At 70.2% G+C, this 112882-nt stretch carries 109 protein-coding genes, 1 tRNA gene and 4 pseudogenes (1 of these 114 cut by a window edge); 41 read left to right on the top strand and 73 right to left on the bottom strand.

What is annotated here, in order from left to right; all coding sequences use genetic code 11:
* The 6 genes from ABZS51_RS08680 to ABZS51_RS08655 form a co-directional block, all read right to left on the bottom strand.
* Positions 1-278, bottom strand: the start of a protein-coding gene (locus ABZS51_RS08680; RefSeq protein WP_355437837.1) for a DUF6596 domain-containing protein. 868 nt of this gene lie to the left of the window's left edge; 278 of the gene's 1146 nt are visible here — the first part of the coding sequence; its start codon is at positions 276-278; the stop codon falls past the left edge of the window.
* 6 nt (positions 279-284) lie between these two features.
* Entirely contained in the window at positions 285-692 is a 408-nt protein-coding gene (locus tag ABZS51_RS08675; RefSeq protein WP_355437835.1) for a YciI family protein, read from the bottom strand.
* A 122-nt stretch (positions 693-814) separates the two neighbouring features.
* Complete coding sequence (locus tag ABZS51_RS08670) at positions 815-1312, bottom strand: pyridoxamine 5'-phosphate oxidase family protein (protein ID WP_355437833.1); 498 nt, start codon at positions 1310-1312, stop codon at positions 815-817.
* Positions 1313-1474: 162 nt separating this feature from the next.
* Positions 1475-2212 (bottom strand): UMP kinase, encoded by a 738-nt coding sequence (pyrH, locus tag ABZS51_RS08665; protein ID WP_355437831.1) that lies wholly within the window; start codon positions 2210-2212, stop codon positions 1475-1477.
* Positions 2213-2417: 205 nt separating this feature from the next.
* A complete protein-coding gene (locus tag ABZS51_RS08660) occupies positions 2418-3188 on the bottom strand; it encodes an NAD(P)H-binding protein (RefSeq protein WP_355437829.1) in 771 nt (256 codons plus the stop codon).
* A gap of 84 nt (positions 3189-3272) precedes the next feature.
* Positions 3273-3905 carry a LysE family translocator gene (locus ABZS51_RS08655; RefSeq protein WP_310707096.1) on the bottom strand — a complete coding sequence of 211 codons (633 nt, stop codon included), beginning with the start codon at positions 3903-3905 and terminating at the stop codon, positions 3273-3275.
* Positions 3906-3957: 52 nt separating this feature from the next.
* On the opposite strand from ABZS51_RS08655, the gene ABZS51_RS08650 reads away from it, so the two are divergent.
* The gene (locus ABZS51_RS08650) at positions 3958-4656 is read left to right on the top strand and encodes a class I SAM-dependent methyltransferase (RefSeq protein ID WP_355437827.1); all 699 of its coding nucleotides are present in this window, start codon (positions 3958-3960) and stop codon (positions 4654-4656) included.
* Positions 4657-4800: 144 nt separating this feature from the next.
* On the opposite strand, the gene ABZS51_RS08645 is transcribed toward ABZS51_RS08650, so the two are convergent.
* The 5 genes from ABZS51_RS08645 to ABZS51_RS08625 all read right to left on the bottom strand — a co-directional run bounded on the left by ABZS51_RS08645 (position 4801) and on the right by ABZS51_RS08625 (position 9347).
* A complete protein-coding gene (locus tag ABZS51_RS08645) occupies positions 4801-5166 on the bottom strand; it encodes a hypothetical protein (protein ID WP_355437825.1) in 366 nt (121 codons plus the stop codon).
* A 388-nt stretch (positions 5167-5554) separates the two neighbouring features.
* Positions 5555-6340 (bottom strand): ABC transporter ATP-binding protein, encoded by a 786-nt coding sequence (locus ABZS51_RS08640; protein WP_355437823.1) that lies wholly within the window; start codon positions 6338-6340, stop codon positions 5555-5557.
* Entirely contained in the window at positions 6330-7427 is a 1098-nt protein-coding gene (locus tag ABZS51_RS08635) for an iron ABC transporter permease (RefSeq protein ID WP_355437821.1), read from the bottom strand. The genes ABZS51_RS08640 and ABZS51_RS08635 overlap by 11 nt, the downstream gene beginning before the upstream one ends.
* Positions 7420-8466 carry an ABC transporter substrate-binding protein gene (locus ABZS51_RS08630; RefSeq protein WP_355437819.1) on the bottom strand — a complete coding sequence of 349 codons (1047 nt, stop codon included), beginning with the start codon at positions 8464-8466 and terminating at the stop codon, positions 7420-7422. Before ABZS51_RS08630 ends, ABZS51_RS08635 begins: the two co-directional genes overlap by 8 nt.
* 281 nt (positions 8467-8747) lie before the next feature.
* Complete coding sequence (locus ABZS51_RS08625) at positions 8748-9347, bottom strand: hypothetical protein (protein ID WP_355437817.1); 600 nt, start codon at positions 9345-9347, stop codon at positions 8748-8750.
* A gap of 227 nt (positions 9348-9574) precedes the next feature.
* Between ABZS51_RS08625 and ABZS51_RS08620 the strand changes: the two genes are divergently transcribed.
* From ABZS51_RS08620 to ABZS51_RS08595, 6 genes and pseudogenes are all read left to right on the top strand, one after another.
* Positions 9575-10114: a hypothetical protein gene (locus ABZS51_RS08620; RefSeq protein WP_355437815.1), complete on the top strand. Its 540-nt coding sequence runs from the start codon at positions 9575-9577 to the stop codon at positions 10112-10114.
* A gap of 153 nt (positions 10115-10267) precedes the next feature.
* On the top strand, positions 10268-11674 hold the full coding sequence (locus ABZS51_RS08615) for a PepSY domain-containing protein (protein WP_355437813.1): 1407 nt from the start codon (positions 10268-10270) through the stop codon (positions 11672-11674).
* A gap of 42 nt (positions 11675-11716) precedes the next feature.
* Entirely contained in the window at positions 11717-12289 is a 573-nt protein-coding gene (locus ABZS51_RS08610; protein ID WP_355437811.1) for an MFS transporter, read from the top strand.
* Between the two features lie 70 nt (positions 12290-12359).
* On the top strand, positions 12360-12989 hold the full coding sequence (locus tag ABZS51_RS08605) for a copper resistance protein CopC (RefSeq protein WP_355437809.1): 630 nt from the start codon (positions 12360-12362) through the stop codon (positions 12987-12989).
* Between the two features lie 101 nt (positions 12990-13090).
* Entirely contained in the window at positions 13091-13504 is a 414-nt protein-coding gene (locus tag ABZS51_RS08600) for a hypothetical protein (protein WP_355437807.1), read from the top strand.
* Positions 13465-13833 (top strand): annotated as a pseudogene (locus ABZS51_RS08595) (hypothetical protein); the annotation flags it as partial. The gene ABZS51_RS08600 and the pseudogene ABZS51_RS08595, both read left to right, overlap by 40 nt.
* Here ABZS51_RS08595 and ABZS51_RS08590 read toward each other — a convergent pair.
* Entirely contained in the window at positions 13830-14285 is a 456-nt protein-coding gene (locus tag ABZS51_RS08590) for a hypothetical protein (protein WP_355437805.1), read from the bottom strand. The pseudogene ABZS51_RS08595 and the gene ABZS51_RS08590 overlap by 4 nt on opposite strands.
* A 298-nt stretch (positions 14286-14583) precedes the next feature.
* On the opposite strand from ABZS51_RS08590, the gene ABZS51_RS08585 reads away from it, so the two are divergent.
* Positions 14584-15186, top strand: a complete 603-nt coding sequence (locus tag ABZS51_RS08585; RefSeq protein WP_310707119.1) for a superoxide dismutase — start codon at positions 14584-14586, stop codon at positions 15184-15186.
* 228 nt (positions 15187-15414) lie between these two features.
* Here the strand turns inward: ABZS51_RS08585 and ABZS51_RS08580 are convergent, their stop codons facing one another.
* Positions 15415-15561, bottom strand: a complete 147-nt coding sequence (locus ABZS51_RS08580; RefSeq protein ID WP_355437803.1) for a hypothetical protein — start codon at positions 15559-15561, stop codon at positions 15415-15417.
* Positions 15562-15761: 200 nt separating this feature from the next.
* Here ABZS51_RS08580 and ABZS51_RS08575 point away from each other — a divergent pair, with 200 nt between their 5' ends.
* From ABZS51_RS08575 to ABZS51_RS08560, 4 genes are all read left to right on the top strand, one after another.
* Entirely contained in the window at positions 15762-17531 is a 1770-nt protein-coding gene (locus ABZS51_RS08575; protein ID WP_355437801.1) for a cytochrome c oxidase assembly protein, read from the top strand.
* 162 nt (positions 17532-17693) lie between these two features.
* Positions 17694-18695, top strand: a complete 1002-nt coding sequence (locus ABZS51_RS08570; protein WP_355437799.1) for an ABC transporter substrate-binding protein — start codon at positions 17694-17696, stop codon at positions 18693-18695.
* The gene (locus ABZS51_RS08565) at positions 18692-19789 is read left to right on the top strand and encodes an iron ABC transporter permease (protein ID WP_355437797.1); all 1098 of its coding nucleotides are present in this window, start codon (positions 18692-18694) and stop codon (positions 19787-19789) included. The genes ABZS51_RS08570 and ABZS51_RS08565 overlap by 4 nt, the downstream gene beginning before the upstream one ends.
* Positions 19786-20529 (top strand): ABC transporter ATP-binding protein, encoded by a 744-nt coding sequence (locus ABZS51_RS08560; RefSeq protein ID WP_355437795.1) that lies wholly within the window; start codon positions 19786-19788, stop codon positions 20527-20529. Before ABZS51_RS08565 ends, ABZS51_RS08560 begins: the two co-directional genes overlap by 4 nt.
* A gap of 490 nt (positions 20530-21019) precedes the next feature.
* On the opposite strand, the gene ABZS51_RS08555 is transcribed toward ABZS51_RS08560, so the two are convergent.
* Entirely contained in the window at positions 21020-21574 is a 555-nt protein-coding gene (locus ABZS51_RS08555) for a helix-turn-helix domain-containing protein (RefSeq protein WP_355437793.1), read from the bottom strand.
* A 152-nt stretch (positions 21575-21726) separates the two neighbouring features.
* On the opposite strand from ABZS51_RS08555, the gene ABZS51_RS08550 reads away from it, so the two are divergent.
* A complete protein-coding gene (locus tag ABZS51_RS08550; RefSeq protein ID WP_355437791.1) occupies positions 21727-22911 on the top strand; it encodes a hypothetical protein in 1185 nt (394 codons plus the stop codon).
* Here ABZS51_RS08550 and ABZS51_RS08545 read toward each other — a convergent pair.
* On the bottom strand, positions 22901-23239 hold the full coding sequence (locus tag ABZS51_RS08545) for a hypothetical protein (RefSeq protein WP_355437789.1): 339 nt from the start codon (positions 23237-23239) through the stop codon (positions 22901-22903). The genes ABZS51_RS08550 and ABZS51_RS08545 overlap by 11 nt on opposite strands.
* Positions 23240-23580: 341 nt before the next feature.
* Complete coding sequence (locus tag ABZS51_RS08540; RefSeq protein ID WP_355437787.1) at positions 23581-24726, bottom strand: FAD-dependent monooxygenase; 1146 nt, start codon at positions 24724-24726, stop codon at positions 23581-23583.
* Positions 24727-24784: 58 nt separating this feature from the next.
* Here ABZS51_RS08540 and ABZS51_RS08535 point away from each other — a divergent pair, with 58 nt between their 5' ends.
* Entirely contained in the window at positions 24785-25363 is a 579-nt protein-coding gene (locus ABZS51_RS08535; RefSeq protein WP_355437785.1) for a TetR family transcriptional regulator, read from the top strand.
* A gap of 250 nt (positions 25364-25613) precedes the next feature.
* Here the strand turns inward: ABZS51_RS08535 and ABZS51_RS08530 are convergent, their stop codons facing one another.
* The 5 genes and pseudogenes from ABZS51_RS08530 to ABZS51_RS08510 form a co-directional block, all read right to left on the bottom strand.
* Positions 25614-26285 carry a hypothetical protein gene (locus tag ABZS51_RS08530; protein WP_355437863.1) on the bottom strand — a complete coding sequence of 224 codons (672 nt, stop codon included), beginning with the start codon at positions 26283-26285 and terminating at the stop codon, positions 25614-25616.
* Between the two features lie 39 nt (positions 26286-26324).
* Positions 26325-26444, bottom strand: a pseudogene (locus tag ABZS51_RS08525) (DUF4132 domain-containing protein); the annotation flags it as partial.
* A 112-nt stretch (positions 26445-26556) separates the two neighbouring features.
* Positions 26557-26784 (bottom strand): annotated as a pseudogene (locus ABZS51_RS08520) (DUF4132 domain-containing protein); the annotation flags it as partial.
* 1568 nt (positions 26785-28352) lie between these two features.
* Positions 28353-28742, bottom strand: a complete 390-nt coding sequence (locus ABZS51_RS08515) for a nuclear transport factor 2 family protein (protein ID WP_310707129.1) — start codon at positions 28740-28742, stop codon at positions 28353-28355.
* Positions 28743-28821: 79 nt separating this feature from the next.
* Positions 28822-29436, bottom strand: a complete 615-nt coding sequence (locus tag ABZS51_RS08510; protein WP_355437783.1) for a transposase — start codon at positions 29434-29436, stop codon at positions 28822-28824.
* 32 nt (positions 29437-29468) lie between these two features.
* Here ABZS51_RS08510 and ABZS51_RS08505 point away from each other — a divergent pair, with 32 nt between their 5' ends.
* From ABZS51_RS08505 to ABZS51_RS08490, 4 genes are all read left to right on the top strand, one after another.
* The gene (locus ABZS51_RS08505; RefSeq protein WP_355437781.1) at positions 29469-29723 is read left to right on the top strand and encodes a hypothetical protein; all 255 of its coding nucleotides are present in this window, start codon (positions 29469-29471) and stop codon (positions 29721-29723) included.
* The gene (locus ABZS51_RS08500; protein ID WP_355437779.1) at positions 29717-30049 is read left to right on the top strand and encodes a hypothetical protein; all 333 of its coding nucleotides are present in this window, start codon (positions 29717-29719) and stop codon (positions 30047-30049) included. The genes ABZS51_RS08505 and ABZS51_RS08500 overlap by 7 nt, the downstream gene beginning before the upstream one ends.
* Positions 30050-30607: 558 nt before the next feature.
* On the top strand, positions 30608-31135 hold the full coding sequence (locus ABZS51_RS08495) for a ricin-type beta-trefoil lectin domain protein (protein ID WP_355437777.1): 528 nt from the start codon (positions 30608-30610) through the stop codon (positions 31133-31135).
* A gap of 160 nt (positions 31136-31295) precedes the next feature.
* Positions 31296-31541: a hypothetical protein gene (locus tag ABZS51_RS08490; RefSeq protein ID WP_355437775.1), complete on the top strand. Its 246-nt coding sequence runs from the start codon at positions 31296-31298 to the stop codon at positions 31539-31541.
* 296 nt (positions 31542-31837) lie between these two features.
* Here the strand turns inward: ABZS51_RS08490 and ABZS51_RS08485 are convergent, their stop codons facing one another.
* The 9 genes and pseudogenes from ABZS51_RS08485 to ABZS51_RS08445 all read right to left on the bottom strand — a co-directional run bounded on the left by ABZS51_RS08485 (position 31838) and on the right by ABZS51_RS08445 (position 45063).
* A complete protein-coding gene (locus tag ABZS51_RS08485; protein ID WP_355437773.1) occupies positions 31838-32449 on the bottom strand; it encodes a hypothetical protein in 612 nt (203 codons plus the stop codon).
* 157 nt (positions 32450-32606) lie between these two features.
* Positions 32607-33152 (bottom strand): hypothetical protein, encoded by a 546-nt coding sequence (locus ABZS51_RS08480; protein WP_355437771.1) that lies wholly within the window; start codon positions 33150-33152, stop codon positions 32607-32609.
* Between the two features lie 75 nt (positions 33153-33227).
* Positions 33228-34083, bottom strand: a pseudogene (locus ABZS51_RS08475) (DNA translocase FtsK); the annotation flags it as partial.
* Between the two features lie 80 nt (positions 34084-34163).
* On the bottom strand, positions 34164-34529 hold the full coding sequence (locus ABZS51_RS08470; protein ID WP_355437769.1) for a DUF2809 domain-containing protein: 366 nt from the start codon (positions 34527-34529) through the stop codon (positions 34164-34166).
* A gap of 954 nt (positions 34530-35483) precedes the next feature.
* The gene (locus tag ABZS51_RS08465; RefSeq protein WP_355437767.1) at positions 35484-36365 is read right to left on the bottom strand and encodes a hypothetical protein; all 882 of its coding nucleotides are present in this window, start codon (positions 36363-36365) and stop codon (positions 35484-35486) included.
* An 890-nt stretch (positions 36366-37255) separates the two neighbouring features.
* On the bottom strand, positions 37256-37648 hold the full coding sequence (locus ABZS51_RS08460; RefSeq protein ID WP_355437765.1) for a hypothetical protein: 393 nt from the start codon (positions 37646-37648) through the stop codon (positions 37256-37258).
* A gap of 95 nt (positions 37649-37743) precedes the next feature.
* Positions 37744-43836 (bottom strand): RHS repeat-associated core domain-containing protein, encoded by a 6093-nt coding sequence (locus tag ABZS51_RS08455; protein WP_355437763.1) that lies wholly within the window; start codon positions 43834-43836, stop codon positions 37744-37746.
* 639 nt (positions 43837-44475) lie between these two features.
* Complete coding sequence (locus ABZS51_RS08450) at positions 44476-44703, bottom strand: hypothetical protein (protein ID WP_355437761.1); 228 nt, start codon at positions 44701-44703, stop codon at positions 44476-44478.
* A gap of 102 nt (positions 44704-44805) precedes the next feature.
* Entirely contained in the window at positions 44806-45063 is a 258-nt protein-coding gene (locus ABZS51_RS08445) for a winged helix-turn-helix domain-containing protein (RefSeq protein ID WP_355437759.1), read from the bottom strand.
* 1132 nt (positions 45064-46195) lie between these two features.
* On the opposite strand from ABZS51_RS08445, the gene ABZS51_RS08440 reads away from it, so the two are divergent.
* Positions 46196-46972, top strand: a complete 777-nt coding sequence (locus ABZS51_RS08440) for a phage Gp37/Gp68 family protein (protein WP_355437757.1) — start codon at positions 46196-46198, stop codon at positions 46970-46972.
* Here the strand turns inward: ABZS51_RS08440 and tcmP are convergent.
* The 4 genes from tcmP to ABZS51_RS08420 all read right to left on the bottom strand — a co-directional run bounded on the left by tcmP (position 46950) and on the right by ABZS51_RS08420 (position 50877).
* A complete protein-coding gene (tcmP, locus tag ABZS51_RS08435; RefSeq protein ID WP_355437755.1) occupies positions 46950-48161 on the bottom strand; it encodes a three-Cys-motif partner protein TcmP in 1212 nt (403 codons plus the stop codon). The two genes, ABZS51_RS08440 and tcmP, sit on opposite strands and share 23 nt — an antisense overlap.
* 674 nt (positions 48162-48835) lie before the next feature.
* Entirely contained in the window at positions 48836-49345 is a 510-nt protein-coding gene (locus ABZS51_RS08430; protein WP_355437753.1) for a hypothetical protein, read from the bottom strand.
* Positions 49346-49354: 9 nt separating this feature from the next.
* Complete coding sequence (locus tag ABZS51_RS08425) at positions 49355-50038, bottom strand: HAD family hydrolase (protein WP_355437751.1); 684 nt, start codon at positions 50036-50038, stop codon at positions 49355-49357.
* A complete protein-coding gene (locus tag ABZS51_RS08420; RefSeq protein WP_355437749.1) occupies positions 50035-50877 on the bottom strand; it encodes a GntR family transcriptional regulator in 843 nt (280 codons plus the stop codon). Before ABZS51_RS08420 ends, ABZS51_RS08425 begins: the two co-directional genes overlap by 4 nt.
* A 137-nt stretch (positions 50878-51014) precedes the next feature.
* On the opposite strand from ABZS51_RS08420, the gene ABZS51_RS08415 reads away from it, so the two are divergent.
* From ABZS51_RS08415 to ABZS51_RS08375, 9 genes are all read left to right on the top strand, one after another.
* On the top strand, positions 51015-51344 hold the full coding sequence (locus ABZS51_RS08415; RefSeq protein ID WP_355437747.1) for a hypothetical protein: 330 nt from the start codon (positions 51015-51017) through the stop codon (positions 51342-51344).
* A gap of 104 nt (positions 51345-51448) precedes the next feature.
* Positions 51449-52822 (top strand): FtsK/SpoIIIE domain-containing protein, encoded by a 1374-nt coding sequence (locus tag ABZS51_RS08410; protein ID WP_355437745.1) that lies wholly within the window; start codon positions 51449-51451, stop codon positions 52820-52822.
* An 84-nt stretch (positions 52823-52906) separates the two neighbouring features.
* A complete protein-coding gene (locus ABZS51_RS08405) occupies positions 52907-53551 on the top strand; it encodes a DUF2637 domain-containing protein (RefSeq protein WP_355437743.1) in 645 nt (214 codons plus the stop codon).
* A 13-nt stretch (positions 53552-53564) separates the two neighbouring features.
* Positions 53565-53966 carry a hypothetical protein gene (locus ABZS51_RS08400; protein ID WP_355437741.1) on the top strand — a complete coding sequence of 134 codons (402 nt, stop codon included), beginning with the start codon at positions 53565-53567 and terminating at the stop codon, positions 53964-53966.
* Positions 53963-54109, top strand: a complete 147-nt coding sequence (locus tag ABZS51_RS08395) for a hypothetical protein (protein ID WP_355437739.1) — start codon at positions 53963-53965, stop codon at positions 54107-54109. The genes ABZS51_RS08400 and ABZS51_RS08395 overlap by 4 nt, the downstream gene beginning before the upstream one ends.
* A complete protein-coding gene (locus ABZS51_RS08390) occupies positions 54106-54231 on the top strand; it encodes a hypothetical protein (protein WP_355437737.1) in 126 nt (41 codons plus the stop codon). The genes ABZS51_RS08395 and ABZS51_RS08390 overlap by 4 nt, the downstream gene beginning before the upstream one ends.
* Before the next feature lie 143 nt (positions 54232-54374).
* The gene (locus ABZS51_RS08385; RefSeq protein ID WP_355437735.1) at positions 54375-55766 is read left to right on the top strand and encodes a replication initiator; all 1392 of its coding nucleotides are present in this window, start codon (positions 54375-54377) and stop codon (positions 55764-55766) included.
* Complete coding sequence (locus ABZS51_RS08380; RefSeq protein ID WP_355437733.1) at positions 55759-55980, top strand: helix-turn-helix domain-containing protein; 222 nt, start codon at positions 55759-55761, stop codon at positions 55978-55980. Before ABZS51_RS08385 ends, ABZS51_RS08380 begins: the two co-directional genes overlap by 8 nt.
* Positions 55977-57356 (top strand): tyrosine-type recombinase/integrase, encoded by a 1380-nt coding sequence (locus tag ABZS51_RS08375; protein ID WP_355437731.1) that lies wholly within the window; start codon positions 55977-55979, stop codon positions 57354-57356. Before ABZS51_RS08380 ends, ABZS51_RS08375 begins: the two co-directional genes overlap by 4 nt.
* Before the next feature lie 120 nt (positions 57357-57476).
* Here the strand turns inward: ABZS51_RS08375 and ABZS51_RS08370 are convergent.
* Positions 57477-57558 (bottom strand) — tRNA-Tyr (locus tag ABZS51_RS08370).
* A 263-nt stretch (positions 57559-57821) separates the two neighbouring features.
* Here ABZS51_RS08370 and ABZS51_RS08365 point away from each other — a divergent pair.
* Positions 57822-58322: a YajQ family cyclic di-GMP-binding protein gene (locus tag ABZS51_RS08365; protein WP_310707134.1), complete on the top strand. Its 501-nt coding sequence runs from the start codon at positions 57822-57824 to the stop codon at positions 58320-58322.
* A 39-nt stretch (positions 58323-58361) separates the two neighbouring features.
* Here the strand turns inward: ABZS51_RS08365 and ABZS51_RS08360 are convergent, their stop codons facing one another.
* Complete coding sequence (locus ABZS51_RS08360; protein WP_355437859.1) at positions 58362-58655, bottom strand: tyrosine-type recombinase/integrase; 294 nt, start codon at positions 58653-58655, stop codon at positions 58362-58364.
* Positions 58656-58882: 227 nt separating this feature from the next.
* Complete coding sequence (locus ABZS51_RS08355; RefSeq protein WP_355437728.1) at positions 58883-59629, bottom strand: DUF429 domain-containing protein; 747 nt, start codon at positions 59627-59629, stop codon at positions 58883-58885.
* Between the two features lie 120 nt (positions 59630-59749).
* On the opposite strand from ABZS51_RS08355, the gene ABZS51_RS08350 reads away from it, so the two are divergent.
* Entirely contained in the window at positions 59750-60232 is a 483-nt protein-coding gene (locus ABZS51_RS08350; RefSeq protein WP_355437726.1) for an NUDIX domain-containing protein, read from the top strand.
* Here the strand turns inward: ABZS51_RS08350 and ABZS51_RS08345 are convergent.
* From ABZS51_RS08345 to ABZS51_RS08310, 8 genes are all read right to left on the bottom strand, one after another.
* Positions 60207-61694, bottom strand: a complete 1488-nt coding sequence (locus tag ABZS51_RS08345) for a hypothetical protein (protein ID WP_355437724.1) — start codon at positions 61692-61694, stop codon at positions 60207-60209. The two genes, ABZS51_RS08350 and ABZS51_RS08345, sit on opposite strands and share 26 nt — an antisense overlap.
* A gap of 184 nt (positions 61695-61878) precedes the next feature.
* Positions 61879-62730 carry a zinc metalloprotease HtpX gene (htpX, locus tag ABZS51_RS08340; protein WP_355437722.1) on the bottom strand — a complete coding sequence of 284 codons (852 nt, stop codon included), beginning with the start codon at positions 62728-62730 and terminating at the stop codon, positions 61879-61881.
* A gap of 244 nt (positions 62731-62974) precedes the next feature.
* Positions 62975-64888 (bottom strand): NADH-quinone oxidoreductase subunit N, encoded by a 1914-nt coding sequence (locus ABZS51_RS08335; RefSeq protein WP_355437720.1) that lies wholly within the window; start codon positions 64886-64888, stop codon positions 62975-62977.
* Entirely contained in the window at positions 64885-66636 is a 1752-nt protein-coding gene (locus ABZS51_RS08330; RefSeq protein ID WP_355437718.1) for an NADH-quinone oxidoreductase subunit M, read from the bottom strand. Before ABZS51_RS08330 ends, ABZS51_RS08335 begins: the two co-directional genes overlap by 4 nt.
* Entirely contained in the window at positions 66633-68552 is a 1920-nt protein-coding gene (locus tag ABZS51_RS08325; RefSeq protein ID WP_355437716.1) for an NADH-quinone oxidoreductase subunit L, read from the bottom strand. Before ABZS51_RS08325 ends, ABZS51_RS08330 begins: the two co-directional genes overlap by 4 nt.
* Entirely contained in the window at positions 68549-68965 is a 417-nt protein-coding gene (gene nuoK / locus ABZS51_RS08320; protein ID WP_355437714.1) for an NADH-quinone oxidoreductase subunit NuoK, read from the bottom strand. The genes ABZS51_RS08325 and nuoK overlap by 4 nt, the downstream gene beginning before the upstream one ends.
* Positions 68965-69654 (bottom strand): NADH-quinone oxidoreductase subunit J, encoded by a 690-nt coding sequence (locus tag ABZS51_RS08315; protein WP_355437712.1) that lies wholly within the window; start codon positions 69652-69654, stop codon positions 68965-68967. The genes nuoK and ABZS51_RS08315 overlap by 1 nt, the downstream gene beginning before the upstream one ends.
* Positions 69654-71126, bottom strand: coding sequence for a 4Fe-4S binding protein (locus ABZS51_RS08310; RefSeq protein ID WP_355437710.1), 1473 nt, complete (start codon positions 71124-71126; stop codon positions 69654-69656). The genes ABZS51_RS08315 and ABZS51_RS08310 overlap by 1 nt, the downstream gene beginning before the upstream one ends.
* Before the next feature lie 208 nt (positions 71127-71334).
* Here ABZS51_RS08310 and ABZS51_RS08305 point away from each other — a divergent pair, with 208 nt between their 5' ends.
* Entirely contained in the window at positions 71335-72525 is a 1191-nt protein-coding gene (locus tag ABZS51_RS08305; RefSeq protein ID WP_355437708.1) for a serine/threonine-protein kinase, read from the top strand.
* A 98-nt stretch (positions 72526-72623) separates the two neighbouring features.
* Here the strand turns inward: ABZS51_RS08305 and ABZS51_RS08300 are convergent, their stop codons facing one another.
* The 6 genes from ABZS51_RS08300 to ndhC form a co-directional block, all read right to left on the bottom strand.
* Positions 72624-73607, bottom strand: coding sequence for a GNAT family N-acetyltransferase (locus ABZS51_RS08300; RefSeq protein WP_355437706.1), 984 nt, complete (start codon positions 73605-73607; stop codon positions 72624-72626).
* 68 nt (positions 73608-73675) lie between these two features.
* Positions 73676-74683 carry a hypothetical protein gene (locus tag ABZS51_RS08295; RefSeq protein WP_355437704.1) on the bottom strand — a complete coding sequence of 336 codons (1008 nt, stop codon included), beginning with the start codon at positions 74681-74683 and terminating at the stop codon, positions 73676-73678.
* 91 nt (positions 74684-74774) lie between these two features.
* Positions 74775-75716 (bottom strand): NADH-quinone oxidoreductase subunit NuoH, encoded by a 942-nt coding sequence (gene nuoH, locus ABZS51_RS08290; protein WP_355437702.1) that lies wholly within the window; start codon positions 75714-75716, stop codon positions 74775-74777.
* Positions 75709-76263 carry an NADH-quinone oxidoreductase subunit C gene (locus tag ABZS51_RS08285; RefSeq protein WP_355437700.1) on the bottom strand — a complete coding sequence of 185 codons (555 nt, stop codon included), beginning with the start codon at positions 76261-76263 and terminating at the stop codon, positions 75709-75711. The genes nuoH and ABZS51_RS08285 overlap by 8 nt, the downstream gene beginning before the upstream one ends.
* Complete coding sequence (locus ABZS51_RS08280) at positions 76260-76736, bottom strand: NADH-quinone oxidoreductase subunit B family protein (RefSeq protein ID WP_355437857.1); 477 nt, start codon at positions 76734-76736, stop codon at positions 76260-76262. The genes ABZS51_RS08285 and ABZS51_RS08280 overlap by 4 nt, the downstream gene beginning before the upstream one ends.
* Positions 76737-76874: 138 nt before the next feature.
* Positions 76875-77246, bottom strand: coding sequence for an NADH-quinone oxidoreductase subunit A (gene ndhC / locus ABZS51_RS08275; RefSeq protein ID WP_355437698.1), 372 nt, complete (start codon positions 77244-77246; stop codon positions 76875-76877).
* A gap of 85 nt (positions 77247-77331) precedes the next feature.
* Between ndhC and ABZS51_RS08270 the strand changes: the two genes are divergently transcribed.
* From ABZS51_RS08270 to ABZS51_RS08250, 5 genes are all read left to right on the top strand, one after another.
* Positions 77332-78975, top strand: a complete 1644-nt coding sequence (locus ABZS51_RS08270) for a polysaccharide deacetylase family protein (protein WP_355437696.1) — start codon at positions 77332-77334, stop codon at positions 78973-78975.
* A 38-nt stretch (positions 78976-79013) separates the two neighbouring features.
* Positions 79014-79088, top strand: a complete 75-nt coding sequence (locus ABZS51_RS08265; RefSeq protein ID WP_355437855.1) for a putative leader peptide — start codon at positions 79014-79016, stop codon at positions 79086-79088.
* A 144-nt stretch (positions 79089-79232) separates the two neighbouring features.
* Complete coding sequence (locus ABZS51_RS08260) at positions 79233-81077, top strand: 2-oxoacid:acceptor oxidoreductase subunit alpha (RefSeq protein WP_355437694.1); 1845 nt, start codon at positions 79233-79235, stop codon at positions 81075-81077.
* Positions 81070-82116 carry a 2-oxoacid:ferredoxin oxidoreductase subunit beta gene (locus ABZS51_RS08255; RefSeq protein WP_310707152.1) on the top strand — a complete coding sequence of 349 codons (1047 nt, stop codon included), beginning with the start codon at positions 81070-81072 and terminating at the stop codon, positions 82114-82116. Before ABZS51_RS08260 ends, ABZS51_RS08255 begins: the two co-directional genes overlap by 8 nt.
* Before the next feature lie 64 nt (positions 82117-82180).
* Positions 82181-83077, top strand: coding sequence for an NAD-dependent epimerase/dehydratase family protein (locus ABZS51_RS08250; RefSeq protein ID WP_355437692.1), 897 nt, complete (start codon positions 82181-82183; stop codon positions 83075-83077).
* Here the strand turns inward: ABZS51_RS08250 and ABZS51_RS08245 are convergent.
* From ABZS51_RS08245 to ABZS51_RS08235, 3 genes are read right to left on the bottom strand one after another with little or no spacing between them, the layout of a single operon-like run.
* A complete protein-coding gene (locus ABZS51_RS08245) occupies positions 83059-84387 on the bottom strand; it encodes a hypothetical protein (RefSeq protein ID WP_355437690.1) in 1329 nt (442 codons plus the stop codon). The two genes, ABZS51_RS08250 and ABZS51_RS08245, sit on opposite strands and share 19 nt — an antisense overlap.
* Positions 84387-86429, bottom strand: a complete 2043-nt coding sequence (locus ABZS51_RS08240; protein WP_355437688.1) for a glycosyltransferase — start codon at positions 86427-86429, stop codon at positions 84387-84389. The genes ABZS51_RS08245 and ABZS51_RS08240 overlap by 1 nt, the downstream gene beginning before the upstream one ends.
* 42 nt (positions 86430-86471) lie before the next feature.
* The gene (locus ABZS51_RS08235) at positions 86472-87224 is read right to left on the bottom strand and encodes a WecB/TagA/CpsF family glycosyltransferase (protein WP_355437686.1); all 753 of its coding nucleotides are present in this window, start codon (positions 87222-87224) and stop codon (positions 86472-86474) included.
* Positions 87225-87452: 228 nt separating this feature from the next.
* On the opposite strand from ABZS51_RS08235, the gene ABZS51_RS08230 reads away from it, so the two are divergent.
* Positions 87453-88001 (top strand): dTDP-4-dehydrorhamnose 3,5-epimerase family protein, encoded by a 549-nt coding sequence (locus ABZS51_RS08230; RefSeq protein WP_310707157.1) that lies wholly within the window; start codon positions 87453-87455, stop codon positions 87999-88001.
* Here ABZS51_RS08230 and ABZS51_RS08225 read toward each other — a convergent pair.
* Entirely contained in the window at positions 87940-89370 is a 1431-nt protein-coding gene (locus tag ABZS51_RS08225; RefSeq protein ID WP_355437684.1) for an O-antigen ligase family protein, read from the bottom strand. The two genes, ABZS51_RS08230 and ABZS51_RS08225, sit on opposite strands and share 62 nt — an antisense overlap.
* Positions 89367-90029, bottom strand: a complete 663-nt coding sequence (locus ABZS51_RS08220) for a hypothetical protein (RefSeq protein WP_355437682.1) — start codon at positions 90027-90029, stop codon at positions 89367-89369. Before ABZS51_RS08220 ends, ABZS51_RS08225 begins: the two co-directional genes overlap by 4 nt.
* A 156-nt stretch (positions 90030-90185) precedes the next feature.
* On the opposite strand from ABZS51_RS08220, the gene ABZS51_RS08215 reads away from it, so the two are divergent.
* Positions 90186-90989: a 2OG-Fe(II) oxygenase gene (locus ABZS51_RS08215; protein ID WP_355437680.1), complete on the top strand. Its 804-nt coding sequence runs from the start codon at positions 90186-90188 to the stop codon at positions 90987-90989.
* 18 nt (positions 90990-91007) lie between these two features.
* Here the strand turns inward: ABZS51_RS08215 and ABZS51_RS08210 are convergent, their stop codons facing one another.
* Entirely contained in the window at positions 91008-91802 is a 795-nt protein-coding gene (locus tag ABZS51_RS08210) for a hypothetical protein (protein ID WP_355437678.1), read from the bottom strand.
* Between the two features lie 172 nt (positions 91803-91974).
* Here ABZS51_RS08210 and ABZS51_RS08205 point away from each other — a divergent pair, with 172 nt between their 5' ends.
* Positions 91975-93141, top strand: a complete 1167-nt coding sequence (locus ABZS51_RS08205) for an acyltransferase (protein ID WP_355437676.1) — start codon at positions 91975-91977, stop codon at positions 93139-93141.
* A 6-nt stretch (positions 93142-93147) separates the two neighbouring features.
* Here the strand turns inward: ABZS51_RS08205 and ABZS51_RS08200 are convergent, their stop codons facing one another.
* The 9 genes from ABZS51_RS08200 to ABZS51_RS08160 are packed head-to-tail and all read right to left on the bottom strand — an operon-like array spanning position 93148 to position 102313.
* Positions 93148-94038, bottom strand: a complete 891-nt coding sequence (locus ABZS51_RS08200; RefSeq protein ID WP_310707163.1) for a glycosyltransferase family 2 protein — start codon at positions 94036-94038, stop codon at positions 93148-93150.
* Complete coding sequence (locus tag ABZS51_RS08195; RefSeq protein WP_310707164.1) at positions 94038-95486, bottom strand: oligosaccharide flippase family protein; 1449 nt, start codon at positions 95484-95486, stop codon at positions 94038-94040. Before ABZS51_RS08195 ends, ABZS51_RS08200 begins: the two co-directional genes overlap by 1 nt.
* 24 nt (positions 95487-95510) lie before the next feature.
* A complete protein-coding gene (locus ABZS51_RS08190; protein WP_355437673.1) occupies positions 95511-96476 on the bottom strand; it encodes a hypothetical protein in 966 nt (321 codons plus the stop codon).
* Positions 96473-97744, bottom strand: coding sequence for a DUF4910 domain-containing protein (locus ABZS51_RS08185; RefSeq protein ID WP_355437671.1), 1272 nt, complete (start codon positions 97742-97744; stop codon positions 96473-96475). The genes ABZS51_RS08190 and ABZS51_RS08185 overlap by 4 nt, the downstream gene beginning before the upstream one ends.
* A complete protein-coding gene (locus ABZS51_RS08180) occupies positions 97741-98760 on the bottom strand; it encodes an SDR family oxidoreductase (protein WP_355437669.1) in 1020 nt (339 codons plus the stop codon). The genes ABZS51_RS08185 and ABZS51_RS08180 overlap by 4 nt, the downstream gene beginning before the upstream one ends.
* 2 nt (positions 98761-98762) lie before the next feature.
* Entirely contained in the window at positions 98763-99419 is a 657-nt protein-coding gene (locus tag ABZS51_RS08175; protein WP_355437667.1) for a PIG-L deacetylase family protein, read from the bottom strand.
* Complete coding sequence (locus ABZS51_RS08170) at positions 99416-100192, bottom strand: glucose-1-phosphate cytidylyltransferase (protein WP_310707169.1); 777 nt, start codon at positions 100190-100192, stop codon at positions 99416-99418. The genes ABZS51_RS08175 and ABZS51_RS08170 overlap by 4 nt, the downstream gene beginning before the upstream one ends.
* Positions 100189-101403, bottom strand: a complete 1215-nt coding sequence (locus ABZS51_RS08165; RefSeq protein ID WP_355437665.1) for a class I SAM-dependent methyltransferase — start codon at positions 101401-101403, stop codon at positions 100189-100191. The genes ABZS51_RS08170 and ABZS51_RS08165 overlap by 4 nt, the downstream gene beginning before the upstream one ends.
* 1 nt (position 101404) lies before the next feature.
* The gene (locus ABZS51_RS08160) at positions 101405-102313 is read right to left on the bottom strand and encodes a hypothetical protein (protein ID WP_355437663.1); all 909 of its coding nucleotides are present in this window, start codon (positions 102311-102313) and stop codon (positions 101405-101407) included.
* A 59-nt stretch (positions 102314-102372) separates the two neighbouring features.
* Here ABZS51_RS08160 and rfbC point away from each other — a divergent pair, with 59 nt between their 5' ends.
* Positions 102373-102951 carry a dTDP-4-dehydrorhamnose 3,5-epimerase gene (gene rfbC / locus ABZS51_RS08155; protein WP_355437661.1) on the top strand — a complete coding sequence of 193 codons (579 nt, stop codon included), beginning with the start codon at positions 102373-102375 and terminating at the stop codon, positions 102949-102951.
* Here the strand turns inward: rfbC and rfbD are convergent.
* The 4 genes from rfbD to ABZS51_RS08135 are packed head-to-tail and all read right to left on the bottom strand — an operon-like array spanning position 102933 to position 107279.
* Complete coding sequence (rfbD, locus tag ABZS51_RS08150; RefSeq protein WP_355437659.1) at positions 102933-103817, bottom strand: dTDP-4-dehydrorhamnose reductase; 885 nt, start codon at positions 103815-103817, stop codon at positions 102933-102935. The genes rfbC and rfbD overlap by 19 nt on opposite strands.
* Positions 103814-104758 carry a dTDP-glucose 4,6-dehydratase gene (rfbB, locus tag ABZS51_RS08145; protein ID WP_355437657.1) on the bottom strand — a complete coding sequence of 315 codons (945 nt, stop codon included), beginning with the start codon at positions 104756-104758 and terminating at the stop codon, positions 103814-103816. The genes rfbD and rfbB overlap by 4 nt, the downstream gene beginning before the upstream one ends.
* Positions 104755-105822 (bottom strand): glucose-1-phosphate thymidylyltransferase, encoded by a 1068-nt coding sequence (locus tag ABZS51_RS08140; RefSeq protein ID WP_355437655.1) that lies wholly within the window; start codon positions 105820-105822, stop codon positions 104755-104757. Before ABZS51_RS08140 ends, rfbB begins: the two co-directional genes overlap by 4 nt.
* A 2-nt stretch (positions 105823-105824) precedes the next feature.
* Positions 105825-107279, bottom strand: a complete 1455-nt coding sequence (locus ABZS51_RS08135) for a sugar transferase (protein WP_355437653.1) — start codon at positions 107277-107279, stop codon at positions 105825-105827.
* A 347-nt stretch (positions 107280-107626) separates the two neighbouring features.
* Between ABZS51_RS08135 and ABZS51_RS08130 the strand changes: the two genes are divergently transcribed.
* On the top strand, positions 107627-111169 hold the full coding sequence (locus tag ABZS51_RS08130; RefSeq protein WP_355437651.1) for a protein kinase: 3543 nt from the start codon (positions 107627-107629) through the stop codon (positions 111167-111169).
* On the opposite strand, the gene ABZS51_RS08125 is transcribed toward ABZS51_RS08130, so the two are convergent.
* Genes ABZS51_RS08125 through ABZS51_RS08115 form a run of 3 tightly spaced genes read right to left on the bottom strand, consistent with a single transcriptional unit; the run spans position 111166 to position 112800 of the window.
* A complete protein-coding gene (locus ABZS51_RS08125; protein WP_355437649.1) occupies positions 111166-111516 on the bottom strand; it encodes a hypothetical protein in 351 nt (116 codons plus the stop codon). The genes ABZS51_RS08130 and ABZS51_RS08125 overlap by 4 nt on opposite strands.
* Positions 111517-111569: 53 nt before the next feature.
* Entirely contained in the window at positions 111570-112220 is a 651-nt protein-coding gene (locus ABZS51_RS08120; RefSeq protein ID WP_355437647.1) for a GntR family transcriptional regulator, read from the bottom strand.
* 10 nt (positions 112221-112230) lie between these two features.
* Complete coding sequence (locus tag ABZS51_RS08115; protein ID WP_355437645.1) at positions 112231-112800, bottom strand: EamA family transporter; 570 nt, start codon at positions 112798-112800, stop codon at positions 112231-112233.
* Between the last annotated feature and the right edge of the window lie 82 nt (positions 112801-112882).

Genomic DNA, 112882 nt, shown 5'->3' with positions numbered 1-112882 from the left:
TCGTCCGCCATCTCGCCCTGGCCGGGCACGGGCTCGGCCTCGACGAAGACCTCGCGGTGCCGCCGGGAGGTGTCGGCGCGGGCCGCGTCGAGGAACTTGCGCCACGCCACGGTGACCATCCAGCCCTTGGGGTCGCGCGGCGGGTCGTCCCGCCACACGCGTACGGCCTCGATCAGGGCGTCCTGCACGGCGTCCTCGGCCGCCGCGAAGCCGGCTCCGCGACGGACGAGGACGCTGATCACCGTGGGGGTGAGCGTCCGCAGCAGGGACTCGTCCACCGTTCGTCACTCCGTGATGGTCGGGGGCTCGGACAGGAACGGACGCACCTCGAGCCACTCGTGGATCGGCCGGCCACCCGCGCCCGGGGCCGCGGACAGCTCGGCGGCCAGTTCGAGCGCCCGCTCGTAGCTCTCGACGTCGATCATCATCCAGCCGGCGATCAGGTCCTTGGTCTCCGCGAACGGGCCGTCGGTGACCGGCGGACGCCCCTCACCGTCGTAGCGGACGAACGTGCCCTCCGGGGAGAGCGCCTGGCTGTCCACGAACTCGCCGGTGCTCTCGAGCCGGGCGGCGAAGTCCCGCATGTACTGCACGTGGGCCGTGACCTCCTCCGGCGTCCACTGGTCCATCGGCACGTCGTTGACCGCTGCCGGCGCGCCCCGGTAGTGCTTGAGGAGCAGGTACTTGGCCATCGTGTTCTCCCTTGAGCGGTACGGCCATTGTGGCCGGTGTTCAGTGCGGGGACGGAGTCGCGCGCGGGTTCTCGACATCCCGCCGTGAATCTTTTTCCGGCGGCTGTGTGCGCGGGTCCCGCTCAGGCGCTCCGGCGTTCTTCGCGCGCCCGGACGAGCTCCTCGACCGCGCTCGGCAGGGTCGTCTCGAAGTCGATCAGCTTGGCCCACGTCGGGGTGACCACGATCCGCACCATGCCGTCGTAGAGCGAGCGCACCTCCGCCTCCCACTCGACCCGCTGCTCGGGCGTCATCTGGTAGCTGCCGTTCATCTGGAGGTACTCGTCCGGGATGCCGTCGACGACGTCCAGCTCGGCCCGGCCGCGGATCAGCAGGATCTTGGGCGGGTGCTCCTCGGTGTCGATCGTCAGGGCGACCGCCGGGTTCGCGCGCAGGGCCGGGAGCTTCGGGGCGTTCTTCGTCGTGCACATGACGATCTCCGAGCCGTTCCAGGTGAACGCGATCGGGACGTTGCGGGGGGTGCCGTCCTTGGCGATGTAGGCGAGGCGGGTCAGGTCGCGGGCGAGCAGCTCCTGGCTGATCGGCCGGTTCAGGATCTCGGCGATCTCGTGCGGGATCATGGTGGCTCTCCTCCGTCCGCGGCGGCCCGTAGTGGCCGCTGATGTCCCTGGGACGGAGCCAGGAGAGCATTCTCGACATCCTCAGCGTGCCGAATTTCCTGCCTGGTTCGTCTCCGGAAGGACGCCCAGGGCCTGGCGAATGCACATGGCGGTCACCCGGTACTAGGCGGGCGGCGCCGGGTCGTCGGTGGTGATGCGGGTGCCGATGTCCTCGCCCTCGCAGATCGCCCGCATGACGCCCCGCGCGGCGACGTCGAAGACGTGCATGCGCAGGCCCTGCTCGTTGGCGAGCACGAACGCGCTCTCGTCCATGACCCGCACCCCGGCGGCCAGCGCCTCCCGGTAGGTGAGGCTGGTGAAGCGTTCGGCGTCCGGGCTGAGGTTCGGGTCGCTGTCGTAGACGCCGTCCACACCTCGCTTGGCCACCAGCAGGGCGTCGGCGTCGAGTTCGAGGGCTCGCTGCACGGCGGGATAGTCGGTGGTGACGTACGGCTGGCCGATGCCGCCGGCGAGCAGCACGATCAGGTCGCGACGCAGGTGCCGGTCGGCGCGCAGCCGGATGAACGGCTCGGCCACGCTCTGCATGGGCACGGCCGTCATGACCCGGACGTCCGTCTCCGAGCGGGCGGTCAGCACGCCGCGCAGCATCAACGCGTTCATGACGGTGCCGAGCATGCCGATGTTGTCGGCCTCGGCCCTGCCGATGCCCCAGCCCTCGGCCATGCGGCCGCGGAAGTAGTTGCCGCCGCCGATCACCACGGCGATCTGCACGCCGAGGTCGTGGACCGAGAGGATCTCGTCGGCGAGCTGGGCCAGGCTCGCCGGGTCGGTGCCCCAGCCGGCCTCTCCCGAGAGTGCCTCGCCGCTGAGCTTGACCACGACACGTGAGTAACGCCGCATGCCCGCGATCCCTTCTGCGGTCGCGCGCTCGGCGACCCGATCAAGAGTACGCGCACACCGTCACACGGCCGGTACGCCGACCGCTTGGTCGCCGCTCGTCTCCCCCATGAGCTCGCACCCGAGCCTGCGGCAGAACCCCTCGGGCGCGCCGTCCGCGGGTGCACGGATGCCTCGGCCGGCGACTTCACCACCGACGTGACACAGGTCAGGCGTCATGTACGGACCCCGCGAGAAGGCGGGAGACGACCGTCTCGGCGGGCCTGCCGAGCACGGCCTCCAGATCGGGGGTCTGCCGCTCCAGCTCCCCCGCCCGGATCCGGCCGTTGATCCAGCTCATCGGGCCGGGGCCGGTGTCCGGCACCTCGCGGTAGGCGACGCCCAGGGCCTCGGCCACCTCGGGGTGGCTCCAGAGCGGACCGGTGAAGTCGTAGGCGCGGCCGAGGTGGGCCCGGCTCTCCAGCACGTTCGCGGCGGCCTCGGCCAGGTCGGAGCGGAACGCGGTGTTCAGACCGCGGCCGGCGGTGCTGCTCCTGAGCTCTCCGCCGGTGACCCGCGGCAGGAACGCGTCGCTGTAGAAGGGGTGGCGCAGGAACGTGTACGGCAGGCCGGTGGCGAGGATGGCCTGCTCCGTCGCGTGATAGGCCTCGGTGAGGCCGGTGGCTGCGGTGTCGGCGCCCAGGAAGCTGGTGAAGGCGATGGCGCCGACGCCGGCGTCCGCGGCGGCGGTCACGGCGGCCAGGTGCTGGGCGATCCTGCGGGGGGTGTCGAGCTCCGGGGAGGAGATCAGCAGCAGGCGCTCGACCCCCTCGAAGGCGGCGCGCAGGCTCGCCGGGTCGTCGTAGTCGCCGCGCCGTACCGGGACGCCCGCCGGGGCGCGTACGGGATCGCGGACCACCGCCACCACCTCCACCCGCGCGCGCAGACGGTCGATGACGAGGCGGCCGAGCGCGCCGGAGGCGGCCGAGACGGCGATCACTGTGAGCAGACTCCCTCGGGAAACGGTCGCTCCAGTGCACTCCCACCGGCGGCCCCGCCGCCACTCATTTTCCGCGCGCCGCCATCACCGCTCCAGCGCCAGCTTCACGCCCAGCCCGACGAAGATGCCGCCCGTGGCGACGTCGATGCGGCGGCGGGCGGCGCGGCGGTGGCGGAGCCAGCCGCCGATGCGGCCGGCGAGGACGCCGACCGCGCCGTCCACGAGGAACTCCAGCGCGATGAGAATGACCCCGAGAATCGCGAACTGCAGCCACACCTGGCCCAGGCCCGGGTTGATGAACTGCGGGAGGAAGGCGATGGTGAAGGTCACCATCTTCGGGTTCAGCAGGTTGGTCATCAGCCCGCTCAGGTACGCCCGCCGCCCCGTGATGCTGCCGCCGCCCACCGCCACATCCATGGGGCTGTCGTCGCGCTTGCGGATGGCCTGGACACCCAGGTGGATCAGGTACGCGGCGCCCGCGATGCGCACCACGGTGAACGCGACCGGCACCGCCTCGAACAGCGCCGCCAGGCCCGCGGCCGCCACGGCGACGTGGATGGCCTCGCTGGTCGCCACGCCCGCGGTGGCGAGCAGGCCGGCCCGCGGGCCGCCGCGCATCCCGCATCCCAGCACGAACAGCATGTCCGGCCCCGGTGTGATCATCGCGATGATCGTGGTGACGCTGAAGAGTGCGAGAAGGTGGGGGTCGATAGGCATAGTCGAATTCTCCCATGGTGTCGAAAAGTGCGACTGTTCGGAGGAAAAGGGCATGACATCTACCTGGGACGAGGCGTTCGCGCATCGATATGCGGAATGGTCGGGCCACATGGCGGCCGACATCGCCTTCTACGTCGCCCTCGCCAGGGAGGCGGACGGGCCGCTCGTCGAGCTGGCGATCGGGAACGGGCGGGTCGCCGTTCCCGTCGCGCGGGCGACCGGGCGGCGGGTCATCGGCGTCGACCTCTCACCCGCGATGCTCGAACAGGCCCGCGCGCACGCCGCCGAGCAGGGCGTCCGGCTCGACCTGCGCGAGGGCGACATGCGCGAGCTCACCCTGGAGGAGCCGGCGGCGCTGGTCTACTGCCCGTTCCGGTCGCTGCAGCACCTGCCCACCTGGGCCGACCGCCGCCGCGTCTTCGAGCGGGTGGCCGCGGCGCTGCGCCCGGGGGGCCGCTTCGCCTGGAACGCCCTCGCCTTCGACCACCACATCGCCGCCCGCTTCGACGGGACGCGGCAGTCGGAGCCGGTGCCGCACACGACTCGCTTCGCCGTGGGCGACAACCGGATCGATCTCGTGCTGGACGACGGGTCGACGAGCTCGTCCTGGTGGGCGACGAAGAACGAGTGGCTCGGGCTGATCGACGTGGCGGGGCTGGAGGTGGAGGCGCTGTACGGGGGGTTCGCCGGCGAGCCGTTCACCGAGGACAGCCGCGAGTACGTGTTCGTCACCCGCAGGCCCGCCCGGTAACGCCTTCACCGCGCATCGCGGAGAACGCCATCGGCCGTCCGGCTCGCATCGGACGGGCGTTGAGCGACCTGCAGGTCTTGCAGGCGTGGTGCCCGCCCGCCGACCGCTCCCCGGGCGCCTGCGACTGATCCCCGGTCCGGCCGGTCAGTTCGGATCCGGGACTCCATCCCGGGGAGCGACAGGCCGCGCCGGCAGGCAGCTCGTCGCCAGTTCGCGTCCGCGCGCGGTGACGTATGGTGCGACGAGCCGGTACGGCTCGTGCAGGATGTACGGCGGAGCAAGATCGTGCGGATAGGTCTCGGCCCGCTGCTGAGCGATCTCCAAAGCGCGACTGAACGGCTCGATGCCCTCGTAGGACCTGAGCAGTACGAGATCGACCGGCGTGAAGTAGACCTCAACCGCGTCGTTGGCCGCAGGCTGCACGATCACTCGCCCATCTCCTGGGAAGAACGCGGGTGCAGCGGCGATGGCGTAGAGGGCGAAAAGGATAAAGATCAATCTTAATCGCATGTGCGAAGAGTGTATGGGACAAAGTCCAGCTCTTTCGGCCCGCGACACGGGCCGGGTCGAGCGCCTGCCCCTCGCCCCCAGCTCAGACGAGGCGAGGCCTGGTTCTGATCTCGCGTGGTCCTTACCCGCACGAATTCGCCCTGTCCTGCGGGTGATGTGCGATTACGCTTTCGTTCGCTGTCATCGCTTGCCAATGATTTCCAGGGCCATGTGCCCTCAGGCTGCCCCCGCCGTGACGAATCCCTGGACAGACGCTACTGATTCGATGGGCGGGCTCGACCCCGACGGCTGTACCAGATCATCGATATCCCAGCCCGATGATCCGGAGTTCCGGGCCGGGGCCGTGCGGATCGTCAGAGACCGGCAAGCCTGTCGCGCATGTGCATGCTCACCTCTCTTGGTCGATGACGCTCGGCGACGCCACGGCGATGTGCGGGCGCCCGGTGATGGGGTGGGGGCCGACGTGGGCGCGGACGCCGAAGACCTCCTCGATGAAGGCGGGGGTCAGCACCTCCAGGGGCGGCCCGTGCCCGGCGACCCTGCCGTCGCGCAGGACGACGACCCGGTCGGCGTAGGCGGCGGCCTGGTCGAGGTCGTGCAGCGCGGCCAGCAGGGTCAGGCCGAGGGAGCGAATGAGGTCCAGCAGGAGGAGCTGCGACCCCACGTCCAGGTGGTTGGTGGGTTCGTCGAGCACCAGGAGCGGGGCCTCCTGCGCCAGCGCGCGGGCGAGCAGGACGCGTTGCCGCTCGCCGCCCGACAGGGTGGTCATCAGGCGATCGGCCGCGCCGTCCATGCCGACTCGTCGCAGCGCGGTGACGACCATGGCCCGGTCGGTGTCGTTGTCCCGTTCGAGCGGCCCTTTGCGGCTGTGGCGGCCGGTGGCGACCACCTCTGCGACAGACAGCCCCTCGGCGATCTGGCTGTGCTGCGGCAGCACGGCGCGGTGGAGCGCGGCCTGGCGGGGCCGCATCCGCCACAGGTCCTCCCCGTCGAGCCGCACCACGCCGCCGGACGGCCGCAGCGACCGGTAGACCGTCCGCAACAGCGTGGACTTGCCGCTGCCGTTCGGCCCGACCAGCGCGACGAACTCCCCCGGCCCGGCCGTCAGGTCGACGCCGTCGACGATGGGACGGGCGTCGATGTTGGCGCTGACGCCCTCGAGGTCAAGCCGCATCGGTGCCTCCACGCGCCCGGCGGCGCAACAGCCACAGGAAGAACGGCACACCGAGCCCGGTGGTGAAGATCCCCACCGGCAGCTCGTTGGGCCGGTCGGCGATCCGCGCCGCCAGGTCCACCAGCACCAGGAACAGCGCCCCCGCCAGGAGCGACACCGGCAGCACCCGGCGGTGGTCGGCGCCGACGAGGAACCTGATCATGTGCGGGATCATCAGCCCGATGAAGCCGATCCCCCCGACGACGCTGACCACGGTGGCCGTCAGCAGCGACCCGGCCACCAGCAGCCCGATGCGCAGGACGGCCACCGGCACCCCGATGGCGATGGCGGCCTCCTCGCCGGCCAGCAGGGCGTTGAGCGCGCGGGCCTGCAGCGACAGCCACGCCATGCAGGCGACGATGAGCAGGGCGGGCACGCCCAGGTCGCCCCAGGAGGCGCCGGCGACACTCCCCATGAGCCAGAACATCATGCCCTGCAGCTCCGTCGGGTTGAGCTGGAGCTGCACGAACGTGGTGGCCGCCGTGCACAGGTAGCCGACGGCGACCCCGGTCAGCACCAGCCACGAGTCCAGCAATCGTCCTGAGCGCTGGGCCAGCAGGTAGACCAGCAGCGCCGACAGCATCGCGGCGGCGAACGAGGCGCCGGTGACACCGAAGGCGCCGGCCATGGCCGTGCTGCCGACGACCGGGACCAGCACGGCTCCGAGCGACGCCGCCGAGGACACACCGAGGACGTAGGGGTCCGCGAGCGGGTTGCGCACCAGGGCCTGCAGGGCGACCCCGGCCACCGACAGCCCGGCTCCGGAGAGCGCGGCCAGCAGCGCCCGGGGGGTGCGGATGTCCCAGACGACCTGGCTGAGCAGCGGGTCGGCCTGCGCGCCCCGCCCGGTCAGGTGGTCCCGGACCACTCCCCAGACCTGGCCGAGGGGAAGGTTGACCGAGCCGACGGAGATGCCGACGACCAGCGCCGCGACGAGCCCGGCCATCAGGCCGGTCAGCAGCAGCCCGGTCGCGGGTCCGGAGATGAGGTGCGGGCGCCGGGACGGCAGGGCTCTGGTCTCCGGCGCGGCGGTAAGGGTGTCAGTCACCGGGGTGGACCACCTTGGAGATCTTCTCCACCGCCAAGGCGTTGAGTGGGCCGAGGTAGACGCCGTCGGAGACCAGTGTGTAGGTCCTGGCCTTGGACGCGGCCCAGTGCGGGTAGGCGGCCATCAGCTTGGCCGCCTCCTCCTCCTCCTTCTCCTGCGGCGTGAACAGGCCGACCACCAGCACGTCCACCTGCGCGGTGGCGAGCTGCTCCTTGTTGAGGGTGCGGGTGGCGTCGGCGGTCTGGCCGGCGAAGGCGTTGACGCCTCCCGCGGCCTTGATCACGTCGTCGTAGATGCCGCCGGTCATCACGGCGGGCAGCCCGTTGGCGTTCATCATGGACATGCCGGGATAGGCGATGAGGACCTTCTTGGCGGGCCGGCCCGCCACCCGGTCCCGTACGGCCTGCACGCGGGCGCGCAGCTTGCCGATCAGGTCGAACGCGCGCGGCTGGACGTCGAACACCCGGCCGAGCAGGCCGATGAACTCCAGCGAGGAGTTGATCGACTGGTTGCTGTAGGCGCGCTTCTCCTCCTCCGTCGCCTCGGGCTTGCCCATCGCGCAGTTGACCGGGTTGACCAGTGACGTGATGCCGGCCGCCGCGAGCTGCTCGCGGGTGGCGAAGCCCTGCTTGGCGTCGAACCCGCCGGACCAGGTGGACACCACGAGGTCGGGCTTGAGCTTGAGCACCTGCTCGGCGGGGACGTCGAAGTTCTTGTTCATGGTCAGGCCGCCGGTCGGCAGGGCCCTGATTTTTCCGATCATGGACGGGTCGTCGGAGACGCCGTAGCTCTGGGCGTTGGCCAGGATGTTCTTCTCCAGGCCGAGCAGGATGAAGCTCTCCACCTCGCCCACGCTGGTGCCGTTGAGGATCAGCACGCGCTGGGGCGGCTTGGCGAAGGTCACCCGCGTGCCGCAGTTGTCGAAGCTCAGGGGGTAGGTGGTCCGGCCGCCGGAAGCGGTGACGGTCTCCGCCGGCGCGGCGGAGACCACCTCGGGGGCGCCGCAACCGGCGGCGGTGAGGGCCACTAGCGCGGCCACGGCGGCGATGGAGGAACGACACAAATTCATGGGGTTCAGGGCTCTCCGTGGATCGAGTCTGGGCAGACGCATGCCACCGCCGTCCATGCCGGCGACCGGCGCGGCGGCGCCCGGCTCAGGGCCGGGGAACCCACAGATGGCGACAGGAGGATCACGGCCGGGACCACGTCCCCGGGCAGCTGTCTGCTTCCGGGCACGCTGACGTCCAGGCATGGCGGACCGCGCGTGCGGCGCCCTACGGCACGCTCAAGGACACAAGCTGCCGTCGAAGGATCACCAGGTCACAAAGCCATTGCGGGCGTGGCCGGCCCTCCAGGCGGTCCACGCAGCACGAGGACATGCCTGAGGTACACCCGGATACGCGCGTTCTCGTCCCCGAACGCATGAGTGACCACCCGCGGCCCGGCGGAGACCCAACCGGCCGCCATGAGGAACAGGACCACGAGGGGGCGCAGCACCCAGCCGGCGAGCTGGCGTGCCAGGGCGCACAGACCCTCCTCCAGCCACCGCAGCCAGACAGAAGTGAGGACCACACTCGCCGCGTGCACGAGCAGCATCCCGAAGCTCGGCGAACCAGCGTGCGACCCGTGGGCCATCCCGGCCATGTCCGCGCAGTGTTGCGCCGGCCGCTGGCCGGCGCTCTGGGCGAGCAGAGTGTGCAGGACGACCTGCGACGCGGCCGTCGCGGGCAGGATGGAGGCCAGAGTGCGCTCGCGCCCGGTCACGGCCAGCGCGGGCAGCAGCATGAGCAGGAAGCCGCCCATCGCCGCCGCGGGGTCGAAGAAGCCCCCACCGGCCAGGTGCCCGAGCGTGGCCAAGGCGGCGCACGTGGCGGCGAAGCTCGCCGCGCGCACCCACCTCACCGCCGAGAACGGACCCATAGTGGGCAGATCCTTTCACACCACTGCCGCGCCCTACCCGCCGCCGGATCAAGCCGACGCCTGTAGACGGTGATACGCGGCACGTAGTCGCCCGGTTCAGCGCGGCGCCCCCAGCCGGCGGCGGCCGCAAGCACCCTTCTCTGACGTGCGCGGGTCCTCGGCCGCAGGTCGGGGACGTCGCGTGGGAGGATTACCCGATGCATGCCGGTCAGCCACTCTTGCGCGTGATGCGGGCCGCGGTGTTCGCGGTCGTGTGCGTGCTGGTGTCGGCTTTTCTGCACGGGCTGGCCGGAGGAGCCCCCGTACGGCCCGGCACCCTGGCCGGTGCGCTGGCGCTGACCTGGGCGGGCGCGTTCCTGCTCGGTGCCCGCCCGCGCGGCATGGGGGTGCTGCTCGGCGCCTGCTTCGCCGCGCAGTACGGCATGCACCATCTGTTCAGCGCGAGCGGCGATTCCGCGGTGTCCGCCCTTCCCGCGCACCAGCACGGCACGGGGCTGGGCATGCTGCTGGTTCACGCCGTGGTGGCGGCCGGCTCGGCCTGGCGGCTGGAGCGGGGCGAGTCGGCGCTGGCCATGATGGCGCATCTGGCCGTCACGTCCCTGGCCTGGCTGTGGGACGTCCTGCGCGCCCTGGCGCCGGTCCTGGGCGAGGTCGAGACCGGTCCACGCCTTGGGCGGTGGACTCGCGTCCGCGCTCGGCGCTGGTCCCGCCTGTTCACCACGGCCGTCGCCCGGCGCGGTCCGCCGGCGTTCCTCTCCCTCACCTGATCGGGCTGTCGCCCGGATCGCGGGCCGCGGCTCGTCATGCCGTGCGCCCGACGCCGTGCTGGGCCGCGTGGACGCGGCTCACCGGCTGAACCCTCTTCTGGTTGGACGCGTACCTGTCGACGTGCGCGTCCCCTGTGAGCGGAGAAACACCTCGTGACTTCCACGACCGACGTGCGCAGCCACGCCGAGCCGTCCCGGCCGGCACCGTCCCGGCCGACAGCGTCCCGGCGCGCGGGCTGGACCACGCTGCGCCCCCTGGTGCTACGGCTGCACTTCTACGCCGGGATCCTCATCGCCCCCTTCCTGCTCGTCGCCGCGTGCACCGGGCTGCTGTACGCCGCCTCGTTCCAGATCGAGCAGGTCGTCTACCGGCACGAGCTGACCGCGCCCGCGGGCGGGACCCACATCCCCTTGACCGAGCAGGTCGCCGCGGCCCGCGAGGCGCATCCCGAGGGGAAGGTCACCGCGCTGCGGCCCGCTCCCGAACCCGGCCAGACCACCAGGGTGCTGCTCGACGTGCCGGGCCTGTCCGAGAGCACCCAGCTGGCGGTCTTCGTCGATCCCTCCACCGGCCAGGTGCGCGGCACGCTGGAGAGCTACGGCAGCTCGGGCGCGCTGCCCGTGCGCGCCTGGATCTCCAGCCTGCACCGCACCCTGCACCTGGGGGAACCCGGGCGGATCTACAGCGAGCTCGCCGCGAGCTGGCTGTGGGTGGTCGGCGTCGGCGGCCTCGTCCTGTGGTTCGCCAGGCGCCGACGTACCGGCCGCCGGCTGCGCGACCTGGTCACTCCCGGCCGCACCGTCAAGGGGCCGCGCCGCCTGCTGTCCTGGCACGGCTCGGTCGGCGTGTGGGCGGTGCTCGGCCTCCTTTTCCTGTCCGCCACCGGCCTGACCTGGTCGAAGTACGCCGGCGAGAACGTCGACGAGCTGCGCGCGGCGCTCGGCTGGGCCACCCCGGCGATCAGCGTCTCCGCCGGCGATCACGCCTCCCATGCGGCGCCGACGGGCCACCACCACGCCGCCGCCTCTGACGTCGGCGTGGACCGGGTCGCCCAGACGGGGGCCGGCAAGGGCCTGTCCGGCCCGCTGGAGATCGTCTGGCCGGGCGGGCCAGGCGAGCCGTACCTGGTCAAGGAGATCGACAAGACCGCGCCCACCCGCCTGGACCAGGTCGCCGTCGATCCGGCCTCCGGCGCGGTGACCGCCGAGTTGCGCTTCGCCGACTACCCGCTGGCGGCCAAGCTCGCCCGATGGGGCATCGACGGGCACATGGGCCTGCTGTTCGGCCTGGCCAACCAGATCCTCCTGGCGGCACTGGCCGTCGGCGTCATCACGCTGATCGTGCTGGGGTACCGGATGTGGTGGCGGCGGCGTCCGTCCCGCGGCTTCGGCCGGCCGTACCCGAGGGGCGGCTGGAGGCAGGTGCACTGGGGTGTCCTGGCCCCGCTGGCCGTCCTGGTCGTGGCCGTGGGCTACTTCCTGCCGCTGATGGGCGTCTCCCTGACCGCGTTCCTGGTGCTCGACGGCCTGCTCGGGCTCCGCTCCCGGGCGGCGGGCTGACATGGGTTCTCCGCGGATGTCAGGGCTGCGATGATGACAAATGTGTCTCCTTCGGAGCCGGTACTACGCTCCGCGCGCGCCATCGTCTTCGCGGTGGTGTGCGTGGTCGTCTCCGCGGGTGGACACGTCCTGGCCGGCGGGGCGCGCGTCGCCCCGGCGGTGATGCTCGCCGGCGCCGCCGGGGCGGGCGCGCTGGCGTACGCGCTCAACGGGCGCGAACGCGGGCGCGCCGTCGTGCTCGGCGCGACGATCGCCGCCCAGGCGGCGCTGCACGACCTTTTCTCCCTGACAGCCCCCATCCCGGATCTTCACACCGGCCACGGTCACACGAGCGTGGGCATGCCGCTCGCCCACCTGACCGTGGCCTGGCTGACCGGATGGTGGCTGCACCGGGGAGAGACCGCGTTCTGGCTCCTGCTGCGCCTTTGGGGCACAGCCCCGCTCGCGTTGACGCGCCGGCTGCTGACCGGCGCCCCCGAGCCCCCGGCGCCCGGGCGGCGGACCGTCCCGGCCGACCGGCCCATGTCGTGCTCCCCGTGGGACAGCACGGCGGCCGTCCATCTCCGCGGACCTCCAGCGAACACCACGCCGGCCGCGGCCGGCGTGGTCCGGTGACCAGGCGCCTTCGGTAGCGCCTTTCCGGTACGTCCCGGACCCGTTCCGGGATTCTTGTCTGGAGTTCACGATGGCATTGTCGCCGCGATTCCTCCGCAGCCTGCTGGCTGTGATGCTCGCCTGCGGGGCATGGATGGTCTTCACCGCTTCTCCCTCACTCGCGCATGACTCGCTCAAGAGCAGCTCTCCCGCGAAGAACGCCAAGGTGGCGTCGGTCAAGGAGATAGAGCTGGAATACTCCGCGCAGGTGCGGTTCCCCGCCGTCGTCCTGCACGACTCCGCCGGCAAGCAGGTCACCGTCGGCACTCCGCGGACCGCGGGCCACAAGGTGTTCGCCGAGGTTCCCCAGCCGCTGGAGCCCGGCTCCTACGTGATCGGCTGGCGGGTGGTCTCCTCCGACGGCCACCCGATCGAAGGGGAGATCCCCTTTACCGTGACCGCCAAGCGCACCTCCACCCCTGAACCCACTCCGACGGCAGTCCCGAGCACGACGACCGCGTCTCCGTTCCCATCGGATTCCATCGCGTCGCCCGGCCCTGTGAAATCGCCGGTCTCCGGCTCGACGGCCCGCTCGGGCACCGAACAGGGATCGGGCGGCGCGCCCGCATGGCTGTGGGGGGCGGGTGCCGCGCTCTTGGCTGTCGGCGCGGGAGTCTGGCTGTGGTCGCGCCGCCGTGACGGCTCCGGCCCTGCCGAGTGAGAAAAGCAGCGGCCTTCGTTTCGTACCGGGGTGTTCGCCGTGGTGAGCCCGGGATACGGCGCCTTGGTTCACCCCTGTGCCCGGCCACCGTCGGCAGTCCCGTGGCAGTCGCCCGCGTGCGAGCCCGGCCGCGCGCCGAGTCCGCCCTGGAACGGGTCTCGCGCCTGGCACGCGCCGCTGTCTTCGCGGCGGTGTGCGTTGTCGTGTCCGCGGGCGGCCATTCCCTCGCCGGCGGCGCTCCGGTCGCGGCGCCGACGTTGTTCCTCGGCGTGGTGGCGGCGTTCGTCCTGGCCTTCGTGCTGAGCGGCCGGGAGCGCGGGCCCGAGGTCGTCATCGGGGTGACAGCGGGCGCCCAGACCCTGCTGCACGAGCTGTTCAGCAGGAGTGCTCCCGTCGCCGTGGTGCATGCCGATCACGTACACGGTGAGAGTCCCGGGGCCGGCATGACCGTGGCGCACCTCGTGGGGCGTGCAACGGCACCGACGTCGCGCTGGCCGCAGCCGACCTCATCCTGATCCGCGACGACCTGGACGTGGTCCCCATCGCGCTCACCCTGGCCCGCGCCACCCTGGCCACCATCCGGGGCAACCTCGTCTGGGCCTTCGGCTACAACGTCGCCGCGCTCCCGCTGGCCGCCACCGGCCTGCTCAACCCGCTCATCGCGGGCGCCGCCATGGCCCTGTCGTCGGTGTTCGTGGTCTCCAACAGCCTGCGGCTACGCCGCTTCGCCCCATCTGCCGCGACCGGGGACTTCCTCACCGGCCATCAGGACGACGTGGACGACCTGGATGACGACGCGGCGGTACATGCGATCGAGGTGGGAGCGCAGGGCAGGACTCGCTAGCGGGCGGCGTTCCCGGCCAGTTGCAGAGCGGGCGCCAGTTCCCACGCCAGCCCCTCCATGGCAGAGGCGATGGAGGGGTGGCGCGACAGAGCGCGGCGCACCACGGCGTCCGTGGCCATCAGGAACGCCAGGTGGCGAATGGCGTGGCCGGCCACGTTGACGACGTCGATCTGCTCCGGCGTGGGCGTCGCCGGAGCCTTGCCCCGCGCGATGTCCAAGGTCGGCAGTTCTTCGGCGGGCAGGTGGGGCGCCGGGTCGGGGCACACGGCATAGGTCAGCACCACCTGCCCCTCAGGCCGGTGACGCCAGCTCGTCGAGTGCACGACAGTGGCGGGATCGTCCGCCGATGTACCGCTGATCCGGCGCGCGACCTCGTCAGGGCTCTCTCCCGGGCCGGGCACTGCCGTGAGCCGCCGGTAGAACCAGCGGCCGTCGACCCCTGCCCGGAGCATGAACGTCTCCACAGCAACCGGGGCAGGCCCAGCGTCGCTCTGATCGACCACTGGCGATCCCGTCCTCGTCCGCACCCAACTGCGACAGATATGCAGGAGCAACATTATGGCGTACGGCTGTCCTCGGATCGGGCGGCCGTGACCACCTCGATGACGAGCATCCCGAGATAGCCGCCGCCATTGGATCGCCGACGTCGCCTGACTGTCGCTGTCGGCATGCCGATCATGACGCGAGCTAGTTGCACAGCTATGGTTGTTGCGAGATATATGCAAGTAGGCGCTTTGGAGGAGAGACATCATGGGTGAGTACACCCTTCCGGACATGCCCTACGACTACGCGGCGCTTGAGCCCGCGATCACCGGCGAGATCCTGGAACTGCACCACGCCAAGCACCACGCCGCGTACGTCAAGGGCGCCAACGACACGCTTGAGCGGCTGGCCGAGGCGCGCGACAAGGGCGAGTTCGGCGGCCTGGTCGGGCTGGAGAAGACGTACGCCTTCAACCTGTCCGGGCACGTTCTGCACACGATCTTCTGGCAGAACCTGTCGCCCGACGGCGGGGACCGCCCCGACGGCGAGCTGGGCGACGCGATCACCGAGCACTTCGGCTCCTTCGAGGCCTTCCAGAAGCAGCTCACGACCGCCACCGCCACCGTGCAGGGCTCCGGCTGGGGCGTCCTCGCCTGGGAGCCCCTGGGTCGCCGCCTGGTCGTCGAGCAGGTCTACGACCACCACGGCAACGTCGGCATGAACACCACCCCGCTGCTCGTGTTCGACGCCTGGGAGCACGCGTACTACCTGCAGTACCGCAACGTGCGCCCCGACTACGTCGAGAAGCTCTGGGGCCTGATCAACTGGAACGACGTCATCGCCCGCTACGACGCCGCCCGCGGCGCGTAACGCACCCCCATGCCGGCGACGCCCGCCCGGCCCGAGCTTGGTCCGCGGGGCCAGGCGGGCGCCGCCCCCTCGACATTCGTCTCGTCCCGTCAGGCGACGTACGCCACGTGCTCTCTGCGGTGAGGGTGGTGACAGGCGAGGTCTTCACTTGGCCACCATGGGCCGAGCCCCGCACGGCCGCCGGACCGGCCGGCCGCGTTGGCGACCGCCCAGGCCGTAGGCGCCGGTTCAGGTGGGGCGCCACCGCCGCGCCGAGCGCTCCCGGCGGGATCGGGTCACCGCCACCAGCGCGTACAGGGCCGCGGAGGCGAGCACGCAGACAGCCGTGAACGCCGCCGCACGCAGCGCGCGGATCACCGGACGGCCGACGCACACGCCGCCATGTTGCCAGAGCGCACCACCGCGTTCCCAGATGCGCAGAAAAGGGGCAATGGCTGAACCGGCGGCCGATCGAGCGCGTACCTCAGCACATGCATGGCCGCACTTGTGCCTATGTGGCACCATTCGGGAGTCGCACCTCCTGCCCCCCATCGCGCCGTTCGCGGCGGCGGGCGCCCTAGCCTGGCGGAGCCGCCATGAAGGTGTCGGAGCGCATGTACGCCGGTACGGCGGTCGCCGCCGGCGTGGTGGTGCTCGTCGTCGTCCTGCGGTACGGCGGCGCGATCGAGCCGGAGATCCCCGGGCTGCCCACCGCCGGGCCGGTCACCGTCTGGGGTCTGCCGCTGGTCCGTCTCTGCTACGACGTGTGCGCGCTGGCCTGCGTCGGAACGCTCACCGCGGCCACCCTCGCCCCCGCCGGCTCGCCCGAGGCCGGGAGGTGCGTGCGCGCCGCCGGGTGGTGGGCGCTCGGCTGGGCGTTCACGGCCGCGCTCAGCTACCTGGCGACCCTGTCGGACCTCGTCCCGCTGCCCGTCGTCAACCTGCTGACCTCGCCGGACATGCTGGAATTCGGCCTGTCCATCCCGCAGACCCAGGCCCTGCTGCTGGTGCTGGGCGTGGCGCTGGTGGTGGCCATGTCCGCCGGCGCTCCGGTGTGGGCCCGCCTGGCGGTCGCCACGTTCGGGCTGTTACCGCCCGCGTACGTGGGGCACGCGGCCTCGGCCGGCGACCACGACATCGCGATCTCGGCCCTGATGGCCCACCTGGTGCCGGTGTCGGTCTGGGTGGGCGGCCTCGGCGCCGTGCTCGTCCACTTCCGCCGCTCCCCCGACCTGCCGGTGGTGCTGCCCCGGTTCAGCACGGTCGCCCTGTGCTGCTTCGCGGCGGTGACGGTCTCGGGCGTGGCGAGCGCGTGGGTGCGGCTCGGCACACCGTCCGACCTCTGGCTGACCGGGTACGGGCAGCTGCTGCTGGCCAAGACGGCCGCCCTGGTGCTCCTCGGGCTGTTCGGCTGGAACCATCGCCGCCACACGGTCGCAGGGGTCGGGGACCGTGGCGTGCGACAGACCTTCGTCCGGCTGGCGACGGGCGAGGTGACGGTGATGGCCGCCGCGATCGGGCTGGCCGTCGGCCTGTCCCGTACGCCACCGCCGCCCGGCAGCGGCGGCGGCCACGAGCACCTCGTCCTGGAGTACGCCCTCGCCCCCTTCAGCCCGTCGGCGCTGGTCACCGAGGTCCGGCTGGATCCGGCGATCCTGCTGCTCCTCGCCCTGCCGGCGGCCGGTTACTGGGTGGGCGTGCGCAGGGTGCCCGGCTGGCCGGCCTCCCGGACGCTCGCCTTCTCCGCCGGCCTGGCGTTGACCGCGTTCGTGCTCCTCGGCGGCGTGGGCGGGTACGCGCGGGCGATGCTGTCGGTCCACGCGCTCCAGCACGCCGCGATCACCGTGGTCTCGCCCCTGCTGCTCTGCCTGGGCGCCCCGCTCACGCTCGCGGCCCAGGCCACCACCGCGTCACCGGGATCCTGGCGGCTGCCCGGCCCCCGAGTCCTGGTGATCGCCTACCCGGTCGCGTTCCTCCTGCTCTACGCCACTCCATGGCTGCCTTGGTCCCTGTCCGGCTACGCCCCGCACGTGCTCACAGGGTTCCTCTTCTTCGGTGCGGGCCTGCTGGTGTTCCGGGTGCTGGCCGGCGTGGACCCGCTGCCTCATCCGGTTTCCTGGACGGCCCGCGTCCGGCTCCTCGCCGTGGTGACCGCGGTTCACGTCGCCCTGGGCGCGTACCTGATCCTCGGCCCGCAGCTCGCGGGCGAGTGGTTCGAACTCGCCGCCCCGCCCGGCGTGCCGGACGTCCTGGGCGACCAGCGGCTGGCCGGAGCCGTGGCCATGCTCCTCCCCCTGACCGCGCTCGCCGCGCTGGCCGTCCGCATGGCATGGCTCAGGATGGACGCCCTGACCCGGGTCCGTTGAGCCGGCGACGGTTTCGCAAGGTGGACACACATTGACCTGCGCCCTTCCGCCACTTACGGTGCTTCTTGCGAATTATTCGCAACTGCAATGCAACTGCGAGCGGGTCGGCACGCCGGCCCTCATCACCCGCGACCGTGAACTGCTGGAGGCGGTGGTGTCGGCATGCGACGACTCCTGATCCTGGCGATGGCCCTGACCTTGACCGCCTGCTCGCAGGCACCCGCTGTTCGACAGGCCGAGCAGCAGCCGCAGGCCGGCTTCCCGGTCACGATCGAGAACTGCGGGCGCAAGCTCACCTTCGACAAGCCGCCCGCCAAGGTGGTGACCGGCTACCAGCCCGCCCTGGAGACCCTGCTCGCCCTCGGCCTGGGCGACCGGATCGCCGGGCGCACGAACTTCTCCGAGAGCGCGTTCCTGCCGGGGCAGAAGGAGCTGTACGACAAGATCCCCGAGATCTCCGACACGATCATGCTGCCGCAGAAGGAGGTCATGCTCGCCCAGGGCGCGGACTTCGTCCTGGACAACGCGATGGCCGGCTTCGACTCCGCCGGCGGTTACGCCACCGTGGACGAGCTGAACGCGGCCGGCACCCCGGTCTACATCCTCGGCGGCTGGTGCAGCCCCGAGCAGGTGCTCGAGTTCACCATCGACAAGACCTTCGCCGACCTGCGCAACCTCGGCGCGATCTTCGGCGTCCCCGACCGCGCCGACAGGCTGATCAGCGAACTGCAGGGCGAGCTCGCCGACGTCAAGAAGCGCGTCGCCGGCCGGACCCCGGTCAAGGTGCTGGCCACCGACGGCGGCAAGGGCCCGGTCAACGCCTACGGCGGCGCCGGGCTGACCCACCAGATGATCACCCTGGCCGGAGGGGTGAACGTGCTGGCCGACGTCAAGGGCGACTACACCGAGGTCAGCGCCGAGAAGATCAGCGCCGCCCAGCCCGACGCGGTCCTGGTCAGCGACTACGCCACCCTGCGCGGCGAGGACATGCCGAGCTCGCCGGCCAAGGCCGCCGAAACGTTCGCCATCGCCAGGAACAGCCCGGCAGCCAAGGACAACCGCTTCCTCGCGCTCCCCGTGGCCGCCCAGCACCCCGGCTACCGCAACATCCTGGCCGTCACCGAGATCGCCCGTTTCCTGCACCCGAACGCCTTCACCCCGTGACCAGCACAACCCAGCAGAACCCGGCACGTACCGCGCTCCTGCCCAGGAACCGCCGCGCGAGCCGGTTCCTCGTGCTCGTCGCCGTGCTCATCGTGGCCGTCGTCGCCTCGACCTGGCTGGCGGTGAGCATCGGCGCGGTGCACGTCGCCCTGCCGCAGGCCTGGGGCATCGTCGCCGACCGCCTCGTCCCCGGCCTGGTGCCGCGCACCTGGACCCCGGTGCAGGAGCAGATCGTCTGGGAGTTCCGGCTGCCCCGCGCGCTGCTGGCGCTCCTCGTCGGGGCCGGGCTGGCGGTGGTCGGAGCGGTGCTGCAGGCACTGGTGCGCAACCCGCTGGCGGACCCGTTCCTGCTCGGCGTCTCCTCCGGTGCCTCGTTCGGCGCGGTGCTCGTGTTGATCCTCGGCGCCTCCGCGCTCGGCGGGCTGTCGCTGTCGGCCGCCGCCTTCGCCGGCTCCCTGCTGGCTCTGGGGCTGGTGTACGTGCTGGCGCAGCGCTCCGGACGGATCACCCCGTCCCGGCTCGTGCTGGCCGGGGTGGCGCTGGCCTACCTGTTCCAGGCCGCCTACAGCTACGTCCTGCAACTGGCCCAGAGCGGACGGGCCGCCCAGCAGGTGCTGTTCTGGCTGATGGGCAGCCTCGGCGGCGCCCGCTGGCACATGCTGCCACTGCCCGCCGTCGTCCTCGCGGCCGGGGTGACGTACCTGCTGCTGCAGCACCGCCCGCTGAACGCGCTCGCCGCCGGGGAGGAGACGGCCGTCTCGCTCGGCGTGAACGTCAACCGCTTCCGCCTGACCCTGTTCGTGCTGACCTCGCTGCTGGTCGGCGTGCTGGTGGCCACCAGCGGCGCGATCGCGTTCGTCGGCCTGATCGTGCCGCACGCCGCCCGGCTGCTCGTCGGCGCCGACCACCGCCGGGTGCTGCCCGTCACCGCCCTGCTCGGAGCGGTGTTCCTCCAGCTCGTGGACGTCGCCGCCCGCACGGTCAACGCGCCGCAGGAGCTGGCGCTCAGCATCGTCACCGCGCTGTTCGGCGTGCCGTTCTTCCTGTGGCTGCTGCGCCGCCGCTCCGTGGACCGGGCGGTGAGCGTCACGTGAAGCTCGACCTGCGCGGCGTGTCCGTCGCGCTCGACGGCCACCCGATCGTGCACGAGGCGGACCTGCTCGTGGACGACGGCGAGTTCGTGGGCCTCGTCGGACCGAACGGCTGCGGCAAGTCCACCCTGCTCCGCACCGTCTACCGGGCGCTGCGCCCCGCCGCCGGGCTCATCACCGTGGACGGCGACGACGTGCACCGGCTGCCCGCCCGCCAGGCCGCCCGGCGCACCGCCGTCGTCGCCCAGGAGACCCCGGCCGACCTCGACTTCACGGTGGCCGAGATCGTCTTCATGGGACGCACCCCGTACAAGCCCGACGCCCTTGTGGACGAGGAGCTGGCCGCACGGGCGCTGGACCGCGTCGGCATGGCCGGCGCCGCCGAACGCGTCTTCGCCACCCTGTCCGGCGGCGAGAAACAACGCGTCCTGCTCGCCCGCGCCCTCGCCCAGCAGACCCGCCTGCTCCTGCTGGACGAGCCCACCTCCCACCTCGACATCCGCCACCAGCTGGAGATCCTGCACCTGGTCCGCGAGCTGGGCATCGCGACGCTGGCCGTCCTGCACGACCTCAACCAGGCCGCCGCCTTCTGCGACCGTCTCTACCTCATGAACGCCGGCCGCATCGTGGCCGGCGGACCACCCGAACAGGTCCTCACCCCCGACCTGATCTGCCAGGTGTACGGGGTGCGCGCCGTCCACCGCACCCAGCTCGTCTTCGAACGGCTCAAGGAGGAGCCGTGATCCCCCGGCTGCCGGCCTTGTCGCCCCAGGTCCGGTGACGGCCGGCCGGACTCGTCCTGCTGCTGCTGTCCCTCACGGCCACCTACGTCGGCAAGGGCCTGCTCGTCGCGCACGCTTTGTCGGGCGTCTTCGCTGGTCAGGGCGCAGCTCGATCGTGTGGCCCGTCGTCGCCTCGTCCTCGACGGGCCACCTCCAGCGTCGACGCCGCCAACGAGTCCGCCATCCAGCAGGCCATCGACACCCTGTCCGGCGGCCGGTCAACGCTCGTGATCGCCCACCGTCTGTCCACCGTCCTAGCCCGGCCGGCGATCGTGGTTCGGAGTGGATCGGCTGGTCGGCCACGTCCGATGATGGCGATGGCCGACCGGATGCGGATGATCTGGATGTGCGCCGGTCCAGCCGAGGGACGGTCAGAAGCGGCCACCAGTAGGTCATGTTCGTGATCTCGGAAGCGGTATCTCCTGCGGAGGAAGACGTCGGGGTGGAGGGATCAGGAGCCGCGGGAGTCGGGGAAACCGATCCAGCGCAGCAGGATCAGCCGGGCGTCGGCGGGTGCGTTGTCGTGGTCGGCACCGAAGCGGTGCACGAGTTTCAGGTACTCCTCGTGGAATTCCTTGAGCCGTGCCTTGGTCATGAAGGTGCTGGCGCGGGAGCCCTGCTGCCAGTCGCCGTCCTCGTCGCGGTTGTGGGCGAAGGCTGACAGCAGCCGTAGGTCCTCGGCGAGCTGGGAGTCGCCCAGTCGCTCGGCGAGGTCTTGTTCGGCGTCGGTCAGATCTTCGCGGGCGGGCATCCGCCGGTCGGCTTTGACGACGTCCCACCAGCGTTCCCGCCCCTTGGCGCGCTCGCGCAGCTCGGTGACGAAACCGGTGTCGGACAGCATGCGCAGGTGGTAGCTGGTGGTCCCGGTGTTCTGGCCCATGGCTTTGGCCAGCGTGGTGGAGGTGGCCGGGCCGTGATTGGCGAGGTGTCTGAGGATCTCTCGCCGCAGTGGGCTGGCTAGCGCCTTCATCGCCGCCGGGGTGTGCATGACCGGTTCCGTTGACATGTGACCAGCCTAGCCGTACCGAAACAGTTATGCAGAGAAAAACTTGCAGAAAAAATTCTGTAAGACTAGGGTCGGCGTCCATGAACTCGAAACGAGTCGCCGGGCTGTCCTTCGTCACCGCACCACTGCTGGTCGTGGCCGGATGGGCTCTGATGCGTCTGGGCGGTACCGGTGGCCAGGAACCCGGCTGGACCCTGGCCCACATCGCCTGGGTCCTCAACAACGTCATGTACGCGATCGTCTGCGTCGAGCTGTACAGACGTGCCAAGGACACCACCTCGGGAGGGCGGATGCTGGCCACCGGCTCGCTGATCGTCGGTGTCATCGGCGCGGGCTTCCTGCTCATCCAGATGGTGATCGATCTGGTGGTGGGCTTCTCCACCGACAACCGCGCCGACATGCGGGCCTTGAGCAGCCAGATCCACGACCTGCCCGGGGTTCAGGCGGCCATCTACGACATCGGGCCGGTGCTGCTGTTCCTGGCGCTGATCGTGCAGGCGATACACCTCGCGGCGCAGGGCAGGGCCACCGTACTGTTCGCGATCCTGGTGACTGCGGCGGTACTGGTCAACGGCGCCGAGCTGCTGGTGGAGATCCCGTTGCGGCTGGCGCAGGCCGGATCGGCGCTGATCCTTTGGCTGGCCTTCCTGCGGACAGGACGGGAACTGTTGCGCCGCGGCACATCCGACCCGACCCGGACGGCGACGACGACCTGGGCGACCCTCGCCGGGTGGGCACTCATCCTGGCGCCGGTGGCGCAGCTCGGCGGCTGGACCTTGATGAGGTTCGGCGGCAACGAAGGAGTCGAGCCATGGGCGACGATCGCGCATTCGGTGTGGCTCATCGGTTTCGTGCTGCTGGCCATCGCCTGCGTCGAGCTGTTTCGCCGGGTCCGAAGCCGCGGTGCCGCGCAGATCCTCGCCAGGGTGAGCCTGGCGGTGGCACTGATCAGCGTCACCGCCTCGATCGCCGAGATGCTCGTCGACCTGTACGTCCTGTCCGCCACGGACAATCACGCGCAGCTGAAGGCCCTGGACCAGCAGATCCGAAGCATCCCGGCAGCCGAGCCGATCCTGTACGGATTCGGCACCCAGCTTGTCTACCTCGGGCTCCTGGCCCTGATCATTCAGCTGGCCATCCTGAAGCGAATCAGCGCTACGACCCTGATACTCGTCCTGACCACCCTGGCCCTGTTCGTCAGCTACGAAGTGCTGGACGGATCCGGCCGCCAGGCCCTCATGCCGTTCGCGGTCCTGTGCATGTGGCTGGCCCTGGCGCCCCTGGGATGGCGACTGCTGAAGCCGGTGGCCCGGGCCGCCGACGCGATCACGCCGTAGCGGTTCCCGGGGCCTGATGGTCCCGATCATGTACCGAACCCGGCTCTGTGCCGGCTGTTTCATGACATTGACTCCGGACGGGGTTCCGAGCGCCTTTGGAGACCCTGCCGCGCTCCCCGCGCGTGTTGAGCCAGACGGTGCCCGGGTTGACGCGCTCCGGATAGCGCCGGGTCATCTCGTCGAAGAACGCACGGGGGGTGGGCCTGGTGGCGATCACCTTGAGGGCGGTGCGCAGGTATTCGCCGGTCTCGTCGGGGATGCCCGGATCGTCCGGACGAGCGGGATCCTTGTGCCCGGCCACCACGGCTGCCGGCCGCAGGGCGCGCACCGTTTCGCCGTCGGATGGAAGGATGCCGATCCAACGGCGGCACCGATCTCATCGGCCGGCCCGCGCCAAGGCCCAGCACGACGGCATGCCTTGATCCGCCCTGCCCTGCGTCGATCGAGACGAGGGCATCGTCCCCCTCGCTCCCCGCCCGCGCAGCCCCCAAGCGCAGGGTGGCTCAATTCTGTGATCATTGCCCGGCCCCATCGGGCGATCGCTGACATGACGAGCCGGACGGCGATGTCGCGCAGGCTGAGGTTCTGGCCGCGCAGGCGCAGAGCCATGGAGAGCATGTTCTCGTCGGTGACGGCGGCGCCGCCGATGGCCTTGCCGCAGGCGCACTCTCAGACGTGCCAGAGGGTGGCGATCTGCCGAGTGGCCAGCCGGGACGGCACGGCCCGCAGCGACAGGTCGCGCAGCCACGCGGAGATCCCGGTCCGGGACGTCAGCCGCGACTGCCTGGCCGCCCCCAGCATCATGCGGTTGGCGCGGGGCCTGCGCTCGGCGTCGTAGCGCAGGAGCCGCTCGACGGCGTCCGCCGGCTCGGCGCCGCTCAGGTGGCGGGTCAGTACGGCAGCGTCCTCGAAGGCCTGGCTGGAGCCCTGGCCGAGGTCGGGTGACATGGCGTGCGCGGCGTCGCCGAGCAGCGCGATCCTGTCGACCGCGAACGAGGGCAGGGGCTCGGCCAGGCGGGCGATCGGGTCGACGTAGATGTCCTCGGGCGGCGTGGCCCCGATCAGTGCCGTGACGAGGGGATGCCAGTCGGCCATCAGGGACAGCATCTCCCGGCGCGCCTCCTCCGCGCCGGGCGGCGGGCCGTGCAGGAGGGAGTCGGTGAACCAGTACAACCGGTCCTCACCGACGGGGAACAGTCCGAACATCGCCCCGTTGCGGCGGTCGACCAACTGGCTGAGGAGCAGGTCCGGCGCCAGGCCGGGAGGGCGGGGCAGCATGCCGCGCAGGTCCATCCGGCCGGTCCGCCGCAACCCGGGGTGGCCGGGGAAGAGCTGCGCACGCAGTCGGCTGCCGCTGCCGTCGGCCGCGATCACGGCGTCCGCTCTCGCGACGGGCGCGCCGTCGCTGATCACCGTCACTCCGGTGGGGTCGGGCTGCAGGCGCTCGACCGGGGTCGCGGTTCGCACGAGGTCGGGCGGCAGCGGGGCGCGCAGGGCTCTGTGCAGCTCCGCTCGGTCGATCATGGCGGGCGTCCCGATCCCCTGCTCCACCTGGGCCAGGTCGGCGATCAAGAGCGGCCTTCCATGCCGGTCCCGTAGCCCCCCGCTGATCGCGTGCATGACGCGCCTGCGAACGTCCTCGGCCAGCCCCAGGTCGTCCAGCGCGCGAAGCCCGTTGGGCATGACCACGATCCCCGTGCCCTTCTCCCGGAGCTCGGCGCCCCGTTCGAAGAGCGTCACCTCGTGGCCCTGGCGATGCAACCCCACCGCGGCCGCCACCCCTCCGAGCCCGGCTCCGACCACCGCGATCCTCATGAGACCTCCCGCTCATACACTACGAACGTACTAGTACGGATATTGGTAACATGGTCATATGCCGCCCACGAATCCGGCCCGCCGCCAAGCCCTCGCCGACGCCGCCATCGACCTGCTGGCGTCGTCAGGCGCGCACGGGCTGACCCACCGCGCGGTGGAGAAGGCGGCGGACCTGCCGCCGGGTACGGCCTCCAACTACTTCCGCAGCCGCGAAGCGCTCCTGGTGGCCGCTGCCGAGCGCATCCTCGAGCTGCACCACGCCGACACCGACCGGGCCGTCGAGCGGCCCGCGACGCTGGCCGACATGCTGACGGAATCGCTGCTCACCGCGGCGACCACCCTGCGCCGCCGCTATCTGGCGATCTTCGAACTGCAACTGGAGGGCGCCCGCCGACCGGCGCTCGCAGCCGCGCTGGCGGGCCTGCAGGACACGTCGATACAGGTCACGGCCGGCCACCACGACCAGCTCGGCCTGGCCATCCCGCGCGAGCGGATCCCCGCCATGATCACGCTCTACGCGGGCGCGCTGTTCACCCTGGTCAGCGCGCCGCCGGGGAGCGTCACCAGGGATGTCGTACGGGACGTGGTTCAGGTCATCGTGCACGGCTGCACGGGACATGCCGAGCAGCGGCCGTGACCCGCCGGCCCCGTCGCGCCGAGGCGGGAGAACTCCAGCGGATCAGCCAGTTGGCACCCGAGGTGGCGAACAGTCACGAGCTGGAGAGCGAAGATGACCATCGCGCCCGGCAGGCGGACGGTGTCCTCGCGGGGCAGCGGTTCGGGGGCGGCAACCCCCGAGTCCACAGATCGCACGATCACTCCAACGCTGCCCTTCACGCTGCCCAAAACCCAGCCGCGTATTAGCCGCGGATGGTCGGGGGGGTAGTTCAGCCGAGCTGCCGGGTGATCATCGGATCGGTGATCGCCGTGTCGTCGGCCAGGAGGAACGCCTTCGAAAGGACCACCGACAGCGTCCCCCCATCGTCCTCGAACGGCAGGAACACCGATCCGGCCGCGCGCCCGCTCGCCGGGACGATGCACAGGTACGCGTCGTTGGGCTCCATCAGGATGTTCGTCGACCCCAGATGGATCTTGTACGTCTTCAGATCACCCCGGACAAGAAGAAATCTGTCAGTCAGCTCCACCCGGGAGGCGATCTTCAGTTTCGGCAGCAGCCGCGCCAGCACCTCGCGCCGGATCTTGGCCGTCTCGGTCAGCTCGCCGAAGCCGTGGGAGCGCCAATAACCTTCGTGGCCGATCAGCGCCTGGTCGTCGCGGGCGACCGAAGCCACGCCCACGGCGAGGTCGGCCTCGCGGAGCATCTCCGACAGCACCAGCGGCGGCAGATCGGCCATCGACGCCGGTTGCCCGTCGCGGTGGAAGGTGATGCCCTCGGTGGCGCACAGCATGGCGGTCTCGGCCCCGGGGGCGGAGACGATGTGCATGGCCCATCGGGCCTGCCAGCCTGCCAGGTCGCGCACCACCTCGCCCTGGTCGCCGCCGTTGTCATAGCCCCAGTTGCCGATCGACCGGCCGGTCCAGCCGCGCTGGCCCAGCAAAGTCCGGGCCTGGCCGTAGCGCAGAATGTGGCCGGCGAAACGGTTGGAGAAGGTGCCGGTCCGCTCCTCGGCGGGGGTCAGCAGGTAGATCTCGCGGAAGACCTGCTTGAACGGCTGGCGTACACCACCGTCGAGAAGATGGACGCGCCACGCCGCCACCTCGTCGGCGGTCGCGTGGATCGGGTGCCACAGGCCTGCCACCGCGTCGGGGGCGGGGCTGTAGCCGGCCAGTTCCCAGCCGTCGGAGGTCTTGACCGGCAGGGCCGCCGGCGATCTGCCAGACCAGGGTGCGGGCGTAGGGGCCGGTGACGGGATGGTCGAGGAAGCACTCGCTCACCTCGCGCCAGCGCCACGTCCGTTCATGGACGATCGCCTGTTCCAAGCGGGACCGTACGGCCGCCTGCGCCAGCTTGAGCTCCTTCACGATGGCCCGCAGATCGGACAGCTCCGCGCGCACATCCTTGGGCAGCGACTTGGCGGTCTTGCCGGCGGCGTTCATGTAGCGCAAGGCGGGCACGTCGGCGGACAGCCTGACCCGGTAGTCGCCGATCCTGTCCTCGCGGACGCCGCCGGTGTCCAGGCCGAAGGTGGGGACCGTCCGATCGAGCAGTTGCTCGCGGGTCAGCCCGTTCTCGCCGGCCACCGTGTCGAGGGCGAGGCTCAGATTCCTCTGTACGGACCTCGCGCGCACCTTCGCCTGGATCCTGGACAGCGGGACGATCACGTCGAGGCCGCCCCTGCGGGCCAGGACGCCGACGGCGGCGTTGGTGACAGGTTCGCAGCGGCACGTGGAGCCCATCTCGTTGCTCCCGGTGCCGCAGGTCATCGCGACGTCGGTGACGAGTGAGGTCACCCAGCGCTCGTCGATGACCTGGCAGGTCCACAGGATGCCGCGCACCACGACGATGGTGTCTTCCCTGAGGAAGACCTTGTCCCACCACTCCTCGTCGTCGTAGCGGACAACCCAGTCTCCGCCCCGGTAGGCCGCCAGCCGCGCAAGTAGCTCACCGACCAGCGCGACCGCGCCGGGGGTGAGCATCCGCGCGGCGTCCCTCAACCACCGGGCGCTGGGTCTGGTCGAGCGGGCGGTGTTCCAGTGGCGGAACAGCGGCAGCACCTCGACCAGGCGCGGGCCGTACTCCTCGGCCAGCATGCGGGCGAAGTGGTCGGTGTCCCCGATCTCGGTCCGGACCACCCCGGCCGGACCGTGCTCGGCCGGTTCGGTGAGCAGCTCGGTAACCTGCTCCGCCAGGAGCGCCCGTGCCTCCTTCAGCCGCGGCCCCGACGTCAGCCGGCGCAGCAGGTCCCGGCGCCGCTGGTAGTCGAACCGGCGGGCGGCCGCGAGCGGGATCCGGAACAGCTCCTCGTAGCGGGTGTGCCCCTGCCGCACCCAGTACCCTGCCCGCTCCATCAGGTGGTGCGCTTCCCGGTAGGTGAAGTCGATGTCGCGCTCGGCCACCGACCGGACCACGCGCAGCACCCGCTCGTCGTAGTCATGGCCGCCTTCCGGCCCCAGCCAGAGTTTCACCTGCGCGTAAGTGCCGTAGACCCGCCAGTCGACGCCGGGGCCGGGCTCGAGCCCCTGCTCAGTGAGCTCGTCGAACCGCTGGTAGGCGGCCCTCGTGGCCGGATCCAGGTAGTCCCATCCGCCCGCTGACGTCATCACACGGCTCCACTCATGACCGGAACGCTGGGTGATCATGGATACCAGCCGGAGCCGACAGATCTCCCCCATGCCATGATCCGCGACATGTCTCCACGAGAGCCGCTGCCTCCTCCTCCGATCAAGACCGGGGACGTCGTGGCCGCTCGCTGATGCTCCTATCGCTTGGCTTAAGCGAGAGATCAAGGCACAACAGAGATCATTCTGTTAGGACCCCTTAGCGGCTTGACACGCAGATCAGATCCGGGGACGTGCCCAGCATCCGGCATCAAGATGAGCCAGAGCCGAAGACCCGTACAGTCCCGAAGAAGGCGGACGGCGGGAGCCCGCAACTTCCTCGGCCGAGGCTTGTTGAAAGTACGCCCTATACTCGGCAGGCCAGTCAGCCTGTGCTGCGCACCCGCTTACGCCGGGCTGGCGTGGGCGGCCAGGATGCGCCACCCGTGCTCGTTCGTATGAACCCACGTCCGCGTGTAGCTCATCCGTCCGGCGAACGGCGTTCCGGCGACGCTGCCTTCCAGCGTGCCGAGGAAGCAGGTGACGCCGGTGTCCCCCACAACGAGCACGGTGAGGTCTTCCTGGAGGAGTTTCGTCAGGACCAGTGTTCGTGAGCGGTGGTTGTGGAGATCGAGCTGCTTGGCATCCGGGTGGCACTGGTTGTCCGGCGGTCCGGTGAAGACGAGCCGCTCGTCGAGCAGCCGGTCCAGCTCTTCGACGTCTCCGGCGAGCTGTGCCGCCTGCAGGCGCTGTTCGGCCTTGGCCAGCTCGTCAATGAGAGTGGTGTGGTCGGCCATGAGGAACCCTCTCCAGCGATCAATCCCGCGCGAAGTGAACAGAGTACAACAGGGCGAATTCGTAGAGTCGGCCGCGTGATCACCCTGGTCCGAGGGTCAAGCCTGTCTGTTTCAGGCATCCATTGATCAGGTGCGGGCGGTACCGGATCTTCTTTAGCTTGCGCTTGATGATCCGGGTCAGCCCGGTCAGGTCGGCGACGATGAAGTTGGCGATGCTGCGCTTGAGCAGGGACCAGATGCCCTCGACCGGGTTCAGCTCCGCGGCATAGGCGGGCAGGTGAAAGATCTGTAGCCAGTCGGCGTTAGCCTCAGCGAACGCGGTCAGATCGGCGGCCAGGTGGACGTTGAGGTTGTCCCACACCCAGACGATCGGAGTGCCCAGCTGATGGTGGGTGGCGACGATGAGGTCACGGTAGTCAGCCCGGGTGAAGCTCTTGGGCTCACTCTTGCGGCCGTGGTAGACGTGCAGTTTGTAGAACAGATGCGGTCGCCCACCGGGGCGGAAAGCGGTCACGGCCGTCATGTTCACCCGACCTTTGCGTCGGGCGGAGACGGTGATCACGGGGCGGGCTCCTCGCGGCGCCCAGGTTCCGGCTTCAGGCGGCCTGAGCCCCTGCCCTGCCTCAGGGTCTCTAGATAGTCGGTACGTACTTCGGGCCCGGACCTGGCCCGAGGCGGCCTCGACAAAAGCCACAGACCGGCGGCTGGGAGGTCAAAGCCGGGCGGGTGCTGTCGGACGCGAACGCCAAGCGGCTGCGCACCGCGGTCGAGATCCTGCGCGAGGTGCTGGCGGCCGCCGGCATCCCGCTCGACCATGATGAGACGAAGCTGCCGCACCAGGACGAGGAGAACCCGCCTCCCCCGCCGTCGATCATGCCCCACTCGACGGCGCCGTCTGCGATGCCGAACGAGCTGAAAGAAGTCACTTCCGCGGAGATCAAGGCCGGGCTGGACATCCTTGCTGAGGTGTCCGCGTGGTGACCATCCTCAAGCGTCTGGCCAGCCGCCAGCGTCACATCGGTCAGCTCCGCCGACAGCTCGACGCCGCCCGCCAGGAGGCGCACACGGCGGTCGAGCAGTCGGAGGAGGTGCGGGCTGACCTGGGCCGCGCGTACGAGACCATCACTCGGTTGACGAGCCGGTTGAGGGCGGTGGACGCCGACCGGCTACGCGCCGAGAACGCCGACCTGCGGGGGGAGAAGGCGACGCTGCGCGCCCGCAGGGAGGGCCCTTCCCGGGAGGAGTATCTGCGCGAGAGGCAGACCAACGCCGTCCTGGTAGTTCCTCCACTCGGGTCCGTGTCATGAGCCGCAAAGTAGAGCGTTGCGGAAGGCCACAGCGGGTGACGGCTGCGGTGCCCGACTCCGGGTTCCGGTCTGGGCGTTCGGGATGAGTTCGGGGCTCGCCGCCGGGATAAGGGTGCCCGTGAGAACTCTGTCATGAGCCCTAAACGGCGTTGATCTTTTTCGGAATCGATCGGTTGATGACCGTGATCGGCTCGCGGTGCGCCGGAGGACTGCAAAGGCACTGATCAGGTGCGAGAAGGGTGGGGAGAACACCGAGGCGTCCGACACCTCGTAGGGGCCGTTTGCCGTACAGCCCACCAGGGGTGGTTCGCAGTCCTGTGGGGACTGCGGGCGTTGTGTGCTGAGCGGATCAGTGCGGGAGGTGGTCGGCGCTCACGCCGCCGTCCGGCGGCGGCGCGCAGCACCGTCTGTGGCCTGGTAAGGGTGCGGCTGGAGTGCGTCGGAAAGGGGACACGCCCCTTCGCGGGGAACGGCCGAACACGCACGGACAGTTCTTGATCAACTACTGTCGGTTACGGCAGGATGTTCGGGTCTAAGTGATCTCTTCCAGGAGGCACCATGCTGCTCACCCGCCGTCTGCTGGCCGGCGCCGCCGCCATCACCGCCGCGAGCGCGCTCACCGCCCTGCCCGCCGCGGCCTCCGCCCCGCACCACGCCGATCCTTCCCCCCAGGCCGCGTCCCCGGTGTGCGTCGACGCCACCAACAACCGCGCCGACGGCACCGAGATCCACCTGTGGCGCTGCCTGAACCACACCAACCAGCGCTTCGTCCTCCACAACGACGCCATCAAGGTCGAAGACACCGTCGGCACCGCCCGGGAGGTATGCCTGGACGCCGGCAACACCCGCGCCAACGACGCCCGCATCCGCCTGTGGCAGTGCATGGGCCACGCCAACCAGAAGTGGGTCGTCAAGCGAGGACAGATCATCCTCGCCGACACCTTCGCCGCCGGCGCCCCCGTCTGCCTGGACGCCGGCAACAGCCGCAACAACGGTGACAAGGTCCGCCTGTGGAACTGCATGGACCACACCAACCAGCGGTTCCTCCTCGACAACGGCCAGATCCAGGTCAGGGACACCCTGTAAGCGCCCGGAGCCGTCATCCTTCGGCCGCCGGACGCGTCGGCAGGAACCCATCGAGGCCCCGCGCACTCCACCAGCATCGCCACCCGCCGCAAAGACGCCTGGCAACCAGTCGTCACCGGGCGGGAGGTCTCCCGCTCAAGCACCAGAAAGGAACACCGGCATGAAAGCCATCAAGAAAGCCCTCATCGCAGGTCTAGGCGCCGCCGCCATCAGCGGCGCGCTCCTGGCCGGCGCCCTTCCGGCTCAGGCCGAATCGTGGCACCGCGTCGACACCGCCAACTCGATCGTGACCTGCAACGCCTTCCTCCTCGTCAACTATCCCGCCTGGCATCCCAGCCGGGTGAAGTGCGAGCTCGACGGCACCTGGCACCCGTTCCAGACCTACGGCGCCTACATCTGGTACTGAGCCACCCCGCCCGTCCAGGCGGCAGGCGATCCCGGTTTCCGGGCGGTGCGTGACCCGGCACATCCGGCTCCCTTCACACAAGGACCCATCCTGCTCGGCGCCGCAAAGCCGGCACCTCGAAGCTGACCGCTCCGGTTCCGCGCGAAGGCGCCCTTCACGCGGAACCGGGCCTGTCACGTGGCGGTGCAACGCCGCTCGCTGCGGGCAACTTCCCGCTCGACGAGGACACCCCCCGTAGGTAAGCGGCGGGGGCGGGCCCCGCTACCACGCATTGGGGGTCAGGATGCGTCAGCCGCTTAGAGGACGTGCCTCCACTTGGACAGATCCGTGCCCGACGGGCTCATTTCGTACATGCCCTTTCTGCGGGTGGGTACGGCTTCGCCGGGCAGTTCGACCTGGTCGAAGCGCCACTGCTGGTTGGCGCCACCCTGGGCCGCCAGCACGGCCTGGTGGTTGCCGTGGCCGTCGGACAGGACGGTGACGACCTTGTCCTCATGCAGGCGCGGCCAGATCATTCCCCCGCCGGAGTTCCACTGGGTCTGGCCCGGCACGCCCCAGCCCTGCAGGCCCAGCCCGACCGGCTGGGAGAAGCCGTCCAGGGGGCCGACGTGGAGGGTGAAGGTGCTGCGGATGTCCTTGTTGACGTTGACCAGGTGCCAGTCCTCGTCGCCGTAGGTGTTCTTGATCTCGCTGAAGAACCACACCTCGCCCCGGTGGCCCGTGGGCGTGCGGAGGGTGAGGACCTGGTCGTTGGTGTGGGAGTAGGGGATGTAGCCCTCCTCGCCGGTCCAGCGGTCCTGTGCCTTCTGGGCGCCGTGGGTGGTGCCCCCGTGTGCGGCGGCCAGGCACAGCCCGGTGCCCTCGTTGACGATGCGGAAGAACTTGCCGGATGGGAACGCGTCGCTCACTTCACTCCTTGAAAATGATCCATAACTCATAGTGATGAATCGGGGGCGGCCGACCCTCTCGTCAATGTTACCCAGAGTGACATCTTATCTACATACAGCTCAGCCCAACGGGCTTCTCCCCGCTGCACCGCCCACATAGCGGACGGGGCGTACAGCATCACCTGGTGAGCTGTCCGGTCGGGTCGGTCGCGGAATTCGGTGATGGTGTCGGCGAACAGCTGCTGGAGGCGCTGCTCGTGGTTGGTGTTGCGGAAGCCCGGCGGCGCCTTGAAGACCTCCACCTCCGCGGCGAGCTGCTCGGCGCGGGCCTCCGCGAGGATGCGCGCATCGTGGGGGACAGCTTGCCGACGCGCTGCACCGTGATGGTGTACCGCTCTCGGGCCTCGCCGGTCGGGTGCAGGGGGATGGTGATGGACTGCAGGAGTTCGGGGTGCGTGTTGGCCGCCGGCGGGAGTTCGTACACCGACTCGGCGTAGTTGACGGCGTCGCCCAGCGTCAACTGGGCGACGCGCAGCCATGTGGCGGCGATCTTCTCGGGCGGCACCATGCGGAGGGTGACGCGGGTGCCGTCGACGGAGATGCCGCCCAGCATGGTCTGGTCGGCGAGCCGCTCAGCTTCGGCGTCGATGTCGATCACGGCGAGACCCGCGTTGGCGAGTTCCTGCATGACGGTGTCGCCGAGACTGCGGTCGGGCCGGTCCATGACGTCGGGTCCGAGTTCGGCGATGAGCGTCCGGTTGATGATCTCGGCGACCTGGTTGGACGTCGGTGTGGGGGGTCACGGCGTGTCCTCTCTGGGGGTGTAGCCGGGCACGAGGCGTGCCAGGAGGTCGGGGAGTTCGTCGGGCTTGGCCAGCACCTCGCGGGCCTTGGAGCCCTCGCTGGGGCCGACGATGCGGTGGGATTCGAGCAGGTCCATGAGTCGTCCGGCCTTGGCGAAGCCGACGCGTAGCTTGCGCTGGAGCATCGAGGTGGAGCCGAACTGCGTGGTGATGACGAGTTCGGCGGCCTGCACGAACAGGTCGACGTCGTCACCGAGGTCCTCGCTCGGCGCGGCGGCCGCGGGGGCGGGGGTGAGCTGGTCGAGGGGCGGCGGTGTGCTGGCGGCGCGGGGCCTTCCAGTGCGCGACGATCTCGGCGATCTCCTTCTCCGAGACGAACGCGTTCTGGACGCGTATGGGTCGTTGGGCGCCCATCGGCAGGAACAGAGCGTCGCCCTGGCCGACGAGCTTCTCGGCGCCGGGTGTCGAGGATGACGCGCGAGTCGGTGAGGCTGGAGACGGCGAAGGCCAGCCGCGAGGGGACGTTGGCCTTGATGAGGCCGGTGACGACGTCCACGGAGGGCCGCTGGGTGGCGATGACAAGGTGGATGCCGGCGGCGCGGGCGAGCTGCGTGATGCGGACTATGGAGTCTTCGACGTCCTTGGGGCGACCATCATGAGGCCGGCCGGCTCGTCCACGATCACCAGCAGGTACGGGTACGGCTCATAGACTCGTTCGCTCCCGGGCGGCGGCTGGAGCTTCCCGGCCCGCACCGCCTTGTTGAACTCGTCCACGTGCCGGAAGCCGGAGGCCGCCAGGTCGTCGTAGCGGCGGTCCATCTCCGCCACGACCCATTCGATGGCCTCGGCGGCTCCGCGCAGGACGAACCCGATGACCTCGCCGCTGTGGGGCATCCGTACCGTCAGCGTGCCGGTGAGGTGGCGTTCGAGAGTCAGCCGGTCTGATCATCGGATCGGACCAATCGGCGTTCCCAGGCCAGGGCCGCGACCACACCGATGGCATAGGCGACCAGGTCCCATGGGTCGGGGAACGCGCCGACCAGGACACCGCCGATGCCCGGCGGGGTCATGCCGACTATTTGGTAGAACTCGACGGCGGCGGCGATCGCGGCCGTGGCCAGGGTGCGACGTGCGGCGGTGGTGCGCCACAACAGCCCCAAGAACGCATAGACCAGCATGGTGGCGCCGACGTCGCTCACGTAGCCGCGGATGAACGGTTGTCCCGGGCCCCGGTAGAAGAGGACGAACGCGCCGATGGCGAGGGCGACGCCACCCAGAAGGACCATGGCGCGGCGCATGAGATTGACATCTTCTCCGAATCTCAACGATCAGGACGAACCTGATCATAGAGCTCATCACCTATGGCGGCATGCTCATTGCGTCAGGTCGGCGACCGCGGTGGAGTGCCATGGCGACGGCATGCCAGCACGCTGGCACGTAGTGACGATTTATCCGAAATGAGACCTGACCAGATGAAACGGGGGGTTACGGTGCGCTCAGCACCGTCTCGATGACCGTGCCATGGCCGATCCAGCCAGGCCTCGCGCCGCTTGATCTCATCGCCGATGCCCTCATCCCACATCCTCGCCCAGCCACCACCCCGCTCCTCGGTTCCGCCCCGGAGCACGATGTTGTCCGGCGTGTAATCCACATGCCCAACCACTTCCGCCGGGTAGGTTCCACCTCGCTTCGTCGAAACCACCCTGGCCTGTCCGCCCACCCAGACGCCGCATGACCGTCCGCCAGGAAATTCCAAGGCCGCCAGCCTGGATCATGCTGGCCGCTCACCTGGAGAAATTTCTGACCGTGCACACTCCACTATCGTTCAGATACCGCTCTCACGATCGCCCGAAGCGGTCGAGCACCGTGCGTGGTCGGGGGCGATCGACGGATCGAAACTTGTTTGGTCGCAAAGCGCGCCGCATGGGAACGGCCCTCACGATCGCCTGTCGGTGGCTGGCCGCCGTCGCCGGCTGGGGCGATCGAGGGTCCAGGGCTTCGTTCCTCAGCTCCGGCCCACCGAGCGATGTGGCTGGCGTGCCCGTTGCGTGCCCGATGGGGCGGGGAAGCAGGGGCAATCGCGGGGAGTCACGGGGAATGCCACCCGTACGTTGAGCTGCGTCTGCTCTGGTAAAGCAAGATCGGCGTGCGTCTTTGCATGCAGGATGTCAGCGGTTCAATCCGCTAGGCTCCACACACACGAAAGCCTAGATCAGACGGCCTAGGCTTTCGATCTTTGTGAGGGCTGTGTTTCAAGGGCGTGCCCGGGCCTGCTTCCTCTTCGCGGTGCTCCACGAGACCGCGGCGCTGATCGTGCCGACGAACAGCCCGATCAGCACCGCCAAGATGGAGTAGACCCACAGAGTGTCCTGAATGCTTTCCTGGTCGCTCAACCCCGGATCGGTCGTGAGATAGACGGAGCAGAGCAGAAGCGGGCCGGCCGCGCCCGCAAGGGCACCGCTCCTCCATCGGCCCTCTTGCGTCGCCGCCCATGCCGCGACGATGCCGCTGACCATGATCGGCCCCATCAACCCTGCGGTGACCCCACCGGCCTCCGTGAGTGTCGCTTTCACCACGTATTCACCGGTACCGCCGTTCCACACGTCTTCCGCGAGCATAGGATCGAAGGACGGTGGCCTGTCCCACCACCAGGGTCTGGTGAATTCCAGAAGGGAGACCCACAGGGTATAGGCCAGCAGGCCGACCCTGACCCCCCGATGCCGTAGCGCCGCCGTCGCCGCGATGCCGCCGATCGCACCGCCGATGATCGTGGCCCAGGCCACCTCGGATGGACTGGAGTTGAGGCCCTCTTCCGGCGCCGCGGATGCCAGTCCGTACAGAAGCGGGGCAGCGAGCAGGCAGGAGCCGAGCCAGGCCGCGGCCGGCAGCCACAGCCAGGACCACGGCGCACGACGAAACACACGGTACGTGATCGCGGAGGCGACCAGTGTGGAAGCGGCCGGATACCACGTGGAACGGGTCACCGCGTGCTCCCATCCGACGTACTCGTCGAAGGGGCCTACTCTGGTCGTCCACTGATTGATGCCCAAGCGATCCGCGGCGAGGACCTGCACGGCGGCCAGGGCAGCAGCTACCAGCGCGCAAACGACGGAGGTCGCGAGCCGCCGGCTCACGTTCTTGCCCCAAGACTTCGCCAGCGTGGCGGTGCCTCCATCTCGCCGGCTAAAACGCGTAGAACCGCCATAACGGACACTATGCAGCACCAAGATCCGAGATTAAGCAGAATCCGACGATTCCATCCAGCACGCTGGCCAGCATCACCGCGCCACCGCAGCGAAACGGCCGCTTCCACCACACCCAACCTCGCCTCGTCGCAGCACCAGCGGCGTCCCTCGGTCGGCGCCGGCCGGTCGGCCTCCATCGGAACGATTCCTAACCAAAGACGCCTCCGGCGGGGGCCTCAGGCTCCGAGATGATGCCGACAAGCCGAACGCAGTCAGTGGCTGAGGCGGGCCGGCTCTTCCCGTCGGGAGGGGTGCGTGCGTCCGCACGGGGCAACCGAACGCGGGCGATCGCCGTGCCAAATCCGTGCCAGATGCCACGGGAAAACAGGGGGAACCACGGGCACACACGGGCGATCAACGAGAGAGGCCCCTCACCGCGTTTCCGCTGGTGAAGGGCCTCTTTCTGCTGGTGTGGCAGGTGCAAGGTTCGAACTTGCGTAGGCTGAGCCGACGGTTTTACAGAACCCTGTCTCACACTAGGCGGTCATGGCGCCCACCTGCGGCTCAGCGCTTCGCTTGATGCTGAGCGGCGCTGCGACGACGCGAATACGACGTGCCGTATACCGACGCTCTGACCCAATAGCCTGCCGATTAGTTTGCGCATACCCATTTTAAGCGGATGCCCGTCGAACATGAAACTCCGCCCACCCCGGAGGCTCACCGCTGGGGCCACACTAGCGGTGACTCCGAACCAGCCAGAAAAGAACCATTTGCTTTCTTCAATCCTGCGAGGCTTACTTCTGATAGTTCAACAAGACCTACCCCGCAGAAATTCTCCGCTAAGTCATACGTGATCGAGTCAGAAACCAATGCAAACGATCTGGATCATGTTCGACTACTTCGAGAACGTCTTTCGCTGCGCCAGCTTCACCATATAGCAGCTCTTTGTAGAGTATCCAGATTCCTTCATACGCTCTCGCTCGACATTCCTCGCCAAGATTTGGGTGGCTCTCGGCTTCGTCTGGATGAGGAGTGCCCTTGACAAGTTGGTACAGAAGGTCGAGAGCGCCGATCCGTGCTGGCCTAGCGATATCATCTAGCAATGCAGCAATGAGAACAGAAGTTAGAGGTGGAGCAGCGCTGTAGAGCTGCCCCTGCACCACTGCACGGTTTTCGAGTTGCCAGTAATAGCGCTCGACTTCATCCGCTGTTGTTGCCGCAAGCATGCTCATGACTGCTTGCAGGATTTCCTCCGCAGAACCTCCGCAGGCAGTGAGAGAACCCCAGTTACACCGTTCGACTTCTATGACATATAGGGGTCGACCTTTCATTCCGACCACTTACCTCCAGGATCAAAGGTGTTATCTTTAGGGAACTGCTTCCTCGAGTACTTCTCCTGGCAGTTTTTACATGTAGGGATTCGCTTCCATTCCAGCTCACCAGTTTCCTTGTTTCTGCGCCATCCGTAGGCGTTTGTGAAGTCTGTTGCACCTTGTCGGGCCACATCATCCTCGGCACAACCGGTGGGGTTTCTTGAACACCCAGCATAGACCTTACCCTGCTTATCCCTTCCGCCGATATATGTAGCATACTTCCTTCCGCGCTCACGCCCCAGTGTATCGCGCGCCGCCTCGGCAGCCTTGGTAGCCACCTTCTTGCTGCCAGTCTTGAGCCCAGTGCTTACAGCTATACGCAGCCCAGCCTTAGCGACGCCTCCGACGCCAGTAACCACTCCGATGGCGATTTCTGCATCGGCGGTCTCTCGGACAGTTCCCCTGCCACACTTGGGGTTGCGCCAGCAGGCTCTCTCCTTGCTTGCCTGCAGTGATTGGCTCTTCCAGTTCTTACTGTGTTGTTTCTTGTCCTGCGCCTGAGCGTCTCTGGTTCGGTTTCGGGTCTCCCTGATGCGGTCTCTCTCGTACTGCTGGTGACGCTCCTTGTGGATCTTCCGTTCCCGGGCGGTCTTCTTTTTGCCGCTGGCGTGGTGCGTTTCGGCAAATTTCGCGTCGGATTTGGCGTTGCCGGTGTCGACGCGGCGGCCGTCGGGGTCGGACAGGTCGATGGGGTTGTTGGCGGCGTAGCTGTAGGCGTTGGCCCATTCAGGGGTACGCAGGTCGAGTTCGGGGTCGGTGGAGATGAACTTGGCGATGGCCGGGTCGTAGTACCGGGCGCCTAAGTAGGTGAGGTCGGTGGAGGCGTCCTCGATCTTGCCGAGGAAGCCGCGGTCGGTGAAGGGCAGGTCGTCCCCGCCGCGACGCTTGCCGAACGGGGTGTAGCGTTCGCGGCTGACGGTGCCGGTGGCGTCGTTGATGGCGAGTTGGGTGCTGCCGTGCTGGCCGGCGAGCAGCCAGGTGAGGCCGCTGGTCTCGCGTAGGGCGATGAGGGTGCCGTCGGAGGCGCTGTAGTAGCGCTTGGCGGTGACCTGGCCGCCGGCGAGGCGGAGTTCCAGGGCGCCGAGGTAGAGGATGGTGCTGCCGTCGGGATCGCGGCGGATCAGACGTTGCCCTTCGGCGTCGTAGACCATGCCGGTCTGCTTGCCGTCCACGGTTGCTTGGGTGAGCTGGCCGAGGGGGTCGAAGTCGAAGGTGGCCTGCTTGCCGCCGACCGTGCGGGCGGCGAGTTGCCCCGCGTTGTCGTAGGCGTAGGTGTCGGCGCCGCCGGGGCGGGCGATGGAGGTGACGGCGTTGGGCCGTACCGCGTTGGCGCCGGGCGCCGGATAGCTGTAGGTGGCGGTCTGGCCGTTGTCGGTCAGCGTGGTGATGTTGCCGACCTTGTCGTAGCCGTAGGCCTGGTCGTACGGGTCGACGCCCTTGCCGTCGCCAGAGCCGGTGCACGAGCCGGCGGTGGTGGTGTAGGCGGTTTTGAGGCGGAGCAGTCCGTCGTAGGTGAAGCACTCGGACTGGCCGTCGTGCGTGCCGGGGACGGCGGAGGCGGCGTCCAGGATGCGGGTGATGTTGCCCGCGATGTTGTAGCTGTAGCGGTCGTCCTGGACGGTCGTCGGGCTGGAGGTGTCCGCCTTGGTCTGGGTGCTGACGCGGGAGAGCCAGTCCGTGGTGGCGTCGCGCTCCAGGGTGCGCTTGATCTGGCCGTTGCCGCCGAGCAGGTGGCTGGCGAGCTTGCCTGTGGGGGTGAAGGCGGTGTCCTTGACGTAGGTGGACCCACCGCTCAGGTCGGAGGTCAGGGCCTTGGCGAAGCCGAGGTCGGTGTAGGCGTGGCTGAGCTTCTCGGCCGCCAGTCCGCCGGCGTCGGGCAGGGTCTGCTCGCGCAGGTTGCCCGCGGCGTCGTAGGAGGAGGTGAAGGCGTAGTCGCGGCCGAGGGCGCCTTCCGTGGCCGGGATGGTGACCTTGGTGGCGGTAGGCCGGTAGTCGCTGTCGTAGCCGGTGACCGTCTGGGTGTACGCCTGTCCGCCCACGTAGCGGATGGACGCGGTGGGCTGGCCCTTGGCGGGGCTGTCGTAGGTCCACTCGGCGAGCTTGGTACCGGTCTCCGGCTCGCCCGACCACTGGGTCTTGCGGCGGCCGAGGTCGTCGTAGGTGGTGGAGACCTTCTGGTTTTTTCCGTTGATGCTCCAGATCTGCCGGCCCACCAGGTCGTAGCCGTAGCTGGAGCTGCCGGCGTCCGGGTCCTTGGCGGTGATGCGCTGGTCCAGCCAGTCGTAGGTGTACGTGCGGACGTTGCCGTTGGCGTCCGTCATCGTGGCGAGGTTGTCGCTCAGGTCGTAGGTGTAGGTCGTGTCGGCGTGGGCGGTGGCGTCCGACCATTCCTCGACCTTGACCGTGCGGCCGTACACGTCGGTGACGGTGGCGGTCTTGCCGCCGACAGGCGGGGTGATCTCGGTGCGGTCCTGGCCGGGGTAGCTGGTGGTGGTGCGGCGCAGCTCCGTGTCCAGGTGGTAGGCGATCGCCGCGGTCGGCCGTTCCTGGTCGTCGTAGAGGGTCTTGGTCCACTGGGGGACGCTGGTCAGTGCGGGGTTGAGCAGTCCGCTGCCCGGGTCGCCGGTGTTGTGCACCGGCTCGGTGATGGCCGCGGTGAGGCCGCGCGTGTCGTAGGCGGTGGCGGTGACGATCCGGCCGCCGGCGGGTGAGGCGGTCTGGGCCTCACGGGTCCGGCCTAAGCCGTCCTCGTAGCTGTGCGTGGTGGTCCACTTGGCCGAGCTGCCGCTACCGGTCAGGAGCGTCTTGACGGTGGTCTTGATCGGCGCGGTGGGCTGGCCGGCCCAGCCGTCGAACGGGATGGTGTACGAGGCCGTGGCCGACGGTGTGCCTCCGCTGCGCGGCTGGCCGGGCTTCCACACGGCAGTGGTACGGCCGAGCGCGTCGTAGTCGATCTCGGTGATCTTGCCGTTGGCGTCGGTCACCGCGACCGGCTCGCCCAGGACGTGCGACAGGCGGGCGGTGGTGGTGTGGCCGAGCGGGTTGGTGACGGTCACCCCGGTGCTGGGCCACCCCGTAGGCGGGGTGTAGGTGGTGGTGGTCGTCTTGTTCAGCGGGTCGGTCGAGGACAACGTGCGACCGTAGTCGTCGTAAGTGGCCTTGGTCGTGGAGATGGTGCTCGCGTTGGCATAGGAGCGGGCCTCAGTGGGGTTGCCGTCGCTGGGCTTGTTGGTGGCCGGATCCGAGCCCAGGTCGTACAGGGTGACGGTCTTGCCGACCAGCGTCCCGGACGTGCAGCTGTCACCCGACCGCTTCTCCACGACGGAGGGGAAGGCGACCAACCACTGACCGGCGTCGGCGTTGCGGGCGTACGTGGTGCTGGTGCAGGAGTTGTCGGTCGCGACGCCGTCCTGACCATAGTCGTTGACCGTGGCGGGCAGGCCGTCGGCGTTGTAGGTGGTCTTCTCGTCGCTGTAGCGCCAGCCCCCGCCGGTGACCTTCTCCCGCGAGCGTTCGCGGGTCCGGAGGACGTAGGCGGGGTCCATGGTGCCGGGGCCGTTGCCGGTGTTCTGGATCGTGTACTCGAACTTGGTCGAGTCGATCTCGGTGTAGGCCCGCGGGCTGAGCGAGGTCATCTTCCACGCCTGCTCCTGCAGCACGTTGCCCTGCAGGACCGGCTTGTCGACCACGGTGCCGCCGTCGAAGTCGGTGACGGTCTCCTCGGTCCCACGCAGGAACGTACGCGTGGTGACGCTGTAGGCCGACGGGTCAGTCCCGGAGCCCTCGATGGTCCGCACCTGGCTGTAGCCGCGCCACTCCGACTGCGGCGGCGCCTGGTTGGGCTCGGCGAACTGGACGGGCTTGGTCCAGCGCGGACTGCCCAGGAACTCGTACTGGGTCACCATGTCCGGCGAACCGGCCACCATGTCCCGCTCGGTCACCTTGACCGCGAGCTGCTTGTAGTACCGGGTCCAGGCCTCGTACCCCTGCTCGGGGTCGCTGCCCTGGTCGACGTCGTAGCAGTCGCCGGTCTTGTCGGCGAAGTAGTTGGAGCCGTCGCGGCCCTTGCCGCCGCTGCACGGGTCGGCCTGGCCGTAGGAGACCTCGGTCCGGCCGCCCATCCCGTTGGCGATGCCGGCGATCCGCGGGACCATCCGCCAGGACACCAAGTCGGTCCAGTCGGACATGGTGTCGTAGTCCATCTTTCCGGCCAACATCACCGCGTCGAAGTCCAGCTGCGGCAGCGTCACCTGTGAGGTGCCGGCCAGGCCGGTCTGCTGCACCGCGTCCAGCCACAACGCCGGGTCGTCGGCCGGGCCAAAGTCGGTGCGCTGGTAGATCCAGGTGTGCTTGAGGTCGAGCCGATCCACCGGGTCCCAACCACCCGAGGTCGGGTTGAGCGACTCGGTCGACACCGAGGTCAACTTGCGGGTGGTGAAGAAGGCGATCGCCTTGTTGGTGCAGCCGGTCGCCTGCGTGCACTGCAGGTCGGTCGGCACGTCGCCACCGGTGCGGGCGTCCGTGGTGAACGTCATCCGTGCCGTCGGCGCGCTCCCGCTGACCTGCGTGTTGTGGCCCCACTTCACCGACGACAGGAAGCCGCCCCGGTCGTACGGCAGCACCCGGTACAGCTCGTGCTCGCACGAAGGCAGGCAGAAGTAGTTGCTCTCGCGGGTGTAGGAGTAGTCGACGACGTTCTCGTTGCTGTCAACCTCCTGGTCGAGGTTCCACCGCCACACGCCGGTACAGGTCGGCGGGATGTCGTCGTTGTTGTAACGGTCGAAGCAGGGCTCGCCCGACTCGTTGCCGACGTACGGCACCTGCCACTGGGCGTCCTTGGTGGAGCCGAACCGCCACACCGTGCCGTCCTGGTTGGTGATCTTCCAGTACGGCTGGCCGTCAGCGCCGCCGGCGACCTGCTCGATCTTCCACCCGAGGTCCGGGACCGTCTTCCACGCCCCAGAGGTGCGGTCCTTGACGATCTGCGCCGAACGGCCGCCGGCGTTCAGCACCAGCTCCGACTGTGTCCTGTCGTTGGTGGTGGAGTCGTTGTCGGTCTCGTCCGGCGACTCCCAGCACAGCGCCTCACCGCCGATGCCGCTCTCCCGGGCGGTCCAGACCATCCCCTCGTTCTCGACGTACGAGTTGTCGACGTAGCAGCGGCGGTAGCGTCGCTCGATGAACCCGGCGTTCAGGTCCCACCCGGCCCCCACCACGGTGGACTGGTTGTTGGTCCAGTCGCCCTGACCGTCCACCGACGACGCCTCGTACTGCAGCGACAGGTCCGGCCCATTGCCCGCTACCGACGGCGGCTCGGGCAGTGGCACGTCGTAGTCGAAACCGCCTCCGGACGTGCCCGCCTGCCAGGTGCCCGAAGGCTTCAGATCGGTCGCGCCCCAGTTGCCGTCGCGCCCGGTCATGCCTCCGGCCAGTAGGTACACCGACCCTGCGGCCAGCTGAGCGGTCAGCCGCTCCTGCGCCACCTGCGCCATCCAGGCCTTGCGGTCCTTGCCCGGCGACACCGGCTTGACCGCCGCCGCAACGGCTCCGGCCGGCGCCGCCTCGACCTCCGCAGTCACCGTCCCGGCCTTCACGTCATTCGTGGACGGCACCTCCACCGGCCGCACCACGCAGGTCTTCTGCCGCGGCGTCTCCAGCGCACACACCGGTACCCGAACCAGCCGCAGCCGGCTTGCGAAGTTCCCGCCGAAAGCGTCCCGGAAGTCCGCGTAGGAGAACTCCGCCCGTACCTTGCCCGGCGCTGACCCGCCATCGGCCCGCATCACCCGGGCAGCGATCCCCACCCCGCCCAACGCACGCGCCGCCTCCGGTGCCAAGGTCTCCACCTTGACCTTGCCGACGTCAGCGCCCTTGACCTGCCCCACCTTGAGCGGCAGAGCACCCACCTCAGCCACCTTGCCGGCCTCGGCCACCTGGACCTCGGCACTGCCAGGCTTCGGCCACACGGGCTTGCGCCGCTCCACCTTGGGCACGGACTCCTCGGCGCCCTTGGCAGCCTTCTTCACCGGCACCGGTCGCCCGTCCACCGAACGCTCCGGATCAGGTGTCGCCGCCCCGGCCTGTGGAATCAACTGGTCAGGAACCCCCACGCCCGAGACCAGCACCAGTGACACAAGCCCGATCACGAACGCCACAAACCACACCGGCAGACGGCGACTCGGCATCCCGCATCCCTTCAGGGCACGCTGACGCAGACCCCGGGGCACCGAGGTCTTACATGCCTAAGGCAGACATAAATTGGATCAACCGGACTGTGATCGACAGCTCAAGATCGGTCAACGACGGGAGCGTCACTTACCCAACACCGCCAGTCAGGACCGATTGACCATGATCGACATTTCACCAGGTAAGATCGCCTGTCACGGTGCTGTGCACCACCTGAAGACATGCTGTGTGATCTACGTCACTTGGACTGACCAAAGTACGCCGAAGGGCGGGCCGGAAAGATCAACACAGTGCGGCGGCTTCCCAGAAGACGGCCGCGCGTGAGGCAGGCTGCTGTACGGCCGTGTACAGCGCGCAAAAGGCGCTTCTGGACGCGAGACTGCCTTCGACCTGGGTGAGTATGAGCAGAGACGCGAGCCCGTGAGGTCCTCGGCGCGATGCTGCCTACCCTTGGTCGTCACCTGCGACGCCTGACTTGCTGGGTCGCCCGACCGAGTTAGTCACTCACCGCGGCACCGGTTGATGGGCTTCAGCTCAGCCAGAGCATCAATGAACTCCTGCCACGAAATCTCGAAAGGCAAGAACTCTTCGAGATCGAGATCCGCGTATGTCAATCGTCCGTACCGATCTTGTTCATGCTGCTCGTCGTACGCGAGGACCACCCCACTGGAGTACACCTCGACCTGCTGGCGCACGGTTCCGGTCTCGTCAATGGCCAGGTAGAACACCGACGTTCCCCAACTGGCGTACTCGTCCCCACGATCGTCATCCCAAGGCCGGCGAAAGCACCTCACCCGGCCATCCTCACGCGGCAACCGTCAACCCCCGGATCACTGATCTTGGGCCGCCCGGCGCTCCTCTGGGGTGGTCACGAAGCTACCCATGCCGGGCTCAGTGCGAATCAGACCGTCCGCCCGCAGAGCGCGCATGACCTTCTGGCCGGTGGCGTTGGCGATGCCGAACTCCTCGATGAGCGCGACGAGGGACGGAATACGCTCACCGGCCTTGTACTCCCCGGCGCGGATGCGCTCCGCGATGATGGCGTGCACTTGCCGCCACCTGGGCTGATTCGCCTTCAACTCCACCACCCATGAACGGTAGGGAGCCGCTGCGCGCCATGGCGATGGACAGCGCGCTATAGCGCGCCATAGCTTTGCCTGCCTACAATGCGGTCATGGCTGCCCCGGAGATCTTCCCCACTGGCCCCGACCGGTGCATGAGCCCACATGTGGCGATGCCACAGCGTGACCATGTACGCCTGGAATGGCACCCCTACGGCCCCCGTTTTCACCGGATAGGCGTGATCGCCTGGACATGCCCGTGCCGAGCCACCGTGTACGAGCTCTGCAGCGCCGGCGGCCAAGCCTTCATCCGCCGCACCGTACAGCTCAACGACGGCCACCAGGTCCACGAGACCAGCCCCTCGCCGCTGAAGGAAGCTTGGATGCTCTGGACATGCCTCCTGTCGGGAGCCGCCCGATAGACGGAAGGGGCTCGGGAACCTGGGTGTGTGCGCTCGCGCTCACAGTGTTCCGATCCGCACTTGACGGTCCGATCCATGGGCGCACTTCGGCCAGCCACATCACCTAGCGACAACAACCGACGAAGTCGATCCTTGTCGCCAGCGATCGCCCAACCGTTAACGGCGAGTACCAAGCGAGCGATCGTCACGGCCAGACCACTTCGATGCGAAGCCACTTGATCGTGCCGCTGATCAGCGTCATTGGGCTCCATGACCTGTACGAACAGTCCAGCGAGATCCATGAACGTCCGCGCTCGTAGGCCTCAACCGTCACTCAGCTGGTCACTCACATGCAACGTCGGCTGACACCGGCTCTTCACTCATCCCCTTGCGGCTCACCCTCGTCGACGACCCGCGCAACAACTTCGATGACCTTCCAGAGGGCACTGTCCGATCGGTGGTAGTAGACGCGGTGACCTCCATCAAGCCTCTCCTCGACCAACATCCCAAGGTCCACAAGACGCGTGAGTTCTTGCCGTACAGCCGTGGGAGCACCACACGTACGAGGAGGCTCGGACTGATAGAAGCGCGCTTGGCCGAGATCAAGGACCCACAGCGCCAGACGCAGGCGGGTCTCGCGACCGAAGAGCAGGCGCCCTACTTGCCCGATCTCTATGTGCAGCACGGCCTTCCTCAGCTAACATGTTTCTTGTTAATAGTCTAAGAGTAGACGCCGCCCGCGCGGGAAGGACGCTCTCATGAGTCACCGATCGCGCATCGAGTGGACCGAAACCACCTGGAACCCCACAACTGGTTGCGATCGGACATCTAGTGGCTGCGACAACTGCTACGCCTTGACGTTGGCCAAGCGCCTTAAGGCCATGGGCGCTGCCAAATACCAGAACGACGGCGATCCACGCACCAGCGGACCCGGCTTCGGGGTGACCTTGCATGAAGATACGCTCGCAGCACCCCTACGCTGGCGAAACCCGCGACTCGTATTCGTCAACTCGATGAGCGACCTTTTCCATGCGAAGGTGCCTGTCGATTTCGTGAGCCGCGTTTTCGATATTATGCAGGCCACGCCACAACACACTTATCAAATCCTTACCAAACGGGCTACCCGCTTGGCACGCATGGCCCACCTGCTGCCATGGCCGGACAACGTATGGATGGGCGTAAGCGTCGAAGACAATAAGACCATACAGCGCATCGATCATCTACGTCAGGTGCCGGCCGCGGTAAGGTTCGTATCAGCCGAGCCGCTCCTAGGCCCTCTGACCGACGTCGATTTGAGTCATATAGATTGGCTCATCGCCGGAGGCGAAAGCGGACCTCAAGCGCGGCCTCTCGATACCGCGTGGGTTCGGAATTTGAGGGACAGATGCCTACGAGAGGGCGTCTCCTTCTTTTTCAAACAGTGGGGAGGCCGTACGCCAAAGGCAGGGGGCCGTATCCTCGATGGAAGAGTCTGGGACGAGATGCCCGAGAGACGCGATGGCTCTGATGATTTCAGGAAGCTATCCGTCGGATAAGCTCTTTCTGAAAGTCGCCGACGCCTGACACCGTTATCTCACGCTGCGCGTAGAGCCCTTTGACTGCTTTCCTCAAGTGAGGGATCCATGCCGACCCGAGAGTGGTTCCATAGACTCGGTCAACATGGTCGATGATCTTAAAGGAGCTATATTCTCCTAGAAGATCAAGAATGTTCCTCTCAATAGCAGCCACCCACTTAGGCTCTTCCGCTTTGAGATAGGCCTTTCGATCGAACGCGCTGGTTTCGCACTCATCGCCGAACAGGGAATCCTGCCCTACGGCGGCGTTTTTTCTGATGTCCCTGAGCACTATCTCGCTGCGCCACGCCTCATGCCACTCAAGCCCTGCTTTCCCTAGTGCATCGGCGAACTGCCAGATGCCCTCGGGGCTACGAGTGAAGAGCACCAAGATGTACTTAGGCAGGTTATCGGGCTTCATGCGCACCTGAATGCTGACCGACTGGAAGCCAGTAGCCCGCCTGACATTGTCTCTGTAATTATCCGCGACGCTAAGCGCAACCTTTGTCGCAGCACCAAGATCTTCATGCTGCAACTCCGCAAAGTGCGGCTGCCACCAGGTACCGCCAAGAAAGCGATCCAGCCGGGCAATTTTTTTACGCTCGTCATCGGAAGGTGCTCGCTTCTCGACTCGAAGCTTCCGAACGACAGGACCAAGACGGGAAACCGCACTAACGCTGAAGTGCAGCAAAACCTCCGTAGGCGAGGGCCCTCCTCTGGTGAGGATCTTCTGCAGTTCTACACTATCAAGCGCCGTTCCGAAAGGATCTAGAAATGCTAGGAGAGCGCTACCCTTTGCCTTGTCGAGGATTACCGGCACGTGACTACCGAGGTCGCCTTTATACAGGAGATAGGGCATTCCTTGGCCGCCCTGTTCGGCTAGAACGCGCTCAAGGTTGTCATAGTTCTGAGCATCACGCTCGACGAAGATACCGGTGACGTTACGGAAGTCACTCACCGACGCCGCGCCTTGTGCAAGCAGGAGTGGCGATCCTGGAGACCCGTCTTCATACCGTCCACGTCCTGCATACCCATCAACGAATACGACGCGTCGATCTGGCACTCTCGAGCCAGCCTTCGAAGCGAATACAACGGGATAGCGCTTGAGGATGCCATGTTTGAAGACAGCAGCAGCCTGCCGCTCACGGAAGAAATCGTCGTTCGCCGTCACAGACACCCACCATGACCGATTAGATCATCTCATCACCTGTACAAATACACGTCTTTGGAACGTTTGACAAGCAATGAAAAGATAACGAACGTACGTTCGATCTAATCCAGAGTCTGCATTTCGGGTGCCGCAGACAACGTCCTACAGAACAGATGCCTGATCACCTCGTACGCCGTCGACTCACCGCGTAGCGGCAGCGGGCCGGGGACGGAGTGCCAAGCTCGGCTTCGCGTGTACGTTCGCCGGTCGCCGTTCCTCGATCATGCGTTGTCCTGCGGTCAGAGCCGGGCTTGATACGGAGGAGCCGGTCTGCTGGGCTTGCCTGAGTCGATGGTGTGCGAGGTGATCAGCCCCCAGCCACCCATCTACGTTCAGGGCCGTGTCGCGATCACCTCGGTGCCTGAGTGCTCCCGCCGGAGGCATTCTTTGACCTCATTAGCTCAGTCCAGAGGCCGGCGTCTTGCAGGATGCTGGTGAACCTTCTGCGCGTGGTTCTGTCTACGTTCGATGGTGCGGCGGGGTGGCCGGGCGGGACCGGCCCGGAGAGGCCGCACGCCCGCCCGGACCGCCCGGCCGCCCGCCGCCCATCGGGCGGCGGCTTGATGACGTAGGGAAGGTTTGAACCACACGTCGCCCTCGATGCATTGGCTGGATACGACCGCATGCTAAGTCGATCAGGCCGAAGTGTTGCCTATGGCGGGGTTCTCGTCGGGTTCTATCTTGAACGGCGCAAAGCCGGGTTCGACCGTGGTTACCTGGAGATCTGAAAAGACAAGCGTGATGTCATGCGCGTTACTCTCGAACCGAACCTCGTGCACGTCGTTGCCAAGATCTTCGGCCCATGTTCGCGCACGCTCAGAGTCGTGGATGATCTTCGCTCCCGGATAGAGGTTCTGCCACTTCACTCCCCAGGCGAATCCGTCGATCTCGTGCGATGCCGGGTCACCGAGCAGACGCTCATCCAGGGAATCTCGCCAGATGTCTCGACGGAGCGCCGTCTTCACGTGTGCCTCAACGCAATGCCGGAAGAGGTACCGGAGATGGACAGGCGCGATGCCAACACGTGGATCAACCGGTTGGTAGATGATCATCTCGTAGTCACGCATGTAGTCGGTGTAGCCGTGATAGACCAGCGCCTGATCGAACGCGTCATCAAGGTGCTGTTGGAGAGCTGCGAGATCCATCCCCGTTTCCTACACCGCGGCGACGGTGGCGGCCAGCTTCCGCATGCTGTCGGTCACCGCGTCGGCCCCTGCTTTCGCAAGAGTCACGTCCTTGCCCGGCTCATTGGCGTACGCGATGCTGCGTGCTCCGGCGTTGGCGGCGGCTTCCATGTCGAACCCGGAGTCGCCGATCAGTACCGCCTCCTCCGGCTGTACCTCAGCCATCTCGCAAGCGTTCAGCACTGATCGCGGATGGGGCTTCATCTCGCCAGGATTGCCGGTAGGACGCCCCACGACCCCGATCACGCTGCCGTTCAGTTCCACGCGGCCAAGGAATCGGTCAATGGCAGGCTTCGAGTTGTTGCTGACGATCACAACCGGTCGGCCGGCATCAGCGCATGCGGCCAACAGTTCCCTGACACCCGGCGTGATCTCGGCAGAGTCCGCGGCCTCTATCTCGTTCGCCATCAAGGCGGCCTCGACTTTGTCCACCAGCTCCGGCGCGAAGTCTGCCGTACGACGCAGCACCTTGAGCGGGTCGTCCAACTCCACCACGTCACGGGGCAACTCAGCCCCCTCATCCTGGAGCAGGCGCTTGAGTCTGGCCGCTACCTCGGGAGCCGGCAGACCAGCGAAGACCTTGCACACTGGCCCGTCGAAGTCGAGCAGCACAGCTCGCGTCTGCCGAAAGATCTCGACCAGGGCGTCGCTCACAGCTCGACCTGTCTGCTGATCGTGTTCCACATGCTTTCGAACCACTGCCGAACCTGGGCCACGTACTGCGACTGCATGGACGAGTCGTCCTCGGTCACCTGGTAATGGAACAGGACTGCGTCCTTGCCCATCACGTCGTACAGCTCGTGCGGCTCGCCCTTGATCCGCACCGTGTGCTTGACCACCGGGTAGAACCCGAAGAACACCTGATCCCGGTTGATCACATAAAACTTGAACGCCGGCGTGGTCTGGTGAACCCGCACTTCGACGGAGGCGGTCTTCACAAGCCCCAGGTCCGCCAGTTCGTGTACGGCGTCGGCGATGGCCTGGGTGCTGCGCTGCTGGATCCGCAGGGCACGCTCCCGGATCACCGGATCGTCCTCCAGGTCCTCGGCCCGGCACGGCAGCGACATCGGATGCCCCATGTCCGGCACCAGGATCCGGATCCCGATCGATTCCGGAGTAAGCCGCCCGAGCCGGATCTTGTCCAGCGGCTCCTGGAGCATGCCTTGCAACGTCTCCCCCGAGAAGCCGGCGAAGTCGATGGACACGTTGCTCGCCTCGAAGGCGTGCTCAATGTGGGGCCGCAGCTCCACCGGCCGCTCCGTGCGCTCGCGCACGAACACGCCGCTCCCCTGACGCGACACGATCAGGCCCTCATCCCGGAGGATCCGGATGGCCTGCTGCACGGTCATCCGCGCCACGCCGTACTGCTTGGCGAGTTCGGTCCCTGAGGGCAGCTTCTCCCCCGGCTCGAACTTCTTCGTCAGGATGGCCGCGCGCAGGGCGTTCGCCACCTGCTGATACGGCGGACGCGGGTCGTCAGGATCGAGGCTCATCACGCAACCAGTCTAGTTCTCCTAGGTCGCCTAGGCCAGTTCTTCCATGGTGCTTGACATGGCTAGCCATGCTGGGCAACATGAAGCCATCGACAAGATGCCTAGCCAAGTTAGGCAACTCGAAGGAGCTGGTTTCCATGCGCAACATCCCCGTCGACACCTCGGCCCTGGCGTTCACGGTGGCGGGCGAGCCCGAGCCGAAAATCGTGGACCGCGCCACCGGCGAGGTGAAGAGGGACGCGGAGGGGCGGGAGCTCTACACCATCCCGCTCCTCCCCAAGCCGAACGACGACCGGCGCAACCCCGTGATCGTGGTGACGTTCCCGAGCGAGACGTTCCCGAAGATCCCGGAGGGCGTCCAGGTCGTCCCCGTCGGCCTGGCCGCCTTCTACTGGCAGATGAACGGGCGCTCCGGTCTCGGCTTCCGCGCCGAGACCATCCGCCTGGCCCACGCCAAGGCGGCCTAACTCCGAGTCCGCGAAGTTCATGCCCCTGGAGCGGGCGCATCGCCTGGCAGCTACCGCCCGCTCCGGGGCCTTCCTCTCGCGTGCACGAAAGGACTGACCCGATTATGTCCGACCACATGGTCTGGCTGGTGCTCGGCGCGGCCTCGCTCGTCTCGGCCCTGTGCGCCTGGCGCCTGCTTCACCCGGTCTCGTTCTGGTACGGCCTCGGCTTCCCGCTGAAAGTGCTGAGCGTCTACTTCACGTGGGGCAACGTCGCCGCCGGCTGCGGACTGACGCGCAAGCGCCGTCGCCTGCGCTGGACGTTCGACGGCCTGCCGGTCCTCGGCAACGCGGCGGTCACCGTCGCCTCGCTGTCCCACAAGCGCAAGCTGCGGCGGGTCCAGATCGACAAGCCACCCCGTCTCGGCATCGTCCGCCCGTGCAAGCTCGGCTTCCGGCTGAACGTCCGGCTCATGGACGGTCAGACGCCGGAGGACTACAGCTTGCGCCTGTCGAACCTCGCCCACGCCTGGCGTGTCCACTCGGTGCGGCTGACTTCCTGGAAACCGGGCCGCGTGACCTTGTTGGCGACCACCGGTGATCCGCTCACTACGGTCAAGCTGCCGGTCCTCTCGGAGGGCTTGCTACGGGTCCGCGTCGGCGTCCTCGACACCGGTAGTCCGTGGGTGCTCGACTTCACCACCGTGCCGCACTGGCTGAACACGGGCGCGACCCAGTCCGGCAAGTCCACGCTCGTCAACGCCCTGATCACCGGCCTGGCCGCCCAGCCCGTGGCGCTGGTCGGCTTCGACCTCAAGGGCGGCGTCGAGCTGACCCCTTACAGCAAGCGCCTCACCGCGCTCGCCACCGAACGCGCCGAGTGCGCCGGCCTGCTCAACGACCTGATGACCGAGGTCAAGCGCCGCATGGCGCTCTGCCGCGCTCACACGGTCCGCAACATTTGGAAGCTGCCGGAGGCCCTGCGCCCCGTCCCGGTCGTGGTCCTGGTCGACGAGGTCGCCGAGCTCTTCCTGATGGCCCACAAAGGTGAGAAAGAGGAGATCGCGCAGACCGCGACGCAGCTCCTCCGGCTCGCTCAGCTCGGCCGAGCCTTCGGGGTCTACCTGTTCGTCTGCGGACAGCGGGTCGGCTCCGACCTCGGCCCCGGCGTCACGGCACTCCGGTCCCAGCTCTCCGGCCGCGTCTGCCATCGGGTGAACGACCCGGAGACGGCGAACATGACCCTCGGTGACGCCGATCCGGCCGCCCTGGTCGCCTCCCGGCAGATCCCCGCGAACATGCCCGGCACAGCCATCGTGATCGGCGAGGACGGCCGCTGGTACCGCGCCCGGTCGGTGTACGTCACCGAGGAAGAGGCCGAACGCGCCGCCGAGACGTATGCGGACCGGACACCGACCTGGGCGGAAGTCACCACCACGGTCGACCCGATCAGCGACGAAGAGCTGAACGCCCTGCTCCCCGAGTCGGCGCCCGCCTGACCCACGCCCCGAACGGCCCGGCCCGGCCCTATCCGGCCACGTCCCTACCCGATCCATGCCTGAACCCGGAAGGAGACCCGCACCATGACCGAGACCCGGCCCGGCCGCGTCCGCGCAACGCTGCTCGACTCCGCGCCCGTCATGGTCCTGGCCGTGATCGCCGCCGTGGGCTCGTTCACGCACATCGCCGAGCTGGCCGCCGAGCACGGGCAGCGCGGCTGGCAGTCCTGGGCGGTCGCGGTGTGCATCGACCTGATGTGCGTCATGGCCGCCCGGGAACGCCAGCGTGACCGGCGCACCGGACGCCCTCGCCGCGGGATGGTCTCCTGGCCGGCACTCGTCCTGACCGGCGGCATCGTACTCACCCTGGCCGCGAACCTCGCCCGCGCCCAGCCGTCCACCTGGGGCTGGGTGTGCGCCGCGACGCCTGCCGTGGCCTTCCTCGTGGCCGTCTCCATGCTGGAACGCCGCGCCTCACACGAGCCGACACCGGCACCGGCAACCGCTCCCGAGAGCGACCCGGCTCCTGAACCGCAGCCCTCCCCCGGAGAGCTGGAACCTCAGTCGACCCCGTCGCCGGCCCTGCTCACCTACGCCCGACGCCTGGCCGACGAGCACAGCTCCAAGCACGGTCGCCCCATCACGGTAGACCTGCTCCGCGCCCGCATGGGCATCTCCGGCGACCTCGCCACAGACCTCCTCCGCAAGATCACCGTCAATCAGAACTGAGAAAGGACTCACAATGACCCGTCCCGATCTCCCACGCCTCATCGAGGCCGCTCGCGCCTGGGCACGCGGCTCGTACTCCACCGAGGCGGCTGTCGAGCTGCTGATCCAGCACGACGTCTGGCTACGGCGAAGCGACTTCCTCCGGATGGGCATCGAGTACGCCCCGGCGCACTACAGCGGCACCTCGTACGCCGTCTTCCGCTGGGACACTCTCCACAGCGGCCTCACCAACGGCCTGCTCCCCTGCTGCAACTCCGAGGCCGCCGTCCTGCGCATCGCGCTCAGCCTCGCCGAGGGCCACCCCGTCGACCTCGGCCCGGCCATCGCCCGCCTGGACCGTACCAACCTCTCCCTCATCCTGGCCGCCATCCGCCACGCCGGGGGCGACCGCTCCGCCTGGGTCATCGCGCAGTGATCCCGCGCCTGCGCTGCCCGTTCTGCATCTGCTGCGCCCGCTACGGCTGCGAACTCGACGGCGACCCGGCCGAGTGCGACCGCCTCGACCCCGACGACGAGACGCCCTGTCCCTGCCCCGAACCAGAGGAGGAGAGCCTGTGATCCACAACTACGCCTGCGCCACCTGCAACGGCACCGGCGTGGTCAACGACGACCACGCCCCCACCCAGACGACCGCCACATGCCTCGACTGCGACGGCACCGGCATCGACAACCGCCACTGATCGGCGACGCCACCACGGAGCGGCCCAAGCCGGCCAGCTCGCCGCTCCGCGGGGCGCCTCCCTTCGCTCACTCGCAAAGGACAACCCAGTATGCGCCACCGGCCCATCACCGCAGACCACCCCGGCTCCAGGAAGGAGGACACGTGACCAAACAGCCCATCGTCATCGGCGACCTGGTCGGCCCGGTCATCCGGGACCTGGCCCGCCGCTCCGGCCGCGACCTGAACCGCTGGCTCCACCAAGTGGAACGGCTGCGCGGCTGCTCCGACCCCGTCCGCCTGGTCGGTGAGGTCTCCGCCCTCGACCCGTTCACCGGGGAACTGCTGCACCACTACACCACCGACCACGAGCCCCACGGACACCTGCTCGTCCGCTGCGGCAACCGCCGCGCCTCTCGCTGCCCGGCCTGCGCCGAGACCTACCGTGCCGACACCTTCCACCTCATCCGCGCGGGCCTGCTCGGCGGGGACAAGGGCGTCCCGGCAACCGTGGGCAGCCACCCACGCGTACTGGCGACGCTGACCGCGCCAAGCTTCGGCCCCGTCCACCGCGGACCCGACAAGCACGGCCACTCAGACGTCTGCCACCCACGCCGCAACGGCCCGGCCTGCTTCACCCGCCATCCCGCCGACGACCGCCAGATCGGCCAACCACTCGACCCCGATGCCTACGACTACGTCGGCCACGTCCTGTGGAACGCCCACGCCGGCGTCCTCTGGCACCGCTTTGGCATCTACCTCCGCCGGCACCTGGGCGCGGCGGCCGGACTCACCCGCGCCCAGTTCAGCCGCCAACTCCGGCTGTCCTTCGCCAAGGTCGCCGAGTACCAGACGCGCGGCATCGTCCACTTCCACGCCGTCGTCCGCCTCGACGGCCGCACGCCGGACGGCGACATCACCGCCCCGCCGCCCTGGGCCACGGTCGACCTACTCACCGACGCCATCCCACCCGCCGCCAACAGAGTCCGCATCGACCTGCCCGACCCGTACGGCAACGGCTCACTCTCACTCCGCTGGGGCGCCGTCGACGTCCGTTCGATCCAGTCCAGCACGACGGACGACACCACGCTTTCGGAAGCCGCCGTGGCCGGCTACGTCGCCAAGTACGCCACCAAAGCCGCCGAGACGTCCGGCACCCTGGACCGCCCGGTCCGGCACCACGACCTCGCCCGCCTCGACCAGTACGGCGTCACCGACCACGCCGCCCGCCTGATCAGAACCGCCTGGGACCTCGGCAACCCCGAGACCCATCCCGACCTCGCCCCGCTGCGACTCCGCCGCTGGGCCCACATGCTCGGCTTCCGCGGCCACTTCTCCACCAAGAGCCGCGCCTACTCCACCACGCTCACCGCACTGCGCCGCGTCCGCCTGGACTACCGCCAGGCCCGCGACCACGACCGCCTCCCGTACGACCCGGCCAACGCCCTCGTCCTGGCCCGCTGGAAGTACGGCGGCCAGGGCTTCACCACCGGAGAATCCGCGCTCGCAGCCGGCCTCTCCACACACAGCAGAGGACGGGTGATCAGCAATGGCTAGGACGCTCGACCGGGCTCCAGAGGCCGCCACCGGAAGCCGGCCCCTGACCGTTGCCGAGTTCTGCACCGAACTCGGCATCTCCCGCAGCACCTTCTACGACTGGCGCGCCAAGCGCCGCGCCCCGAAGTGCATCACCCTGCCGAACGGCAGCCTCCGTATCCGCCGCGCCGAGTACGAATGCTGGCTCGCCTCCAGAGAGGAGACCTCCTGGTGAACAGCACCTATGACGTGCGCGTGTGGCACGTGCTCACCAACAAGAACAAGGGCGGGAACACGTACTCCGTGCGCTGGGTCACGGCCGGCAAGCCGTGGCGGGACACGTTCAAGACCCGCGCACTGGCCGAGAGCTTCCGCGCCGAACTCCTCACCGCGATCAGGAAGGGGAACGCGTTCGATCCGACCACGGGGCGGCCTGTCCAGCACGCGGGGCAGCGAGCACGCTCGGTCACCTGGTGGGCGTTGATGTGCGAGTACGTCGATCACCGTTGGGATGAGTCGGCGCCCAACAGCCGCCGCACCACCGCCGATGCTCTGGCCACCGCGACACTCTCGTTGCTCTCCAACGGGGCTGGCCCTGTCTCGAAGGAGGACATCAGGCGAGCGGTGGTCAAGTGGGCCGCACACAAGCCGAGGCGCGCCTCCGGCGACGTGCCGAAGGACATCGCTCGTGCCGTCGCGTGGCTGGAGAAGAACACGGTGCCCGTGTCCACGCTGGCCGACGAAGCGGTCATCTTGAAGGTGCTGAAGGGCGTCTCGAAGACACTGGCGGGCACGACGGCGGCGGCAACGACGATCGCCCGCAAGCGCGCAGTGTTCTACAACGTGCTCGACTATGCGGTGAGCCCGGCGAAGCTCCTGACGAGCAATCCGCTGATCGGAGTGAAGTGGAAGACGCCGAAGATCAGCGAGGAGGTCTCTCCCAGACGGGTGATCAACCCGCAGCAAGCCGAGGCATTGCTGGCCGCCGTTTCGACGATCACACCGCGTCTCATCGCATTCTTCGCCGTCATGTACTACTCCGGTCTGCGGCCGGCGGAGGCCGTAGACCTAACTCTCGATGAGGTCGATCTCCCCGAAGCAGGGGACGACTGGGGATGGTTCTTCCTCAGCGACTCCGCACCGGCCGTGGGCGCCGACTGGACGGAAAACGGCAAACGGCGGGAGTCTCGCGAGCTCAAGCACCGGGCCCGTCACGCGGTTCGGCGAGTGCCGATCCCACCTCCGCTGGTCGCCCTTCTCCGGAGTCACCTCGCGGAGCACGGTGTGAGTCCGGATGGCCATCTCTTCATCGGGGAGCGCGGCGGACCACTGTCGGAGAGCGTCTACGGCCGCCTCTGGCAGAAGGCACGCGCGTCGGCGCTGAGTAAGGCGGAGGCCGCCTCACCGCTCGCAGAACGCCCTTACGATCTCCGGCATGCCTGTGTGTCCACATGGCTCAACGCGGGTGTCCCAGCGCCCCAGGTCGCCGAGTGGGCGGGCCACAGTGTGCACGTGCTCCTACGGGTCTACGCCAAGTGCATCGTCGGCCAAGATGCCGTCGCTCGAAGGCTCATCGCCGACGCCCTGATGCCCCGGCAGGAGGCCGACTGACGCCGACGCGCATACGACGCGAGCCCCCGTAGAGCGCCGATGATGACCATGAACAGCCGGACACAACGAGAGAGGCCCCTCACCGCGTTTCCGCTGGTGAAGGGCCTCTTTCTGCTGGTGTGGCAGGTGCAAGGTTCGAACTTGCGTAGGCTGAGCCGACGGTTTTACAGACCGCTCCCTTTGGCCACTCGGGCAACCTGCCGTGTCTTCCGCTCTCGCGGCGACAGACAGAAGAATAGCGGACTTCCGGGGTGCACGTGACACCGGTTTGTACCGTCGGGGATCGCCGTCGCGGAGGCTGTGGGTGGTGGCAGGGTGGAGGGGTACGGGCCTGGTGGACTGCACTGCGGGCCGATGCTGGCTAGGCTCGTGCGCTGGGTCCGTGTTCACGGGGGCGCGATGCGTGGTCGGCGAGCCCTGAGACGGGGGCCGGACACCGCAGAACATGCGTACGCAGCTGAGAGGATGTGCGTTTTGGCCGATTCGTCTTTCGACATCGTCAGCAAGATCGACCGCCAGGAGGTCGACAACGCGCTGAACCAGACGGTCAAGGAGATCGGGCACCGCTTCGACTTCAAGGGCACAGGGGCGAGCATCAGCTGGTCCGGGCAAGACAACATCGAGATCAAGGCCAACAGCGAGGAGCGGGCGAACGCCGCCCTCGACGTGTTCAAGGAGAAGGTGGTCAAGCGCGGTCTGTCGTTGAAGATCCTGGACGCGGGTGAGCCCAAGCTGTCGGGCAAGGAGTACCGCATGCTGGTCAGCCTCAAGGAGGGCATCGACCAGGAGAACGCGAAGAAGATCTCCAAGTTGATCCGCGACGAGGGGCCCAAGGGGATCAAGGCGCAGATCCAGGGCGAGGAGTTGCGGGTCAGCTCGAAGAAGAAGGATGACCTGCAGGACGTCATCTCCCTGCTCAAGGGCAAGGACCTCGACATCGCTCTGCAGTTCGTCAACTACCGGTAACAAGGGCCTGCTTCGGGACTCTGAACTGGCGTTTCAGTCCTACGGGGACCGCGGAGGGCACATCCGGGGCACACGGCCGAGCGCGCTGTCCACCAGGGCACGCGTCCTCTCCTGTGCCTCGGGCCACTCCCCCACATACGTGTTCAGCGTGACCATCGGTGTGGAGTGGCCGAGGGCAAGCTGCACGGTCTTCACCGAGGCGCCCCTGTGGATCAGCACCGTGGCGAAGTAGTGCCGCAGGCAATGGAGACCGGTCCTGGGCGGGAGGCCGGCCGCACGGGCAGCCGGCGCCCATATGTGCGACCAGGTAGCCCGGTGTACGGGAAGCAGCATCAGCAGCTTGGCGACGCGACGGCTGGGCCGGCGAGGGTCTGTCTCGTCGTCGATTTCGTTCTCGACGGCGCCGAACAGGGGTCTTGGCTGCTTGCGTACAGACGTGGACATTCTTGACCGTGCTACGGATCAGAATGGCGGAGTTTGGGTGCCTCCGGTCGCGCAGAACAAAAGACCAGGTCATCGCCGTGATGATCTAGATTTTGGTGTTTGTCGCCTGCTGCGTTTCACTGAAGGAGTTCGCGCAGGGGCGTGGTGGGCAGGGCGATCCAGCCTTCGGTGCGCGCGGAGTCGGCATGCTCTGGGGCAGGGAAGGTCACCAGGCCCAGGGACGACGCACGAGCGGTGAGCGCAGCGACAACAGCATCCGTGGCGTCGTCGGAGACTCGGCAGGTCTGCTCGTATGCGCCGAGGTCTAGCCACGGTGCCGCTGCCTGCAACTGATCTACCAGACGCCCGAGTCCGTCGAGATTCGAAGGACGTTTGTAGCTGAGGCAGGGCAATCCCCACCGTTTGAGCGATGCCGCGGGATAAACCTCCACCACGATGCCGCCACCACGGCGATCAATCGGCGGGCCTTGCCGCGCGAGTTCGGCCAGTAAGCCTGCACAGCGCATGGCGGTATGGCCGATGCGATCGGCGGAGACGCTCAGGGGCCTGCGCCCGGTCAGGTCGTAGACCACCTGATCGGTGACCCGGAGGGCGAGGTTCCTCCGCCAGTCACGTCCCGCGATGCCGCTGGGCACGTCAACGTGCCCGGCACGGTGTGCCGTGACGAAGTCGACGAACTTGTCCGGCCAGCCGAGGGGACAATCGATACCGGCCTTGTCCGCGCCCAGGACCGCCTCGACGATCAGGCCATCATCTGCCGGAATCTCGATCTTGCTGACACGGGCGCCCTCCGCAGACCAGTCGAGCCACGCCACCGCCGTCCTGGTCGCCTCCGCCGCGAGATCGACTCCAACCGTGCGCATCTCCCCACGATAGGCGGCCATTGATCCACCGCCGATCGTTCCACGGACCTGGGTGCCGTCGGGTCTCCACCTTGAACCGCTCCGGCTTCGATGGAGAATTTGGTGTGTTCACAGGATCGCTTGGAGCCCTTGCGTGGCTGGGTCGAGGATGGCGGCGTAGGTGTCCTGCCCATCGATGATCAGGATCGGGTTCTGCTGTTGTACGGGTGCGATCCCGCGCGACCCGGCGAGCGGTTCTGGTTCACGGTCGGCGGCGCGCTGGAGGACGGGGAGACGCTCCAGCAGGCCGCCGCGCGGGAGCTGTACGAAGAGGTCGGCATCCGGGCCGAGGCGGATGAGTTCACCGGTCCGTACGGCGCCGGCACGGTCGAGTTCAGCTTCGCCGAGTACGCCATCACGCAGGACCAGACATTCTTCGCAGTACGAATCGGCGACGGTCAGGCCGAGGTGTCGTTCGACAACATGGAGGAGATCGAGAAGGCCACCACGGTCGGGCACCGGTGGTGGAGCGCCGAGGAGTTGGACGCCACGGACGAAATCGTCCATCCCGCGGACCTGGCGGGCATCCTGCGGCGCGTCACTGCGGGCGGAGTACCCGCGTAGCGCCCGCGATGAGGGCGGTGGCCAGGATCCAGCCCGCGACGACCAGCCCGTACGCCAGCCCCTGTGTCCACCCCGCCGGGTCGAACATCTCCCTCTGCCCGAACGCCGGCAGCGGCAGCAGCAGGTCGAAGCTGTAGGCGAAGGAGTCGAAGACAGGGGCCTCGTCCGGTTTGAGGGGGCGGGGCGGGTTCAGACCGAAGGCGACCGTTCCGACCAGGAGCAGCAGCGCGAACCACAGGCCGGCCAGCCAGGGGCGGTAGCCGTAGCCGACCGTGACGTCCAGCAGCCGGCCCCACACGCGCAGTCCCGGGCCCTGGGTGCGACGCCGGGCGCGGAGCTTGGCGAGCTGGGCGCGGCGGGCGAGCCCGTCGTTGCCGTCGCGCAGGTACCAGGCGGCGAGCTGCTCGTACGGCTGAGGCCGGAAGCCCTCCGGGTCGCGGCCGGCCCAGTCGATGCGCCGTTCCACCTTGCCGCTGCGCAGCCGGTCGTAGGTGAGGCCGTTGAGTCGCAGCTTCTCGGGCCAGGTGTGGGGGTCGTCCTGGAGGGTGCCGACGCGCGAGTGAGCGAGGGTGACGACCCCGTCCACGGGCTCGGCGGGGTTGAGATAGAACTCGCGGACCTCCATGTGGCTGGCGTGCAGCGCGTACGGGGTGTCGGGGCTGTGGACGGCCCCGGCGAAGCAGAACGTGCCGCTGATCCGCGCCCCGCGCACCCGGATGCAGCCCTGCGCCGTGAAGCCTTTCGTGCAGTGCACGGTGCCCTCGACCACCATGTCGTCGGCCCTGATCGCGTAGCCGCCGGGGTTGCGGACGGTCGCGCCCTCGAAGTTGACGTCGCCGTTCATCCGGCTGCCCGCCAGGCGGACGCCGCCGGTGATGTCGGCGCCGCGGAAGGTGGCGCCGCTGTCCACGACCATGGACCCGGCGGACAGAGCCCACACGTCGTCGGCGGTCAGGCGGATGCCGCCCATCCACAGCCCGCTCTCGAACACGGCACGGGCGAGGCGGACGGTCCCGGTGATGTTCGAGCCGGACAGGCTCAGGTGGCCGGCGACGCGCATGCCGCCGCCGCTGAAGCCCGGCAGTGTGCAGTCCGTCAGCCGTACGGAGCGGGTGGTAGTGGCGGTCAGGAGGACGGGTTCGTCCAGGTGGCAGCCGCTGAGCACCAGTTCGTGCTCGACGCGGCCGCCGAGGATGGACAGGGAGCCGGTGATCCTCGCCCCGCGTAAGCGCACGGCCGACACCGAGCCAGGGGCGGCCTCGCGGGCGCCGAGCAGCAGGGACGCGATCACGCTGGCGCGGACCGTCCGGTCGGGGCCCCAGGTGTCGCCATCCTTGGGGGCGTTCTGCCCGGCCACGGTGCCGTGGCCGGTGACGACCTGGGCGAGCTCCACGGTCTCCCCGGTGGGGAAGGCATTCCACAGCTTGCGCTCAGCCTCGCTGAGGCGCGGAGATCGGCCCATAGGGATGATTATGTCTGCCGCAGGCGGGGGTTGACGGCGTCGCCGGGAAGCACGGAGTCCCTGTTGAGGCGGTGAGGCTGAAGGCCCGGCACGTATCCCGATCCGCCAGCTGGTGGCCATCCAGTACGGCGCCATCCTGGCGGGCACCACCCACGCCTGAGCCTCCGGCGCGGCAACGTGGGCCCTAACGCCGGTAGCCCGCCATGCGCTCCAGCCGGGCGACGCGCTCCGACGTGGGCGGGTGGGTGGAGAACAGCCTCCCGAAGCCGGAGCCGCTGAACGGATTGGCGATCATCATGTGGGAGGCCGAGGTGAGGCGGCTGTTCTCGGGCAGAGGAAGGCGCCGGGCGCCCATCTCGATCTTGCGGAGGGCCGAGGCCAAGGCCAGCGGGTCGCCTGTGAGCCGGGCCCCCGCCTCGTCCGCCTGGAACTCCCGCGTCCGGGAGATCGCCATCTGCACCATGCCCGCCGCCACCGGCCCCAGCACCATCATCAGCAGCGCACCCACGAACCCGGGCCCCTCGTCGTCGTCCGAGCCGCCGAAGAACACCGCCACGTAACTCAGCCACGTGATCATCGTGGCCAGCGCCCCCGCCACGGACGACACCAGGATGTCGCGGTTGTACACATGCGACAGCTCATGCCCGATCACACCGCGCAGCTCCCGCTCGTCCAGCAGCCGCGTCAGCCCGTACGTCACACAGACCGCCGCGCGGCGCGGGCTCCGGCCGGTGGCGAACGCGTTCGGCTGCACCGTCGGAGACACGTACAGGCGCGGCATCGGCTGGCGGGCCTCGGTGGAGAGCTCACGGACGATGCGGTACAGGATGGGATGCTCCACCTCGCTCACCGGCCGCGCCCGCATGGCGGACAGGGCGATGCGGTCGGAGAAGAGGTAGGCGAAACCGTTGGTCGCCACAGCCAGCATGAGCGCCATCCGCAGGCCGGTGCCACCGCCCAGCCACGCACCCACGGTGAGGATCAGCGCCGACATCCCACCGAGCAGGACAGCGGTACGCAGGCCGTTGTGGTGCAAGGGTCCCTCCCTTCGTGGTGCGGGTTCACCTGCTCCAACGACTGTGCCGGGGTCCATCGTTCCCCGGTGTGCACACTCGGGGGCGCAGCGCTACGCAACCCCAGGTGTCACGCCGTCCTCAGCAGGCGCGGCGACACCGGAAGATGGCGGAACACGGCGCAGTCGGCCGACGACCGTACAGCGACCAGTCAGCCCGGACACGCGAGCAGGGCAACAGCCGGCCGAGGGGACGGAGAACGGCCAGTCAGCTGAAGGGCGAGAGCAACGCCAGGTCCATGGCCACCTGAGGAGCGATCGAGAACACGACCGCCACCGCCACGGCGAGTCCCACGGCCACCCAGGCAGCCGGGAACGCATGTCCGAGGCTGAGATGGGGTGCCGAGCCGGGCCCCGGTGCCGAGCTGACCCCGGAGGCGGGGAGGAGCTCAGAGGCGGGGGTGAGCTCAGATGAGGTGAGCTTCGATGCGCTGGGTCTTGGTGCTGCGGTGAGTTGCGGTGCCACGGCGACCCCCGGCGCCGGGGTGAAGATCTGGGCCGTCCAGGACACGTAGTAGTACAGGCCGAGCACCGTGTTGACGGCCATGATCACCGCCAGCCACCCCGCCCCGCCGTTCACGAGCTCGCGGAAGACCACCACCTTGGCGAACAGCCCCGCCAGGCCGGGCGGCAGGCCGGCGAGGCAGATCAGGCTGAACCCCAGCGCGAGGCCGGCCACCGGGCTGCGGTAGGCCAGCCCCCGATAGTCGCCCAGCTCGTTGCGCGCGGCCGCTCGGGAGACGAGCATGACGACGGCGAACGCACCGAGGTTCATGGCGGCATAGACGATGAGATAGGTCAGGGACGCCCCGACGGCGCCGCTCAGGAGCGCCTCGCCTCCTGGCACGCCCGTCAGCGTCGTCCCCCCGGGAGATATGGTCGCTGCCGGGCCGGACGCGGATGTGGGACCGGCCGGTGACATGCGCTCGGTGGCGTGGTGGGCGACCGCGAGCGGGGCGAGGACGTATCCCGACTGGGCTACCGAGGACCAGGCCAGCAGCCGTACGGCGGAGCGTTGGCGCAGGGCCAGCAGGTTGCCCACGGTCATGGTGAGCGCGGCGATGATCGCGACGATGGGCGTCCACGTGGCGGCCCGGCCGGACAGCGCGGTGACGAGCAGCAGGATGAGGCCCGCGAACCCGGCGGCCTTCGAGATGACGGACAGCAGCGCTGCGACCGGCACGGGGGCGCCCTGGTAGACGTCCGGCGCCCACGAGTGGAACGGCACCGCTGCGATCTTGAACGCGAACCCGGCCAGCACCAGGACGACGCCCACCGTGATCACGCCCGCCGTGGGGGACGTCATCCCCTGGGCGGTCACCATGCCCGCCGCGGAGGACGTGACCGCGCCCGCCCCCAGGGCCCCCGCCCCCTGACCCCCCGTGCCGACCACTCCGGGAGCGGGGACGGCGCCGCTGAAGACCTCGGCCAGCCGGGACAGGTACACCGTGCCGCCGATGCCGTACAGCAGCGACACCCCGAACAACATGACCGCCGTGGACACGACCGAGACGACGAACAGCTTGACCGCGGCCTCCGAGGCCCGGCCGTCGTACCGTTTCAGTGCCGTGAGCGCGAACACCGGGAGCGACACCAGCTCAAGCGCGACCACCAGCATGATCAGGTCGCGTGAGGCGGGGAGCGTCACGGCGCCGGTGATGGTGCAGAGCAGGAGGAAGTACCACTCTCCGGGGGGGATGCCTCCGGCGGCCAGCTCGGTCATGGACATCAGCACGACGACCAGGGCCGCGACCAGGACCAGCCCGGCGAAGACCAACGTGAAGCGGTCGGCGACGAACGAGCACAGGGCCGGGACGGACGCGGATCCGCCGGCGGAGCCACGGCCGGCGGCGGCCGGCGCGAGAGCGTCGGGCACGCAGAACGTCGCCATGCTGCCGCCACCCTGGCCACCGCCTCCGGCCCGTACGCCCGCTCCCGCCCGAGTGGCCTGGGCGACGATGAAGCCGAGGGCCACGAGGACGCCGCCGATCGTCACCAGGCCCAGCGCCGTCCTGATCCTCGGACCGGAGGGGAGGAACGCGTCGAGGAGCAGGACCAGCCCGGCCGCGAGCGCGAGCGCCAGCGGTGGGGCGATCACGAAGTAGTCGATCTGCTGGATCATGGCAGGGCTCCCAGCAGGATGTGCACGGCAGGTGTGGTGAGGGACAGCAGCAGCCCCGGCCAGAGGCCGAACAGGAGAATCAGGACGATCAGCGGCACCCAGGCGACCCACTCGTACCGCCGGATGTCGCGCGGCGGTCCGCCGCTGGGACCGGGCTCGCCGAGGAGGGCCACGCTCTCGGATCCTTCCGCGTGACTCTCCGAAGGGCTCGGCCACTCCGCCGTCGCGCTCGCCTCCTCCATGTCCCCCCGAGGCCCCCCGACCGGCGCCGCGTCCACCCCGGCCGCGAGCCCTCCTCCGGCCCCGCCCCCGACTCCGGCTCCGGCTGCGGCCCCGGCCCCGGCTCCGGCCCCGGCTCCGGCTCCGGCGAGGCTGGGGCGGGGTGGGAGGCCGTGGGTGACGCGCGACAGCATGACCAGGAAGTACGCCGCCGTCAGCACCGCTCCCAGCCCGCCGATCACCATGAACGTCAGGAACAGCCCCCGAGGCAGCCCGGCACCCGGCTGGAAGGCCCCCAGCAGCGCCAGCATCTCCCCCCAGAACCCGGCCAGCCCCGGCAGCCCCAGCGACGCGACCGCCGCGAACGTCAGGACCGACCCGAGGCGCGGCAGCGTGGCGAGCATGCCACCGCCCAGCGACGGCATGTCGGCCGTGCCGTACCGGTCCTTGACGGCGCCGGCCACGAAGAACAGCAGCCCGGTGATCAGCCCGTGGGCGATGTTGGCGAACAGGGCCCCGTTGACGCCCACGGCCGTGAGTGTGGCGAACCCCAGCAGCACGAACCCCATGTGGCCCACCGAGGAGTAGGCGATCATGCGTTTCAGGTCCCGTTGGGCCAGGCAGGCGAGGGCCCCGTACACGATGCCGACCACGGCCAGCGCCCCCAGCCACGGCGCCGCGGCCACCGCGCCCTCCGGCAGGACCGGGACGGCGATGCGGGCGAAGCCGTACGTGCCCATCTTGAGCAGCACGCCGGCCAGCAGGACCGAGCCGACCGTCGGCGCCTCGGTGTGCGCGTCGGGGAGCCAGGTGTGCAGCGGCCACATCGGCGTCTTGACCGCGAGACCGAGCCCGACCGCCACGAACGCGAGGATCTGCACGCTCCTCGACATGCCCGCGCCGTGGGCCCGGGCGAGGGCGACGATGTCGAGCGTGCCGGTCTGCGCCCAGATGAGCAGCAGACCGAGCAGCATCACCACGGAGCCGAGCAGCGTGTAGAGGATGAACTTGGTCGCCGCGCCGCGTCGTCCCTTGCCGCCCCAGACGGCGATCAGGAAGTACATGGGGATCAGCACGATCTCGAAGAACACGAAGAACAGCAGCAGGTCCAGCGCGAGGAACGTGCCCACCATGCCGACTTCGAGCACCAGCAGCGTGAACGCCAGCGCCCTCGGCCGCGCCGCCATGAGCCGTCCCGGGCCGCGCGCCCGGCCCCAGCCGAGGTAGGCGAAGCAGAGGAACGTCAGCAGCGCGGTCAGCGCGACCAGCGGCAGCGAGATCCCGTCGACGCCGAGGTGGAAACGCAGGCCGAGCCCGGGGATCCACGGCAGGTCGACGGTGAACTGCGGCGTGGCCGACCGCCCGTAGTCGAACACCGCCACCATGACCACGGCCAGAGCCAGCGCGAGCCCCGACACCGCCTGCCCGTACAGCGGCAGCGCCGGTCGGAGCGCGGCCGGGGCGGCCACCAGGAGCAGCGCGCCGAGCAGCGGCACCGCGAGCAGCGTGACCGGAAGCCAGCCCATCATGTGAACACCACCGCCCCCACCGCGATCAGCAGCAGTCCGGCGAGCAGGCCGCTCACGTAGAGCTGGACGTTGCCGTTCTGGGCGAGCCTGAGCAGTCCGGACATTCCGCGGGCCGCCCGTCCGGAGCCGCGCACGGCCCCGTCCACCACCACGTCGTCCGTCCTGACGACCAGCCGGGCCAGCGCCAGCACCGGCCGCGCGAACACCGCGGCGTAGACGGCGTCCACGTAGAACGCGCGCTCGCACGGGACGCGCAGCGGCCCCAGCAGCCGGGCCGGGTCGGCGAGCGGCGCGGACCGCCAGACCGCGTACACCACTCCCGCGCCGAGCAGGGCCAGCACCACCCCGACCGCCGCCACCCCGAGATCGACGTGAACGCCGCCCGCGAACCCGAGCAGCAATGCCGGCACGACCAGCAGCGCCACCGGCACCAGCATCGTCCGCGGCGCCTCCCGCACGTCGATGACATGGGCCGTGCCCGGCTCCGGCTCGGGCAGCGCGACGGGCGCGGCCTGGCCGAAGAACGTCCGCAGCCAGGCTCTGGTGGCGTACGCGCCGGTGACGGCGACGGTCGCGAGGGCGCAGCCGTACAGGAGCAGGGCGGCGGCGTCGGTCAGGCGTCCGGCGGCGAGCGCGCCGTCCATGGCCGCCAGCACGGCGTCCTTGCTGAAGAAGCCGCTGGCCGGTGGCAGGCCCATGAGGGCGGCGAAGCCGACGGTCATCGCCGCGAACGTCACCGGCAGCGGCCCCCGCAGGCCGCCCATCTGGCTCATCAGGTTGGAGCCGACGTGGTGGATGACGACGCCCGCGCACAGGAACAGCAGCGCCTTGAACGCCCCGTGCGTGAGCAGGTGGAAGATCGCGGCCTTCGCCGAGCCCGCCGCCAGGCCGCCCGCCATGTAGGCGAGCTGGCTGATCGTGGAGTAGGCGAGCACCCGTTTGAGGTCGTCCTGGGCGAGCGCGGCCAGGGCGGCGCCGAGCATGCCGAGCGCCGCCATGACGGCCAGCACGTCCAGCGTGGGGCCGGCGGCGGCGTATGCCGGGAAGAGCCTCGCCACGATGAAGATGCCGGCGGCGACCATGGTGGCGGCGTGGATCAGCGCGCTGATCGGCGTGGGGCCCGCCATGGCGTCGGGCAGCCAGGTGTGCAGCGGCACCTGCGCGCTCTTGCCCGCCACTCCGGCGAGCAGCAGCATGGTGGCGGTGACGAGGGTGGCCCCAGACATCTCGGGCACCTTGGAGAGCACGTCGGAGATTCGGAAGCTGCCGGCCGCGAAGCCGAGCGTGAACAGGCCGAACAGGAAGCCGACGTCGCCGAGGCGGGTGACCAGGAACGCCTTGACCGCCGCGCGCGAGTTGGCGCGGTCCTCCCACCAGTGGCCGATGAGCAGGTACGAGCAGAGGCCCATGATCTCCCAGCCGACGTACAGGACGAGGAGGTCACCGGCGTACACGACCAGCAGCATCGCGCTGGTGAACAGGCTGACGAAGGCGCTGTAGGACGGGTAGCGCGAGTCGTGGTGGAGGTAGCCCACGGAGTAGACCTGTACGGCCAGGGCGACCAGCGTCACGAGGACGCCGAGGACCGCGGACAGGTCGTCGGCCTGGAGGGTCAGGGAGATGGGGATGCCGCCGGTGACGATCGTGCCGTAGGTACGGCCCACGGGCGGGCCCGGTGCCGCGTCTCCGAGGTACGCGAAGCCGGGGGCCCAGGCGAGGGCGGTGGCGAGCACGGCGGAGGCGGCGGTCGGCAGGACGGCGAACCAGGCCGCCCGTCCGCGCGCACGCCGGTCGTCGGCGTCGCCCGTGTCACCGGAGGCGCTGGTGGTGCGGTGGTGCGGCCGGCGGGTCAGCAGGAGGCCGGCCGCGGCGGCGACGAAGGGCAGGAGTACGGCGAGCAGCGGGAAGGTCGTCACCGGTTGCCTCCTCGCTCGGCGTCGGCCCCTGGCCGGGTGGCCTGGGCGTCGCCGCGGCCGTCGCCGGCCGGCTCCGTGGGGGCGGGCGGGGTCGCGGTGTGGGGCGGCGGCTCGGACAGGTCGCGGAGGGCGTCGATGTCGACGGTCCTGCGGTTGCGGTAGAGGGCCAGGATGATGGCCAGGCCCAGCCCCACCTCGGCCGCGGCGATCACGATGACGAACAGCGTGAGCACCTGACCGCTGTGCAACCGGTCGCGCAGCCACACGTCGAACGCGACGAGGTTGAGGTTGACGGCGTTGAGCATCAGCTCGACGGACATCAGGACGAGGATCGTGTTGCGGCGGGCGAGCACGCCGTACACGCCGACGGAGAAGAGGAGCGCCGACACGACGGCCGGGTAGACGATGTGCATCAACGCCCCCCGGGCCGGTCAGCGGGCGGGCCGGGCATGGCGGATGGATCGTCCGGCGTACGGGGTGAGTCCGGCGGACGGGATGAGTCCGGTGGACGGGGTGAGTCGGGCGTACGGGGTGAGTCTGCGGGCTGCTCGGGGTGGCTCGGTGGGGAGCCGCCCTGGATGTCCGTGCGGGACAGGACGATGGCGCCGATCAGGGCCGCCAGCAGCAGCACCGACAGCGCCTCGAACGGCAGCACCCAGGTGCTGAACACGCTGGCGCCGAGCTCCTTGGCCGCGCCCTGGCCGGGATCGAGCGGGGCGTAGGCCGTACGGAAGCCGTCGACCACCACCGTCACCAGGACGGCGGCAGTAGCCACGGCCACCAGCGCGGCGACCACCCGGTTGCCGCTGTCGAGGTCGGCGGAGCGGCCGATCGGGGCCCGCGTGAGCATGATGCCGAACAGCATGAGCACGACGACCGCGCCCACGTAGATGAGCACCTGCACCCAGGCGACGAACTCCGCCGTCAGCACGAGGTAGCAACCGGCGAGCGCGCCGAAGCAGACCACGAGCCACAGGGCGGCGTGGACGAGCTGGCGGGTGGCGACGACGAGCAGCGCCGATCCGACCGCCGCCGCGCCGAGCAGCAAGAAGACGATCTCCTGGCCGGTGGGCGACAGATAGGAGGGCACCGCCTCGGTCACTACTCCTCCTCGGGCTCCCTTGGGTCTGCAGGGTCGAGACGCCCGGGCGGACGGATGGAGCGAGGATCGGCCATCCGGCGCCTGCGCGGCCTCGGGGCAGAAGTCTGCTCTTCCGCTTCGGGGTTCGGGCGCGGCTCGCCCGAGGCTGTGGACAACTCTTCGCCGGATGTGGAGCCTGTGGACAACTCTCCTGCCGACTCGGCCCCCGCTTCGCTCGACGCGGGGGCTGCTTCGCGGGGAGCGGAGTCGGCGTCGTCCGGTGCGGGGGCTGGGGATGGCGCCTCAGGGGATACGCCGTGCTGCGGTGGTTCGGGAGAGCGCGTGTCGGTTTCGGGCGTCTTCGGGTGCCGGGCTTCCGACGCGGGTGGCGTGGTGGCGGGCTTGTCACCGGTCGGAGGGGGCGCGGGGAGGGCCCCGGGCGGCCGGATGCCCCGGATGTTCGCCATGCGCGCCCTGCGCTCCGATGCGCCGGGCCGGTCCGAGCCGGTCTGGCCGGGCCGGTCCGGGCCGGTCGCCGACCGGTCCGCGGCCCGGGTGCCATGGGCGTCCTGGGTGGTGGGGTCGGACGGGCGGGGCCCTGGGGCGGCTTCCGGTGCGTCGGGCTCACCGGCGGATCGGCGAACGGGCGGGGCCGGAGCACGAGCATCCGGTGCGGAGTGGGGCTCTTCCGGTGCGGAGTGGGGCTCCTCCGGTGCGGGGTGGGGATCCTCCGGTGAGCAGGCGTCGGGCGCCCCGGTCGTCGAAGCGTCCTGCGCGGAAGCAGGACGCGCGGAAGCAGGACGTGCCGAAGCAGGAGGTGCCGAAGCGGGACGTGCCGAAGCGGGACGTGCCGAAGCGGGACGTGCCGAAGCGGGACGTGCCGAAGCGGGACGTGCGGAAGCGGGACGTGCGGAAGCGTCCTCACCAGAAGGGGTACGTGCGCGGACGTCCCCCGTGGAAGGAGGTACCGGCGGTGCGTCCGTGCCGGTGTCCTCGCCGGCGTCCGGTCGTGCGGGCGGCCGGCCGGGTGTACCTCCCGGGGGCCCGGCGGGGCGACGGGGAGCGGCCGCGAGCTCCTTGGGCGGCTCGGCGCCGGGGTCGTGGGCCGGGGGCGGCGGGACCGTGGGCACCCAGGCGGCGAGCCGGTCCTTCTCGTGCAGCAGGTTGCGGATGTCGCCCTCGGCGTACTCGAACTCCGGAGACCAGAACAGCGCGTCGAACGGGCAGACCTCGATGCAGATCCCGCAGTACATGCACAGGGAGAAGTCGATGGCGAACCGGTCGAGCACGTTGCGCTGACGCGGGCGCCCGCCCTCCGGCGCCGGGAGGGTCTCCTTGTGCGAGTCGATGTAGATGCACCAGTCGGGGCACTCGCGGGCGCAGAGCATGCAGGAGGTGCAGTTCTCCTCGACCAGGGCGATGACGCCGCGACTGCGGGGCGGGAGAGCGGGCTTGACCTCGGGATACTGCTGGGTGACGGATTTGCGCAGCATGTGGCGGAGGGTGACGGAGAGCCCCTTCGCCAACCCCACTCCCGGTATCCGCGCCATGGTCATCATCATTGCGCACTTGTCCGCGCACGTGAATGCGCTCGTCGCGTTGTCCCCAGTTTTTCCACAGTTATCCACAGGTTATCGGGAGGTTATCCACAAGATGGCTCCGCGGCCGTTATGTACCACGGTGTGGCGATAGCCTTCCGGCATGTCGAACAGCCGGCCGCGCGGTCCCAGTGGTCTGGCATGGACCGCCGGGGTGGCGTGGGCGGCGCTGCCGCTGTTCACGTGCGGGATGCTGACGCCGTTCACGATCGGCTTCGCGGCGTTCTGGCTGCGCAGCGTGTGGCAGCTGATCGCCGCCGCGGTCTACACCGTGTGCCTGGGTTCGTTCCTGATCGTGGTGTTCGCGTACGACCAGTTCGAGGACATCCCGGAGCCGATGTCCTCCCTGATATCCCTCGCCCTGGTCGTGACCTGGTTGGGCGGTGTCATCCACTCCGGCATCCTGGTTCCGGCCATGGTCAAGCGCCGTCACCGCGGCGCCCCGCCGTTCACGCCTCGCCCGTTCGTGCCTCCGGCGAACATCCACCAGCGCACCACCGCTCCGACCTTCCAGCGGCCCTCCGGCGCGCCGGAGTGGATCGGGCACTACCGGGTGCTGCGGTCCCTGGGCAGGGGCGGGCAGGGGGCCGTCTATCTCGCGCAGGCGCCCAACGGTGCGCGGGTGGCGGTGAAGGTCCTGCACGACCTGGTCGACGAGACGGCCCGTGCCCGCTTCGCCCGCGAGGTGGACACGGCGCGCAGGGTCGCGACGTTTTCCACAGCCCGGGTGCTGGACGTGAGCATCAGCGGGCAGCACGCGTACATCGTCAGTGAGTACGTCGAGGGACCGTCGCTGGAGCAGCTCGTCCGCAACCATGGTCCGCGGGACGAGGACAGCCTCACCCGGCTGGCGTTGTCCACAGCCGGGGCGCTCGCGGCCATCCACAAGGCCGGGATCGTGCATCGTGACTTCAAGCCGAGCAACGTGCTGATCGGCAACGACGGGCCGCGGGTGATCGACTTCGGCATCGCCCGCGCACTCGACCAGATGACGGTGACGTCGGGGAAGATGGTCGGCACCCCGCCGTACATGTCGCCCGAGCAGTTGACGGGGGCGCCGGTGGGGCCGCCGTCGGACGTGTTCAGCTGGGGGGTGACGATGATGTTCGCGGCCACGGGGCGGCCGGCGTTCGGGGAGGACACGGTGCCGGCGGTTTTCCACAGGGTGCTGACGGTCCACCCGGACCTGTCGCCCTTGCCGCCGGGTCTGCGGAAGATCGTCGGGACGTGTCTCCACAAGAGCCCGGAGGATCGGCCGGCGGCCGCGGACGTGATGCTCGCCATCATCCACTGACGAGCCGGCGGTGCCGCGGGGATTCGGGTACCTCGGCTTGGATACGTCCGGGTTTCGGGTGCCTCCGGCGTGCTGCGGCGGAATGCCGATTCGCACGCTCAGAGTGTCAGCCGCCAGGTGTTCCACTCGTCCAGCAACGTGAAGCCCATCGCCTCGTTGATGGCCAGCATGTGCGCGTTGGACGTGGCGTTCCACGTGATGACCCGCTGGACCCGCGGTTCACGCTCGTGCAGCCGTTGCAGGTTGGCGAGCTTGAGGAGGAGGCCGAGCCGGTGACCGCGGTGCGGCCCGAGCACGGCGGTGTCCGTCTGGAACGCCCAGCCGTCCTGGCGGTCCACCTCCAGGAAGATGCGGGTGAACCCGGCCGGGGCGCCATCGCTGATGCGCCGGGCGAGCGCGGTGTAGCAGTCGAGCCCACCCGGCACCATCTCCTCCTCCCGCGCGCGCACGCGGTCGGCGTCGAAGCGGGCGTCCTCCATGGCCGCGTCCGCTGGGGCGTCGTTCATGCCGGCCATCACCGCGGCCAGGTCGGCCAGCCGCTCCGCCGTGGCCCGCTCCCCCGGCAGCTCCTGCGTGGCCGGGCCGCTCCACAGTTCCAGCTCGTAGCCCTCCGCGCGCGGCCACATCCGCCGGAACGCCGCCCAGTCGGCCGTACGCAGGTCGAGGGTGCGACGAGCCTCCGCCACCGACACGGTGAAGCCGTGCGCCCGGGCGAACCTCGCGCCCGGCCCCTCGACGGGGGTCTCGGTGAACAGCAGGCCACGGCCGAGGGCGCGGGCCCGTCCGGCCGCCTCCTCCAGCAGGTCCGCGCCGATGCCGCGCCCCCACCGGTCGGGCCGGACGAACAGCGGGTCCAGCCAGGCGATGTGCGTGTTGTCATGCTGGGGAAGCCCCAGCCGGTAGCCCGCGACGGCCTCGCCGCCCTCCTTGACCACCCGAACCTCCTGTCGCTGCCCGGAGGAGTCGTGGGTGAGCAGCCACTCGAAGCGCCGCCGGCCCATGAGCGGTCCCCGCTGGTGGGCGTAGGCCCGGAGGTAGGTGTCGTGGAGAGAGGTGAGCGTGTTCTCGTCGATCGTCGTCACGCGGCCAGGTAACAGGATCGCGGCCGACACGGCGACGGATTTTCTCCTGGACGCGGGGGGTGGCGTGGTCAGGGGGTGGCTTCGGGGCAGGTTCGGGTGAGGGCGAGGTAATCGGCGTGGGTGAGGCGGCGGGCCTCCAGGTACATGTTGTGGTGCTGGGTGAAGCGGTTGACGTCCTCCGGCGGCCAGGGACCGGGCAGGTGGTGGAGCGGGGCGCCGTCGGAGTCGAGGACGAACAGGCCTGTGCGGTCCTCGTGGCCGTACAGGAGGAAGGCGCAGGCGTGACGGGGCCGGCGGCGGAAGGCGAGGTCGGCGACGAGGGTGCCGCCGCGGCGGATCTCCATGCGGGGGCCGCGGTGGCGGTCTCGCCGGGTGGTGACGGTGAGGCCGCCCGGCAGGCCGAGGATCTCGCCTCGGGCGGCGCGGCGTCTGTGCATGCGGGCCGACAGGGGGCGCAGCACCAGGAGTGCCGGGCTGAAGCCGACCAGGAGCCACTTGGCCTCCAGGACGTACGCCAACCCCCTGCCAAGCGTGGACAGGCCCCGCCAGGCGGGCCACAGCCCGATCATGGCCAAGTACGTCATCACGGCCAGGCCCGCGACTCCGGTCCCGATGGTGACCGGCTTGCGCCACCTGGCGAGAAAGGTCGGGCGGACGCCGTGCAGGCGGCGCCAGCCGGGAGCTCGGGCGGCGAGGGCGGTGCGGACCTCGCGGGAGGGGCGGGTGCGGGCGTTCACGACCGGGATGCCGGCCGCGACGGCGAACGTGTGGACGTCGGGGGCGTGCCAGGGGCCCGGGAGGTCCAGGAGGACGAGACCGTCGGCGTCCAGGACCGCGAGACCGGAACAGGTCTGGCGCTCGGCGTCCTTGGCACGGGTCGCCGGCTGGTCGTAGCGGTAGTGGTACAGGCGCGTGGGGGCGGCGGTCGATCGGAACGCGGTGGGCGGTGCGTGGCCCGTCACGGCGTCTGTCGCGGTCAGGGCGTGGCCGTCCCAGGAGAGCGTCGTCTCCAGGCAGGTCACACTGTGGACGGTGCCGGCCGGTTCGTCCCCGGCTGACGCGGGCTGCGCGTTCATGTGGTCACCCCTGATTCTCCGGTCCCCAAGGGAGAGACGACCGGGGGACGGGTGGAGTTTCGCGGTGCCGGGGCCGTTTGGTGGGATCGAGTCAGGTGAGGACCTTCACCACGCCCGTCAGGGCGAGCTGGACCAGGGCCAGCGGCACCAGCCCCGCCCAGGCCAGCTTCTGGAGCTGGTCCTCGCGCAGCCGCGGGAAGCTCACCCGCAGCCAGATCACCACGAACGCCAGCGCGAACACCTTGACCAGCGTCCACAGCCAGCCCGGCAGGAACGGGCCGTGCCAGCCGCCGAGGAACAGCACCGTGGTGAGGAACGACAGCACCACGATCCCGACGTACTCCGCCAGCATGAACAGGGCGAAGCGCATGCCGGTGTACTCGGTCATGGGGCCCATGATGATCTCGGACTCGGCGATCGGCATGTCGAACGGCGGCCTGCGCAGCTCGGCGAGCCCGGCGAGGAAGAAGACCACGCCGCCGATCGCCTGCCAGGGCAGCCACCACCACTGCCACGCCTCGACGATCCCCGGGATGGACAGCGTGCCCGCGGCCATCGCCACCGAGGAGGCGGCCAGCACCAGCGGCAGCTCGTACGACATGAGCTGGGCGGCCGCGCGCATGCCGCCGAGCACGGAGTACTTGTTGGCCGAGGCCCACCCGGCCATGATCGAGCCGAGCACGCCGATGCCCATCACCGCGAGCACGAAGAACAGCGCCAGGTCGAGGTTCACCGCGACGCGGCCCTGGTCGATCGGGATGGCGATCATCACGACGAGGTACGGGACCAGCGCCACCCCGGGCGCGATCATGAAGATGCGCCGGTCCGCGGCGGCCGGGATGACGTCCTCTTTCTGCGCGAACTTCACCCCGTCGGCGATCAGCTGCGCCCACCCGTGGAAGCCCCCCGCGTACATCGGCCCGAGGCGCGACTGCATGTGCGCCATGACCTTGTGCTCGGTCTGCCCCACGATCAGGGGCAGCACCAGGAACACGGCGAGGATGACGACGAAGCTGATCACCACGTCAAGCATCGGGCGCTGCCCCCCAGTCGGCGGGAACTCCAGGCGGAAGGGTCCTGCGGCGGCTCGGCGAGCCGTGCCCGGACTCGCCGGGCTCCTTCGCGCCCGGCCACGCCTTGGCGACGCGGGCGGCGAGAACGAAGTCCTTGCGCAGCGGATGTCCCTCGAACCCGTCGGGCAGGAGCAGCGGCACCAGGTTCGGGTGGCCGTCGAAGACGACGCCGAACATCTCGTACGTCTCCCGCTCGTGCCAGTCGGCGCCCCGGTACACGCCGACGGCGGAGGGCAGGCGCGGGTCCGCGCGCGGCACACTCACGCGCACGAGGAGCCGGCGGCAGGCGGCCGGGTCGTACAGGTGCGCGACGACCGTGAACGTCTCGGGCGGCTCGTCCACCCCGGTCAGCCAGTCGAAGAACACGTAGCCGGAGTCCCTGAGCGCGATCAGGACGTCGATCCAGTCGCCGGGGTCCGTGACGTCGAGGGTCGTCTCGCCGTACGACTCCGAGACCTGGACGCGGTCGCCGAAGCGCCCTGCGATCTCCTCGGGGACGGGAGTCACACGTCACCGCCGGGTTCGCCGTGGACGCGGGACAGGAGGTAGCGGTCGCCGAGCTTCTCGCCGGCGATCTTCTCCTGGAGCTTCATGATCCCGTACAGCAGCGCCTCCGGCCTGGGCGGGCAGCCGGGCACGTACACGTCCACGGGGATGATCTGGTCCACGCCGTTCGTGACGCAGTAGGAGTCCCAGTACGGGCCGCCGCTGTTGGAGCAGGCGCCGAACGAGATGACGTACTTGGGGTCGGGCATCTGCTCGTACAGGCGCTTGACGGCGGGAGCCATCTTGTCGGTCACGGTGCCTGAGACGATCATGAGGTCGGCCTGCCGCGGCCCGTTGGCGAACGGGATCACCCCGAACCTGATGAAGTCGTGCCGGCTCATCGACGTGGCGATGAACTCGATGGCGCAGCACGCCAGCCCGAAGTTGAACACCCACAGCGAATACCGCCGCCCCCAGTTGAGGACGAACCGCATCGGCTTGGGCGCCAGCCGGGAGACCGGCCCCACGGTGGGCATCGGGAGATCCGTCGCTGCCATGTCTCCATTGTCCCGCCTGAACGGCGTAAGGAGTAGAGGCGGGCCGATCTCCGGCCGAGGAGGCTCAGAGGAGACTCAGGTCCAGGTGAGGACGCGCTTGCGCCAGGCGTACAGGATGCCGAGCGCGATGAAGCCCAGGAAGACGAACATCTCCACGAGTGTGGTCACGCCGTACCCGGGCGCGTCGAACACCGTCGCCCACGGGAACAGGAACACCGCGTCCACGGCGAACACCACGTACAGGTACGTGAAGACGTAGTAGCGGACCTGCGACTGGGCCCAGCCCTCGCCCACGGGGTCGACGCCGCACTCGTACGTGGTCAGCTTCTCGGGAGTCGGCCGGGTGGGGCGGAGCAGGCGATTGGCCATGAGGGCGCCGGCCACGATCGCGACGCCTGTCGCGAACAGCACGGCGACCAGCGCATAGGACTCGAAGTAACCGTCCACCTCCCGATCGTAACCCAGTCAAACCTCTGGCCCTATAGTCTCAAATCGGGGTAAAACGGAAGATCACCACCATAACCTGACACTTATGCACAAATTGCGCCATGTTGGTGGACTCGCGTTGCTCGGCCTCATGGCCGGCGGCTGCGGCCTCGGCTCGGGTTCCCATGAGCGCAACATCGTCGTGCCCTCGGACCCGACCCTGCTCCACTACGTCGACCCGGCGACGGTGGGCGGACTCGTCCCCAGGACGTTGAGCGGGGGCGAGAGCGCGCGCCGTTACGTGCACATCAGCTATCCGCGGGTCGAGGGCGCGCCCAAGCTCGACCAGGCGCTGAACAAGGAGGCCGAGCGGCAGCTGCACGCCTTCAGCGCCGCCGTGGATGCCGCCTCCTCCGACGCCCTCCGCCCCCGCGCCGGCGGCGCGCGGGCCGTCACGTCCCGCGCGAGCGCCCACGTCGGCGCGTCCCTGCGCCGGCCCGAGCTGAACGTCCAGTGGGACCTCACCGCCGCCTCCCCCGACGTCGTGGGGGTACGGCTGCGCACCGGCGAGTTCCTCGGGGTCGGCTGGGCCCGCTCCACCAGGACCCTCTGGTACGACCGGCGGCGTGACCGGGCGGTCGGCTCGGCCGGGCTGCTCGCGGGCAAGGCGGCGCTCGGGGAGACGGCCCGGCTGGTCCGGCAGCGCCTGGAGCCGCGCGGCTCGACCGTGGACCTGAGCTCGGTCAAGGCGACCGACGAACGGCTCGACTCGATGGCGTTCAACCGGGCGGGCGACCTGGTCGTGGAGTTCGACGACTGCGAGATCGGGTCCTGCTCGCTGGGCCGGGTCGCGGTGGCCGTGCCGGCGTGGCAGGTCGAGCCGCTGCTGTCGGCGACGGGCCGGCTCGCGCAGGCCGCCGCCATGTCGGCGCCCCAGACGGCGAACCCCATCCCGTCCGACCCCGAGGAAGAGCCGGGCGGCTCCCCGATGACCAGCGGCATCACCCCGCGGCGGGGCGCGGGGCCGGGGGTCGGGGGCGGGACGCGGGCCGGGGCGGGCGTGGAGGCCGCGGTCCCCGCCGGCCCGGCGGCCGAGCGCGTGAACTGCGCCGAGACGAAGTGCGTGGCGCTCACGTTCGACGACGGGCCGGGCCCCGACACGCCGCGCCTGCTCGACGCGCTGCGCGCCGCCGACGCGCGCGCCACGTTCTTCGCCGTCGGCGTCAACGCCGTGGCCGATCCGTCGGTGCTGCGCCGCATGCATGACGAAGGTCACCTCGTCGCCAACCACAGCTGGGGTCACCGCGACCTGACGAAGATGCCGGTGAACAGGGTCGTCGACGGGCTCACCCGCGCCCAGGACGCCATCACGGCAGGCACGGGACGGGTGCCGGCGCTCGCCCGCCCGCCGTACGGCGCGGCGAGCACGGCGGTGCTGGACGCGGCGCGCCGGGTGGGCGTGGCGCTGGTCGGCTGGGACGTGGACGCGCGCGACGCTTTCGACCGCCCCGGCGCGAGGCATGAGGCCGGGGAGATCACCCGGCGTGTCGTCGGCGGCGCCCACGACGACGCGATCGTCCTCATGCACGACACCAACAGCGCGACCGTGGACGCGGTCCCGGGCATCCTCAAGGAGCTGCGCCGGAAGGGCTACACCTTCGTCACCGTTCCGGAGTTGTACGGCTCTGCAGGTATGGAGGCCGGGCACTTCTACCGCTCGGGGATCACCGTCGAGGCGGACCGCCCCTGAGATGGCGCACCCCTTAGGGGGACGTATAGTTGGCCCTCGTGACCCGAACCGTCCTCTTCGCCCGCCTGCATGTCGACCTCGGCAGGCTCGCGTCGGCGCTGTGTCACCCCTAGCGGTTCTCCGGCCTCCCCCTGACTCCCACCGCGTTTACCCGCGCTATGCGCAGAGGAAACGTGTTGAACCTCGCGAGGATCTAGCATGGAACTGAGAACGCGCCCCAAGCGACCGCGCATTGGCGCGTCGAGGAGGACTGAGCTGTGACGAAGCAGGTCCAGCAACTCGACCGCGTGATCATCCGCTTCGCCGGCGACTCCGGCGACGGCATGCAGCTCACCGGTGACCGCTTCACCGCCGGCACGGCGGAGTTCGGCAACGACCTGTCCACGCTGCCCAACTTCCCGGCCGAGATCCGCGCGCCCGCCGGCACCCTGCCGGGCGTCTCCAGCTTCCAGCTGCACTTCGCCGACCACGACATCCTCACGCCCGGCGACGCGCCGAACGTGCTCGTGGCGATGAACCCGGCGGCGCTGAAGGCCAACCTGGGCGACCTGCCGCGCGGCGCGGACATCATCGTCAACACCGACGAGTTCACCAAGCGCAACCTGCAGAAGGTCGGCTACGAGACCAACCCGCTGGAGGACGACGCGCTCGCCGAGTGGCGGGTCCACGCGGTGCCGCTGACCTCGCTGACGGTCAAGGCCCTCGAAGGCTTCGACCTGTCGAAGAAGGACGCCGAGCGCTCGAAGAACATGTTCGCCCTCGGCCTGCTGTCGTGGCTCTACCACCGGCCGATCGAGCACACGATCACGTTCCTCCAGCAGAAGTTCGCCAAGAAGCCGGAGATCGCCAAGGCCAACATCGCGGCCTTCCAGGCGGGCTGGAACTACGGCGAGACGACCGAGTCGTTCTCGGTGTCGTACGAGGTCAAGCCGGCCCGGCTGGCCCCGGGCGTCTACCGCAACATCTCCGGCAACCAGGCGCTCGCCTACGGCCTGATCGCCGCCTCGGTGCAGTCGAAGCTCCCGCTGTTCCTCGGCTCGTACCCGATCACCCCGGCCAGCGACATCCTGCACGAGCTGTCGAAGCACAAGCGGTTCGGCATCCGCACGTTCCAGGCGGAGGACGAGATCGCGGGCGTCGGCGCGGCGCTGGGCGCGGCGTTCGGCGGCGCGCTGGGCGTGACGACGACCTCCGGTCCGGGCGTGGCGCTCAAGGCGGAGACCGTGGGCCTCGCGGTCACCACCGAGCTGCCGCTGATCGTCGTGGACGTGCAACGGGCCGGCCCGAGCACCGGCATGCCGACCAAGACGGAGCAGACCGACCTGCTGATGGCCATGTTCGGCCGCAACGGCGAGTCGCCGGTGCCGATCGTGGCGCCGATGTCGCCGAGCGACTGCTTCGACGCGGCGATCGAGGCGGCCCGGATCGCGGTGAAGTACCGCACCCCGGTCATGCTGCTGTCCGACGGCTACCTCGCCAACGGCTCCGAGCCGTGGCGGTTGCCGGAGGTGCCCGACCTGCCGGACATCTCGCAGGAGTTCACCACCGCGCCCAACGGCGACGACGGCGAGTTCCTGCCGTTCAAGCGGGACACCGAGACGCTGGCGCGCCCGTGGGCGATCCCCGGCACGGCGGGCCTGGAGCACCGCATCGGCGGCATCGAGAAGGCCGACGGCACGGGCAACATCTCCTACGACCCGAACAACCACGACCACATGGTCAGGGTGCGCGCCGCCAAGATCGCCGGGATCGACGTGCCCGACCTGGAGGTGGACGACCCCGACGGCGACGCCCGGGTGCTCGTGCTCGGGTGGGGCTCGACGTACGGGCCGATCGCCGCGGCGGTGCGGCGCATCAGGAAGAGCGGCGGCAAGGTCGCGCAGGCCCACCTGCGCCACCTCAACCCGCTGCCCGCCAACACCGGCGAGGTCCTCAAGGGCTACGACAAGGTGCTGCTGCCGGAGATCAACCTCGGGCAGCTCGCGCTGCTGCTGCGGGCCCGCTACCTCGTCGACATCATCAGCTACAACCGGGTGCGCGGCCTGCCGTTCAAGGCCGAGGAGCTGGCCGGAGTGATCCAGGACGTGATCGACAGTGACTGAGCTGCTCAACGGGAAGGGCCTGTCCCTCATCCCCAAGACGGATGCCAAGCAGACCCTGAAGGACTTCAAGTCCGACCAGGAGGTCCGCTGGTGCCCCGGCTGCGGCGACTACGCGATCCTGGCCGCGGTGCAGAGCTTCCTGCCGGAGCTGGGGTTGCGGCGCGAGAACATCGTGTTCGTCTCGGGCATCGGCTGCTCCTCGCGCTTCCCGTACTACCTCAACACCTACGGCTTCCACTCGATCCACGGCCGCGCGCCGGCGATCGCGACGGGCCTGGCCGCGAGCCGGCCGGACCTCAGCGTGTGGGTGATCACGGGTGACGGCGACGCGCTGTCGATCGGCGGCAACCACCTGATCCACGCGCTGCGCCGCAACGTCAACCTCAACATCCTGCTGTTCAACAACAGAATCTACGGCCTGACGAAGGGGCAGTACTCCCCGACCTCCGAGGTCGGCAAGATCACCAAGTCGACGCCGATGGGGTCGCTGGACAAGCCGTTCAACCCGATCTCGCTGGCCCTCGGCGCGGAGGCGTCGTTCGTGGCCCGCACCATCGACTCCGACCGCAAGCACCTGCAGTCGGTGCTGCGCGAGGCGACCGCCCACCGCGGCACGTCGCTGGTGGAGATCTACCAGAACTGCAACATCTTCAACGACAACGCCTTCGAGCCGCTCAAGGACCCCGAGGTCCGCGACGACATCACGCTGCGGCTGGAGCACGGGCAGCCGATCGTGTCGGCGTCCAAGGCGGTCGTGCGGGGCGACAACGGCGGCATCCAGGTGGTGCCGCTCGCGGAGGCCCCGGCGGAGCGGATCGTGGTCCACGACGCGCACTCGCCCGACCCGTCGGTGGCGTTCGCGCTGTCGCGGCTGGACGAGCCGGCGTTCGAGCACGTGCCGATCGGCATCTTCCGCCAGGTGGACCGGCCGGCGTACGACGTGCTGATGGCCGAGCAGCTCGACGAGGCCGTGGCGCAGCAGGGCCAGGGCGACCTCACGGACCTGCTGATGGGCGGCGACACCTGGCGCATCAGCTGAGGCGATGGACCGAGGATGAGGGGACGGCGAACAGCCGTCCCCTCTGTCATGTCTGGGGGGACACATGCCCGGGTCGCTGGTGACGGGCGCCACCGGCTTCATCGGCTCGCACCTGGTCCGGCGGCTGGGGCTGTCGGGCGAGGCGCACGGAGTGAGCCGCTCGGAGCCGCCGGCCGTGCCGGGGGTGACGTGGCACCGGGCCGACCTGCGTGACGCGGCCGCGGTGGAGGGCCTGCTCGCCGCGGTGCGACCGGACGTGGTGTACCACCTGGCGGGCGAGGTGGACGGCGCCCGCGAGACCGGGACCGTGCTGCCCACGCTGCAGGGCAACCTGACGAGCACGGTCAACGTGCTGGCGGCCGCGGCCCGGTCGAGCAGCCGGGTGGTGCTGGCGGGGTCGAGCGAGGAGCCGCGGCCGGGCAACGGGCACGCGGCGCCGCCCTCGCCGTACGCGATGGCCAAGGCCGCGGCCTCGGGGTACGCGGACCTGTTCCACCGGCTGTGGGGCGTTCCGTACACGATCGTGCGGCCCACCATGGTGTACGGGCCGGGGCAGCGTGACGGGACGAAGCTGGTGCCGTACGTGACGCTGTCGCTGCTGCGGGGCGAGGAGCCGCGGCTGACCAGCGGCGCGAAGGTGGCGGACTGGGTGTACGTCGACGACGTGGTGGCGGCGTTCGCCGCGGCGGGCGCCAGCGGGCGGGCCGTGGGGCGGGCGTTCGACGTGGGCACCGGGGTGCGGGCGTCGGTCCGCGAGGTGGTGGAGCTGCTCCACCGGATCGTGGGGAGCGGCCGCGGGCCGCGTTTCGGCGCGATGTCGGACCGGCCGCTGGACGTCCCGCAGGCGGCCGACACCGGGCCGGCGCGGGAGCTGCTCGGCTGGGAGGCGGGCGTCGGGCTGGAGGAGGGCCTGCGCCGGACGGTCGCCTGGTACGCGGCCCGTCAGGGTGTGATCCGGTAGATGTGGTAGGTGCTCTCCGTGGCGAAGGCGTCGGTGAACGCGCCGCCGCTCACGGGGACGCGCCGGTTCTCGAAGAGCACCTCGACCCGGCCCGCCGGGAGGCCGGGCGGCAGCGTGAACGTGCGCGTCCCCGGCCCGCCGTCCAGGCCCGGCATGGCGAACAGGTAGTAGGAGCCGCCGTACCGCTTGAGCATCGTGTCGACGCCCTTGCCGAAGTCGTGGGCGAGCGACTGGGTGTTGAGGACGGGGGCCAGCTCCTTGATCTGCCTGTTCACCTCGATGACGGCGGGCCTGGTCCGCACGCCGCACGCGTCGCGCAGGACGTGCTGGCTCTGGCACGGCCCGCCGAAGCTGTGGTTGAAGTAGACGACGCCGCGGGCGCCGTGGATGAGGGAGCTCATGACGGCGCCCTTGAGCTCGGCGGGCTCGATCGGCCGCTTGTCCTCGGGCGCGGGCCGGCCGACCTCGACGAACGCGTAGATGGGCTGCCGCTTGCCGTCGAGGGCGTCGAGCCTGCGCTGGCGGTCGATGAGCAGGCCGTAGTTGGCGGCCCTGGCGCACTGGCCGGCCCGGAACTTCAGCGAGTTCTGGGCGTCCAGGCAGGCGTAGTAGCTGGTGTACCAGTAGACGTCGAGGGAGACGAGGTCGGTGTAGTCGTTGACGAACCGGCCGGCCTGCCGGTCGTTCTGCCAGATCATGACGCCCTTGCCGTAGTTGGCGTAGTGGGGCCGGCCGTCGTTCTTGGGCAGGCGGTCCTTGAGCGTCTTCATCACCGTGTAGCCGCAGCGCTCCTTGTGCGGGTCGTCGGGGACGCACAGCGGCCCCTGGCCGGGGAAGTTGCCGGTCCAGCCGTCGTCGCCGGGGCCGGCCCACATGTCGGCCTCGTCGGTGATGAGCCAGGCGACGGTCTCGGCGCCGTAGCCCCCGATCGGCTTGCCGGTGATGGCGAACATGCCGTTCTTCCTGATGAGCGCCATGTCGCTGGTCTCGGTCAGCTCGACGTACGTGTTGATGCCGGCCTCGCGGTCCTTGTCCACGTCGTCCTGGGTGATGACGGACTCGTACCAGACGCCGACCGGGAAGAAGGAGGGGTCGGTCCAGCCGGCGGCGGCGGTGGCCGGGAAGCGACCGTAGTAGGCGGGGCCGCCCTCCCAGTCGACGGGCTTGAGCGCGGGCGCGGCAGGCGCCGGGCCGGTCGGCGGCGGGTTCTCGGCGCCGGGCCCGGCCGGGCGCAGGTTGAGCACGGCCCAGACCACGACCGCCGCGACGAGGACGGCCGGCAGGGCGAGGAGCGGGCGGGGGGCCCGCATCAGCGCTCCCCCTCGGCCAGCGCCATGAGCTCGCGGGCCCGCGTGGACCAGGACGCGTCCAGCACGGACGCGCGCAGCTCCCCGGCCGTCGCCGGGCCGCCCGTGTCGAGCGTGAGCTTCACGGCCTCGACGAACGCGGCGTGGCCGGCGGCGACCCTGACCCGGCCGGTGTAGGCGGCCAGCTCGGCGAACTCCGTGCTGACGACGGGCAGGCCGAGCGCGAGGTATTCCTTGAGCTTGATCGGGTTGGCGTGCCGGATCCAGGCGTTGTCCTGCCACGGCATGATGGCCACGTCGAAGCCCGACCCGTACCCGGGTATCCGCTCGTACGGGCGGAAACCGAGCCAGTGGACGTTGGGGTACTTCGTCAGCCGCTCCATCGGCGCGGTGGCGTCGCCGATGAGCACCAGCGACGCGTGCGGCAGCTCGACGGCGACGCGTTCGAGCAGGTCGAAGTCCACGACGAAGTCGTCCAGCGCGCCGAAGAAGCCGATCCGCGGCCCGGGGACGGCGGCCAGGTCGGGCGGGAGCGCGGCGGTGCGGGTGAAGTGGCCGAGGTCCACGCCGTGGTCGAGGAAGTGCGCCCGGTCGCCGGTGAGGGGGCGCTCGTCCGCCATGAGGGCCCGGCTGGCGTAGACGACGCGGTCGGCGCGGGCCAGCAGCGCGCGCTCCAGCGCGCCGATGGTGGCGGCGTCGGCCTCGGGGAACGCCGAGTGCCTGTCGGAGCGGTTGAACACCAGCGACCTCCTGGCCATGGGACGCACCACGTCCCACGCCGTGGGGAGGGTGACCACGACGACCGGGCGGCGCATGCCGAGCGCCCGGCACACGGCCCCCACCTGGGCCCGGACCAGCACCGCGTTCAGGCGGCGCAGCAGGGGCGAGCCGTAGAACGGCAGCGGCAGCGGCGACATCACGTGGAAGCCGGGCAGCGGCTCGCGCACGAGCTTGGCGACGCTGCGCAACTTGCGGGTGATCCGCCGGAGGACCTGGGTGGACCTGCCGGGGGTCGGCATGCGCATGCCGATGCTGTTGACGATCAGCACCTCGCGGTGGGCGGCGATCGAGCGCATGAGCTGGAAGTCGGAGTGCGCCTGGTTGTGGTACCACCAGTCCTGGGCGGAGAAGCAGACGTAGCCGGGCGGCTCGGGCGTCTCCCGGGGCCAGCGCGGCATGCGCCACAGGGCGCGCAGGGCTGCCCGGTGGCGTGCCCCGCCGCTCGCGCCCCGGGTGGCGGCGCGCAGCGCCTCGTTGAGCGCGACGGCCAGGCGCATGAGCAGGGCGCGCGGCCGGCCGTGACGCTGCCGGTGGAGCCTGACCCGGTTCGCCGCGGACAACGCCCACAGCCGGCTGGAGGTGGCCTGCTCGCCGCCCAGGTGGACCGCGCGGGCGGCCGGCACGTACCGGACGGCGAAGCCGCGGTCCCCGGCGCGCAGCATGTACTCGGTCTCCTCCGAGTACAGGAAGTACCGCTCGTCGAGGGGGCCGGTCGCGTCGAGGCAGCGCCGGGAGACCAGCCAGGCCGCGCCGGTCGCCCAGTCGGCGGTGCCCGGCCGCTCGTACGCCTGCTCGGCCACGACGAGCTCGCCCAGCGCGGGGACGCGGCCCGCCCGGTGGCCGCCCAGCAGCGCCTCGCCGAACGCCCGCAGCACGGTGGGGCGGCGCCGCAGCGAGAGGTGCCGATGGCCGGAGTCGTCGGTGAGGCGCGGGACCGTGATGCCGGTGCCCGGCTCGGCCAGCGCCTCCCGCAGGGCCGTGATCGCACCGGGGTCGAGCCGGATGTCGGGGTTGAGCACGAGCACGTCGCAGCCGGGGGCGGCGGCGATCCCGGCGTTCACGGCGGCGCCGAAGCCGGCGTTGCGGCCCGTGGAGACGACCTCGACGGCGGGCAGCGCCTCCCGCGCCCGCGCGAGGGTCGCGTCGGCCGAGTCGTTGTCCACCACGATCACCCGGGCGTCGCCCGCTCCGGCGGCGGCCAGGGAGCGCAGGCAGTCGCCGACGACCCGCTCACTGAAGTAGGTGACGATCACTATCGCGAGCATGCGGGCGTGGCCTCTCAGGAGCGTCGGGTCGAGCTTGTCGGGTCAAGGGCGTCGGAAGCGGCCGAGGAGGGCGCCGGCCAGCAGCGCGACGGCGAAGGGGGCGTCCTCCCGCAGGTAGCGGCGGGCCAGGCGGCGCGGCTCCAGGGCGAGCCGGTGCAGCCACTCGCCGCCCACGCTCTGCAGGGCGCGCGGGGCCCGGCTGAACCGGCCGGCGGCCATCGGGATGGCCGCGCCGCACCCGAGGAACCAGGCGGCGGGCAGCGCGGCCCGCAGGCCCTCGATGACCCGCTCCTGCTTGGGGAAGCCCAGACCGACCAGCACGAGGTCGGGGCGGGCCGCGAGCACGCGCTCCGCCACCTCGCGCCGCCCCTCGGCGTCGGTGTCGAACCCGTACGGCGGCGAGTGGGTGCCCGCGATCCGCAGCGCGGGGCTGCGCGCCACGAGCGCCGCCGCGGCGGCCTCGGGCACGCCGGGGTCGCCGCCCAGCAGGTAGACGGAGCGGCCGTCCGCCGCGGCCCGCTCGGACAGGGAGTGGACGAGCGAGGCGCCGGTCACCCGCTCCGGGATCGCGGCCCCGGCCAGGCGGCCCGCCCACACGACCGGCATGCCGTCGGCGACGACCAGCTCGGCTCGGGCGACCAGCGCGGCCAGGGCGGGGTCGCGGGTGGCGGCTCTGACGATGTCCACGTTCGCGGTGACGATCGCGCCGCCCCGGCCGTCCGCCCAGGACCGGGAGACGTGCTCGGCGACCGCCGTCTCGGTGAGGGCCAGGATGTGGACCGCTCCGACGCGCACGCGCGCCGGGGGGGTCGTGAGGAAGGGATCCGCCGGAATGGTGTCGCTCCTTCGCGCAGCCGACCTAACATCACGACCTTTCACGAAATAATCGGCATAAGAGACAAAGTCGTTACCTAAGGCGGTCGAGGATCGCTCGACCTGCGATTCCGGCGCGCCGGTCGAGGATCGCTCGACCAGGTCAGGCGAGGGCTTCCGGTGCGGCGGGCGGGCGGCGATCATGGGCGCATGAGAGTGGAGCGAGGCGCGTTCGACGGGGTCCTGATCTTCGTTCCGACCCCCCACCACGACGACAGGGGCTTCTTCACCCGCACGTTCGACACGGCGATGGCCGCCGAGCACGGGCTCGACCCGGCCGCGTTCGTCCAGGACAGCCAGTCCCGGTCGCGGCTCGGCACCCTGCGCGGGATGCACTGCCGGCTCGGGCGGGGCGAGGCCAAGCTGGTCAGGTGCGCCCGCGGGGCGATCCACGACGTGCTGGTGGACGCGCGACCCGGCTCGCCCACGTTCGGCGAGAGCTGGAGCGTGGTGCTCGACGACAAGGAGTTCGCCCACCTGTACGTGCCGCCGGGCCTCTTCCACGGCTACCAGGCGCTCACCGAGCAGGCCGACGTGTGCTACCGGATCGACAGGGAGCACGACCCGGCCGAGGACCTGACGGTGCGCTACGACGACCCGGACCTCGCCATCGGCTGGCCGCTCCCGGTCACCGCCATCAGCGCGCGGGATCTCGCGGCGGGCTCGTGGAAGGAGGCGCGGGAGCGCCTGCTCGGCTGAGTCCGCCCTGCGCGGCGGGGGTCGCCGCCCGCGCGGCGCGGGCCTCGCGCAGGAGGGCTCCCGCCGCCCCCACCAGCAGGAACGACAGCCCGGTGATCACCGCGTACGCGCGCAGGTCGAAGGTGGCCGAGCCGATCAGCGGCACCACCAGGCAGGCCGCCAGCGTCAGGCCGAGGTCGCGGCCCGCCGGGTCGGCCAGCAGGAGCCTGGCGCGGAGCGCCGACCAGATGCCCGCCGCGAACAGCCCCGCGAAGGCCAGCACGCCGATGATCCCGGTCTCGACGGTCGTGAGGATGTACTGGTTGTCGAAGACCAGGTACTTCGGGGCGTACCAGGTGCCCAGCCCCCGGCCCAGCCAGGGGTGCCGGCCGATCTCGGTGGCGGCGGTGGCGTAGTCCATGGTCCGCCAGCGCAGGCTGGAGTCGTTGGAGATGTTGGTGAACAGCGCGACGATGGCCCCCAGCACACCCGGCACCACGAGCTTCACCCCGGCGAGGAAGAGCAGCGCGGCCCCGGCCGCGAGCAGCCGCCGCACCTTCGGCCAGCCGATGAGGAGCACCACGGCGGCGCCCGCCAGCCCGACGAAGGCCGAGCGCGACACCGAGAACACCATCCCGGCCGCGATCAGCGCCGCGCACACCCACCACCGCAGCGACGGCCGGCCCCGCTCGCGCGCCTGGAACGCGAAGTGCAGGGCGATCGGCAGGATCATCGCGCACATGACCGCGAACTCGATGGGGTGCCCGGTGGTCGCCGCCACCCTGCTCAGCCCGTTGCGCTCCAGGATGAACAGCTCCTGCTGGGTGAAGCGCAGGCCGGGCAGGACCATGTACTTCGTCGGGTCGAAGGCGAACAGGAACTGCACCGCCCCCACCACCCCGAGGACGGCGCCCATCACGGCGACCGTCTTCAGCACCAGGTCGAGCCGGTCCCGCCCGCGCACCCCGTCCACGACGAGCAGCACGACACCGATCATGGCGAACGCGGTGATCAGCATGTGGTCGGCCAGCTCCACCTCGTCCCGGGGCAGCGCGCCGGCCGTCGCGTAGGCGTACGAGGCCAGCAGCGCGGCGGCGTACACGAACACGGCGGAGCGGACGAGCGTGCGGCCCTTGGCGGCGCCGAGCGTGCCGGTGAAGTGCGCGCACAGCCACCACACCAGCGCGAACAGGCCGACGGACTCGGCCGGGGTGATCGCGAAGGACAGGCCCCGGTACACCAGCCGGGCCGGGACGATCATGAGGATGACGGCGAACACGACGCCGAGCGTGGCGCCGTCGGCCCGGTGCGGCCCCGGCGGCGCGGACGCCTCCGGCGGAGTCCGGGTCCCGGCCGAGGCGGCGGTGGCCGAGGCGGCCGAGGTGGTCATGCCGGCCGCCGCCGGTCCAGCGCCGCGGCGACGCTCTCCGCGGCGAAGCCGGCGGTGAGGCCCGCGAACAGGCCGAGCGCCAGCACGGCCGCCGCCGTCCGGCTCTTGCCGCCGCGCTGCTCCAGCGGGCTGGTCGGCGTCACCATCTCGGTGAGCTTGATGTACGTGCTCGGCGGCGCCTGGAGCACCTGCTGGCGGGCGACCATCTCGATCTTGGCCTGCTGCACCAGCTTGACGACGAGGGCGTGCGCGACCTGCGCCGACGGGCTCTTCGCCTCGATGATCACGAAGGGGCCGTTGGCCAGCAGCTCGGGGTTGGCGCTGCCGTTGTGGACCACGTACGTGGTGTCGCCGCCCGGCGGCGCGCCGAGTTTCGCCGCGGTCTCGGGGGCGCTGAGCGCCTGGAGCAGGATCGAGGCGGAGACGTTGAGCGCGCCGTCGTAGTTGAGCAGCGGGTTGACGCGGGGGTTCGGGTAGTCGGGGTTGGCTGGAACGCTCCCGCCCGTGACGGGCACGGTCAGGACCAGCACCGCGCTCGACTGGTAGACGGCCGGGACCGTCCGGTAGACGGCGAACGCCACCCCGAGGGAGAGCAGGAACGCGGGCAGCGTGACGTACCACCGCCGGAACACGACCAGGACCGTCCCCCAGAAGTCCAAGGCGCTTCCTCCCCCGTGCCGGAAAACCCATGTTCTCCCACCAAGTCATCGTTTAATCCGGCATGCGGCGTTACCGGGGAATTTGTAACGAGACAACGGTGCAGCGCGATGTCACTGCCGGGGCATTTCGCGTCCATTCAGGGGTGGGGAGCACCGATGCAGCACGTGCAGAGCTTTACCTTCCGCCGCGACGAACTCCTTCCGCTCGCCGACGGCCTTCGGGAAAGCTTTCTCAAGGCCAGCCCGTTCCGGCATGTCGTCGTCGACGACTTCCTGCCCGCCGAGGTCCTGGAGCCGGTGCTCGCCGAGTTCCCCGAGCCCCGCGACCCCGAGTGGCAGCGCTTCGACAACGCCAGGGAGATCAAGCTCGCGCTCGCCGACACCGAGCGCATGGGCCCCGCCACCCGCCACCTGCTGGCCGAGTTCAACGGCCAGGTGTTCGTCGACTTCCTGGAGCGGCTCACCGGCATCGAGCACCTCGTGTCCGACCCCCACTACGACGGCGGCGGGCTGCACCAGATCCGGCCCGGCGGGTTCCTGAAGGTGCACGTCGACTTCAACCGGCACCGCAGGCTCGACCTCGACCGCCGGCTGAACGGGCTGCTCTACCTCAACAAGGACTGGGAGGAGTCGTACGGCGGCCACCTCCAGCTCTGGGACAAGAACATGACCACCTGCGAGCACCGGATCCTGCCGGTGTTCAATCGGTTCGTCCTGTTCGCCACCACCGACGACGCCAACCACGGCCACCCGGAGCCGCTGACCTGCCCGGACGACCGGGCGCGCCGCTCGATGGCGCTGTACTACTACACCAACGGCCGCCCGGACGAGGAGAGGCTGGACGAGCACGACACCAAGTTCAAGCAGCGGCCGGGCGAGGAGTGGAAGACCAGCCTCCGGCAGACGGCCAGGCGGTGGGTGCCGCCCGCGCTGGCGGACCTGGCCGCCCGCCGCAAGTAGCCGCGGTCCCGCGCGGGGTCAGCGGCCGTTGATGCGCACGACGTCGATGGGGCCCGTCTCGTCCAGATCGCCGGACGGGGCGGGCCCCGGCCCGTCACCGGCCGGCTCCGGCGCCAGGTCCTCCGGCGGCGCCCCCTCGGGCTCCCTGTCCTCGGAGGGGACCGGGGTGCGCGGGAACAGCCTCCGGCGCACGACCGCGTACGCCGCCCCGAACCCGGCCACCAGCCCGAGCAGCAGCCCGCCGACGGCGCCCTGGAGCCTGGCCGAGCCGTCCGCCTCCGGCGGGAGCCGTACGACGTCCTCGGCCTGCACGAAGGTGATCGGGTGCGCCTTCAGCTCGTTCTGCCGGTCCTCCAGCTCCTGCCGCAGCCGCTCCTGCGTCGCCGCCAGGACCTTGGCGGCCGTGGCGGGCGAGTCGCTCTCGACCTGGACGTAGATGAACGGGCCGGTGGTGCCCACGCCCAGCAGCGTCGGGTTGCTGCGGCCGTCGTCGACGGTCAGCTCGGTGGGCCCGTCCTCGGTGACGCCGACGGACGCGAACACGTCAGAGGTGTTCATGGCCAGGATGAGGATGCTGGCGGTGGTCCGCAGGTCGTCGGTGAACTGGAGCAGCGGGTTGGTCTGCGCGACGGGCTTGGTGCCGTCGATGGAGCCGCCGCCCGACGGGGTGACGAGGACCATGGAGGCACTGGTCACGTACCGCTCGGGGATCGCCAGATATCCGGTGAACGCCAATGCGACGGCGAGGACGGCGACCGGGATGGCGATGAACTTCTGCCGGGCGAGGCCGAGAATGGTCGTCCAGAATTCCATTTATCCCCTGCCCGATACGCGCGGCAACGGGGGAGCCATAAACCCCCGAAAGACCGTTCCAATGCCAACATCGCATTTTCCCGTACGCCCGTTACATCCGCTTTGTTACGCCGGCCTGTTCTGACGCGATGAACTCCACGGTGGCCGGAAACCGGCCGGTGCGGGGGTGGGCATGACGTCGGGGGAGACTGCGCCGTCCGAGCAGCCCGGAAGGCTGAGCGGGCTGGAGGGCATCCGTGGCCTGGCCGCGCTGTTCGTGGTGCTGCACCACTGCCGGCTCCTCTCCTTCCCCGGCTTCCCCGCCGACACGGGCCCCGCCTGGGCGAGCTGGCTGCTGTACGGCCACTTCGCCGTCGTCGTCTTCATCACGCTGTCCGGCTTCTCGCTGGCCGTCTCCCCCGCCCGGTCCGGCTGGCGGCTCGGCGGGCTGGGCCGGTTCGCGCGCCGCCGCGCGTGGCGCATCCTGCCGCCGTACTGGGCGGCGCTGGTGTTCAGCCTCGCGGTCGCGTGGGCACTGGTGCCGCAGCCGGGCCAGGGAGCGCCCACGGCGAAGAGCGTGGTCTTCCACGGGCTGCTCGTGCAGGACCTGTTCGGCTCGCCGAGCCCCAACGGGGCGTTCTGGTCGATCGCGATCGAGGCGCAGCTCTACTTCGCCCTCCCGCTCCTGCTGCTGGTGGTGCGGCGGCTCGGCGCGGCGGCGATGGTGGCGGCCGTCACCGTCGTCGTGGTGGCGGTGGGCCTGCTCGCGGGCGGGGTCCCCGCGGTGGGGATGCTGATGCGGCTGACGCCGCAGTTCGCCGTGCTGTTCGCGGCCGGGGTGCTGGCGGCCGGGGTGCTGCGCGCGCCGGTACGGCAACCGGTCCGGGCGGCGCTGCCCTGGGCGGCGCTCGGCGCGGTCGTCCCCGTGGTCGCCCTCGTCGCCGTCCAGGGCCCGGTCTGGACGGTCGCCCACTTCTTCTGGGTGGACCTGGCGCTCGCGCCGGCGGCCGGGCTGCTGCTGACGGCCGTGGCGGGCGGGCGGCCGAGGCCGCTGGTGCGGCTGCTCGACACCCGCCCGGTCCGCTCGCTCGGCTCGTTCTCCTACAGCCTGTACCTGGTGCACGCGCCGGTGGTGGTCGTGCTGCACCACTTCGTCGTCGCGCCGCGCTTCGAGCCGGGCGTGACCGGGTTCCTGGTGCTGCTGGCGCTGGCCGTGCCGGTCTCGGTGGTGTTCGCCCGGGGGTTCGCCGCGCTGTTCGAGCTGCCGTTCCAGCGCCACCGGGGGGCGGCGGCGCTGCGGGCGGCCGTACGGGAGCGGCTCTCGCGGGCGCGGCCCGTCCCCGAGGCGCCCGGGGAGTGACCGGGGCTACCGGCCGACCAGCGCGGCGCCCAGGCCGGCGAGCCGGCGGCCCCGGCGGACGGCAGCCGTGCCGTGCCTGCGCACGTACATGCGGGCCACGATCGCCCGGCCCCTCCGACGCTGGGCGGGGCTCAGCCCGACCTCGCCGAGCGCCCGCAGCAGCTCCCTGCACTGGAGCAGCGTGGAGACGCGCACGTGCCAGGCCGGGGCGCCGAGCTTGCGGGCGATGTCGGCCATGCGCTGCGCCTCCCAGTCACGGCCGGCGAGGATCTCGGGCACGTGCCCCCACGGGCCGGCCAGCGCCATCCGGGCGGCGAAGATCTCGTCCTCGCGCAGCAGGACGGGGCCCCGGTTGACGGCCATGACGCGGGTGCGGCGCATCAGCGCGTACAGCGGGTCCATGGCGAACGGGTCCTCGTTGAGCATCCGCAGCGACTCGGCGAACCGGTCCACGGGGTCGTCGGACAGGTAGCCGGTCCCCGTGTACGGCGCGGTCCGCGTCGTGCCGTCCGGGCCGGTGTACGCCTGCTGGGTGGTCACCAGGAGCAGCCGCTCGTCCCGGGCGAAGACCTCCAGGCAACGGGAGACGTAGTCCGGCGCCAGCCAGTTGTCGTCGCCGGCCCACCGGTAGAACTCCCCCCGGGAGCGGCGGATCGCGTCGCTGAAGTTGCGCAGCTGCCCGATGTTCTCCGGCTGCCGGTGGTAGACGATCCGCGGGTCGGTCGCGGCCCAGTCGCGGCACACCTCCTCGGTGCGGTCGGTCGAGGCGTTGTCGCAGATGACCAGCTCGATCGCGCGATGGTCCTGCGCCAGGACCGAGGTGATCGCCTTCTCCACACGGTCGGCGCCGTTGTAGACGGGCAGCCCCACGGAGACCAGCGTGTCGTCGAATGCCATCAGGCGCTCCTTCTGACGAGCTTGTGCAGCGCGGCGCCGGGCACCACGACCAGGACGAAGAGCAGCAGCCCGGCGCCGCCGGCGACGGCGAGCCGCACGAGCGCGGGCCCGCCGGAGGTCAGCGAGTCCAGGACGAGCATCAGCGCGCCCGCTGCGACCGCTCCCACCGCGGGCCGGGCAAGGGCGGGCAGCGCGGGCGTGACCCGCACACCGACGCGGCGCAGGAGGAGCAGGGCGACGGGGAACGCGACGACCACGGCCACCAGCGCGTGCGCGACGGCCGCGCCCCTGATGCCGCCCAGGTGCGCCCCGGCCACCAGCGCGGGCAGCAGCGCGGCGGCCCACACGAGGTTGAGCCACACGGTGGTCCTGGTGGCGCCCAGCCCGGTCAGGATGTCCACGGCCAGGAACGAGATCAGCATCCGCACCACCATGAGCACGGCCAGCCAGCGCAGCACGCCCGCGGAGAAGTCCCACCGCTCGCCGTACAGAAAGGTGACCAGGGGGTGCGCGAGGACGCCCATGACCAGCGCGGGCGGCAGCACGAAGGCCACCATCACCGGCACGGACCTGCGCACCCCCTCCGCCAGCGCCGCCGGGTCCTCCGCCAGGCGGGAGAAGCTCGGCAGGGAGACGTAGCGCAGGGCGGTGCCGATGATGCCCGGCACCCAGCTCGACACGTTGAACGCCAGCAGGTAGTAGCCGAGCTGCTCGGACCCGAGCACGTCCCCGACCACGACGTAGTCGGCGTTCATCAGCACCGCTTCGAGCCCGAACCCGAGGGCCGACGGGATGCCGAAGCGCAGCAGCCTGCCCGCGACCTCCCGGTCCAGCGCGATCCTGACCGGCACCCAGCCCCAGACGAAGATCAGCACCCCGGTGACCACCGACGCGGCGACCTGCCCCCACGCGAAGCTGTAGGCGCCCGCGCCGCCGAACGCCAGCGTGATCGCCACGGCGGCGTTCGCCACGAACCCGACCATGATGGCGAGCGTCAGCTTGTCCTGGTCGAAGCGGCGCAGCAGGGCGGCGCTGCGGACCGCGGTGAACGCCTCGATGAGGATGATCGAGGTGAGCAGCCTGACGACGCCCGTGGCCTCCCCGTCACCGGCCATCCGGGCGAAGACCGGGGCGAACGCCCAGAAGATCCCGTACAGCCCGGTGGCGAACAGGAAGCTCAGCACCGTGGCCGTGGGCGCGATCTCCTCCAGGCGGCCCCGCCACTGCACGGTCGCCGCCTGGATGCCCACGTCCTTGATGTGCATGACGAGCTGCGTCGCCGCCAGCGCCACCGCGTACGTGCCGAAGTCCTCGGGCGCGAGCACGCGCGCCAGCACCAGCCCCATCGCGAACGAGCCGGCCCTCGTGACGAGGTTGCCGAGAATGCTCCAGCGCAGCCCTCGGCCCGCCCGGGCGCCGATCTCCTCGACGCGCTCCGTCTCGTCCATCCGTGCCTTTCCCGGCCGTGCCTGCTAGGGGGTGACCCGTTCGAGCCAGATCTCGCGCCAGAACGGCACGAACTCGCGCGGGCAGTTGAGGCTGTGCACCCCCTGGCACACCACGCTCTCCAACGTGATGCAGGGGGACTTCATCGTGAGCAGGCGGCCGGAGCGCTCGTCGATGCACCGCTCGACGCGGGCCTGGACGCGGACCACCTTGCCGCAGTAGCGCGCCATCTCCTCCTCGAAGCCGAGGCCGCGGTTGAGCATGTCCTGGTTGAGCGTGGCCAGGATCTCCGCCTGCGGCTTGACCCGGACCAGCTCGCCCGGTCTCAGGTCCAGCGAGCCGGTGGGCGTCCGGCCGCGCAGCCCCGGGCGCAGGAACCCCCAGCGCAGCCCCTCCCTGAACCACAGCCTCTTCGGCAGGACCCGCCTGCTGACCGCCTGGAGCCGGTTGAAGACCCCGATGAGCAGCGCGTGGACCGTGCGGACCGGCCCGACGTTGCCGGAGCGCACGTCGGTGACGTACTGGCCGACGCTGCGGACCGGCAGGCAGACCGGGGCCGCGCGCAGCAGCTCCGTCGCCTGGCAGGAGTAGCGCTCCTCGCCGTCCGCCCCGGGCGGCTTGCGGGTGTTGACCTCCAGCAACGGCAGAAGCCGCCCCTCGGGCACGGCCGGGGACGCCTCGCCGCCGTCCCCCGCCCGCTTCAGCCACGCCTCCTTCCAGTACAGGGAGCAGGCCGTCTGGCAGCCGCCGTGCGCCGAGCCGTCGCAGCGCGCCCCGGTCAGGTGCACCGCGCGCTCCATCCGGCGCAGTCCGCTGCGGGTCTGCGTGTCGCACAGCTTGTGCGCGACCTTGTGGACGGTCATCCGGCGACCGCAGAACGCCAGCATCTCCGGCATGAACGGCAGCCCGTCGAGCTCGCCGCGCTCGTCCAGCGTGGCGAGGATCTCGGCTTCGCCGCGTACCTCCACCACGTCTCCGACCCTGAGGTTCAAGCGATCTCCTTCACCAGTCCGGCGGCGGCCAGCGCCCGCGCGGCGTCCTCGACCGCCTCGAAGGGCAGTCCCGAGCGTTCGGCGACGTCAAGCAGGCTGTGGTCCCCGTCGGACAGGTTCAACACCCATAACATCGCCATCTGCGCCTGTTTCGTGTCACTTCTCCCGCCGAGAGATCCGTAGAGGCCGCGTCGCCCCAGCTGCGGCTCGCCGTAGGGGCTGAGGTTGAGGTAGGTGCGCTCCCCCTCCAGCACCCCGACGACCCGCCACAGCGCGTCCAGGGTGTCGGCCATGGCCTCCGGCGTGACGAATCCGGGGTCGTCGGCCGAGGTGTGGTACTCCGGGTAGCCCGCGTACGGCGTCCTGGTGAGGCCGCCGAACGGCAGGTCGAAGCCGGGCGAGCAGAACTGCCGCTCGTCGTAGCCGTACGGCGAGAAGTCGAGCACCGTGTGCGGCCGGTCCCTGAGCACGTGCGTGACGGCCCGGTCGATGCCGGCGTCGCCGCGCCTGCTGCGCTTGTAGGTGAGCTGCCCCCGGTCGCCCGCGCAGGCCAGGGTGAGCCCGTGCCGGACGAGGCCGACGCGGTCCCGGTTGAGCGCCAGCCAGGTGATCGCGCCGATGGTGCCCGGCATGAACAGGAACCGGTACGTGTACCGCCGCCCCGGCATCGCGGCCAGCCGGGTCGCCAGGGCCGTGGCGACCGCGATCCCGGCGAGGTTGTCGTTGGCCAGCGACGGGTGGCACACGTGGCAGGAGACGACGACCTCGTCCGGCAGCTCGCCCGGCAGCACGTGCTCGGCGATGGTCAGCGACCCGTCGGCGAGCGTCGAGTCGACCAGCACCTCGTACGGCCCCTCGCCGAGCCCGTCCAGGACCTCCTGGCTGAGGCAGAACCCCCACGTCTCGGCGTAGTAGCCGGTCCGGTAGGGGACCAGGGACGGCTGCTCCGGCAGCGTGTGCAGGCGCGGGCGCAGCTCCTCCAGCGTGAACACGCCGGAGACGGGCACGCTGTAGCCGACCACGTGCAGGTTCGAGGCGTGGAAGTCGACGACCCGCCGGCCCGAGGGGTCCTTGACGTAGGCGTCGCGGATGTTCCATTCCTTCGGCACCGTCCAGTCGAGCACCTGCGTGCCCGTCGGCACCTCGGTCACGGTGAGCGGCAGCCGCTCGCCGATCACGTCGAGGGTGCGGCGGACCCCGTCGCCGGTGATGCTCCGGCAGATCGGGTACAACCGCTCGACCAGGGCGTGCATCTCGTCAGGCGTCATGGCCGCAGCTCGGCGGTGATCTCGCCCGCGGCGCGCCGGTCCGACAGCCTGGCCAGGCGCGTGTAACGGCGCTCGAAGTCGTGCCTGGTCAGCCCGTACGCGCGGTAGGCGTCCACCAGCTCCGCCGCGCCCTCCTTGACCGTCCAGCGGGCCTCGTAGCCGGGCAGCGCCTGCCGCACGCGGGAGAAGTCCACCCGGTACGAGCGCGGGTCGCTCCCCGTCTCGCCGGTGATGACCAGTGTGGAGCCGGGCACGGCCTCGGCGACCTCGGCGGCGATCTCGGCGACCGTCACGTTGTTGCACTCCGTGCCCACGTTGAAGGCCCGGCCGTGGACGGCCTCGCGGGACGCGGTGAGGGCGCGCAGGAACGCCTCGGCGATGTCCCGGGCGTGCACCAGCGGACGCCACGGGGTGCCGTCGGACAGCACCCGCACCTCGCCGGTCAGGTGGGCGTGCCCCACCAGGTTGTTCAGCACGATGTCGGCACGCAGCCGGGGCGAGAAGCCGAACGCGGTGGCGTTGCGCAGGAACACCGGCGAGAAGTCGGCGTCGGCCAGCTCCGCCAGGTCGTCCTCCACGCGCACCTTCGACTCCGCGTACGGCGTGACGGGCCGCAGCGGCGCGTCCTCGTCCACCAGGCCGTCGCCGCCGGAGGCGCCGTAGACCGAGCAGGTGGAGGCGTACAGGAAGCGGCTCACCCCGGCGTCCCTGGCCAGGCGGGCCAGCCGTACGGAGGCGTGGTGGTTGATGGCGTGGGTCAGCTCGGGCGCCAGCGACCCGAGCGGGTCGTTCGACAGCGCCGCCAGGTGGACGACGGCGTCCACGCCGTCGAGCACGTCGGGGGTCACGTCCCGCAGGTCCGTCGCGTGGGCGGGCGGGTCGTCGGGCACGGGCCCGAGCACGCAGTCGGCGAACAGCCCCGAGTCGAGGCCGACCACCTGGTGGCCCGCGTCTCTCAGCACGGGGGCCATCACGGTGCCCAGGTAGCCCTGGTGCCCGGTCAGAAGGATCCGCACGTTCAGTCTCCAGCCAGGTCGATGGTGAGCTTGCGGGTGTGGAACGCCTCGGCGTAGCGGGCGCCGCACTCGACGCCGCGGACGCGGGCCAGCCCCAGGAACGCCTCCCGGTCGTACCAGGACCGCCCTTGCTGCGACGGGTAGTGGCGCTCCAGCAGGCCGGCCTTGGCCTCGGCCGTCCCGGGGGTCAGCGGCTGGTAGACCGAGGGGCGGCCGAGGTCGCCGTCCCACTTGACGATCTCGTAGCCGAGCGTGAGGTGGTCGCGGAAGACGGTGGGGACAAGCTCGGCCAGGCCGCGGTGGTCCTGGTGCGCGTCGCCGTGCCAGGGGGCGAGGACGAGGTCGGGGCTGGTCTCCGCGCGCAGGTCCTCCAGCGCGTCCTTGGCCTGCTCCCAGTGGGACGGCAGCCGCCCGTCGGGCAGCTTCAGCACCGTGACGGCCAGGTCGGCGCCGGGGCAGAAGGCGGCCAGCGCGGCCCGCTCCTCGTCCTCCCGCCCGGTGCCGCCGCCCGACAGCACGAGCGCGTCCACCCGCACGCCGGGCCGCCCCGCGCAGAGCGTCAGCAGGGTGCCGCCGGCGCCGATGGGGATGTCGTCGCAGTGCGCGCCCAGCGCGACGACCCGGGTCAGCGCGCCCGGCCGGAGTCCCCTCACCGTCATGCCTCCCACAGGGCCCACGGCCGGTCGCCGCGCTCCCAGGAGCGGTCCAGCTCCAGCCGCTGGTTGACGGTGTCGCTGGGCCGCCAGTAGCCGCGGTGCCGGTAGGCGAGCAGCCGACCGCGCTTGGCCAGCTCGGCGCAGCCGTCGGCCACCAGGTCGCCGTTCTCCGGGATGTGGTCGAAGATCTCCTGGCGCAGTACGAAGAAGCCGCCGTTGACCCAGAGCGGCATCGCGCTGACCGGGGTGATGCCGCCGACGACGTTCGCCTCGCTGACGTCCACCACGTGGAAGGTGTTGGTGGGCGGCACCACCATCATGGACGCGCCCGCGTCGGTGGCGGTGAAGCGGCGGATCATGTCGGTCAGCGGCGCGTCGGTCAGCACGTCGGCGTAGTTGGCCAGGAACATCTCCTCGCCGTCGAGGTGGTCGCGCACCCGGCGCAGGCGCTCCCCGATGGGCGAGTCCACGCCGGTGTCCACCAGGGAGACCGACCAGCCGGAGATGTCGCTGGACAGCAGCTCCACGCGCCCGTCGCGGAGCACGAAGTCGTTCGAGACCGTCTCGCGGTAGCCGAGGAAGAAGTCCTTGATGTGCTGCGCCCCGTAGCCGAGGCAGAGGACGAACTCCTTGTGCCCGAAGTGCGCGTAGTAGCGCATCACATGCCAGAGCAGGGGACGCGGCCCGACGAACTGCATGGGCTTGGGCAGGTCCCCGCCCGGCATCTCGCTGCGCATCCGGGTGCCCCGCCCGCCGCAGAACAGGACGACCTTCACGACACCACCTCCAGCTCGGGGATCGGGAAGACCAGCCGGCCGCCCCACTCGCGGACGTAGGAGAGCTGCTCGACCAGCTCGTCACGCAGGTTCCACGGCAGCACCAGCACGTAGTCCGGCCGGTCGGCGGCGATCCGCTCCGGCGGCAGCACGGGGATGCGCGAGCCGGGCGTGAACCGGCCGTGCTTGTACGGGTTCCGGTCCACGGTGTACGGCAGCAGGTCGGGGCGGATGCCGCAGTAGTTGAGCAGCGTGTTGCCCTTGCCCGGGGCGCCGTAGCCGGCGACCGTGCGGCCCGCGTCAGCCGCGTCGACGAGGAAGCGCAGCAGGTCGCGCCGGACCTTCGCCACCCGCGCCGCGAAGTCGTGGTAGCCGGACAGCTCGTGCAGCCCCGCCGCCTTCTCCATGGCCAGCACGTCGGCCACCCGGTAGGACGGCGAGGCCGTCGGGTCCGGCACCGCCCACAGCCGGATCGAGCCGCCGTGCGTGGGCAGCAGCTCCACGTCCACCAGCCTCAGGCCGCCGCTCGCCAGCGCCCGCCGCGCCGAGGCCACCGTGTAGTACTGGAAGTGCTCGTGGTAGATCGTGTCCCACTGGTTGAGCTCCATGAGCGTCAGCAGGTGCTGCACCTCGATGGAGACCCGCCCGCCGTCGGCCACCAGGGCGCGCAGCCCGCGGGTGAAGCCGGTGACGTCGGGGATGTGCGCGTACACGTTGTTGGCGACGACCAGGTCGGCCGGCCCGTGCTCCTCGCGGACGAGGCGGGCGGTATCCGGGGTGAGGAACGCGGTGAGCGTGGGCACGCCGCGGTCCCGGGCGGCCTGGCCGACGTTGGCCGACGGCTCGATGCCGAGGCAGCGCACGCCGCGCTCCACCACGTGCTGGAGCAGGTAGCCGTCATTGCTGGCCACCTCCACCACGAACGCGCCGGGCGAGAGGTCCTGCTCCTCGACGAAGCGCCGCGCGTGCTCCACCCACGACGTCGAGTACGAGGAGAAGTAGGCGTACTCGGTGAACGTCTGCTCGGGGGTGATGAGCGGCGGGAGCTGGGCCAGCCAGCATTCCGTGCAGACGCGCAGGTGCAGCGGGTAGGTCGTCTCGGGCTCGTCGAGCCGGTCCGCGGGGAGGAACGACTCGCACGGCGGCGTCGCGCCGAGATCCACCACCCCGGCCAGGCCGGTGGAGCCGCACAGCCGGCAGGCGGCGGCCACGTCAGCGCACCCCGGCCGGCGCCAGGGCCTCGGCCTCGGCCTCGTAGGCCGCGGCGAGCTCCTCGGGCATCGGCGCGAGGTCGCGGCACCGGACGAAGTCGCGCAGCGTGGTGCCCGTGCAGCGGGCGTCGACGTTGGCCGCGCCCCTGCGCTCGCGCACGTCGGCGAGGTGCACGGTCCGGAAGTCGATGCTGAAGCGGGTCCGGCCGGAGGTGTTGGGCACCGTCGAGTGCAGGTGGGCCCCGGAGAACATCAGCACCCCGCCCGGCTCGGGCACGACCCGGATCTGCGGGTCGAGGTCGATCTCCTCCTCCGGCCTCGGCTGGGCCCGGGTGTCGCCGTGGACGTGCCGGGCGGCGGTCCGCCTGCTCGTCCGGTTCCACTCCGCGTAGTCGTAGCCGGCGCTGCCGTTGCGCACGGGCGTGTCGAAGTAGCCGGGATGGAAGGCCATCACGTTCTCCGGCACCACCTCGAAGACCGGGATCCACCAGTTGACCTGGTTGAAGGGGGCCGAGTACCAGCAGTCGCGGTGCGGGTGGAAGGCGTACGAGATGCCCGAGACCAGGTAGTCGTGCGAGGTGGAGGTGCGTAAGCGGGGCACGTCGAAGTAGGTCAGCGACGGGTCGCAGCCGCGCTCCTCGATGAGCGCCGGCACCAGCTCCTTGCACCTCGGATGGTGGATGAAGCGTGGCTTCAGCTCGGCCAGCAGCCGGGCGAAGTCCTCCACGGGCATGTCGTGCTGCGCGGTCTCCGGGTCGCGCGCGCCGAACGCGTCGGCGACCAGCTCCCGGGCGAAGCGCACCAGCTCCGTGGCCGCCGGCGAGGCGGAGTGGACGAACAGGTCACCCCGGAACAGCATGTCGCGCCGCCGGTCGTCGGTCACCGTGCTGTTGGAGAGGACGGCCGTCATGGGGAAGATCCCTTTCTCGAGGTATAGGTGCGGGGTTCGGACCGTGGCATCCTGCGATCATGGATCCCCTCTCGGTCGAAGGGGCGTGGCTGCACACGCCACGTGTCCACGCCGACCTCCGCGGCTCGTTCTTCGAGGCTTTCCGTACGGCCGGGCTGCCGCACCCCATGGAGGCCGCGCAGGTCAACTGCTCGGTCTCGCACCGTGGCGTGGTCCGTGGCGTGCACTTCGCGGCCGTGCCGCCGGGCCAGGCCAAGTACGTGATGTGCGTGGCGGGCGCCGTGCTGGACGTGGTGGTGGACCTTCGGGTCGGCTCGCCCGGGTTCGGCCGCTGGGACGCGGTGCGGATGGACGACGAGACGCCGCGGGCCATGCTCATCGCGGAGGGGCTCGGCCACGCGTTCATGGCGCTGAGCGAGCGGGCCACGGTCGTCTACCTGTGCTCGCAGCCGTACAACCCGGGTGGCGAGCACGGCGTCCACCCGTTCGACCCCGCGCTGGGGATCGCCTGGCCGGAGGACGTGGAGCCGGTGCTGTCGGACAAGGACGCGGCGGCGCCCACCCTCGGCGAGGCGCGCGCGGCGGGGCTGCTGCCCGGCTACGAGGAGTGCGTGAAGTTCTACGCCGCGCCGCACTGAGGCCCCGCCTCCCCCACCCCGGCCGGGAGCCGCGGCGGCTCCCCGGCCAGCGCGGGCCACGCCGCGCGCAGCGCCTCCCGCCACGGGCGGATCGACGCGCACCTGGTGTGGGCGAGCACGCTGTTGCCCGGCCGCGCCGCCGGACGCCGGTACGCGCTGCTCGGGACGGGGCGCACCAGACCGGGATCGGCCCCGCACAGGGCGTAGACCTCACGGGCCAGGCCCCACCAGGTGGTCTCGCCCGCGCTGGTGCCGTGGTAGACGCCCGGAGGCAGGCCGGACCGGACGAGCCGCAGCACGAAGGCGGCCAGGTCGGCGGCCCACGTGGGCTGGCCGCGCTGGTCGTCCACCACGTCGGCGGCCGTGCCCGCGCGGGCCAGCCGGGTCATGGTGCGCACGAAGTTGGGGCCGGCGGCGCCGTACAGCCAGGCGGTGCGCACGACGTGGTGGCCGTGCTCCAGCGCGGCCAGCTCCCCGGCGAGCTTCGTGCGGCCGTAGGCGTTCAGCGGGCGCGTCGGGGCGTCCTCCCGGTACGGCTCGCGGCTGGTGCCGTCGAAGACGTAGTCGGTGGAGATCTGCACCAGCCGCGCCCCGGCCGCCGAGCACGTCTCGGCGAGCGTGGCCACCGCGTGGCCGTTGACCTCCAGCGCCTCGGCCTCGTGCGTCTCGGCGTCGTCCACGGCGGTCCACCCCGCGCAGTTGACCACCACGCCGGGGCGGCGGGCCGCCACCGTGTCCCGCACCGCGCGCCGGTCGGTCACGTCCAGCTCGGAGCGGCCCAGCAGCAGCGCCGGCTCCCCCGACGCCACGACGGCGCGCAGCACGTCGGCGGCCAGCATGCCGCCGCCCGTGATCAGCCACCTCACGCGCTCTCCCCCCGCAGGATCGGCTCCCACCAGTCGCGGTGGGCGGCGTACCACGCGACGGTGTCCTTGAGCCCCTGGTCGAACGGGACGCGCGGGCGGTAGCCGAGGGCCCGCAGCCGCGTGTCGTCCAGGGAGTAGCGGCGGTCGTGGCCCTTGCGGTCCTCGACGTGCTCGACCAGGTCCCAGCCGGCGCCGCACGCCTCCAGCAGGCGCCCGGTCAGCTCCCGGTTGGTCAGCTCGGCGGTGCCCGCGATGTGGTAGACCTCGCCCGGCTCGCCCTTCGCGGCCACGACGTCGATCCCCGCGCAGTGGTCGTCGGCGTGGATCCAGTCGCGGACGTTCAGGCCGTCGCCGTACAGCGGGACCTTCTGGCCGCGCAGCAGGTTCGTGACGAACAGCGGGATGATCTTCTCGGGGTACTGCCGGGGGCCGTAGTTGTTGCCGCACCGGGTGATCGACACGTGCAGGCCGTGGGTGACCGCGTACGAGCGGGCGATCAGGTCGCCGCCCGCCTTGGACGCCGCGTACGGGGAGCGCGGCTGGAGCGGCGCGGACTCGTCCCAGGAGCCGCTGTCGATGGTGCCGTACACCTCGTCGGTCGAGACCTGCACGACCCGGGGGACTCCGGCGTCGAGGCACGCCTGCATGAGCGTCTGCGTGCCGAGCACGTTGGTGCGGACGAACTCGGCGGCGCCCTCGATCGAGCGGTCCACGTGCGACTCGGCGGCGAAGTTCACCACCAGGTCGTGGCCCGGCACCACCTCGGCGAGCAGCCCCGCGTCGCACACGTCGCCGTGGACGAACGTGTGCCGGACGCCGTCGAGGTTGGCGCGGCGGCCCGCGTAGGTGAGCTTGTCCAGCACGGTCACGTCGTCCCGGCCGTGCGACCGGACGAAGTGGGAGCCGATGAAACCGGCGCCGCCGGTGACGAGGATTCTCATTGGCTGATCTGCACCTTGCTGTGATCGCCCAGCACGAGGCGGTGGGCTCGGGGAGAGGCGGACGCCGGTGTCACCTCGACGTCGTGGCCGATGAGCGACGGCTCGATGCGGCTGACGCCCCGGATGGAGCTGCGGGGCAGCACGATCGAGTACTCGATCTCGGCGCGCGCGATCACGCAGTCCGCCCCGATGGAGGTGAACGGGCCGACGTAGCCGTCCTCGACGCGGGCGCCCGGCCCGATGACGGCCGGGCCCACGACGCGGGAGCGTGTCACCACGGCGCCCGGCTCGACGACGACCCGGCCGATCAGCTCGCTGGCCTCGTCCACCGAGCCGCTCACCCGGGGCTCCAGCGACTCCAGGACCAGGCGGTTGACCTCCAGCATGTCCACGACGTTGCCGGTGTCCTTCCAGTAGCCGGAGATCACCGTGGACTCCACGGGCAGGCCGGCCTCGATGAGCCACTGGATCGCGTCGGTGATCTCCAGCTCGCCCCGCCAGGACGGCTTGAGCTCCGCCACCGCCTCGTGGACGGCCGGGGTGAACAGGTAGACGCCGACCAGCGCGAGGTCGCTCTTGGGCCGGACGGGCTTCTCCTCCAGCCCGACGACGCGGCCCCGCTCGTCCAGCTCGGCGACGCCGAACTGGCGCGGGTCGCTGACCTTGGTGAGCATGATCTGGGCGGCGGGCCGCTCGCGGGCGAACCGGCGCACGATGCCGTCGATGCCGCCGACGATGAAGTTGTCGCCGAGGTACATGACGAAGTCGTCGTCGCCCAGGTAGTCGCGGGCGACGAGCACGCCGTGGGCCAGGCCGAGCGGCGCCTCCTGGCGCAGGTAGGTCACCTCCAGCCCGAACGCCGAGCCGTCGCCGACGGCCGCCTCGATCTCCGCCTGGGTGTCGCCGACGACCAGGCCCACCTCCCGGATGCCGGTGTCCGCGATCGCCTCCAGGCCGTAGAAGAGCACAGGCTTGTTGGCGACGGGGACGAGCTGCTTGGCGGAGGTGTGGGTGATGGGCCTGAGCCGGGTGCCCGCCCCTCCGGCGAGCACGAGTGCTTTCACCTCTAGTAAGCCCCTTCTCCGCGGGTGACGACGGACCATGTCTTCCACAGGATCTGCAGGTCGAGGACGAGAGACCAGTTCTCCACGTAGCGCAGATCGAGGCGGACGGATTCCTCCCAGGTCAGGTCGGAACGTCCGCTGACCTGCCAGAGCCCGGTCATGCCGGGCTTGACGACGAGGCGGCGGCGCACGTCCGCGCCGTACTGCGCGACCTCCTCGGGCAGCGGCGGGCGCGGGCCGACGAGGGACATCTCGCCGCGGACCACGTTGACCAGTTGCGGCAGCTCGTCGATGGAGTATCGGCGCAGGAAGGCCCCCACGCGGGTGATCCTTGGATCGTTCCGCATTTTGAACAGCACGCCGTCCAGCTCGTTGTCCTGGATGAGGGTGTCCTTGAGCCGCTCCGCATCCACCACCATTGTCCGAAATTTCACGACCTGGAACTCTTGGCCGCCTCTGCCGACACGGGTCTGGTAGAACAGCGCCGGCCCGGGGCTCGTGACGCGGACCAGCAGCACGACGGCCCACAGCGGCACCGCCATGAGCAGCAGCGCCAGCCCCGCCACGCACCGGTCGAACACGCTCTTGACCACCTGCTTGGCCCCGTCGAACTCGGGGTGCTCCACGTGCAGCAGCGGCATCCCGGCCACGGGCCTGATGCTGATGCGCGGCCCGGCCACGTCCATCAGCGCCGGCGCCACGAACAGGTCGGTGCGCTCGGCCTCCAGGCTCCATGCCAGCCTGCGCAGCGCCACGCCGTCCATCTCGGGGCATGCCAGCACCGCCACCGCGTCGGCCCGCACCCGCGCCGCGGCCTGCGACACCTCGCCGAAGGACCCCAGCACGGGAATCCCTTCGAGGTCGTCGTCCATGCGGTCGAGCGGTAGGCACGCTCCAACGACCCGCATGCCATGGTACGGCTGGCCCCTGAACTGCATCACCAGGTCGAGAATCGCTTCACGGTGACCGACCGCGATGACCTGGCGCAGGTATTCGCCGACCGCGCGACGACGGTGCAAACGTTTGCGCATTCTGTAGCGGAAGTAAAGCGTGGACAGCAGCGCGAGCGGCAGCATCGCCATGACGAAACTCCGCGCGACCACCGTTTGCGTGGCGTAGGCCCCGATGGCCACGGACGCCATCAAAGTGGCGCCGCCGTTGAATACCGCCCTGAACTCCTCCATTCCCTCGCCGTGCGCGCGCTCCCGGTACGCGCCGCCCATCAGCAGCACGACCGGCCAGACCACGACCAGCCCGGCGCCGAGCGCGTACTCGACGACCGGGACGAACGCGCCGTACAGCAGCCGGACACCCAGCACGCAGACGCACGCGACCAGCGCGCACGCGGCGTCACCACCCCACAGGACCCGCAGGTACGCCCGCGTCCAGATGCTCGACGCGTGGTGTGGAACGGCCTCGAGGAGCGCGACATCGGACTCCCCAACCCCCACCCTCATAACACCACCCTGGCAACTCCGTGCACCGCATTTGCCTGAACGTTCTCCGAACGCTTCCTGATGACATGTCTCGTTGGACAGATCAATGGGCGGCGACCCCCACTAAAGAGTAAAGATCAATTCCTTAGCGGGGAATAACGACATATGTCCACAAGTGGACGCCGGTCGAGGTGTTCGAGGGGTTGACGGAGCGATCAGTCCGTGTTCGTGCGTCGTACGTGAATTACGCCGGTCAGCGGTTTAAAACGGCAATGACGATGGAATTACGGGCCGGGCAGAGATGGGTGGTCTGGGCGGAGACCGGCACATCCGCGAACTTCGCGGCGATGTTGCACATCCAAGCTCCTGTGACTCTTGTTGCGGGTGATCCGCCGCGGATCGGGGACTACTGGCTGGCCGGGCGACTGGGCGCGGGCGGCCAGGGCGTGGTCTACGAGGCATACGACAGCGCCGGACTCCGGGTGGCCATCAAGATGCTGCACGGCTCCGACGTGGGACTCCTGCAGCGCGAGGCCACCGCCGCCCAGCGGATCTCCTCCTTCTGCACGGCACGCCTGATCGACGCTGACCTCACCGGGCCCCGGCCGTACCTGGTCAGCGAGTACGTGGAAGGGCCCAGCCTGGGCGCGGCCGTGCGCGAGGGCAGGGTGTTCACCCCAGGCGACCTGCACCGGCTCGCGACCGGCGTCGCCACCGCGCTGACCGCCATCCACGACGCGGGCGTGATCCATCGCGACATGAAGCCGGACAACGTGCTGCTCGGCCCCGACGGGCCCCGGGTGATCGACTTCGGGCTCGCGCGCACGCTGGAGATGTCGCTGACCGCGACCGGGCTGATCTCCGGGACCCCCACCTACATGGCGCCCGAGGTGTTCACGGGCGAGCGGGCGGGGGCTCCCGCGGACGTGTTCGCGTGGGGCGGGATCATGCTGTTCGCCGCGACCGGCAAGGACCCGTTCAAGGCGGAGACGCTCGGCGCGGTCATGCACCAGGTCATGTCGGTCGAGCCCGACCTCACCTGCCTGCCGGAGCAGCTCCGCCCGCTGGTCCACGCCGCGCTGCGCAAGGACCCGCTGCAGAGGCCGACGGCCCGCGCCCTGCTGCTGGCGCTGATCCGCGGCGACGGGCGGCTCGACACGGCCCGGCTGCTCGCGGAGGGCGGCCGGGCGTCGCATCTCGCCACGCAGGCGCACGACCCCGGCCTCGGCCCGCTGGCCGAGGAGGCCTACGGCCTGCTCAGCCCCGCCGATCGGGAGCTGGCCGCGCAGGTGTTCCTGCGCCTGGTCACGGTGGACGAGGACGGCGAGCTGTCCCTGCGGCGGGCCCGCCTGAGCGAGTTCCCGGAGGCGCGGGGCGTGCTGCGGGTGTTCGCCTACCTCCTGGAGGTCGACGGCGACGAGGTGCGGCTGACCCGGCCGGCCCTGCCGCACGCCTGGCCCCGGCTGCGCGACTGGATCGAGGCCAACCGGGACGGCCTCGCCGTCCACCGCGACATCCTGAGCGCCGCCCGGCGGTGGGACGACGGCGGCCGGCGGGACGGCGACCTGCTCGCCGGGCGCTCGCTGGAGAACGCGCTGCAGTGGGCGGCCACCGGCCGGCGGGACATCACGCTGATCCGCTTCGAGCGCGACTTCCTGGACGCGGGGGCCGCGCTGGGCCGCCGCAGAGCCCGCAGGACCCGGATGGTGTCGCTGGCCATGGCCGTGCTCCTGGTGGTCTCGCTGGCCGCGACGGGGGTGGCGGTCTGGCAGAGCCGGGTGGCCAACGACCGGTTCCGCATGTCCGAGGCGGCCAGGATCGCGGCCGCCGCCGGGACCATCCGCGCCACCGACCCGCGCCTCGGGGACCTGCTCAGCGTCGCGGCCTGGCGGCTCGACCCGACCCCGCAGACCCGCAAGGCCATGAACGACTCCCTCGCCAAGCGCGAGACCGCCATGTTCCAGGACCCGGTGACCGGCCCCGACACGCTCCGCACGCTCAGCGCCGACAGCAGGACCCTGGTCAGCGTCGGCGACGGCGAGGCCCGGCTGTGGGACGTGGTCCGCCGCACCCAGGTCGGGAAGCTGAAGCTGGACGTCATGGGCACGCCGATCGACGTGGCGCTGAGCCCGTCCGGCGCGGTGCTCGCGGTCCTGACCGGCAAGGGCGCGTACGCCTGGGACGTGAAGACCGGCAAGGCGAGGGGCAGCTGGCGGTTCGACAAGCCCATCGGCGGCGACGATTCCGACGGGGCGGCCATCAGGTTCGGCACGGTCGACCGCTATGTCATGGTGCGCGGGGCGAGCGCCGACGACACCCTCTGGGACCTGAAGACCGGCCGGGACGCGAAGATCCCCGGTGTCTGGGGCGGCGCGATGACGCCCGACGGGTCGGCGATCTTCATGCAGTACCGCGACACCAAGACGATCGGCAGATTCGCGCTGCCCGGTATGAGGCTCACCGGTACGAGACCGGCGCAGGAACCGTGCAAGTACTGCCCCGGTCCGCTCGCGGTCACCAAGAAGGGCTGGCTGCTGGAGGTGCTGCCGGGCTGGCGACTCGGCGCGGCCGATCTGGCGGACCAGGAGAGCTTCACCACCACCGCAGTGATCGACATCGGCCCCACCGCCTGGAACCAGGGACGCGTGGTCCTCAGCCACGACGACAAGCTGCTCGCCTCGGCGACGGAGAAGCAGATCCAGCTCTGGGGCGGCGGAACGCTCCTGACCACGCTCACCGTCGGCTCCGCGTCCGACGTCACCGAGTGGGCGGCCGAGGCGATGTCGCCGCAGCCGAGATTCGACCCCGGCGGGAAGGTGCTGCGCTACCTCAGTGAGGACCGCGTGTTCTCCCTCGACATCTCGGCACTCACCGGACCGGCCGACGCCGAGGCCACCACGATGGCGATCAGCCCGGACGGCACGCTGAGCGTGGAGAACCGCGGCGGCGAACGGGGCTACAACGCCTACGTGCGCGGTGCCAAGGGGCGCGACCTGCTGCTGCGCGGCGGTCTCGACGGTCAGTTCAACCTCACCGGTGCTGCCTTCAGCCCGGACGGCAAGATGATCGCCCTGAGCAGTTTCGAGATCTCCGAAGAGGGGGCCGACGACGTCACGAACACGACCCGCCTGCGGATCCACGACACCGCCACCCGGAAGGAGATCAAACGGCTCACCCTGAGCGACGTCGGCGAAGGGTTCCTGCTGGGCTTCAGCCCCGACGGCAGCAAGGTCGCGGTACAGCTCTCCCTGTCTGACGACTCGACGAAGTCCACGCTCCAGCTGTGGGACTGGAAGGCGGGCCGCGCCGTGTGGTCGGCCAAGCTGACCAGGCTGACGAACGTCGCCTTCAGCCCCGACGGATCCCGGCTCGCCGTGCTGGCGCAGGAGCCCGGCCTGCTGGACACCGCCACCGGGAAGCCCGCCGGCGCCGGCCTGCGCGCCGGCGGTCGCACGACCAGCCTGGCCTACGCCGCGTTCACCCGGGCCGGAGACCTCGTCACGGCGGACAACCACGGGCGCCTCACGGTCTGGAACGGGGACGGCTCGCCCCGGACGGTCATCAGAGGCACGGCCGGCAGGCCTGGCGCGCAGCTCGCCGTGTCGCCGAAGGAGGATCTGGCCGCCGTGGTGGGCGCCGACGGCAAGACGCGCCTCTACGACCTGGCTCGCGGCCAGTCCGTCGGCGCGCTGCTGGACGACGATCGAGGGAGCGTCCAGCAGGTGGCCTTCACCCCCGACGGCACCCGTCTGATCACCTTCGACCAGGACGGCCTCCGGCACGAGTATCCCGTCGCGCCCTTGGCCGTGGCGGAGGCACTGTGCGCCCGCTTCGACCGGACGCTCACCGAGCAGGAGTGGACGGCCAGCCTTCCGGACGTCGCACCGGTCCAGGTCTGCGGGGCGCGTTAGTCGTACTCCAGGTCCGGCAGTGTGGACGGCGGGTCGGGGCTGCGCCAGACGACCACGGCCCCGTCCCGCGCCGACTCGCCGGCGCGCTGGAGCCGCTCCAGGTCGAAGTCCGGCAGGTAACGCAGGCGGGCGAGGAACGTCGCGTCGGTGGCCGACCTCGGTACCACACAGCCCTCGCCGTCGCGGGCGAGCAGGATGTACAGGACCTCGGTGTCCGTCTCGGCGGCGACGCGGACCTCGACGACGTCCTCCCAGGCGAGAGCTTCGACGCTTCCGTCGGCGTAGTGACGGGTCACGCCCTCCTCCGTGACGTACACGTAGGAGTCCGGCATCGCGTTGCCGTGCATGGCCGCGATTCTCGCGAGTCGGAGGGGCGTACCGCAAGGGCTCGCGCCCGGCCTCAGCTTCGGGACGGTCCTCCTTCGGCGGGATCGACGCCCCACGTGTGCCCGAGATGGGCGGCGACCGCGGCCCGTGCCGCCTCCACCGGGCCGTCCGCGATCGTGTCCAGCAGCTCCCGGTGCTCCCGCACGAGCACCTCGCGGTCCTCGTAGACCTCGCGCAGCCGGACCAGCCCCAGCCTGGTCTCCGCGGCCAGCGCGCCGTACAGGCGCTCCAGGCGCGGGCTGCCCACCGCCACGATCAGCGCCCCGTGCAACGCCATGTGCTCGGCCACGGTGTCGGACCAGGGCGCCTCGGCGGGCAGCGCCTCCAGGCGGGCCAGCGCCGCGTCGGCCTCCGGGACCCGCCGCCCGGCCACGGCCGTGGCCATCAGGTCCTCCAGCGGGCGGCGCACGTACATGAGGTCGTCGAGGTCGGCCGGCGTCACCTCGGGGACGTACGCGCTGCGGTTGCGCTCGCGGCGCAGCAGGCCCTCGTGGACGAGCGTGGCCAGCGCCTCGCGGACCGTGGGCCTGGCCACGCCGTAGGTGGCGGCGATCTCCTGCTCGGGCAGGGGCGTGCCCGGCGCGACCTCACCGGACAGCACCCGGCGGCGCAGCTCGCCGGCCAGGGCGTCGACGGCGGACACGGGTCTGAGGGGCGATGTCACGGCTGAGACTCTAACGCCCCGCCCTCTCGGGGACGGCCCGCTCGGCCGGGCCGGGCGCGGGAGCCCGCTCCGGAACGGCCACGACGGCCAGGCTGACCGCCAGCAGGGCGAGCCCCGCCACCGACACCGGGGCCAGCCGCTCGTGCAGCACCACGAGGCCGAGCAGGGCGGCGACCGCGGGCTCGGCCAGGGCCAGCGTGGCGGCCGTGGCCACCGGCGTGCTCCGCAGACCCCTGCCGTACAGGAAGTAGGACAGCGCCGTGGAGGCGAGCCCCAGGTAGAGGGCGGCGACCAGGGCGCGCGGCTCGGCCAGCCACTCCACGCCGCGCCAGAGCAGCACCGGCAGCATGATCACGGCCGCGCCGCCGAAGAGCACGCCCATCACCGCCCCGGACGGCGCGCCCCCGGAGATGGCGCGGGCGGCGGTGACGGCGTAGAAGGCGTAGATGAGGCCGCCCAGCAGCGCGATCAGGACTCCGGACACCATCTGGCCGCCGTGCCCGCCGGCTCCCGCGCCGCCGCCGACGATCAGCGCGGCACACCCGGCGATCGCCGCCGCCGTGGCCACCGCCTCACTCACCGTCGCCCCGTCGGCCCTGCCGCACCGCGTCGACCTGGAACAGGCACTGGACGACACACAGGACGACCGGGCGGCGGCCTGG

This window comes from Nonomuraea sp. NPDC005501 (genome assembly GCF_040605905.1).
GTDB lineage: Bacteria > Actinomycetota > Actinomycetes > Streptosporangiales > Streptosporangiaceae > Nonomuraea.
Note: the sequence above shows the minus strand (reverse complement) of the source record. Positions and strands in the feature narration are given on the sequence as shown.

Excerpts from the sequence above, each read along its gene's own strand:
- ABZS51_RS08675 (WP_355437835.1), bottom strand. The coding sequence starts at position 692 with ATGGCCAAGTACCTGCTCCTCAAGCACTACCGGGGCGCGCCGGCAGCG.
- ABZS51_RS08670 (WP_355437833.1), bottom strand. The coding sequence starts at position 1,312 with ATGATCCCGCACGAGATCGCCGAGATCCTGAACCGGCCGATCAGCCAG.
- pyrH (WP_355437831.1), bottom strand. The coding sequence starts at position 2,212 with ATGCGGCGTTACTCACGTGTCGTGGTCAAGCTCAGCGGCGAGGCACTC.
- ABZS51_RS08655 (WP_310707096.1), bottom strand. The coding sequence starts at position 3,905 with ATGCCTATCGACCCCCACCTTCTCGCACTCTTCAGCGTCACCACGATC.
- ABZS51_RS08650 (WP_355437827.1), top strand. The coding sequence starts at position 3,958 with ATGACATCTACCTGGGACGAGGCGTTCGCGCATCGATATGCGGAATGG.
- ABZS51_RS08645 (WP_355437825.1), bottom strand. The coding sequence starts at position 5,166 with ATGCGATTAAGATTGATCTTTATCCTTTTCGCCCTCTACGCCATCGCC.
- ABZS51_RS08640 (WP_355437823.1), bottom strand. The coding sequence starts at position 6,340 with ATGCGGCTTGACCTCGAGGGCGTCAGCGCCAACATCGACGCCCGTCCC.
- ABZS51_RS08625 (WP_355437817.1), bottom strand. The coding sequence starts at position 9,347 with ATGGGTCCGTTCTCGGCGGTGAGGTGGGTGCGCGCGGCGAGCTTCGCC.
- ABZS51_RS08620 (WP_355437815.1), top strand. The coding sequence starts at position 9,575 with ATGCGGGCCGCGGTGTTCGCGGTCGTGTGCGTGCTGGTGTCGGCTTTT.
- ABZS51_RS08605 (WP_355437809.1), top strand. The coding sequence starts at position 12,360 with ATGGCATTGTCGCCGCGATTCCTCCGCAGCCTGCTGGCTGTGATGCTC.
- ABZS51_RS08590 (WP_355437805.1), bottom strand. The coding sequence starts at position 14,285 with ATGCTCCGGGCAGGGGTCGACGGCCGCTGGTTCTACCGGCGGCTCACG.
- ABZS51_RS08585 (WP_310707119.1), top strand. The coding sequence starts at position 14,584 with ATGGGTGAGTACACCCTTCCGGACATGCCCTACGACTACGCGGCGCTT.
- ABZS51_RS08575 (WP_355437801.1), top strand. The coding sequence starts at position 15,762 with ATGAAGGTGTCGGAGCGCATGTACGCCGGTACGGCGGTCGCCGCCGGC.
- ABZS51_RS08570 (WP_355437799.1), top strand. The coding sequence starts at position 17,694 with ATGCGACGACTCCTGATCCTGGCGATGGCCCTGACCTTGACCGCCTGC.
- ABZS51_RS08555 (WP_355437793.1), bottom strand. The coding sequence starts at position 21,574 with ATGTCAACGGAACCGGTCATGCACACCCCGGCGGCGATGAAGGCGCTA.
- ABZS51_RS08550 (WP_355437791.1), top strand. The coding sequence starts at position 21,727 with ATGCGTCTGGGCGGTACCGGTGGCCAGGAACCCGGCTGGACCCTGGCC.
- ABZS51_RS08540 (WP_355437787.1), bottom strand. The coding sequence starts at position 24,726 with ATGAGGATCGCGGTGGTCGGAGCCGGGCTCGGAGGGGTGGCGGCCGCG.
- ABZS51_RS08535 (WP_355437785.1), top strand. The coding sequence starts at position 24,785 with ATGCCGCCCACGAATCCGGCCCGCCGCCAAGCCCTCGCCGACGCCGCC.
- ABZS51_RS08515 (WP_310707129.1), bottom strand. The coding sequence starts at position 28,742 with ATGGCCGACCACACCACTCTCATTGACGAGCTGGCCAAGGCCGAACAG.
- ABZS51_RS08495 (WP_355437777.1), top strand. The coding sequence starts at position 30,608 with ATGCTGCTCACCCGCCGTCTGCTGGCCGGCGCCGCCGCCATCACCGCC.
- ABZS51_RS08490 (WP_355437775.1), top strand. The coding sequence starts at position 31,296 with ATGAAAGCCATCAAGAAAGCCCTCATCGCAGGTCTAGGCGCCGCCGCC.
- ABZS51_RS08480 (WP_355437771.1), bottom strand. The coding sequence starts at position 33,152 with ATGGACCGGCCCGACCGCAGTCTCGGCGACACCGTCATGCAGGAACTC.
- ABZS51_RS08470 (WP_355437769.1), bottom strand. The coding sequence starts at position 34,529 with ATGCGCCGCGCCATGGTCCTTCTGGGTGGCGTCGCCCTCGCCATCGGC.
- ABZS51_RS08460 (WP_355437765.1), bottom strand. The coding sequence starts at position 37,648 with ATGAGCATGCTTGCGGCAACAACAGCGGATGAAGTCGAGCGCTATTAC.
- ABZS51_RS08440 (WP_355437757.1), top strand. The coding sequence starts at position 46,196 with ATGAGTCACCGATCGCGCATCGAGTGGACCGAAACCACCTGGAACCCC.
- ABZS51_RS08430 (WP_355437753.1), bottom strand. The coding sequence starts at position 49,345 with ATGGATCTCGCAGCTCTCCAACAGCACCTTGATGACGCGTTCGATCAG.
- ABZS51_RS08420 (WP_355437749.1), bottom strand. The coding sequence starts at position 50,877 with ATGAGCCTCGATCCTGACGACCCGCGTCCGCCGTATCAGCAGGTGGCG.
- ABZS51_RS08415 (WP_355437747.1), top strand. The coding sequence starts at position 51,015 with ATGCGCAACATCCCCGTCGACACCTCGGCCCTGGCGTTCACGGTGGCG.
- ABZS51_RS08410 (WP_355437745.1), top strand. The coding sequence starts at position 51,449 with ATGTCCGACCACATGGTCTGGCTGGTGCTCGGCGCGGCCTCGCTCGTC.
- ABZS51_RS08405 (WP_355437743.1), top strand. The coding sequence starts at position 52,907 with ATGACCGAGACCCGGCCCGGCCGCGTCCGCGCAACGCTGCTCGACTCC.
- ABZS51_RS08400 (WP_355437741.1), top strand. The coding sequence starts at position 53,565 with ATGACCCGTCCCGATCTCCCACGCCTCATCGAGGCCGCTCGCGCCTGG.
- ABZS51_RS08380 (WP_355437733.1), top strand. The coding sequence starts at position 55,759 with ATGGCTAGGACGCTCGACCGGGCTCCAGAGGCCGCCACCGGAAGCCGG.
- ABZS51_RS08365 (WP_310707134.1), top strand. The coding sequence starts at position 57,822 with ATGTGCGTTTTGGCCGATTCGTCTTTCGACATCGTCAGCAAGATCGAC.
- ABZS51_RS08360 (WP_355437859.1), bottom strand. The coding sequence starts at position 58,655 with ATGCTGCTTCCCGTACACCGGGCTACCTGGTCGCACATATGGGCGCCG.
- ABZS51_RS08355 (WP_355437728.1), bottom strand. The coding sequence starts at position 59,629 with ATGCGCACGGTTGGAGTCGATCTCGCGGCGGAGGCGACCAGGACGGCG.
- ABZS51_RS08345 (WP_355437724.1), bottom strand. The coding sequence starts at position 61,694 with ATGGGCCGATCTCCGCGCCTCAGCGAGGCTGAGCGCAAGCTGTGGAAT.
- ABZS51_RS08335 (WP_355437720.1), bottom strand. The coding sequence starts at position 64,888 with ATGATCCAGCAGATCGACTACTTCGTGATCGCCCCACCGCTGGCGCTC.
- ABZS51_RS08330 (WP_355437718.1), bottom strand. The coding sequence starts at position 66,636 with ATGATGGGCTGGCTTCCGGTCACGCTGCTCGCGGTGCCGCTGCTCGGC.
- nuoK (WP_355437714.1), bottom strand. The coding sequence starts at position 68,965 with ATGCACATCGTCTACCCGGCCGTCGTGTCGGCGCTCCTCTTCTCCGTC.
- ABZS51_RS08310 (WP_355437710.1), bottom strand. The coding sequence starts at position 71,126 with ATGCTGCGCAAATCCGTCACCCAGCAGTATCCCGAGGTCAAGCCCGCT.
- ABZS51_RS08305 (WP_355437708.1), top strand. The coding sequence starts at position 71,335 with ATGTCGAACAGCCGGCCGCGCGGTCCCAGTGGTCTGGCATGGACCGCC.
- ABZS51_RS08295 (WP_355437704.1), bottom strand. The coding sequence starts at position 74,683 with ATGAACGCGCAGCCCGCGTCAGCCGGGGACGAACCGGCCGGCACCGTC.
- nuoH (WP_355437702.1), bottom strand. The coding sequence starts at position 75,716 with ATGCTTGACGTGGTGATCAGCTTCGTCGTCATCCTCGCCGTGTTCCTG.
- ABZS51_RS08280 (WP_355437857.1), bottom strand. The coding sequence starts at position 76,736 with ATGCGGTTCGTCCTCAACTGGGGGCGGCGGTATTCGCTGTGGGTGTTC.
- ABZS51_RS08270 (WP_355437696.1), top strand. The coding sequence starts at position 77,332 with ATGCACAAATTGCGCCATGTTGGTGGACTCGCGTTGCTCGGCCTCATG.
- ABZS51_RS08250 (WP_355437692.1), top strand. The coding sequence starts at position 82,181 with ATGCCCGGGTCGCTGGTGACGGGCGCCACCGGCTTCATCGGCTCGCAC.
- ABZS51_RS08245 (WP_355437690.1), bottom strand. The coding sequence starts at position 84,387 with ATGCGGGCCCCCCGCCCGCTCCTCGCCCTGCCGGCCGTCCTCGTCGCG.
- ABZS51_RS08240 (WP_355437688.1), bottom strand. The coding sequence starts at position 86,429 with ATGCTCGCGATAGTGATCGTCACCTACTTCAGTGAGCGGGTCGTCGGC.
- ABZS51_RS08230 (WP_310707157.1), top strand. The coding sequence starts at position 87,453 with ATGAGAGTGGAGCGAGGCGCGTTCGACGGGGTCCTGATCTTCGTTCCG.
- ABZS51_RS08225 (WP_355437684.1), bottom strand. The coding sequence starts at position 89,370 with ATGACCACCTCGGCCGCCTCGGCCACCGCCGCCTCGGCCGGGACCCGG.
- ABZS51_RS08215 (WP_355437680.1), top strand. The coding sequence starts at position 90,186 with ATGCAGCACGTGCAGAGCTTTACCTTCCGCCGCGACGAACTCCTTCCG.
- ABZS51_RS08210 (WP_355437678.1), bottom strand. The coding sequence starts at position 91,802 with ATGGAATTCTGGACGACCATTCTCGGCCTCGCCCGGCAGAAGTTCATC.
- ABZS51_RS08205 (WP_355437676.1), top strand. The coding sequence starts at position 91,975 with ATGACGTCGGGGGAGACTGCGCCGTCCGAGCAGCCCGGAAGGCTGAGC.
- ABZS51_RS08200 (WP_310707163.1), bottom strand. The coding sequence starts at position 94,038 with ATGGCATTCGACGACACGCTGGTCTCCGTGGGGCTGCCCGTCTACAAC.
- ABZS51_RS08195 (WP_310707164.1), bottom strand. The coding sequence starts at position 95,486 with ATGGACGAGACGGAGCGCGTCGAGGAGATCGGCGCCCGGGCGGGCCGA.
- ABZS51_RS08185 (WP_355437671.1), bottom strand. The coding sequence starts at position 97,744 with ATGACGCCTGACGAGATGCACGCCCTGGTCGAGCGGTTGTACCCGATC.
- ABZS51_RS08175 (WP_355437667.1), bottom strand. The coding sequence starts at position 99,419 with ATGACGGTGAGGGGACTCCGGCCGGGCGCGCTGACCCGGGTCGTCGCG.
- ABZS51_RS08160 (WP_355437663.1), bottom strand. The coding sequence starts at position 102,313 with ATGACGGCCGTCCTCTCCAACAGCACGGTGACCGACGACCGGCGGCGC.
- rfbC (WP_355437661.1), top strand. The coding sequence starts at position 102,373 with ATGGATCCCCTCTCGGTCGAAGGGGCGTGGCTGCACACGCCACGTGTC.
- rfbB (WP_355437657.1), bottom strand. The coding sequence starts at position 104,758 with ATGAGAATCCTCGTCACCGGCGGCGCCGGTTTCATCGGCTCCCACTTC.
- ABZS51_RS08135 (WP_355437653.1), bottom strand. The coding sequence starts at position 107,279 with ATGAGGGTGGGGGTTGGGGAGTCCGATGTCGCGCTCCTCGAGGCCGTT.
- ABZS51_RS08125 (WP_355437649.1), bottom strand. The coding sequence starts at position 111,516 with ATGCACGGCAACGCGATGCCGGACTCCTACGTGTACGTCACGGAGGAG.